Genomic DNA, 112,074 nt, shown 5'->3' on the forward strand with positions numbered 1-112,074 from the left:
CCCCCCCCCCCCCCCCCCCCCCCCCCCCCCCCCCCCCCCCCCCCCCCCCCCCCCCCCCCCCCCCCCCCCCCCCCCCCCCCCCCCAAAGACGGGCGCGGCGACCGACGGTCGCCCGCTCGTCTTCGGAATTCGCCCTGAAGACGTCTATCTCGAGACCGGCGCGCCGGTCGAGGCGCGGGTCCACGATGTCGAGAACCATGGCGTCGAAAAGATCCTGACGCTGCGGGTCGGCGACACCATGCTGCGCGCCACCGTGCCGGCCAGGACCGACGTGCAGATAGAGCAGCCGGTGCGCTTTGCCTGGAACCCGGACAAGGTGGTGCTGTTCGACAAGGGCAGCGGAATAAGCCTGCGTCACGCCGGCTAAGTACAAGCCTCTTTGCTGCAGCTAGAACGGATGCGTTCAAATCGAGCCGTGCATACCGCTCTAAACCATGTGTTTTAGCCGCATTTGTGCGACGTCGAGTGATTCCCTTGGCTGCTAAATGCTCGAGTCTTCCCGTCATCCCCCATACGGGGGATGCGGATGCTCCGATTTGTCAAATAGGCTGATCCTTTGGTCCCAAACGGGCTTTGCAAGCCCAATTTGGAGGCCCAAAACGGAGGGTTGGCTATGGGAACTCTATTTCGCGGTTTTGCGACGATCCTACTCGTCGCCGGTATGGGATTGTCGGCGGCGCATCTGGGCGAGGCGCAGGCAGCCAAGAAAGTTGTCGCCGGCGCGAAGGTCGACGCCAAGAAGATCAAGGATCTCAACGGCACGGTCAATCTGTCCACCAGCGACTGCAAGCTGTTGTTGAGCGGCACCGTCGTGGAAGTCTCGGATGGCAGGTGCGGGGCTTCCGGTAAATATTGCAAGAGCAGCGCCGGCTCGGCCTGCATCACCGAGCAATAACCCGGCCAACGTTTAGCCGGCCTGGCGGATATCAGCCTGTTCCTCGGCCCGGAAATGGCTAGGCGGCGATCCGATGACCCGTTTGAAGGCGCGGCTGAAGGAGGCGTCGGATTCGTAGCCGAGACGAGCCGCGACGACGGAAATCTTGAGCCGGTCGCGGACCAGCCATTGCCTCGCCTGGTGCATCCGCACCTGCGTGACGTACTTTGCCGGTGTTTCGCCGACAATGGTTGCGAAGCGCTCGGCGAAACCTGATCGCGAGGCACCCATCATCTTCGCCAGAGCTTCCACCGTCCAGTCGCGGTTCGGTTCCAGATGGATCGCGGCCAGCACCCGGCCGATCTCGCGGTCCCTGACCGCCGCAATCCAACCGGAAGAGTCGCCGCAGCCGCGCTCGACCCATGAGCGGATGACGGTCGCGGCGAGCACATCGGCCAGCCGCGCCAGGATGCCGCCGGAGCCGACGCGCTCCATCATCACCTCGCGGGCCATCGCTTCCAGCAAATGCGGGATACCTGGCTCATAGGCCTCCAACTCATGTGCGCGCATCACGTCCGGCATCATGCCGAGCAAGGGGTGCAAGCCATCGAGATTGAAATACATGCTGCCGAAAAACAGCAAGGTCCCCGGACGGCAGCCGGGCATGCCGTCATTCGACATGCAATAGACACCCTTGCAGATTTCCTCGACCTCATAGCCGTGGATCGGCGCCGCCTCGGTACCCGGCTCGCTCGCCAGCGTGTGGGCTGAGCCGCGCGGCAACAATACCGCGTCGCCAGCCTTCAGTTCCACCCATTCGCCGGACGGCTGCAGCAACCAGCAGCCTTTGCGGCCGATGAAATGAAACCGTGCCGCCGCCTGAGCCGGAAAATGGATGCCCCAGGGTTCCTTCATCTCGCAACGGCCGTAATCGACGCCTTCGAGGCGCAATCCGCGCAATATGTCTGTCAGCGGATCACCGGTGACGGGGATTTTGGACGAACGGTCAAGCATAATGGTGTTTCTAGCATGGAAACTCCAGACAGTCACTCCCTATGTTGCACTGCAGCCAGATGCTGCGCTGCAACCAGATCGGAGATCCCTCATGACCGAACCCGCGACAGGCGTCATGGACGCCGTTCTCGACCCATCGGAAACCGGCGAACGATCCGAGCCCGCATGGGGGGCAGTGGTCTCCCTGGCGCTCGGAGTCTTCGGCCTGGTGACCGCGGAATTTCTGCCTGCCAGCCTGCTGACGCCGCTTGCGCAGGATCTCGGCATCACCGAAGGCGCCGCCGGGCAGGCGGTAACGGCAACCGCCGTCATTGGCGCGATTGCGGCGCCGACCATGGCCATTGTCACCAAGCGGCTGGACCGCAGGTTGGTCATGTGGGCGCTGACGGTGCTGCTTGTGCTGTCAAACCTGGTGGCCGCGTTTGCGTCCTCGCTTCCCGTTCTTCTGATTGCCCGCATCATGCTCGGGATCAGTCTTGGCGGCTTCTGGTCGATGTCGGCAGCCATGGCGATGCGGCTCGTTCCGATGCGGCTGATGCCGCGCGCCATGTCGATCATTCTCACCGGCGTTTCGGTGGCGACGGTCTGCGCGGCTCCGGTCGGCGCCTATGTCGGCGACATCTGGGGCTGGCGGACGGCGTTCATGATCGCCGCCGTGGTCGGAGCGCTGGCGCTGCTGGTGCAGGTGGCTACCATTCCGAAGCTGCAGCCTGCAGGTACGGCAGGTTTTCGCACGCTGCTGGAGGTGATGAAGCGGCCGATGATCAGGGTGGCACTGCTGGTGGTACTACTGGTCGCCTCGGGACATTTTGCCGGCTTCACCTATGTCCGCCCGTTTCTCGAGAAGGTGCCCGCGCTGGACATCGAGACGATCTCGCTTGTGCTGCTCGCCTACGGCATTGGTGGCTTCTTCGGCAATTTTGCCGGCGGCTTCATTGCCGAACGCAGCCTCAAGGCAGCCGTCAGCCTGGCGCCCCTGCTGATCGCGTTTTCGGCGCTCCTGCTGCTGGTGGTCGGAGGTTCACCCGTCGTGGCTGCAATAGCAGTGGCCAGCTGGGGCTTTGCCTTCGGCGCCGTCCCAGTCGGGCTGCAGACCTGGCTGGTGCGGGCCGCCCCCGATCAGGCGGAAAGCGCCGGTGGGCTCATGGTTATGACGTTCCAGGTCGCCATTGCGTTGGGCGCCGTCTTCGGCGGCCTGCTTGTCGACAATACCGGCGTTGCCACCGCCTTCGCCTATTGCGCGGCGGCGACGTTGCTTGCGGCACTGGCGGCGTTCTTCCTTGGCCCCAAGCCGATCGACGACCCCAAGGCCTAAACGGAACGGCCGTCGAAGTCGAAGACCGGCACGGCGGCGACGTCCAACGCCTCGATGCAATTAATATTGATATAGGCACTTCGCCCGCTCCCTTCGCCGACATCCTCGGCGAAGGGGTGAATGCCGCAGCTGCGGCAGAAGCGGTGGGCGATGACATGGTTGCCGAAGCTGTAGCGGCCGAGATCATCGCCCCAGGCAAGCACCCGCATGCTCTCATGCGGAACTGCCCATAGCAGTGCACCCTTGCGCGAGCAGATCGAGCAATTGCACCGAACGGCTCCGGTCAGCTCGCCTTCGACCTCGAACGCGACCTTGCCGCAGTGGCAGCTGCCTTGGTAGAGCATCGCGCCTTCCTCCTTCGGTTCGACAGGTGCAAATCCGACCGTGCCGGGCTATGTCTCCTGCGGCCAGTTTCTGGCTGCTACCTTAAGACGTTGCAAGCGCGCGGAGTCCGACACCGAAAAATGCAATCAGCCCGCGATCACCTCGAAGCAATTCTTTCGTCTCTTGCCGCTCGCGTCGACGATGAGAGGGTTTTCGTAAAGCTCTACCCGGAAGCCGCCCGGGCGGCGGCGGACGCCACCGATGCGCGGCGAAAAGCCGGCGTCACGCTCGGGCCGCTCGATGGGGCGATCGTCTCGATCAAGGATCTGTTCGATGTCGCCGGCGAGCCGACCACGGCGGGCTCTCTGCTGCTCGCCAACGCAGCGCCGGCGCTGCGGGATGCCATTGTCGTGCAAAAGTTGCGCCAGGCCGGTGCAATCATCCTCGGCAAGACCAACATGACCGAGTTCGCCTTTACTGCGATCGGCGTCAATCCACATTATGGCACGCCCGGCAATGCTAGCGATGCCAGCCGTATTCCGGGCGGCTCCTCCTCAGGCGCCGGCGTTTCGGTGGGCGAAGGCACCAGCGAAATCTCCATCGGTTCCGATACCGGTGGTTCGGTGCGCATTCCGGCATCGCTGAATGGCGTCGTCGGTTTCAAGCCGACTGCGCGGCGCGTGCCGCTTGCGGGTGCGTTTCCGCTGTCAGCCACGCTGGACTCGATCGGTCCGCTGGCCCGCACCGTCGCCGAATGTGCGGCGGCCGATGCAGTGATGTCGGGCGAAAACCTGGCGGCACTGTTGCCGCTGCCGCTGGACGGCCTGCGCATCGGTATTGCGCGCGGCGTGCTGTTCGATGATACGCAGGAAGAGGTCGCGACGACGTTCGACCGGTGTCTGCGCAAGATAGAGCTTAGCGGCGCACGGCTTGTGGAGCTGTCGATCGACGACCTGCTTGCCGATCTGCGCGTGGCAACCCAACGCGCGTCGATCGCGGCGATGGAAGGGGCGGAGATCCATGCCGACTGGCTGGCGGCGGGAGCGACGAGGCCGGTCGATCCGCGGGTAAGCGGGCCATTGTCGCGCGCCGCCGCCATTCCGGCCACGGTTTATATCAGGGCAATGCGCCGCCGCACGGCGCTGGCCGCCGCGATGGATGACCGGCTGGCGTCGATCGACGTGCTGGCCCTGCCGACCACACCGGTGACGGCGCCGACGATCGTGTCGATGACCAGCGACGAGGCGCTGTGCAACAGGATGGAAGGCCTTCTGCTGCGCAACACGCAGGTCGCCAACCAGTTCGATCTATCAGCCATCTCGCTGCCGATGCCGGGAATGACGCGTCCGGCCGGGCTGATGCTGGTGGCGCGCAATGGCCATGACCACCACCTGCTGCGCGTCGCAGCCGGCGTGGAGGAGCTGCTTGCAAATTGATCGGATAGCGCGTGTCAGCGCGACGAGCAGTGGCCGCGTTCGCTGTCCTTGGCGGCGCGTTCGATGCTGGTGGCGACCAGCCAAGGCAGGGTGTACCGCTTGCCGTTGAAGGTCCGGGTGCGGTTCTCGATCGAGCCGACAACAACGACCTTGCCGGCATAGAGCTTGTCTGAAAGATCGAGCGCCTTGTCTTGCTGCGGCAGGCGATCGATGTCGATTGAAACGCCTTTGATGAGCTTCCCAGCAGCAAGGTCGAGTGCGCTGTTCGATGGACAGGGTGCCGCCAGGCAGCGTATGCCGTTGTCGCAGAACACGTAGCTGCCCTGTTCGTTGGCGAAGGCTTGCGCCGTCGCCACGCAGAAGCCGGCGGTCAGCAGGAATTTTGTGACGCTTGCCATGCCGGCACCATCGCCGGCGAATTCGGGAAAATTGGGGCGCTTTCAGAAATCGGCAGCGAACCGCCGCCGGTAGTGCTCGACCACTTCGGGGTTGCGCAGATTGACCGGCAATCTGTTGGCCAGCACCAGCAAGGCTTCGCCAGCCGCGCCGACGCCCATGCGCATCATCGACTGCTCGGTAATCCCAGCCATGTGCGGGGTGACGATGACGTTGTCGAAGCCAAAATAAGGATGGTTGGGGGGTAGCGGTTGTGTAGCAAAAACATCGAGCGCAGCGCCGCCGATGCGGCCCTTCTGCAAGGCCTCGATCAGCGCGTCGTCATCGATCACCGGTCCGCGCGAAACATTGATCAGCAGCGCATCCGGCTTCATCCGCGCAATGCGCTCGCGGCTGATCAGCCCCCGTGTTTCGGGCGTCAGCGGGCAGCACAGAACGATGATGTCGCTCTGCTCGATGAGTGCATCGATCGACAGGAAGCCGACCCTGTCCGGCGCCGGCCGCATGCTGCGCGTCGTCGCCACCACATTCAGATCGAACCCATGGGCGGCGATGTGGCCAACCGCCTGACCGATCGCGCCGAGGCCGACAATGCCGATCGTCTTGCCCGCTAGCTCGCTGGCTACCACCGTGTGTTCGCGGCCCGCCAGCCAGCCCTTCGCACGCAAGTCGCGGTCCAACACACGGAAGCGCCTAAGCAGCGCCAGCGCCGCGAACATCACATATTCGGCGACAGATCGCGCGTTCACCCCCGGCACATTCGCCACCAGCACGCCGGCCGCATTGGCCGCTTCCATCGGTACCATGTCCAGCCCGGCGCCGTGGCGGATCGCGGCCCTGAGCTTCTTCGCGCCTTCGAAAAGCGCCGCAGGCAAGGGAGCGCGAACGATGATGACATCGGCGTTCCTCGCCTCGGCGGCCAGCGTGGCCGCATCGAGGGCGGAAGCAACAACGAGTTCGCCGGCCCCGGTCAGCATGGAAGCGGCACGAGGGTGCAGTCTGTGTGTTGACAGGATCTTGGGCATTTCAGGCCTTTTCGAGCGCAGGGCTTTCCGGTTTCGCCCCACGCCCCTCGATCAGCCCCTTCCAGTAGCTTTCCGCGCCTTGCAGGTGGGCGCTCATCAGCGCCTGGGCGAGATTGCCGTCGCGGCGCAGCAGCGCCTCGTAGATCTGGATATGCTCGGCATGGGAGCGCACGCTGCGTTCGGGATCGTTGAAATAGATCGGCAGGCGCAGTTCACCCATCATGTAGTAGACGCTGCAGATATTGTGGAAGACGCTGTTCTTGGTCGCCCGCACGATCTCGAGGTGGAACTCGCGGTCTTCCCGGGCAAGCCCTTCACCGGCGGCGATGCGATCCTCGGAGGCCTTCAGGATCTCGCGCAGCCGCTCGAAATTCTCCTCGGTGGCGCGTGAACAGGCAAGTTCGGCGGCCTTGATCTCGTGGATCTTGCGCAACTCGACCGTCTCGTAGATCTGGACGGGATCGAGCGGCAGGCCGGCGCGGGCGAACAGCGCCATCGCCTCGACGCTCGCCTGCTTCGTATCGATGTAGATGCCGGATTTCGCCCGTCGCTCGACGATGCGCATGGCCTCGAGAATGGCCAGCGCCTCGCGGATCTGGCCGCGGCTGACGCTGAAATGCTCTGCCAGTTCGCGCTCCGACGGCGTGCGGCCCGTCTCCTTGTCCGAATGGGAGAACAGATAGGCGGCGAGTTCCGCGAGAAGGTTCTTTTCTTTCATGTCAGCCGTGTTGCGCGTGCGCCTCCAGGAACCGCTCCGAAATGGTGAATCCCAGCCCGGGTCTATCAGGGATCGCTACCATACCGTCCTTTGCTTCGACAGTCTCTTCGATCAGATCGTGGATCATCGGGTTGGCGCCGAGCGAATATTCGACGGTGAAGCTCGCCGGCGAAGCGGCGCAGACATGCAGCCCGGCAAAGAAGCAGGGCGCGCCGGCCCAAAGATGCGGCGCAAAGCGCAGATTGAAGGCGCTGGCGATGGTGCCGATCTTCATCGCCTCGCTGATGCCACCGCAAAAGGCCGGATCCGGCTGGAAGATATCGGCGGATTTGAGCACGGCGAGGTCGCGGAAGGCATAGCGTGTCGCCTCGCTTTCGCCGGTGGCGATCGGGATCGAACCGCAGGCGCGCACCTCGGCCATGCCGGGCTTGTCGTCGGCGATCACCGGCTCCTCGAACCAGGCGAGATCGAGGTCGCCGGCGAGATGGATAAAGCGCTTGGCTTCGGCCACCGTGTAGGTGCCGTGCGCGTCGACCATCAGGTCGATATCGGGACCGAGCGCCTGTCTGGCGGCACGGACGCGAGCGGCCGAGATGTGTGGGGCGCCGTCCATGGCGCCGACGCGCATCTTCAGCGCCTTGAAACCGCCCTTGGCGATGTAGGACTGCAGCTGGTCGCCGATGGCTTCCGCAGTGGCCCAGCCGCCGGAAGCATAGGCCGGCATGCGGTCCAGCTTGCGGCCGCCGAGCAGCCGCCAGACCGGAACGCCGAGCGATTTGCCAAGAATGTCCCACAATGCGATGTCGACGGCGCTGATAGCCGCGATGCTCATGCCGCGTCGCGCCAATTGCGGCATGGCGTGGCCGGCGCGAGCGGCGCTGTCGTGGCGCGTGCCATTATAGAGCATCTCCCAGATGACGCCGATGTCAGCCGGGTCGCGGCCGACCAGCTGCGGGCCGACCTCGTAGTTCAGCAAATGGACAAGGGCGCCGTAGCTGCCGGCGCTGCCGGCGGCATTCTTGCCCTCGCCCCAGCCGACCAGCCCGTCGTCGGTCTCGATGCGCAGGATGGCGGCGTCGAACGTCGCCACCTGACCGAAGTCGCTGCGGTGCTGCTTCGCGGCTTCGATCGGTATGCGGACCCACCAGGCTTGGACCGTCTTGATGCGCATGTTCATCCTCGGCCCGGCCGCGGTGAGGCGGAAGGGCTCTTTCCAAACGGCTCGGCTACTTGATCAGCGGCAGCAGCGTTTCCGCGTTGATGCGCATCTGGTCGGTGTAGAATTTCTCCGTGAGCACGCTGGAGCCGTGGTCCTGAATGAATTTCAGCTGCTCCGGCGAGATGTCGACGGGGTTGCGTTCGACCATGTCGGGATAGGGGGCAGCCGGCGTGCGGTCGACGGGGGCGACGAATTCATTGGTCAGCGCGCCGTCATAGCCGATCTCCTTCAGCGTGCCGACGATCTTCGGCCAGTCGATCTGCCCGAGGCCGGCGGCGAAGCGGTTGTTGTCGGCGACATGGAAGTCGTACAGGCGCTTGCCTATCTGCCGGATGGCGTCGTAGACGTTAAATTCTTCCATGTGGATGTGGTAGGCGTCGAGGCAGACGCCGCATTCGGGGCTGACCGCATCGGCCAGCGCCAGTGCCTGGGCGCCGCGGTTGAACAGATAGGTCTCGAAGCGGTTGAGTGGCTCGACCGCGATCTTGACGCCGACCTTCTTGGCGTGGGTGAAGCATTCCCGGGTGGCGTCGACCACCCATTTCCACTCCTCTTCCTCGGTGCCGTCCGGCACCACCTTACCGACGGTGGCCGGAACCAGCGTGATGATCTCGCCATCAAGTTCGCTGACCATGGTCAGCACGTCCTTGACATACTGCACCGAGCGCTCGCGTTGGCCCTGGTCCTTGGCGGCGAGATTTCGCTCGCCCAGCATCAGCGTCACCGCTCCCCAGCAGCGAATGCCGTACTCGTTCAACAGTGCGCGCGTCTCCTTGGGCTTGTACTGATCGGGTTCGCCGGAGATCTCGATCGACTCGTAGCCGAATTTCTTGATGCGCTTGAGCGTCGTTTCCAGCGGCTCCGCCCGCATCCAATTGTGCGTCGAAAGATGCATGGTCTATCCTTCCCAGAATCACCTGTACCAGTTCGCCTGCGGCGCACTCTGCCGAAGCGTGCCGCATGATTCTTCCCCAAGGCGTCCCAGCATTTTTTGCAAACTGGTTCGACCAATTGGGCCTGATGGGAGGTCTACAGTAATTTCATCTGGACGGCAAGAAGTGCTGCCATCAAGCGTTGGCTCCTGTCTATGCTATTGATTATACTTAAACATGTGGCCTAACTCGGCATGGTTGCAGGACCGCGGCAGCGCGTCAAATGGCTTGACCAGATTTCGGCATTTGGTAATACCAGAATAGCGGCGCTGAGCGCGCTGTGCAAAGAGACCAAAGACGCTGGCCCTGTTTTCAATCGGCGCTATGCTTGGTCGTGAAACATAGGGAGATGCCGATGCCGACGACGATGAAGGGGCCTGGTCTGTTCCTGGCGCAGTTTGCGGGCGACGCCGCGCCGTTCAATTCGCTGGCCTCGATCACCAAATGGGCGGCTGGTCTGGGCTACAAGGGCGTGCAGATCCCGACATGGGACGCCCGATTGTTCGATCTCGAGAAGGCAGCCTCCTCCAAGGCCTATTGCGACGAGGTGAAGGGCATCTGCGCCGATGCCGGCGTCGAGATCACCGAACTGTCGACGCATCTGCAGGGGCAACTGGTGGCGGTGCATCCCGCCTATGACGCGCAGTTCGACGGCTTCGCGCCGGCTGCGGTGCACAACAATCCAAAAGCCAGGCAGCAATGGGCGGTCGAACAGATGAAGTTCGCCGCCAAGGCGTCGAAGAATCTCGGGCTCAAGGCGTCGGTGTCGTTTTGCGGCGCGTTGGCCTTCCCATACCTCTACCCCTGGCCGCAGCGGCCGGCGGGATTGATCGAGGAAGCCTTTGCCGAACTCGGCAAGCGCTGGAAGCCGATCCTCGACGTTTATGACGAGAACGGCGTCGATGTCGGCTACGAAATCCATCCGGGCGAGGACGTGTTCGACGGCGCGACATTCGAGATGTTCCTCGATGCGGTCGGCGGCCATAAGCGCTGCAACATCAACTACGACCCGTCGCACTTCCTGCTGCAGCAGCTCGACTATCTCGAATTCATCGACATCTACCACGAGCGGATCAAGGCGTTCCACGTCAAGGATGCCGAATTCAATCCGACCGGGCGGCAAGGTGTCTATTCCGGTTACCAGAGCTGGACCAACCGTGCCGGGCGTTTCCGCTCGCTCGGTGACGGGCAGGTGGATTTCGGCGGCATCTTCTCCAAGCTCACTCAATACAATTACGATTCATGGGCGGTGCTGGAATGGGAATGCTGCCTCAAGCACCCGGAGGATGGTGCGGCCGAAGGCGCTCCCTTCATCCAGCACCACATCATCAGGGTGACGGAAAAAGCATTCGACGACTTCGCCGGCGGCACGACCGATAAAAAGGTGCTGCGCGGCATGATGGGGATCTAGCACAGATATCCCTCCCCCTCGAGGGGAGGGTCGATCCGCGCAGCGGATCGGGGTGGGGTCGCCGGGCGTAGAGCTCGGCATGAACCAACCCCACCCGGCCGTGCGGGCCACCTTCCCCTCAAGCGGAGGGGTATTTCAGTGACGAGGGAGAAAATCATGGTTGGCGCATCGAAGACGGAAACGGGAGGCGGTCCGATCCGCTACGGCATGGTTGGCGGCGGACAAGGCGCCTTTATCGGCGCGGTGCACCGCATCGCGGCGCGCATTGATAACGAGTTCGTGCTGGTTGCCGGGGCCCTCTCGTCGAATCCGGAGCGCGCCAAGGCCTCGGCGGCCGAGCTTGGGCTCGATCCGGCACGCAGCTACGGCTCCTATGCCGAGATGGCCAAGGCGGAGGCCAAGCGGCCGGATGGCATCGAGGCGGTGGCCATCGTCACGCCGAACAATGTGCACGTGCCGGCAGCCAAGGCTTTTCTCGAGGCCGGCATCCATGTCATCTGCGACAAGCCGCTGGCGACGTCGCTGGCCGAGGCGAAGAGGTTGGCCGCGCTGGTCGAGAAGACCGGCAAGGTGTTCGTGCTGACGCATAACTACACCGCCTATCCGATGGTGCGGCAGGCACGCGAGATGGTGGCCAAGGGACAGCTCGGCGATATCCGCATCGTGCAGTCGGAATATCCGCAGGACTGGCTGACCGAAGATCTGGCCGCCACCGGCCAGAAGCAGGCTGCGTGGCGCTCAGACCCCAAGCAGGCCGGTGCCGGCGGTGCGCTGGGCGATATCGGCACGCACGCCTACAACCTTGCCCGTTTCGTCTCCGGGCTGGAGCTCGATTCGTTGTCGGCCGATCTCGATGCCTTCGTGCCGGGGAGGCCGCTCGACGACAACATCAATGTGCTGCTGCGCTTCAAGCCGGTCGGCGGGTCGCACCCGGCCAAGGGAATGATCTGGGCAAGCCAGGTGGCGCCCGGCCACGAGAACGGGTTGAAATTGCGCATCTACGGCTCGAAGGGCGGCCTCGAATGGGTGCAGGCCGACCCGAACTATCTCTGGTACACGCCGTTCGGCCAGCCGAAGCAGTTGATTACCCGTAATGGCGCCGGCGCGCTCCCCGTCGCCGGGCGCGTCAGCCGCGTTCCGCCAGGGCATCCGGAAGGCTATCTCGAAGGTTTCGCCAACATCTATCAGGAAGCCGCGCGGGCTATTCGTGCAGCGCGCCGGAAGGGCGGGAAGCCGGCCAAGGATGTCGTCTTCCCGACCGTGCAGGACGGCGTCGAGGGCATGGCCTTCATCGAGGCCTGCGTGAAGTCGTCGAAGAAGAACGGAGCGTGGACGAAGCTTTAATCGCTGCGCCCGGTTAATGGGAAGTCCCCGTCACCCGGATTGCCAGCCGAATTGCAAGGCAATTCGGGGCAATCCGACCTTTCCTCGTGGGGAGAGGAGATCGTTGGCGCTGGCGTTCACTCTTTTCCCCGGCGGGGAGAAGGTGGCCACGAAGCGGCCGGATGAGGGGGCTTGTGGCGAAGTCGCCGGAGGAGCAAGCCCGGCCGTAAAAAGGGGAGGGGCGTCGATGAAAATCGGCATGTGCATGTTGTTGTGGACGACCAGTGTCTCGAAAAAACACGAGCCGTTGTTGAGGGACATCAAGGCGACCGGCTTCGACGGCGTCGAGATACCGGTCTTCTCCGGCACGCCGGACAACTACAGGAAACTCGGCGAGCTGCTCGACCGTATCGGGCTGCAACGCACCGCCGTCTCGGCGATGGGCGATCCGGCGATGAATTTGATCTCGCCGGATGCCTCGACGCGCAAGGCCGGTATCGACTACATGAAATCGGCGATCGACTGCGCTCAGGCGCTTGGCGCGAACACGTTGAGCGGCCCGCTCCATTCGACACTCGGGGTCTTCTCCGGCAGCGGGCCGACGGCGGCCGAGAAAAAACGTTCGGTCGCTTCGCAGCGCGTCATCGGTGACCATGCCGGCAACAAGGGTGTCACCATCGGGCTGGAGGCGCTCAACCGCTTCGAATGCTATCTGCTCAACACGATGGACGATTTGTCGGCGCATATCGACACGATCGACCGGCCGCACATCAAGGCGATGTACGACACCTTCCACGCCAACATCGAAGAGGCCGACCCGATCGGCGCCTATATGCGCAACCGCAAGAACATCGTCCATATCCATATTTCGGAGAACGATCGCGGCGTGCCGGGCCGCGGCCACGTCCCCTGGAAGGAGACTTTCTCCGCCATTCGCAAGAGCGGCTACGACGATTGGCTGACGATCGAGGCGTTCGGGCGTTCGCTGAAGGATCTGGCCGCGGCCACCAAGGTGTGGCGCGACTTTTCCGAAGGCCCGGAAGCTGTTTACCGCGACGGCTACAGGCATATCAGGAATGGATGGAGGAAGGCGCCCTAACCGCACGCCTGCGCAACTCCCCCCGTCAGCCCTGGCCGGCCTGGATCCGGTTGTAGTCGTGGATCGTCCTGCTCAAGCGGCGGCGCAGGAAATTGGAAATGTTGTCGAAGATGAAAACGACGAGCAGGACCAAGAGCACCATGTAGAAGACATTGGCCCAGTTGGAATTGGTGCGCATGGCCTCCCAGAGCTTCAGGCCGATGCCACCGGCACCGACGGCGCCGATGATCGTCGCGCCCCTGGTGTTGGATTCCCACTGATAGAGTGTCTGGCTGATGAAGACCGGGATCACTTCCGGCAGCACGCCATAGCGCTGCACCAGCAAGCCGTTGGCGCCGGTCGACTGGATGCCCTCGCGTGGCTTGTCGTCGATGTTCTCGAGGCCTTCCGAATAGACTTTGCCGAGCGTGCCGATCTCGGTGAAGAAAATCGCGGCGCTGCCGGCAAGCGGCCCCGGGCCGAAGGCGCGGGTGAAGAACAGCGCCCAGATCAGCATGTCGACCGAACGCATGAAATCGAAGAACCGCTTTAGCACCTGGCTAAGCAGGCCGCTCGGGGTGATGTTGCGGGCGGCGAAGAAGGCGAGCGGGAAGGCAACGATGCCGCCGAGCAAGGTGCCGAGAAACGCCATGACGATGGTCTGGAACAGCTTCGTCCAGACGTCGCCATGCTGCCATTGGGCGTTGTTCCAGATATTGTCGGCGGCCAGCGCAATGTTTGATGTGCCCGGCTTGAGCTGGGGTCCGGACATCAGCAACGAGACCACCTCGCCGGGCGACTTGCCGAAGAAGGGCGAGCGTGTGTCGAAGACGAAATTCGCCCAGCCGAGGAAGCGTTTGCGGACCTTGACGCGATCGACGGTTATGCGGACCTCGCCGGCAAAGCCCATCCTGGCGACGATCTCATCGTCATGCGCGGTGATCCACTCCGGCACCGGGCCGGATATTACCGGTTTGCCGCTGGTCAACGACATCGGCACCGCCTGGCCATTGGCGACAAGCGTCGCTTCGGCCTTGTCGAAGGTGACCGATTTGGCCCGGCCGTCGATCAGGACGGTGTAGGAGCCGTTGGCGTTGGTGATGACCCAATCGGGATGCGGGTCTTCGCCGAGCGCCGAAAAACGCGGATATCTGGGTGTGATCTGAGGCTGGTCGAGACGGAATTCCGGCTGCAGATCGTAGCTGATCCATTGCGTCAGGAAGAGCGGCAGGCGCTCCCAGTGCGATTCCCTCAGCACTTGCGGCAGGCTGAAGAACCACAAGGCGTAGAGGAGATAGAGCAGGATGCTGGTGAACAGGACCAGCGGGCCGAAGCGTTTGTACAAGGGCCGCCGGAACACTTGGGGGAAGCGCTCCTCGATCGACCGCATCTCATCGGCGGTCATTGCGGCCATGGGCAGTCTTCTTGTTGATTTGCCATGATCTTTTCCAAAAACGGGAATCCACTTTTTGGGATCATGGTCAGGCACCCATCATGAATGCCTGCTCGCCGACGAGCTTGCGGCGTAGCCAGGCGGAAAACTGGTCGACGAGGAAGATCGTCGTGAACAGCAGCAGCACCAATGCCAGCGTCTTGGCGCCGAAGCCGCGCGAGATGGAGAGCTTCAGTTCCTCGCCGATGCCGCCACCGCCGACCGCGCCGATAATGGTCGAGATACGCACATTGATCTCGATCCTGAGCAGCGTGTAGGACATGAAATTGGGCAGCACTTGCGGCAGGCCGGCAAAGCGCACGCGCTCGAACCAGTTGGCGCCGACCGCGCGCAGGCCTTCTTCGGCGCGCATGTCGATGTTTTCGTTGATCTCGTAGAAGAGCTTGCCGAGGGCGCCGATGGAATGCAGGCCGATGGCGATGATGGCTGCGACCGGGCCGGTCGAGAGGATGGCTGCGAACAGGCCGGCAATGACGATCTCGGGGAAGGCGCGAAGCAGTTCCATGAAGCGCTTGACGACGAGCCTGAGCACCGGACTCGGCGTCAAGTTGCGCGCGGCGATGAAGGAAAAGGGCACCGCAAAGACAAAGCCGATGAAAGTGGAAACCAGCGCCACGTTAAGCGTGGTGAGCATCAGCTCGAAATATTCGGGTAGATAAAAGCCGCCCCAGAGATAGACGCGGCCAAGCGGGAAGTTGAACTCTTGGCTGCCCTTGTCGTGCGGCGATGTGATGTCGAACAGCGCCCGCCAGACGTCGTTCCAGTCCTTGGGAACAAGCCAACTAAGGAAATCCAGTATGTGCGGCAGCCGATCGAAGAAATGTCCGGCATTGGCCTCGTCGGCGAACCACATGGCTGTGCACATGGCGACAAGCAGTGAGCCGATGCCGAGCGCCGTGTAGAACCGGCGCAAGGACGTCTGGCGTCGCCAGGCGTCTGCTGCCTGCCGGACCGCGTCTGAACGAATTGTAGCGGCGAAGGTCATACGGGGTCACGAGCGGACACGAAAAAAAGGCGGCGACCGCATCGGCCCGAAAGTCGACTTTCGGAAAGCACGATGCGGCATCTAAGTGTTAGAGCGTACTTTGTGCGTCCAAGTGGACGCACGTCGCTCTAATGGACGCCGCCCTTTCCGCAATTGTCGTCAGCCGCCGATCGCGGCTTTGCGGGCTTCGACGATGACGCTGTAGAAGTCCGGCTTCACCGGAACATAGCCGGTGAAATCGCCGCCTTCGATGGCCTCGAAGCAAGGCTTGTCCTTGGCCGGCAGGCTGGTGAAGAAGTTGGCGAGCTTGGCGCTCATATCGCCGCCGAGTGCGGTGCGCACGACCAGCGGGCCGTTCGGGATCAAGCCGGAGCGCCAGACTTCGACGAAATCGTTGGGGTCCACGGCGCCCTTGGCGACTTCCTTGTGGAAGGTGCCGGAGGTGTAGCCGTTCTTGAAGTCGCCGATGCCAGAGGAATCGTCAACCGCAACATCGACCTTGCCGTCGCGAACGGCGAGGAGGTTGTTCTCGTGGCCACCATTGAACTGTGTCGAGGCGAAGAAGGTTTCGTTCGAAGCGCCGGTGTCTTTCGGGATCTGGGTCAGCGGGATCAGGTAGCCGGAGGTCGAATCCGGGTCGGCATAGCCGAGCTTCTTGCCCTTGGCCGACTTGATGTCGGTGATGCCGGACGACTTCAGCGCAAGGCCGATCGAATAATAGCCGGTCGCGCCGTCGGTCTGCTGGGTGGTGAGGATCGGGGTCACGGCGTTCGGATCCTTGAGGTAGACGCTGGCATAGCCCGACGCGCCAAGCTCTGCGAAATCGAGCGTGCCGCCGAGCAGGCCCTGGATAACGCCGTCATAGTCGGCGGCCGGGAACAGCGAGACCTTCTCGAAGCCGAATTCGGACTTCATGTGATCGGCGAGGCACTGAAAGTTGCGCAGCCGGTCCGCTTCGTTTTCACCGCCAAGGATGCCGATGCGGAATTCCTTGATATCCTGGGCGTGAGCGGCGCTTGCCGCGATGGCGAGCAATGAAACGGCGCCAAAAACCATCTTCCTGAACATTATCTCTCTCCTGTTGGTCCCGGCCTCGCGCCGGTAGCGTTCGAATTTTTTGACAGGTGCCTTTGACGCGGGCGGGCGATCAGGTCGTTCTCAATATCCCGGGAATGCGGGCTCGAGCGGTCCGGCGGATGCAGCGATTTTCTGTTTGATGGCGACACTGGTGGAGGTGATGGCCTCGGAGATTTCGCCGCCATTGCTGTCGGCGCCGTAGACCATGCGCACGGCCTCGCGGTTGAGGGCTTCAGGCGGGCCGTCGAAGACGACCTTGCCGGCGGCCATGCCGATGATGCGGTTGCAGTAGGTGCGGGCCGTATCCAGCGTATGCAGATTTGTGATGACGGTGATGCCCTCGCGCAAATTGATGTCCTGCAGCGAATCCATCACCACCTTGGCGTTGAGCGGATCGAGCGAGGCAATCGGCTCATCCGCCAGCAACACCTTCGGCTGCTGCATCATGGCGCGCGCAATCGCAACGCGCTGCTGCTGGCCGCCGGAAAGCGTGCCGGCCGGCTGCAGGGCGGTGCGGGCGATGTCGAGGCGCTCGAGGGCTGCAACCGCCTCGGCGCATTCACCGCGGGAGAACATGCCAAATAGGTTGGACACGGTCGAACGGTGATTGAGCCGGCCGAGCAGCACATTGGTCAGCACATCGAGGCGCGGCACCAGGTTGAACTGCTGGAAGATCATGGCGCAGTCGCGCTGCCAGCGTCGGAGCGGCGAGCCGCGCAGCCGGGAAATTTCGGCGCCGTCAAAAAAAATCGATCCTTGGCTCGGATCGATGAGGCGGTTGATCATGCGCAGAAGCGTCGATTTGCCGGCGCCGGAGCGACCGATGATGCCGACCATCTGACCGTGCGGAATCGAGATGTCGACATTGCTGACAGCGGTGTTCTTGCCGAACCGGCGGGTGACGCCGCGAATTTCGAGCGTTGCTGACATTTCTGGCGTTGCTGACATGGGTAAGTTCCAGTCCAGTCGCGGTTGAAGGTCTGTTAACCCTCGCTAGCGCAACGGCATGAACCTGCGGTGTCGGATTGATGTCAGTTTTGTTACTGCCCACAGGCGCGTTTGGCGCGAAGGCGAGTTGACCCAAACCGCTGCCGTCCGGGCGGCTTGGATGGGATCAGCCGAGGATCAGCAACTCCTCGAAATGCTCCATGTCCCTGAAGCGGCAAAAGGCAGGTGGCCGCAGCTCGATCACCGGAGCCTGGCGGGCAAACAGCGAGAGGCAATCGTCGAACAGATCTTGCCACTCGGACGCCCCTTCGTCCGCCAGACGCCGGATCTGGTAGGCGAACGTGATGTGGAAGACGTAAGTGTCGTGGTCGGGATGCCGGTATCCGAAAGGCGCCGACAAGGCATCGCGCCATGCGCGCAGGATATGCACGTCCTCATCGGTTGCGCCGGCAACGGTCAAGCCCGTCGGCACGACATCGACGACCTTGATCTTGAAGGCGCCGTAGCCTTCGAAGCCGTTCAGGCGTTCCTGATAGAGGCGGGTCATGTCGTCGATGCTGGTGTCGAGCGGCACATCCTCCGGCCAATAGGGAAGCCGGCGGCGGTATTCGATGATGCCCTGGAACAGCGTCATGTGCAGGCTGGAGACGGGCGTGAAGGCCAGCCCGTCGGCATCAGGCATGGCGCGCATGCGCTCACGCACGTCGATGATCACCGCTTCCGAAGCCGAGCCGTTGACGAGATGGCAGACGACCGTGTTGCCGGGCTCGTTGAGAAAATTACCAGAGGTGTCGTAGCGCCTGCCGAGATGCACCGGAGGGGTCGGGTTCGAGCCGGCAAAGAATCCGGCGAGCGAAGGTCTGACTGAAACAGGCATTGCGATCTCCAAAGGAAGGCCGCGTCCTGCCCCGACGATGTGTCAGGGACATGAAAACCGTGCCAAGAAGTAGAATATCAAAGGCATGATTCGCCAAGTGATGCTGCCGGGGTTTCCACATCATCAAGATTGAAATAAAGATTCAAACTCGTATCAAAGAGAGGCTTCCTAATTGCTACGTTGGCGCCAGTGGTTGCGACTGTATGCTGCAGGGGTAGTCGCTGCGATGAGTTTCACAGTGGCCCTGGTTTTGACGTCCATATATCGGGTTGGTAGCTTGAACCATCCAATATCTGGATACTTGTACAATTATGGAAATGGGCGTGACGCGGCCATTATTCTAATGATTCTCATTTTTTTAATCGTTCTAGTTACGATAAATTTTGCAAATAAAGTTGAGGAAAAAACCAAATCGCTTATAGATATTGGTTATGACAAAAAATTTATAGAACTTATCAGGTTAAATCAGACTGGTGTTGCTATTCTTATTACGTTAGGATTTCTTTCTATTATTTTGGACATTTGCCTGAGCGGCTGACTTATTCAGGGCGTCAACCCCCATGCTTCTCCAAAAACTGATTGGCCTCCAGCTCGCGGAAATCGTCGAGCGCGGCGCGCAGCCTTGCATGGTCCCAGTCCCACCAGGCGAGCGCCTGGTAGCGCTCCGCGGTGCGGCGGTCGAAGCGTTCGCGGATCGGCTTGGCCGGTACGCCGGCGACGACGGTGTAGGGCGCGACGTCCTTCGACACCACCGCGCCGGCACCGACCGCCGCGCCATGGCCGACGGTGACGCCGGGCAGGATGGTCGAGCCGTGGCCGAGCCAGGTGTCGTGGCCGATGGTGACGCGTTTGGCGCGGCGCTTGGCGAAGAATTCGCTCTCGTGCTCGGCGTCGTCCCAATAATCCGAGGCGCGATAGGTGAAATGGTGCAGCGCCGGCCGCCAGGTCGGATGGTTGGTAGCGTTGATGCGCACGCTTGCGGCGATGTTGGCGAATTTGCCGATCGTTGCGCACCAGACGCCGCAGTCCTGCATCATGTAGGAATAGTCGCCGAGCGTGCTTTCGGAAACCCGGCAGCGCTCGGCGATCTCGGTCCAGCGGCCAAGCGTTGAGTTCTCGACTTCCGCCGTCTCGTGGATCAGCGGCGCCTCCGACAGTTTCCTCGTCATGCGGCAATTTTTCCGGCGGCGAAGGCGGTCACGTCGATGATACGGTCGGCCACCGCCTCACGCACGTCGTGGTCGTGGAAGATGCCGAGCAAAGCGACGCCCGCCGCCTTCTTGGCGGCGATCAGGGAAATCACCACGTCGCGGTTCCTGGCGTCGAGCGAAGCGGTCGGCTCGTCGAGCAGCAGGATCGGGTGCTCGGTGATGAAGCCGCGCGCGATGTTGACGCGCTGCTGTTCACCGCCGGAGAACGTCGCCGGCGGCAGCGCCCAGAGCTTTTCCGGCAGGTTGAGCTGCGCCAGCAAGGCACGTGCCTTGCCGTGCGCGACCTCGCGCTCCTCGCCGCGCTCGACCAGCGGTTCGGCCACGACATCGAGCGCAGAGACACGCGGCACGGTGCGCAGGAACTGGCTGACATAGCCGATGGTAAGCCGGCGCACGGCAAGCACGGTGCGCGGGCTGGCCGAGGCGAGATCGATGAGCCCGCCCTCGTGCTGGACGATGATCTGGCCTTCGTCGGCGGCATAATTGCCGTAGAGCATCTTCAGGATCGAGCTCTTGCCGGCGCCGGACGGGCCGCCGAGCACGGCGCATTCGCCGGCCCTGATCGCGAACGAGACACCAGCGACCACCGGCAGTTTGATGCCGTCGCGCAGATGCATGGTGAAGCTCTTCGCGACATCGGAGACAACGAGCGGGGTTGCCATCAGAGGGTTCTCCAATCGTCATTCGTCTGCGGGCCGGAGTACCCCCACCCGGACCTTCGGTCCGACCTCCCCACAAGGGGGAGGTAGGGCGCCGGCGTTTTACCCTCCCCCTTGTGGGGAGGGTCGCTGCGAAGCAGCGGGGTGGGGGTAGGTGCCAGGCAAATGCGTTCCATCGTCACACCTGCAGGATCGAGGAGACAAGCAACTGGGTATAGGGCGCGCGCGGATCGTCGAGGACGCGGTCCGTGAGGCCGCTTTCGACGACGCGGCCGTCCTTCATCACCATCATGCGCTGCGACAACAGCCGCGCCACGGCGAGATCGTGGGTGACGACGATGGCGGCCAGGCCGAGATCGGTGACCAGGCCGCGCAACAGATCGAGCAGGCGCGCCTGCACCGAGACGTCGAGGCCGCCGGTTGGCTCGTCCATGAACACCAGCCGCGGCCCGGTGACGAGGTTGCGGGCGATCTGCAGGCGCTGGCGCATGCCTCCGGAAAAGGCGCGCGGCTCGTCGTCGATGCGGTCTTCGTCGATCTCGACACGCGACAACCAGTCGACCGCGGTGGCGCGGATTTTTCCATAGTGGCGGTCGCCGACCGCCATCAGCCGCTCGCCGACATTGGCGCCGGCCGACACCGTCATGCGCAGCCCGTCGGCCGGGTTCTGATGGACAAAACCCCAATCGGTGCGCATCAGGAAGCGGCGCTCGGCCTCGCTCATGCGGTAGAGTTCGCGAAACTGGCCGTCGCGCATCCGGTAGCTGGCGGTGCCGGAGCTGGGCAGCAGTCGAGTTGACAGGCAGTTGAGCAAAGTCGTCTTGCCGGAACCGGATTCGCCGACCACCGCCAGCACTTCGCCCGGCCAGAGGTCAAAAGTGACGTTCTCGCAGCCGACGCGCGAGCCGTAGAATTTGGACAGCGCCGAAACGCGCAGCAGCGGTTCGTCTGTCATTGCGCCGGCTCCGTTTTTCCTGGGGCAAGATGGGTCTCGGGCGCGAGATGGCCGCAGTGGCCTTCCGCGCGCCGCCTCTCGCAATGATCGGTATCGGAGCAGACGAACATGTGGCCGCCATGGTCGTCGAGGATGACCTCGTCGAGATAGACGTTCTCGGCCGCGCACAGCGCGCAGGGCTGGTCGAAGGTCTGTGCCTCGAACGGATGGTCCTCGAAATCGAGGCTGACCACATCGGTGAAGGGCGGCAGCGCGTAGATGCGCTTTTCGCGGCCGGCGCCGAACAATTGCAAAGCCGGCGAACGGTGCATCTTCGGATTGTCGAATTTCGGCGTCGGCGAGGGATCCATCACATAGCGGCCCTCAACCTTGACCGGGTAGGCGTAGGTGGTGGCGATGCGGCCGTGCCTGGCGATGTCCTCGTAGAGCTTCACATGCATAAGGCCGTATTCCTCCAGCGCATGCATCTTGCGCGTCTCCGTTTCCCGCGGCTCGAGGAAGCGCAGCGGCTCGGGGATGGGCACCTGGTAGACCAGCACCTGACCGGCACTCAGCGGATATTCAGGGATGCGGTGGCGGGTCTGGATGATGGTCGCCTTGGCCGTCTCGGTGGTGACCGCGACATTGGCGACCTTCTTGAAGAAGGCGCGGATCGAGACGGCATTGGTGGTGTCGTCGGCGCCCTGGTCGATGACCTTGAGCACATCGTCCGGGCCAATGATCGAAGCGGTGACCTGGACGCCGCCGGTGCCCCAACCATAGGGCATCGGCATTTCGCGCGAGGCAAACGGCACCTGATAGCCGGGGATGGCGATGCCCTTGAGGATGGCGCGGCGGATCATCCGCTTGGTCTGTTCGTCAAGATAGGCGAAGTTGTAGGTGGCGATGTCCGCTGGTTGTGCACTCATTCCGCTGCCTCCCTCTTTTCTTCGGCCTTGCCGGCATTTTCGCGGGCATCATGCTCGGCGCGCATGCGGCGCACGAGGTCGAGCTCGGCCTGGAAGTCGACATAATGCGGCAGCTTCAGATGCTCGACGAAGCCGGTCGCCTGGACATTGTCGGAATGCGAGATGACGAACTCCTCGTCCTGCGCTGCGGCGATGACATCCTCACCCAACTCCGAGGCGCGCAGCGCGCGGTCGCATAGCGCCATGGCCATGGCCTTGCGCTCGCTCTGGCCGAAGACGAGGCCATAGCCGCGGGTGAATTGCGGCGGCGCCTTGGCCGAGCCTTTGAACTGGTTGACCATCTGGCATTCGGTGACGCGGATGCTGCCGAGCGGCACGGCAAAGGGCAGTTCCGGCACGTCCAGTTCCAGTTCGACCTCGCCGATGCGAACCTCGCCGACGAAGGGATGGTTGCGCGCGTAGCCGCGCTGGGTGGAATAGCCGAGCGCCAGCAGAAACCCCTCGTCGCTGCGCGACAGCGCCTGCAGGCGGATGTCGCGCGCCATCGGGAATTCGAGCGGCTCGCGGGTGATGTCGCCGAGGGTATGATCCCCAGGCATGTCGCCGTCGGGCTCGATCAGGCCTTCGCGGGCGAGGATGGCCGAGACGCGCGGCATGGCTTCCGCCTCGCCTGCGCGCTGCTCCGGTTCGGCGACATCGCCGCCGGCGGCGAGCTCGGGATCGAGCAGGCGGTGGGTGTAGTCGAAAGTCGGGCCGAGCAGCTGGCCGCCGGGCAGGTCCTTGTAGGTCGCCGACACCCGTCGCTCGACCAGCATCGTGCCGGTGTCGATCGCCCTTGTGTAGCCGAAACGCGGCAGCGTCGTGCGATAGGCGCGAACCAGGAAGATCGCCTCGATCATGTCGCCGCGCGCCTGGACGATGGCGAGTGCCGCCAATTCCCGGTCGTAGAGCGAACCTTCGCTCATCACCCGGTCGACGCCGAGCGCCAGCTGCTCGACGATCTGGTCGAGGCGAAGTGCGGGCACCGAGCGGTCGCCGCGCCGGCGGTCGGCGAGCAGTTTGTGGGCGTTGCGAATGGCCGCTTCGCCACCCTTTACCGCAACATACATGCTACGCCTCCATCATCTTGATGCGCGTCGTACGCGGCAGGCAGGCAACGCTGTCAGGGGTGGCGAGGACGATGTCGACACCGCGGGGAAAGCGCTGGTTGTTCTGCTTCCATTGCTCGACGAAATGGCGCGGCATTTGCGCCGGCGCGATCGTCGCCGTCGTCTCGATGCCCGGGCCTTCGAGCAGCAGCGCAGCGCCGGAGACAAGATCGCCGACCTCGAGGATCAGCGTCGTGGAGCGATCGGGATAATCCTGGGTGCCTTGCGAAAACCCGTCGAGCGCCATCATCTCGGCCGGCGTGGCGATCAGCGCGAAATGCGCGTCGGCCGGGGTGTTGGCCAGCGGCGCGCCGGTATGGAAGCCAAGCCAGGATTTCACCGCCGACACCTGCAAAGCCGGGTCGAGCCAGAGCGGCGTGTCGTTGTCGCACAGCGCCAGCGCAACGGCGCCGGCGGTGGCCGACAGCGGCGCCGGTGGGTGGGCAAGGGCCGGCAAGGGCTGGACGCTGCCCGGCCGCGCCATCGCGTCCATCACGGCACGGAATACGGTCTGCGCGTTGAATACCGGATCGGCAAAGCCGCCTTCGATCGCTTGGGTTACGATGTCCATCAGTCTTCTCCGCGTACCATGGTGAAGAAATCGACCTTGGTCGCCGCCGTCTCGGCGCGGCGCTGTTCACGCGCCTTGGCCAGTGCCGCCTGCAATGGCGCAACGATCCTGATCTCGACCTCATTGCGGTGGGCCGGGTCCTGCCACAGCGCATCGGCGATCGCCGCCAGCCTTGCCTTCTGCTTGTCGCGACCAAGTGCGTAGCAGTGGCCGACATGGCCGGACGCAAGCCGCACCGTGGCACGGGTGACCGTCGCCTCGCCGACATTGAAAGGGGCACCACCGCCGCCGATGCGGCCGCGTACCGTAACCAGGCCGGTTTCGGGGCCACGCAGAAGTTCCGCTTCGCAAGGCAGGCCGGTTTCGTCCCACAGGCGGACGATGTCTTCGCCGGCCGATTGCGCCAGCGTCGCCATCACGGCCTTGCGCTCGGCCTGCTCTCGCGCTTCCCGTCCTCGCATGGCCGTACTCCTCGTTTGCGTGAATTTATCTATTGATATAGACAACTATACAAATTATACTTGTTATTTAGCGCGTGTCCATGACGGGCACGTGACACGGCCAAAAGATCGGCGCAAAGAATTGGGGCGGGAGATGATCGGACAAGCCAACCGCATCGAGCGGCGCAGCGGTGTCGCGCTGTGGCGGCAGATCGCCGACCAGATACTGCATTCGATCGCCGTCGGCGATTTTCCCGAGAATGCCGCGCTGCCGCCGGAGATCGCGTTGGCCGGACGCTATGGCGTCAACCGCCATACGGTGCGTAGCGCTATCGCAGCGCTGGTGCAGGAGGGCGTGCTCAGGGCGGAGCAGGGGCGCGGCACCTTCGTGCTGTCGCGCAAGCTGCTGTCTTATCCGATCGGCGCTCGCACCCGCTTTTCCGAGGGATTGCAAGGACAGGCGTCCGAGCGGCATATCACCTTGCTCGCGTCATCGGTCGAGCCGGCCAACCGTCGTGTCGCAGAGGGCTTAGGCCTTGCGACGGGCGCCGATGTGATACGCCTGGAAACGCGCGGCGAAGCCGATGGAATGCCGGTGTCCCGCGCTGCCGGCTGGTTCGATGCCAAGCGCTTTGCCGGCATCGATGCCGCCATGGCGGAAACCGGTTCGATCACCGCATCGCTGGCACGTTTCGGCATCGACGACTATCTCAGGCAATCGACCGTGCTGTCGGCGCGCCATGCCGATGCCGTCGACCTTGCGGACCTCGAGCTGCAGCCCGGCGCCATCGTGCTGGTGACGGTTGCCGTCAACGTCACGCCCGACGGTCAGCCGATACAGTTTTCGGAGTCGCGCTTCCCGGCCGAGCGGATCGAGCTCAAATTGTCGGCGCTCTGAGATACGGCAGCCCTGGCATCATCCGACCTGAATGACAGCCTTGATCAGGCCAGACTTCTCATGCGCCCAGCGGGCGAGGTCGTGCGGCGTCTCGCCAAGCGTGGTGCGGTGCGTCACAAGCTTTGCCAGCGGCAGCGCGCCGTTGCGGATCGAGGCGGCGACATGGTCGAAATCGGCACGCAGGGCGTTGCGGCTGCCGATCAGCATCATCTCGCGCTTGTGGAATTCGGGATCGGAAAAGGCGATGTCGTCCTTGACGACGCTGACCAGGACCAGCGCTCCGCCATGCGCGACATGAGCGAAGGCCGACTGCACCGACCGGGTGTTGCCGGTGGCATCGAAAACCACGTCGAAGCCGTCGCCGCCGGTTGCTTCCCGCACCAGGTCGGCAGCGGTGCCTCGCGAGCCGTCGAGCGTCGCGAAGCCGAGTTCGCTTTCGGCAAAGCCAAGCCGTTCAGCGCTCATGTCGAGCAGCGTCACATCGAGCCCGGCGATGCGGGCGAACAGCGCCGTGCCGAGCCCGATCGGGCCTGCGCCGATGACCAGTGTGCGCGCACGTGGATCAGCCAGCGAGCGCCGCACGGCATGGGCGCCGATCGCCAGGAATTCGACGGCGGCGGCATCGGCCAGCGACAGGCCGTTTGCCGGATAAAGATTTTGCGCCGGCACCAGGATCTGCTCGCCACATGGCGCCGTCGCGGTGGACGCCGAGCACCTCGATCATGACACAGCAATTCGGCTTGCCTTGCCGGCAGGCGATGCATTTGCCGCAGGCGAGATAGGGATTGACGATCACCGCTTCGCCGACGGCGAGATCGACGTCCTCGCCAACCTCGATCACGGTGCCAGAAACCTCGTGGCCCATGATGCGGGGATAGGCGAGGAACGGGTGCTTGCCTTCGAAGATGTGATAGTCGGTGCCGCAGATGCCGACATGGCTGACGGCGACCAGCGCCCAGCCGGCGGGGGGCGCGCCAGGCGCCGGACGATCTTCGAGGACAAGTTCGCCGGGCGAGCGGCAGACGACGGCTTTCATGCTTCAATCCAGTCGGTTCATGGCACCGCCGGCCCTGCTGTCGCGAGGCCGGCGGTTGTTGGGAGGCAGTCTATTTGCCGCGGCGGCGCAGCCCGTCGAAATAGACGATGACGATGATCAGCACGCCGGTGATGATGCGCTGCCAGAAGGCGTTGACGTTGAGCAGATTGGCGCCGTTGTTGATGGTGGCAAGGATGAAGGCGCCGAGCAGCGGTCCGTGCACGGAGCCGACAGCGCCGAACAGCGAGGTGCCGCCGATCACCGAGGAGGCGATCGCCTGCAATTCCCAGCCCTCGGCCTGCGTCGGATTGCCGATGCCGATGCGCGAGGCAAGCAGCACGCCGACGAAGGCCGCACACAGCCCCGACAGCGTGTAGGCCATGTAGATGGTGCGCTGGACGTTGACGCCTGACAGGCGCGACGCCTCGGCGTTGGAGCCGACCGAGAACAGATAGCGGCCCCAGCGGCTGTGGTGCAGGAAGATGTAGGCTGGGATACCGACCAGGATCACCATCCAGAACAGATTGGGGACGCCGGCGAAGGAACTGCGCGAGAACGTCTGGAAGGCGTCGTTGTTGATCGAGATCGAGTTGCCGTTGGTCATCAACAGACCGATGCCGCGCAGCGAGGTCAGCGTCGCCAGGGTGATGATGAAGGGCGGCAGGCCCATCTTGACGATGCCGAACCCATGGAACATGCCGATGGCGACGCCGACCAGCAAGGTGATCAGGATGGCGAGGAAAACCGGTGTCCCGGCGTTGATCAGCATCGCGACGATGACAGTGGCGAAGCCGACCACGGCGCCGACGGAAAGGTCGATGCCGCCGGTGATGATGACGAAGGTCTGGCCGACCGCCAGGATGGCGATCATCGACCCTTGCCGCAATAGGTTCGAGATGTTGTTGGCCGAGGCGAAGCTCGGCGTCGCCACCGACAGGATGATCCATAAAAGAACCAGCAGCGCCAGCAGTGTCAGCCCGAACAGGGCGTTGTAGTTGCGTTTCGGCCTTTCGGCAGCGATCGCCTCGGTGCTCATATCCGTCCTCCCGGTTTTTCTTGTTTCTCGGCCAGCGCCTGGGTGAGGATCTCCTCGTGGTCAGCGGTACGAAAGCCGTGCGTGGCCACCAGCTTGCCGCGCCGGAACACGTGCAGCGTGTCGGCGAGTTCATAAACCTCGGGCAGGTAGGACGAGATCAGGATGATGCCGGCTCCCTTGGACAACAGCGCGCCGAACAGGCGGTAGATCTCGGCCTTGGTGCCGACGTCGACGCCGACAGTCGGCTCGTCGAAGATGAATAGCTTGGCGCCATGGGCGAGCCATTTGCCGATGACTATCTTCTGCTGGTTACCGCCGGACAGGCTGGAGGCCAGCGCGCCGCGCGTCGGCGTCTTGATGCGCAGGTCGGCGATCTGGCGATCGGCTTGCGCCTTTTCCTGCGCGCGGGAGATCAGCAGATTGCTGGAGATGCGCTTGTAGATCGGCAGATTGAGGTTGAGTCCGACCGGCAGGTTGAGGCAGAGGCCCTGGTCGCGGCGGCTTTCCGGGGCCAGCGCCATGCCGAGCCTGATCGCGTCGTGTTCGGAATTGACCTTGACCTCCTTGCCCTCCCAGAGGATATGGCCGGCCGATTTGCGGTGCCGGCCATAGAGCGTGGTGACGAACTCGCTGCGCCCGGCGCCGATCAGGCCGTAGAGGCCGACGATCTCGCCGGCGCGGACGGACATCGAGACATTTTCGAAACCCTTGCCGGACAGGTTCCTGGTTTCGACGATGGTCGCGCCGGGGGTGAAATGCTCCTTGTGGTAGACCTGCTCGATCGAGCGGTTGATCATCATCTTGACCAGCTCGGCGTCATTGGTCTCGGCAATGTTCCTGGTGCCGACCAGCGTGCCGTCGCGCAGCACCGAGACGCGGTCGGCGAGCTCGAACACTTCTTCCATGCGATGGCTGATGTAGATGATGGTGACGCCTTCGCCCTTCAGCCGGCGAATCAGCGTGAACAGCTGGTCGGCCTCCTTGCGGGTAAGATAGGCGGTCGGCTCGTCGAAGATCAGGAATTTGGTGCCGCGCACGGTGGCGCGGGCGGCGGCGATCAACTGCTGCTGGCCGATGGTCAGGTCACCCAGCATGACATGCGCCGGCAGGTCGAAGCCGAGATCGTCGATGATCTTCTGCGCCTGCCTGATCATCGCCCGCTGCTGCAGGATGCCGAAGCGGGAATCCTCCTCGCCGAGGAACATGTTGGCGGCGACGGTGAGATGGCGGCACAGGACGACTTCCTGATGCACGGCATTGATACCGAGCGCCATCGCCTCATGCGGCGTTGCCAATGCGGCAGGTTTGCCCTCCCAGATGACGTCGCCGGAGGTGCGCGGCATGACGCCGGTAAGAAGCTTGATCAGGGTGGATTTGCCGGCGCCGTTCTCGCCGACGATGGCGTGGATCTCGCCGGCCTTGAAGGCGAGATCGACCGGCTTCAGCGCATGGGTGCCGGGATAGCGCTTTTCCAGCCCGCGGAGTTCGAGGATGGTCCTGCCCGGTTCCAGCGTTGGGGCCGGATGGAGTTCCTGCGCCGTCGACATCATGACAATCCTCCCAGATTGGCCCCCAAAGATTGGCCTCGCGATTGGCACGAGTGGGATGTTTCCGGGGCGAAAAGGCCCCGGAAACAGTTCACCTGAGGCTATGCTCAGTCGAGCTTCGGGTTGAGCAGCGCGTCGATCTTCGGATCCTTCATGTTGGCCTTGGTGACCAAATTGGCGCCCGTGTCGACATTGGCCTCGACCTTCTCGCCCTTCGAGGCGGCGAGCGCCGTCTTGATGCCGTCATAGCCCATCCGGTACGGATCCTGGACGACGAGAGCCGAAATGACGCCGTCGTTGAGGAACTTGATCAGCTTCTCGTCGCTGTCGAAACCGACCAGCCCGACCTTGCCGGCAAGACTGTTCTCGGCGATCGCCTGGCCGACGCCCTGCGCCATGATCAGGTTGGAGGCGAAGATGCCCTTGAGGTTGGGGTTGGCGGTGATCAGGTCGGTGGCGATGTTGAGGCCGGTGGTGGCCTGGCCGTCGGCGTATTTGTCGGCGACCAGCTTGAGGCCCGGATATTTGGCAGCGAGCTGTTCCTTAAAACCCTGGGCGCGCTGTTCGAGCGAGCCGGCGCCCGGAAGAGCGGTGATCAGGGCGACGTCGCCCTCGACCTTGCCGCCATTGGCTTCGCCGATGGCTGCGGCAAGGCCGTCAGCGGCAACGCGGCCGCCCTGGATGTTGTCGGTGGTCAGGAACGAGGTGAAGGCCTTGGAGTCGGCGCCAGAGTCGATGCCGATGATCTTGACCTTGGTGGCGGCCTCGTCGATCGGCTTGCCGAGCGCCTTGGCTTCGGTCGGCGCAATGACGACGGCCGCCGGGTTGCCGGCGACGGCATTTTCAAGGATCGAGATCTGGCCGTTGACGTCGGTCTCGGCCTGGGCGCCGAGCTCCGGCACGTTGACGCCGAGGTCCTTGCCGGCCTTGCGGGCTCCCGCCAGAACGATCTGCCAGTAGAAGGACGTGGTGTCCTTGACGATGATCGGAATTGTCGCGTCGGCCGCGGATGCCGGCGCCGAATGCATCACGCCGGCAAGCATCGAGGCGGCTGCAAGTGCCACGAAGGCGCGGCGATTGAGAATGCTGGTCACGAATTTCATTAGGAGTCCTCCCTAAGTCGCCCGGTGAATGTTGCGGAAGCTCCATTCGGATGGCGCGGCCCGAACGGAACTTTATCAATAAAAAACATTTACCGCATTTTGATAGTGCATCACCTCGGTCGGCGCAAGCGATGTTTGATGGCCGCTCGAATGGCTGGGCGGGAAAGCTTGCTCCCTCGGAATTCCGCTGCCAATCTCCTCCAATATCCCGTATGGAATATTAATTCCATCACTCAGTCAATATGGAATGTTCATTCTTTTTCGGGAGCGTTGGAACTGTGACGCCTGGCGATCACGTCCGGTGTTCGCGACTATTGCGCATGTCCGGCTTAGAGCGTCGCTCCGAGATGCCAAGGCACGAACTCGTTGTCGCCGTAGCCGAACTCTTCGCTCTTGGTCTTGCGGCCCGAAGCCGTCTCGACGATCAGTTCGAAGATCTCGCGGCCCATGCCGGCGATGGTCTTTTCGCCCGAGGCGATGACGCCGCAATTCACGTCCATGTCCTCTTCCATCGTGTGATACATGGTCGAGTTGCTGGCGACCTTGATCGACGGCGTCGGCCGGCAGCCGAAGCAGGAGCCGCGGCCGGTGGTGAAGACGATGACGTTGGCGCCGCCCGCCACCTGGCCGGTGGCCGAAACCGGGTCGTAGCCGGGCGTGTCCATGAACACCAGCCCGTGCCCGGTGACCTTTTCGGCATAGCCGAAGACGCCGTTGAGCGGCGTCTGGCCGCCCTTGGCGACCGCGCCGAGCGACTTTTCCAGGATGGTGGTCAGGCCGCCGCGCTTATTACCCGGTGAGGGATTGTTGTCGATCGATGCGCCATGCTTGGCGACGTGGTCTTCCCACCATTTCACATAACCGTCGAGCTTGGCGGCGATCTCGGGGGTTGCGGCGCGATAGGCGAGCAGGTGCTCGGCGCCGTAGATCTCCGTTGTCTCGGAAAGGATGCCGATGCCGCCGACGCCGGCCAGGATGTCGACCGCGGCACCCAGCGCCGGATTGGCGGTAATGCCGGACATGCCGTCGGAGCCGCCGCATTGCAGGCCGACGACGATCTCGCTGACCGGGATCGGCTCACGCTGAAGCTTGCCGACCTCCTCGGCGATCTCGGCCAGCACGACCAACGCCTTCTCGACCGATTTGCGCGAGCCGCCGGCTTCCTGGATGTTGAAATGACGTTTTCCCGCGGCAACGCCCTTCTGGCCGTAGAGGGTGAGCTGGTTGACCTCGCAGCCGAGCCCGACCATCAGCACACCACCAAAATTCGGATGACGGGCGTAGCCGGCCAGCGTGCGGTGTAGCACCATCATGCCGTCGCCGGTGGCGCTCATGCCGCAGCCCTGGCCGTGGACGATCGGGACGAAGCCGTCAATGCCGGGATATTGCGGCAAAAGCGTGCGGTTCGCCGCGTCGGCGATGGCGTGGCAGACGGTGGCCGAGCAATTGACGCTGGCGAGAATGCCAATGAAGTTGCGCGTACCGGCGCGGCCGTCGGCGCGGCGGTAGCCCATGAAGGTGCGGGCGCGGTCGGCCTCGGTCGCATGCACTGCCTCGCTCGGCGGCACCACCGGCAAACGCCCGCTTTCGAAGACCAGATTGTGCGAATGGACATGCTCGCCGGGCGCGATGTCCTGCGTGGCGCGGCCGATCGCCTGGGCGTATTTGACCACGGCCTCGCCGGCCGCAATCGGCTTGATCGCCACTTTGTGGCCCGGCTCGATCACTGCGGCGGCGACGGCGCCGCCCGGCAGCACGGTGCCGATCTCGATGCGGCCATTGGCGACCGCGACATTGTCGGCGGGAGACAGAAGAATGCTGTTTGCGGCGTTCACGGGAGCTTCCTGGGTGTGTTCCTGGGTGCGCGAGCGGATTGACACGCGGCTCTTAACATATAATGTCTTTTATCGTGAAAAAACATTTTTGCGTCAATTGTTTTTTCGCCAGAGCGCGACGCGTCTTTTGGATGCGAGAAGTAGGCTCTACAACCAAAACTAGCGTTGCGCATGATGTTTTCCGAAAAGGTACCGGTTTCATGCGCGAGAAACGCTTCACACTGGCCGCAAACGCCGATGCGCCACGGGGCAGGGGATGTCGAAGAGCAACAACGTTTACAAGGACGCCTATAATCGCGGTCTGAGGCTGCTCGACGAAACCAGGAGCCTGCCTTCGGAGCCGGAGCTGGGTACGCTGCTCGGCGTCAGCCGCACGACGGTCCGCACTATCCTTGCGCGCATGGAAGAAACCGGGCTGATCGACTGGAACAAGCGCAGCAAAACGGTCCTGCGCGAACCACGACCGGACGATTTCTTCCCCGAGGAAGAAACCGACACGCTGGCCGAGATCATCGAGCGCTCCTTCATGCGGCGGCTGCTTGCCAGCGGTGCCGAAGCCGGCATGCAGATCAACGAGCTCGAACTGGCGCGTGAGATCGGCGTCGGCACCACCAGCGTGCGCGAATTCCTGATCCGCTTCTCGCGCTTCGGGCTGATCGAGAAGCGCCGCAACAGCCACTGGGTGCTGAAAGGCTTTACCCGCGCCTTCGCGCTGGAGTTGACCGAAATCCGCGAGATGTTCGAACTGCGCTCGGCCGCAGCCTTTGCCGCTCTGCCCGAGGACAGCCCGGTGTGGGCCGACCTCGACCGCCTGGAAGACGAGCATCACCGGCTGGAGCGCGAGATCGCCGTGCGCTTCAACGAATTCTCCGAGCTTGACGAGCGCTTTCACCGGCTGATCCATCGGGCGTCGCACAACCGCTTCATCGTCGATTTCTACGACGTCATCGCCATGATCTTCCACTACCACTACCAGTGGAACAAGGCGCAGGAGCGCGAGCGCAACGAAGTCGCGGTCCAGGAGCATCTCGCCTATATCGCCGCGCTCAAATCGCGCGATCTCGCCAAGGTCGACGCCGCCTGCCGCAAGCACCTGAAATCGGCCCGCCACACGCTGCTGACGTCCATTCCCGAGGGCAGGCAGCCGCAACGCGCGTGATTGTGTTGCGTTGCCGCAGCAACGTTTTGGCGATTTTCCGGCCGCCGGCTCCGTGCTAGAGAGCTGACGTTGCTGCGTGAAGAGGCTGGTTCTTGACCATACGCCGGAGACGATGGAGCATGCCGGTCGCGTTCGCCGCGGCGTGGCTTTTCATGCTCCAGTCGATGTTCGGCGCGTTTGCTTCCGGCGGCGCGCCGAACGCCTCGCAATTCGATGCTTTCGGCAACACGATCTGCACCCATGACGGTGCGACGCAACTCCCCGCCGGCGATCCGCATCAGCAGCACATGCCGGCTTGCTGCATGCTTGGCTGCAACCTCGTTTCGGCGGTCTACGCGCCACCCGATGCCGCCGGGAGCCTGGCTCGCAGCCTTTCCGTCGAAACCATCGCCTTTTTCCTGCCGGCCTTCCGGCATCGCGATTTCGCCCGCGCCCGCACTCCGTCCAATCCGCGCGCACCACCGGCGACGGCCTGATCCGTTCTGGTTCGCGCCGCGCAACGCTTTGCCGGCGCGTTTATCGACATCGTTCGCGACCGGCCATCGGCGCGATCCCCTAAAGTCCACGGAGCAATCATGTCTCACTCTTTTCGCGCTGCCGCATCCAGCCGCAGGCGCTTCTCACTGGGTCGTTTCGAGCAGCGTCTCGGCGTCGCCCTTTGCGTTCTTGCCCTCCTGTTCGCCAGCGCCCAGACGGTGTTGGCACACGAGTTCAAGCTTGGCGATCTCGAGATCGGGCACCCCTGGTCGCGCGCCACGCCAGCCGGCGCCAAGGTGGCCGGCGGCTACTTCACCATCACCAACACAGGCAGTGCGGCGGATCGCCTGCTGTCGATCACCTCCGACATTTCGGCCAAGGCCGAACTGCACGAGATGGGCGTCAGCAATGGCGTCATGACCATGCGGCCGGTCATCGGCGGCCTCGAAATCCCGGCTGGCGGCAAGGTCGCGCTGGCGCCTAACGGCTATCATTTGATGTTCATGGATTTGAAGCGGCAGCCCAAGGAGGGCGAAACGTTCTCCGCCACGCTGACCTTCGAGGAAGCCGGGCCCGTGCAGATTGAATTCGCCGTGCAAGGCATCGGCAGCGCGGCGCCCCAGGACGACGACTGACTTGGCCGCTTCGAGAGGTACCGTCATGACGAAATCTCTTTTGCCCGGCTGCGTGCTTCTTGTCCTCGGGACCAGCGCGGCCTTTGCCCACATCACGCTCGAAACGCCGGAGGCGGCGGTGGGCTCGACCTACAAGGCGGTTCTTCGGGTGCCGCATGGCTGCGAGGGCAAGGCGACGACCGCGCTGCGCGTGCAGATCCCGGAAGGGGTGCTCTCGGTCAAACCGATGCCGAAGCCGGGTTGGACACTGCAGGTCAAGAACGGCAAATACGAAAAGTCCTACCAGCTCTACGGCCAGGCAGTGACCAGCGGCGTCAAGGAGATCGACTGGAGCGCCGGCAGCCTGCCGGACGAGTTCTACGACGAATTCGTCTTTCGCGCGACGCTGGCGCCCGACCTGCCGGCAGGCCAGACGCTGCATTTCCCGGTGGTGCAGGAATGTGACGGGGTTGCCGATCGCTGGATCGAAATTCCGGCGGCCGGGCAGGCTGAGGACGCGCTGGAATTTCCGGCGCCCGGCCTCAAGCTGCTGCCGAAGAAATGATCCTTACGCGGCGCGCTCTATCCGAAAGAGCGCGCCGCTGTCTTTGTGGCGGTGACATGAGTGCGGCATCCATCCTGCGAACGGCCTGCACAACCGGCCGGCTTGCCATCGGCCTGCTGGCCGTGATTGTGCTGCTTGCCACCATTGCCGCGCCAAACGCAGCCTTCGCCCATGCGGCGCTGATCAAGGCCGAGCCGGCTGACGCCGCGGTGCTGGCGCAAAGCCCGTCGCAAATGTCGCTGACCTTCAGCGAACCGGTTTCGCCGCTGGTGCTGACGCTGGTGCGGCCCGACGGCACGGCGGTTCCGCTGACGTCCTTTCGGCTCAGCGGCCAGACCGTCGAGATCGACAATCCGCAGGCGCTCACGTCGGGCACACATGTGCTGAGCTGGCGGGTAATCTCCGCCGACGGGCATCCGGTCGGCGGCTCGGTGCTGTTCTCGGTCGGTGCATCGAGTGCTGCGCCGACCGTTGCCGAAGCCGTCGACCGGGGGCTTCGAACGGCGATTTGGATCGGCAAGGTTTTTCTATACATCGGCCTGTTTTTCGGGGTCGGCGGTGCCTTTGCGCAGGCCTGGTTGGCGCAAGGCGGGCGATCCGGCCGGAACATGATCGTCGCTGCGATCCTGTGCGGGTTGGCGGCGGCACCGCTGTCGCTCGGTTTCCAGGGGCTGGATGCACTCGGTGCGCCGCTCGCCCGGCTGGCGCAGCCGGTCATCTGGCAGACCGCGCTCGGTACCAGCTTTGGCTGGACGGTGTTGATCGCGCTGATGGCGCTCGGCCTTGGCCTGTTGTCGCTGGTCGTGCCGCCCGCCGACGCAAGGCCGCTCGCCTTGGCCGGACTGGTCGGCGTCGGCGCTGCACTTGCCGCCAGCGGGCATGCCAGTGCCGCCGAGCCGCAATGGCTGACAAGGCCGATGGTGTTTCTGCACGGCGTCGGCATTGCTGTCTGGGCCGGAGCGCTGACGCCGCTCGGTCTAGCCTTGAAACGGCAGCCGGCCGAAGCCGGGCCGTTGCTGCGCCGGTTTTCGCAAGCGATCCTGCCCGTCGTGGTCGGGCTTGCGGCAGCCGGCATCGTGCTCGCCGTCATCCAGGTGAAAACGCCGTCGGCGCTGGTCCACACTGCCTATGGCCGGCTGCTGCTGATCAAGCTGGTGCTGCTTGTCTTTCTGTTCACGCTCGCTGCCGTCAACCGCTTCAAGCTTACGGTCCCCGCCGAGGCGGGAAAGACGGAAGTCCAGAGGCGACTGGCCCGCTCGATCGGCATCGAGGTGCTGATCGTGGTCGCGATCTTCGGCATCGCCGCCGGTTGGCGCTTCACGCCGCCACCGCGCGCGCTGGCGATCGCCGCCGCACAGCCGGCATCGGTGCATATCCACACGCTGCAAGCGATGGCCGATCTCAGCATTGTGCCCGGCCATACCGGGCCTGTTGCCGCTTCGATCTTCATCATGACCGGCGATTTCGGCCTGCTCGACGCCAAGCAGGCAACGCTGGTGCTGTCAAAGCCCGATTCCGGTGTCGAGCCGATAAAACGCCCGGCGACGAGGCTTGGCGACGGCACCTGGCGCGTCGACGATCTCGTCATTCCGGTCTCCGGCCGGTGGACGGCGCGGCTCGATATCCTGGTCTCGGATTTCGAGATGGTGAAGATAGAGGCGCCGATCGATATCAGGCCGGAGTGACGTGCTGATAGTCAGGTGATGCCGGCCTGCAAATGGCGGTATCCTGCGCTTCCGGTGCTCACGTACTTAAGTACGCTCCGCTCCGGTTCTCGGAAACCACCTGTTTGGTCGCTTACGCGCCCGTCTTCGACCCCGGCTCGGCCTGACCTGAAGCTCAGCACGCCTCAGGCTGCAAGACAATTCGGCGAGGCGGTTGACGCGGCCGCGAACCCCCGTCAATCATCGCCATCAAGAATGGGCGTCCAACCCAATCGCGGGCTCAAACCAACAAGATCCGAAAGCAGGGAAGAAACGATGGAAAAAGCCGAAATAGGCCTGATCGGCCTTGGCACGATGGGCTCCAACCTGGCGCTCAATATCGCCGAGAAGGGGCACCGCATCGCCGTCTTCAATCGCACCGCGGCGCGCACCGATGCCTTTGTCGAAAATGCCGGCGCGCTTCGGGATAGGGTGGTGCCCTGCTACAGCCTCGAAGAACTGGCCGCCGCGATCCGGCCGCCGCGGCCGATCATCATCATGGTGCTGGCCGGCAAGCCAGTCGACGAGCAGATCGCGGCATTGCGCGGCGTGCTGTCGGCCAACGACATCGTCATCGACGCCGGCAATGCCAATTTCCGCGATACGATGCGGCGCTTCTCCGAGCTTACCGATTCGGGCCTGACCTTCATCGGCATGGGCGTGTCCGGCGGCGAGGAGGGCGCACGCCACGGTCCCTCGATCATGGTCGGCGGCACCGAAGAGTCCTGGAAGCGCGTCGAAAAGGTGCTGACCGCGATCTCGGCCAAGTTCAAGGGCGAGCCTTGCGCGGCGTGGCTTGGCACCGACGGCGCCGGCCATTTCGTCAAGACCATCCACAACGGCATCGAATATGCCGACATGCAGATGATCGCCGAGATCTACGGCATATTGCGCGACGGGCTCGGCATGGGGCCGAAAGAGATCGCCGAGGTGTTTTCCCAGTGGAACACGGGTCGGCTCAATTCGTACCTGATCGAGATCACCGCCAAGGTGCTGGCCGCCGACGATCCCAAGACCGGCAAACCGGTGGTCGACATCATCCTCGACCGCGCCGGCCAGAAAGGCACCGGCAAATGGTCGGTGATCGAGGCGCAGCAGCTAGGCATCCCGGCCACCGCGATCGAGGCGGCTGTGGCGGCACGCGTGCTGTCGTCGATCAAGGACGAGCGGCTTGCCGCCGAAAAGGTCTATGGCGGCGGCGTGAGCAAGATTTCCGGAGACAGGGACGCCCTGCTCGGCGATCTCGAGCTGGCTCTGTTTGCCGGCAAGATCGCCGCCTACGCGCAAGGATTCGCGGTGATGAGCGGCGCGTCGAAGGAATTCAACTGGAACCTGCCGATGCCGGTCATCGCCAAGATCTGGCGGGCCGGCTGCATCATCCGCTCGCAATTGCTGGATACGATGGCGGAGGCCTTCGGCGCCGGCGGTGCAGCCACCAACCTGTTGATGGCGCCGGCTTTCGTCTCATTGATGCAGGAGGCACATCCGTCGCTTCGCCGTGTCGTCGCAAGGGCGGCCGAAGCCGGCTCGCCGGTGCCGGCCCTGTCATCTGCACTTGCCTATTTCGACAGCTACCGGCAGGGCCGCGGCACTTCGAACCTGATCCAGGCGCAGCGCGATTTCTTCGGCGCGCATGGCTTCGAGCGTATCGACGGGCAGGGTGCATTCCATGGCCCGTGGGGGAGCGGAGCGGGCGGCTAGCGCCGCATAGTTGCCGTTCAGCACGCAGATTGCTGATCCCAGAACCTGCCCTTCATCAACCTCGCGGCCGCGCCCGACGCCGGCAAATGGGGCTTTGCCAATTGTCTGGTTTTGGCGCCACATAGCGGAAGCGGACGTCATTGCGCTGGCGCGCTCACGCCAAAAAAGAATGGAACGTTGAAACCTGACTTCGGCTGGGAGCGACCGGGCCCGCCAGCGCAACATATCGATGCCGTCTGCCATGGCAACCGGGCGTTCTTTTTTATCTATCAATCCGTCGCCACCGCTATGAGCCAGACCAGTCTCAGAGCCCTTCCCGCTCGGGTTCCGCGTTCACCGGGATGCACTAGGCCCGGCAAGCGCTACGAGACACGTACAATAATTCACATAAATGCGCTGCGATTGTCCCCATCTTCTGCTATCGAGGCCGACTTAGGCGAAAATCGCCGTAGCGTATCAAGCCGGATTTGTAAGTACACATTGCAAGGTCATATATTGGTGTCAAACTCCAACCAATCCCGAGCTAACCAAGGCTTCCGCCATTCCATCGACTTGGACCAACTCGCAGCGCGCGAGTCGGAACAGATTGAATGGAAAGAGAACGTGGCGGACATCGAAGACGTCGTACGAACGTTATCAGCATTCGCGAATGACCTAGCCAACCTTGGAGGAGGATACGTTGTCTGTGGTGCACGTGAGGCGAAAGATACCCACGGCTTCCCGGCCTTGATGAAGGTCGGTCTGACAGCCAATCGGCTGAAGGAAGTAGAAGGTCAGGTTCTCCAACGCTGCCGTGATCGCGTCGCTCCGCCCATCGCTCCTATAGTAGAAGAGCTGCCCAGCGATGATCCTTCTCGACGTTTGCTGATTTTCATCCAGCCATCCACAGGTGATGCGCATAGCGTCCGTTCCGGAGACGACGGCGCCAAGCACTTCGTCCGGATCGGTCGCGAAACGCGAGAGGCGCGGAACGGGACCCTGCGTGAGTTGCTAATCCGTAAGGGAGCGAAGCTGCCGTGGGATCGTCGGCTTTGCAACGGCGCCACAATCAACGATTTGGACTTGCTTGCGTTAAGAGATGCCTTGCAACGGATGAGGATGTTCTCTGCTGAACGAGGCGTTGAAGCTTATCTTTCCGACGAAACAGCGCTTAGTGCAATGGTTCCTCCGCTCTGTGGTCGAGAGCCGCTTACTGGATTATTGCGCCCTAGGAATTTCGCAGTAATCCTCTTCGGCCGTGAGCCGCAGCGTTTTGTTCCAGGTTTGGTCAGCCTTTTTTCTATCTATCCAGGCCGCGATCGTTCTGATGTCTATGCTGAGCGGCACGAACTTTATGGAACTTTGATTGAGCAGTCGAGACGACTCAACGAGTTGTTAGATGTTCAGTCATTCACCACCTTCGACAAGAGCGATAGGGTTGTCCCGAATGCAGTGAAGTATCCAAAGCGCGCTTTGTATGAAGCGATGGGGAATGCTCTTGCTCATCGTGACTACGAAGAGACCGAACCAACGCGCGTCACAGTATTCGAAGATCGTATTGAAATACTATCGCCGGGATCACTGCCTTATGGCGTGAACGCCGACAAGTTTCGGGCCGGGGAGGCTGCGCCACGTTGGCGAAACCAAACGTTAGCTTGGTTCTTCAATCGATTGCAGATAGCGCAAGCAGAAGGGCAGGGGATACCTACTATTCTTCGTGCAATGCGCGAGGAAGGTTGCCCACCGCCGGTATTCGATATTGATGAAGCACGGGTTTTGTGTGTTCTTCCCGCACATCCGCGATACGCAACGATAAGAGAACTGCGGGCCATTGAGCAGGACTTGGCCATAGGTGACATTGTTGAAGCTCAGCGAGCCGTAGCAGATTTACTTAAGCGGGATTCACGTAATGTTCGAGCCTTACAACTCTTCGCAGAAGTCCAAGCATCATTAAAAGATCCTAGGCCGGTGCAGGAGTGGCTTAACACGCGCAGCAATAGTTACCTAGGCCTACCACGCGATGTTCTCGTCCAGTTTGGAGAAGCTCTCCTTTCTGGAGACGAGACAACTGAGGAGCAGCGTGCACTAGCTAGCAAAATTTTAATCCAAGCTGCTGTCGGCCGGCTCGAAGAGCAAGAACTCCGTCGTATTGCTGTAGCCATGATCCGAAGTCGCGAGCAGAAGGCCGCGATTCAGCTGATGGATGATTTCGCTCGAGATCATCCTGAAGTTGAGCATAGCGCGTCGTACCATCAACTTCGTGGTGATGCGCTGATCGGAATGGCGAACAAGTGCTATAACAATGCGCGACGCAGCGGCGTACCGCAACCGGCACGTGAACGGTCTTACGCGCAGTTTGACCAATATGTTGCCAACGCGAATGAGCATCTGCAGAGAGCGATGCGACTAAACCCCGATGGTAGTTTGTCTGCCGTTATCAAGCGGAACATTACTTACCTCCGGGAACTACAAGAGCGAGTCCAGCGCAATCGCCGGCCGCGCCGACATTAAGGGTCCGGCACGCACGTACACGGAATCCCGTATTCGCAACGGCGAATTTCGAGAAGTGCACCAACGTTCGGGAATGACTTGCAAGAGATCGGAGAACGAACCCGCTGCGCGCGCCCATCCCCCGCAGCGGGTTCGTTCTCCGGCCCCAAGGCTGCCAGTCAGCAGCGCGCATTTTGCATTGCAGCCAAGTGGGGTCATTTCGCGTCGCAGAAATGCGGCCAAGACAAATAGATGCGCGGGATGGCCAGTTCAATCTGAACATATCCCGCTCACGCCGGGCGGCGATAGGCCTGGACTTCGCCCGGTTCGCTCAGGCTTTGCAAGGAGCCGGGGGCGGCGCCGCCGATCCAGCCCAGCACCGAGCGGGCGAGTTCGGCGCCGGCCAGTCGGAAGTTCTCGTTGACGACCAGCAATTCGCTGCGAAACAGGTGCAGAAGCTCCGACGATTGTTTGGACACCACATCGACATCGCGGCCAAGCTTGAGGCCGGCGTCTTCGATGCCGGCAACGATGGCGAGCGTCGCGGCGGCGGCGCTGCTGATGAAACCGTCCGGGCGGCTTTCGCGGCGCATCAGCTGCGCGGTCCGCATTCTGATCTGCTCGATCGAATGATCGATCGAAACGGTGTTGAATGGAATCTCGCTGGCGCCGACCTCGCTCAGCGCATCGGCAAAGCCTGCGAGCGTGTGGCCGTGATAGGTCAGCTCGACCGGCGGCGCCAACAGAGCCAGGCGGCGGCGGCCGAGGCCGGCCAGATGGCGCACTGCCTCGGCTGCGAAAGCGTAATTGTCGAAATCATGGTAGGGATGGATCAGCCCCATATCGGTGCGGCCATGCGTGGCAAAGGGGATGCCGCGCTCCAGCATATAACGGGCCCTCGGATCGTTCGGCTGCGTGCGCGAAATGATGACGCCATCGGCTGAACCGGTTTCCACGAGGTAGCGGATGGGGTCGAGCGGATCCTGCGAGCGCGAGTAGGGTGTCACGATCAAATGGTAGGGCGTGTCGGCAATGACTTCGGAAACGCCGTAGATGATATCCGAGACAAAGCTCATGATCTCGTGCTCGGTGTTGAGCACCAGGCTGATGACATTGGTCTTGCCGGTGCGCAGGCGGACGCCGGCACGGTTGGGCCGATAACCGATCTGCTTGGCGACAAGCTGGACGCGCCGCCTGGTCTCGGCGCCGATCTCGGGGGCGTCCTTCAGCGCGCGCGACACGGTGGTGACGCCCAGCCCGGTCATGAAGGCGAGCGTCTTCAGTGTCGGCCGGCCCTGGCCCGACGCTTCGTCGGCCTTCTCTTTTTGATGCCTGTTCATTCATCCCGCCCCGTCAGGCGCATAACAGTTGCCGGACAGGCCGGCAATCGGCCGGCCGCGGGTTCGCCGCGGGCCCTCACCGAATGAAACCGCTATATACTGAAACGTTACAGATTGTCACGACCGTCGCCATATCACTGGTGACAGATGCAGAACGAGCGGTGCTGCAGTCGGTGCAAAACCGTGATTGGAACGGGCTTTTCCGATTTTTTGGCGTCGCAGCATTCCATTTTGCAGTGCAACCCCTCTTGTTGCGATGCGGTAGGCCGACGAGCCGCGTGATTTTATTCGCGCTTCGAAAAAACTTGATGCCACCTTCGCCTGAGGGGTTGCGCGCCTTAAGCAATTGCCGTATCGAAAATCTGTAACGTTTCAGATTCTGGGAGGAACGAAATGCGATACCAACTCATGACTGCTGCGCTGGCTACGACGGTCGCGCTGCAATTTGCCGGCCCGGCGGCCGCGACGGATCTGGAAGTCACCCATTGGTGGACCTCCGGCGGCGAGGCGGCAGCGGTCGCCGAACTCGCCAAGGCTTTCGACGCAACCGGCAATCACTGGGTTGACGGCGCCATCGCCGGCTCCGGCGGCACGGCGCGGCCGATCATGATCAGCCGCATCACCGGCGGCGACCCGATGGGCGCGACCCAGTTCAATCACGGCCGGCAGGCGGAAGAATTGGTGCAGGCCGGGCTGATGCGCGACCTCACCGATCTCGCCACCAAGGAAAAGTGGACGGAAATCGTGCAGCCGAAGAGCCTGCTCGATGGCTGTACCCTCGACGGCAAGATCTATTGCGTGCCCGTCAATATCCACTCCTGGCAGTGGCTGTGGCTGTCGAATGCGGCCTTCAAAAAAGCCGGCGTGCCGGTGCCGAAGAACTGGAATGAATATGTCGCTGCGGCGCCCGCGCTTGAAAAGGCAGGCATCCAGCCGCTCGCGGTCGGCGGGCAGCCCTGGCAGGCCTCCGGCGCTTTCGACGTGCTGCTTGCGGCGGTCGGCGGCACCGACGCCTTCCTCAAGGTCTACAAGGACAAGGACGCGGAATTCGCCGCCGGGCCCGAGGTCGCCAAGGTCTTCAAGGCCGCGGACGATGCCCGCAAGATGGCCAAGAACACCAATGTGCAGGACTGGAACCAGGCCACCAATCTGGTCATCACCGGCAAGGCGGGCGGCCAGATCATGGGTGACTGGGCGCAGGGCGAGTTCCAGGTTGCCGGCCAGACCGCCGGCAAGGACTATACTTGCCTTCCGGGCCTCGGTCTCAACGAGATGATCGCCACCGGCGGCGACGCTTTCTACTTCCCGCTGCTGAAGGATCCCGAAAAATCGAAGGCACAGGAAGTGCTGGCCCACACGCTGCTCGATCCCAAGACGCAGGTCGCCTTCAATCTCAAGAAAGGTTCGCTGCCGGTACGCGGCGACGTCGACCTCAAGGCGGCGAACGACTGCATGAAGAAGGGGCTCGAAATTCTCGCCAAGGGCAATGTCATGCCCTGGACCGACCAGCTGCTTTCGCAGGATACCCAGAAGCAGAAGGAGGATCTTTTCTCCGAGTTCTTCGCCAAGCAGGACATGACCGTGGAAGATGCGCAGAAGCGCTTCGTCGCCATTGTCGGTTCGGCCGATTGAGCGATCGACCGACCGCCTCACTCCCGCCCCTGCAAACGCAGGGCGGGAGCTCGGGTCAAGGCCTCTTGACCCTCCGGCCCTTACCCGATCCAGCGCGGCTGTGCAGATGAGCAAGAGCGAACGCCCTAGCCAACTCTTTCGCAACCTCAATGCGAAGATCGCCTCGATCCCAATGATCCTCACAGCGCTGGTGATCTTTGTCGGCGGCAGCGCGTGGACGGTGCTTTATTCCTTCACCAGTTCGAAGCTCCTGCCACGGCTGAATTTCGTCGGGCTCGACCAGTACTACCGGCTGTGGTCGGTGCCGCGCTGGCTGGTCTCGATCGAGAACCTGCTGATCTACGGCGTGCTGTCGCTGCTGTTCTCGCTGGTGATCGGCTTCCTGCTTGCCGCCCTGCTCGACCAGAAGATCCGGTTCGAGGACACGTTCCGGACCATTTTCCTCTATCCCTTCGCCCTCTCCTTCATCGTCACCGGCCTCGTCTGGCAGTGGCTGCTCAACCCCGAGTTCGGGATCCAGGGAGTGGTGCGCAGCCTCGGCTGGGAGAGCTTCAGCTTCAATCCGCTCTATGATTCCAGCATCGTCATCTACGGCATATTGATCGCCGCTCTCTGGCAGGGCACCGGGCTCATCATGTGCCTGATGCTGGCCGGCCTGCGCGGGATCGACGAGGATATCTGGAAGGCAGCGCGGGTCGACGGGATACCGACCTGGAAGACCTATCTGTTCATCATCATACCGATGATGCGGCCGGTCTTCATCACCACGCTGGTCATCATCGCTGCCGGTATCGTCAAGATCTATGACCTGGTTGTCGCCCAGACCAGCGGCGGGCCCGGCATCGCCTCCGAAGTCCCGGCCAAATATGTCTATGACTACATGTTCTTCGCCCAGAACCTCGGTCAGGGGTTCGCCGCCTCGACCATGATGCTGCTGTCGGTGATCATCGTCATCGTGCCGTGGGCCTATCTCGAGTTTGGAGGCAAGAAGCGTGTCTGACCATACCGTTTCCTTGCCGGCCGGCCCCGGCACGCTCGAAGCGTACGGGCCGAGCGGGCCGAAGCCGCGGCATATGTTCTCGCGCCGCAACATCTTCCTCTACGGCACGCTCATCGTGGTGGCGCTCTACTATCTTTTGCCGCTCTATGTGATGGTGGTGACGTCGCTCAAAGGCATGCCCGAGATACGCCTCGGCAACATCTTCTCGCCGCCGATGGAGATCACCTTCGAGCCATGGGTCAAGGCCTGGTCGAGCGCCTGCACCGGGCTCAACTGCGACGGGCTGTCGCGTGGCTTCTGGAATTCCGTGCGCATCACGATCCCGTCGGTGATCCTGTCGATCGCGCTCGCCTCGGTGAACGGCTATGCGCTTGCCAACTGGCGCTTCAAAGGTGCCGACACCTTCTTCATCATCCTGATCGTCGGCGCCTTCATCCCCTATCAGGTGATGATCTATCCGATCGTCATCATCCTGCGCGAAGTCGGCCTCTACGGCAGCCTCAGCGGCCTGGTGATCGTCCATTCCATCTTCGGCATGCCGATCCTCACACTGTTGTTCCGCAACTACTTTACCTCCATGCCGGAGGAGCTGTTCCGGGCAGCGCGTGTCGACGGCGCCGGCTTCTGGGGCATCTATTTCCGCATCATGCTGCCGATGTCGCTGCCGATCTTTGTCGTCGCCATCATCCTGCAGGTGACCGGCATCTGGAACGACTTCCTGTTCGGCGTCGTCTACACCCGCCCCGACACCTATCCGATGACGGTGCAGCTCAACAACATCGTCAACTCGGTGCAAGGCGTGAAGGAATACAACGTCAACATGGCAGCCACCATCCTGACCGGCCTGGTGCCGCTGATCGTCTATTTCCTGTCCGGAAAATTGTTCGTGCGCGGCATCGCCGCCGGCGCGGTGAAAGGATGATGGCGATGAACGCAAACGGCAGCATTGCGGCAAACGGCACCAGCGTCTCGATCCAGAACCTGTCGCTGAATTTCGGTGCGATATCGGTGCTGCAGACGCTCAACCTCGATGTTGCCGAAGGCGAATTCATCGTGCTGCTCGGCCCGTCCGGCTGCGGCAAGTCGACCTTGCTCAACTGCATTGCCGGGCTGCTCGACGTTTCCGAAGGCCGCATCTTCATCAAGGGCAAGAACGTCACCTGGGAAGAGCCCAAGGATCGCGGCATCGGCATGGTGTTCCAGTCCTACGCGCTCTATCCGCAGATGACGGTGGAGAAGAACCTGTCGTTCGGGCTGCGCGTTGCCGGCCTCGCCAAGGACGAGATCGCCAAGCGCATCGCCCGGGCCGCCGAGATCCTGCAGATCGAACCGCTTTTGCATCGCAAGCCGGCGGCGCTGTCCGGCGGCCAGCGCCAGCGCGTGGCGATCGGGCGCGCACTTGTGCGTGACGTCGATGTATTTCTGTTCGACGAACCGCTCTCCAATCTCGACGCCAAGCTGCGCGCGGAATTGCGCGTCGAAATCAAGCTGCTGCATCGCAAGCTCGAGAACACCATGATCTACGTCACTCACGACCAGATCGAGGCGATGACGCTGGCCGACCGTATCGCGGTGATGAAGGGCGGCGTCATCCAGCAGCTCGATGCGCCGCAGACCATCTATAACCGGCCGGTCAACCGGTTTGTCGCCGGCTTCCTCGGCTCGCCGGCAATGAACTTCCTCGACGGCAGACTGGAGCAAGCGGCAGGCGACTGGCACTTCGTCGCCGAGGATGTGCGGATACCGCTTGCCACCTATGCTTTCGAGAAGGACCCGGTGCCAGGGCCGGCCGTGTTCGGCATCCGCCCCGAGCACGTGGCGTTCAACAGCGGCACGGGATGGCCGTTCGCAGCCACGGCAAATGTCGAGGTCGTCGAGCCCATGGGTTCCGACACGCTGGTCTGGCTGAAGCTCGCCGGCCAGAATTTCACGGTGCGGGTGACAGCCGAGCGCACGCCAAACAACGCCGAGGCGGTCGGCATCGGTTTTGACCCGATGCGCGCCTCGCTTTTCGACGCCGTCACAGGTAACCGCCTCTAGAGCATGATTTAGCCTCCCAAGACTCTTCCACTCCCCCAAGACTCATCCCCCCAAAACTAACCATCTACAAGAAAACGGACAGAGACGATGAACTGGTCATTCCAACTTTACAGCGCCCGCAATTTCCAGCCCTGGGAGGGCGTGCTCAAGATGCTGGGGGAGCTTGGTTACAGCCAAGTCGAAGGGTTCGGCGGCGTCTATGACGATCCCAAGGCGTTCCGTGCCGAGCTCGACAAGAACGGGCTCGCCATGCCGACCGGGCATTTCTCGATCGACGCGCTCGAGAAGGATTTCGACGGCGTGCGCAGGACGGCCGACGCGCTCGGCATCACGCTGCTCATCTGCCCGTTCCTGAATGCCGAGTTCAGGCCGGCCGACACAGCCGGCTGGCGCGGCTTCGGCGAACGCCTGGCCAAGGTCGGCGAGACGGCCAGGAAAGCCGGCTATGGCTTTGCCTGGCACAACCATGATTTCGAGTTCAAGGCGCTCGCCGACGGCTCGGTGCCGCAAGACCACATCCTGTCCTCCGCGCCCGACATCGGCTGGGAGATGGACGTCGCCTGGGTGGTGCGCGGCGGCGTCGATCCGCTGCCCTGGATCGAGAAGCACGGCAAGCGCATCGTCGCCGTCCATGTCAAGGACCTGGCCAAGCCGGGCGAGGGCCTCGACGAGGACGGCTGGTCCGACGTCGGCCACGGCACCATCGACTGGCCCGGCCTGATCAAGGCGCTACGCGCCAAAAGCGCCGCAAAATACTACGTCATGGAACAGGACAATCCCAACGATATCGAGCGCTTCGCCCGCCGCTCGATCGCAGCCGCCAAGACCTATTAGGAGCACATCAGCATGGCAACAAAACTTGGCATCGGCGTCATCGGCTGCGGCAACATCTCGAAGGCGTATTTCTCGCTGGCGCCGCTGTTTCGCGGCATCGAGATGCGCGCCTGCGCCGACATCAACATGGAAGCGGCGAAAGCGCGGGCAAAAGAGTTCAAGCTGCGCGCCGAGACCGTCGAGGGGCTGCTCAAGGCCGACGATATCGACATCATCGTCAACCTGACCATTCCGGCGGTGCATTACGAGGTGTCGAAGCAGATCCTCGACGCCGGCAAGCACGTCTATTCGGAGAAGCCCTTCGTGCTGTCGGTCAAGGAAGGGCTCGACCTGAAAAAACGGGCGGAAAGCAAGGGGCTGCGCATCGGTTCGGCGCCCGACACCTTCCTCGGCGGCGCGCACCAGCTTGTCCGCGACCTGATCGACACCGGCAGGCTCGGCAGGATCACCAGCGGCACCTGTCATGTGATGAGCCACGGCATGGAGCACTGGCACCCCAATCCGGACTTCTTCTTCCAGCCGGGCGCCGGGCCGGTGCTCGACATCGGACCGTATTACATCACCAACCTGATCCAGCTGATCGGGCCGGTGAAGCAGGTCGCCGCCTTCGCTTCGATCCCGATGACGGAACGCATCATCAGCTCGAAGCCGCGCGCCGGCGAAAAGATCCCGGTCTCCACGCCGACGACGATCCACGGCGTGCTGGAATTCGAGAACGGCGCCATGGTGACGCTCAACACCAGCTGGGATGTCTGGAGCCATGGCCACGCGCCGATGGAACTCTATGGCGAGGCGGGCACGGTGTTCGTGCCGGATCCGAACTTCTTCGGCGGCGAAGTGCGCTACACCGAAGCCGCCAAACCGGTGAAGAAGCTGCCGAAATGGCCGCATCCGTTCGGCGTGCCCAACGAGATGCATTCGCAAGGCATGATGGCCAACTATCGCACCGCCGGTCTGGCCGACATGGCGATCGCGATTACCGAAGGTCGGCCGCACCGCTGCTCGATGGAACTGGCGCTGCATGCCGTCGACGTCATGACCGGCCTGTTGCGTTCGGGCGAGACCGGAAAGTTCGTCGCTATGCAGACCAGCTGCGAGCGGCCCGCGGCACTCGGCGTCAAGGCGGCGAAGGAGCTGCTGGCGAAGCAGAAAACCAAGTAGGCGGCGCGCCGCCCAAGCACCGCAAAAAGCCTCTCCCCGTTTGCGCGGGGAGAGGCTAAGGGTGGCAAGCTCGACTGCCCCACTGTTGCGGCGCAGCTGTCGGCTCGTTTCGATTTGAGGATTTCCCATGCCGTATGTCCCCGCCGAAAACCGCTATGACAAGATGGTCTACAATCGCTGCGGGCGGTCCGGCCTGAAGCTGCCGGCGATCTCGCTTGGGCTGTGGCACAATTTCGGCGACGACACGTCGCATAGAACCAAGCAGGCGATCACGCGCAGGGCGTTCGATCTCGGCATCACGCATTTCGACCTCGCCAACAATTACGGCCCGCCGCCCGGCTCGGCGGAGCGGGCGTTCGGCGAGATCCTGCGGACGGACTTTGCCGGTTATCGCGACGAGCTGATCATTTCGACCAAGGCCGGCTACGAAATGTGGGCAGGGCCTTATGGCGAGTGGGGCGGCCGCAAATATGTGCTGGCCAGCCTCGACCAGAGCCTGAAGCGGATGGGGCTCGACTATGTCGACATCTTCTATTCGCACCGCTTCGACCCCGACACCCCGCTGGAGGAAACGATGGGCGCGCTCGATCACGCGGTGCGCTCGGGCAAGGCGCTCTATGCCGGCATTTCCTCGTATAATTCGCAGCGCACCCGCGAGGCCGCCGACATATTGAAGCAGCTCGGCACGCCTTGCGTGATCCATCAGCCGAGCTATTCGATGCTCAACCGCTGGGTCGAGGATGATGGCCTGCTCGATACGCTGGAGGGGCTCGGTGTCGGCTCGATCGTGTTCTCGCCGCTGGCGCAAGGCATGCTGACCGACAAATATCTCGGCGGCATCCCCGACGGCAGCCGCGCCAGCCAGGGCAAGTCGCTGCGCCCGGCATTCATCAACGACAAGTCGATCACCAATATCGAGGCGCTGAACGTCATCGCCCGTCGCCGCGGCCAGACGCTGGCGCAGATGGCGCTGGCCTGGGTGCTGCGCCGGGGCAGGGTGACGTCGGCGCTGATCGGCGCCAGCCGGCCGGAACAGGTCGAGGATTGCGTCGGCGCGCTGAAGGCGCTCGACTTCAGCGATGCCGAGCTCGCCGAGATAGACAGCTTTGCCCGCGAGTCGGACATCAATCTCTGGGCGGCATCGGCCGAGCGCAAGGGGCCGCCGAGGAAGTAGGCGACGACGGTCTGCGGTCCGGTTTCATCGAAAAGACGCGGCAGCGCGAACTGGTAGCTGTCTTCGACACGGTGGCCAGCGGCTAACTTTCGGCTGCCTTGAGGTTCCGCGCGGCTTCCTCCAGCGTCGCCCTGTCGTTGCCAAGCCTGTCGATCAGCTCTTGCGCCTGATCACCGGTTATCCCGGTGCGCATCGCCAGTGCCTCGACCGTCAGAACGTCGGAGCTGGCGATCGTTCCCGCCGGAACGTCCGCGTCGTCGAGGCCAAGCTGTTGCTTCGCCTGCTGCCAATGACGTTCATGCGCGCCATCCGGGCGGCCCTCGCGCACCCAGATTTCATAGGCTCGCTGCCGAATCTTTTCATGCCGATCGTCGTCCATGGCGGATCCTCCCTTGTGGCGTTTTCACCAACGCGGGGAGCGCCGGAACGATCCGATGTTGATGCCGAATTCGCAGACATGCCGGACAAAAGCCGGTTTCTCACCGAACAAACACCGGACATACGCGTTTTGCGGAGGAACCTGCACAGTGGGCCGGCCGTTGAGCCGAGCCTGAGCAAAGGAGATTACAATGGCCGACGAACCGAACGAATCCGCAGCACCGAAGATGACTCAACGTGAAGCTCAGGAAGCCCTGGAGAAGCAGGTCGCGCAGCTGAGGCGCGAGATCAACAAGATCAATCGGACCTTGGCCGAACGCGCGGAAGAGGCGATCGAAGACGCCGGCGGCTGGTATGACAACGCTGCCGAGCGCGCCTCTCGGACAGCACAAGCCCTGCGCAACAGGGCGCAGACGGTGTCGGGCGTGGTCCAGGAGAATCCCGGCACAATATCGTCGGCATTCATCCTCGGAGCGGCCGTAGGAGCGCTACTCGGCCTCACCCTGGCCGCCACAGATCAGCGCCGCGATCGCTGGTTCTAGTCCCGACCCCAGGTTTTTGGGACAGAACCGGGTTTTGGGAAAGAACCAGAGGGATTGCTCCCGCTGTTCATTGGTTCAGCAAATGACACCGGTCAGGGCGTGGCGGGCTTCTGCGCCGTGCCGAGGGCTTTGGGCGCTGCGGGCGCCGCCGTCTTCATCTTCTCCTCGATCCAGCCGGTGTAATTGGCCAGCCGCGTGTAGATGCCGTAGGCGTTCTTGTGGCCGCAGGCGGTGCCGCCGTCGGCCGGACCTTCGCCCCAGCTGACGACGCCGACCTGCACCGGACCATCGGCGCCGGTCACGAACAGCGGTCCGCCGCTGTCGCCATTGCAGGCGTCGCGCTCGCCGCTGGCCGTGCCGGCGCAGATCATGTTGCCGGTAAGCGGATCGGCCATATCGGCTGCAATCGCGTTGGCGGCCGCCTCGATGCCCCTTTCCGAATAACGCATGCGGCGGGCGAGTTCGCCGAGCGCTGCCTTCAAATCATGCGCATAAATCGCCTTGATGCCGCTGTTGCAGGTTGCGTTCGGCTGGAGGTCCAGGTCGGCGACCATCAGCGCGGTGGGAAACGTTCCGTCCTGCATCTTGCCCCAGCCGGTGACCGTCGTCTTGCCGGCGTCCGGTGTCGGCTCACGGGCAATTTTGATGGTCGGGGCATCGGCCGGCGCGGCCAGCCGGATCAAGCCGAGATCGTTGTCCAGCGTCTGCTCGCTGTAGCCCTCGTTGACGATGATCTCCACCGCCTTGTAGCGCTTGCCCTCGCTCAGATCGGTGGCGCCGGTGAGCACGGTGACCACATCAGGCGAAATCGGCTCGCCGTCGTCATTGAGGCAGTGCGCCGCCGTCAGCACCCATTGCGGCGCGATCAGGCTGCCGCCGCAGAACTGCGCATTCGCCTGCGAGGCCGGGCTTTTGTCCAGTTTGCCGGTGGTCAGCAATGCCACCTGGAACGGGTAAGCGCCCTTCTCGGCCTCTTTGCCGCCGTAGACGCGATCGGCGCCGTCGGGGTTCTCCGCCCTGGCCTTGGCCCTGGCCTCGGCCACGCGTTTCATCGGCGAGATCGCCGCCTCCGGCCGAGCGGCCGCGTCCGTGGCATGAACGGAATTGACGGCCGGCAAGGCCGCCGCGATGCCGAGCAGCGCGGCGGCGGCAATCGGTCTGAACCTATGGATGATCTTCACCTCGAACCCCCTGAGACGATGTTCCCGACAGGTCAGTCGCCGACGCATGGTCCACTCAAATGGAACCGGCCGGTGAGATCATGCTCCACGGCGAAGCACGATCCGTCACAAAGCCGAGCACCATTTCTGCTAGTCGTGCTGTCGAGCCAACCCGCCCAAAATCCTATAGCCCCCCACGGGCTATGTGGAAGCAATTTGTCGTTGCCAATGTTGGATTATTTTAGGCAGTATACCGTTGCAGGCATTTTTGGCGGGGACCTAAACTGGCTGCACTGAATAATGGCCCGGTAAAGGCACCGGTAACCAATTTCATTTTTTTGCGCCACCACGATCTCGACAATATTTCTGTATCTTGATCCAGTCCTTGCTGACTTTTGGGAGAGTCTCACCATGACAAAACTGACACATAGCATTATTGCCTCCGCGTTGCTTTCCACCGCAATGTGGGCGGTTCCTGCCTTGGCTGCCGATCCAGGTTCCGCCAATGCCGGCAACGGCGAAAGCATGCGGGATGTAACATCGGGCGATTACAAGCCCGGCCGGGCGAAACCAATCGCCCCGCCGAAACTGACCGACGACGAGGCCAACCGCGCCGCGCCGCTCACCGACGAAGCAACGGCCGTCAAATCCTATGGCATCGTCGGCCGCTCCGCCGATGGCAAGGACATCAAGATTGACCCGAACGAGACGCTGAAGGACCTTGTCATCAAGGACATGAACGCGCCCGCCGACGGGCAGAAGTCCGACAATTCCGGACTGAGCGGAGGCGAAGAGGCTGGCCGTCAGGTGTTCGGCACGGACGACCGCGAGCAGATCAAGAATACCAAAACCTACCCATTCACCGCGATCGGCTATCTCGAAGGCAAATCGAAGAGCGGCAGCTATGGCAGCTGCTCGGCGACGCTGATCGGCCCGCGCACGGTGCTCACCGCGGCGCACTGCCTCTACAGCCACGAGGACAAGGCCTGGCTCGACGATATCCTGTTCGTGCCGGCTCTCAACGGCAAGACTGCCGACGACGCGCCGTTCGGCGCCTTCACCTATGAAAGCGCTTATGTCATCCAGGGCTTCATCGACAATTACCAGGGCTTTTACGGCTCGGTCGTGCCGTGGGATCTCGGCATCGTCACCCTGAAGCAGGATGTCGGCACCAACCTCGGCTGGCTCGGCTATGCCAATTATGACGACCTCGGCGATTTCACCGCCAATATCATCGGCTATCCCGGCGACAAGCCGATGGGCACGATGTGGAAGGCGACCTGCGAAGTGCATGCCGAAAACATCGCCACCGAGTATTTCCAGTACGACTGCGACACCTATCCCGGGTCGAGCGGCAGCTCGGTCTATGCCTATGACAATGGCTCCAAGCAGCGCGTCATCACCGGCGTGAACGTGGCCGAGAGCCCGGATGCCAATACCGCCGTGCGTCTGAACGCCATCAACGTCCAGTGGATCAACAGCCTGTACAAATAGGCTTGCAGAATTTCGGCCGCGATCGTCGCGGAAAACCTGCCGGCGGCGGAGCATTTCCGTCGCCGGCTTCGCATTTTTCGGGAATTATCTGGACTGGGCCGAGGATGGCGCCTGGCGGACATAGTTCTCGATCGGCTGGGCGAAAGTCGGTGAACCGGCCTTGCGCTCCTTGTCGATATAGCCGGCAAAATAGCTCCAGAACGAAGCGGCATAGTCGCGGAAATAGGAGTCGGCGACGTCGCGCGAGCACAGCCTGCCTTCGACGCAGAAGGAAAGGCGGTTGAGGAAATAGACGATGCGGTCGAAATTGTCGCTGAACTCGGCAAGCGGCATGTCGCCGCCGGTTGCGCTCATCGCTTCGATGCCGATGCGCTGTCTGAACACCTGTTCCTCGGTCGGCGTCGGATTGGCACTGAGCAGATTGCCGTATTTGGCGTTGAGCGCCGCCAGGCGTTGCTTGAGGGCCCGTTGCGCCTGCTGGTAATCCTTGCTTTCCCAGAGCTCGACCAGCGACATCGTCTGCTCGACGCGCTTCTGCTCCTGGTTCGCCAGGAACTGGTAGACCGAAAAGATCAAGGTGAAGATGATCGCCAGGCGCACCAGCAATCCGGACCAGGCATAGACGAGCATGCGCCAGTCGCGATCGGTGAATGGGTTCGCCTCCTTCTTGACCTCGTGATTGCTCACCCACGGCAGGCCTTCGACGGTTTCCGGCAGCGACACCGGCTTCTTTTGCGGTACCGGCGCCGTCACTGCCTGCTGCGTTGCGTTGCCCCCCGCTTTCGTCATCCGCAGCTGTCCAGTTCTATGGTGGCGGACGGGTCGAGCACGATGCCCGGCGTCTCCAGCTTCTTCTTCAGGCAATCCAGCTGCGTGCGCGAAACGATGAACTGCACGTCAGGCTCCACCTGCGCCTTGCCCGGCGACGGCAACGGCTCGACCACGCCGCGCGAGGCGCAGCTGCTGAGATCGACGACAACGGCGGTGTTGCCGGTTTTGGCGATCCGGTCGTACTGGTCGAGAAAGCAGCTCGCCAGTTCGGAATTGATGACGACCTCCTTGGCGCAGAGGCCGCAAGCCTCGTCCGCCGAAGCATTGGCGGCCAGCAACAGCCCGGCGACAAGGCCGGCGGTTGTTGCGCGCCACGAAAATACGATCCTGTTCACGAACGCCCTCACCCGTTCCGTTCGGCCGCCGACAGCGGTGGTCGAAGAATGTTCATTATCAGCCGATTAGGCAAGAGGCCCGGCCGGGCACCTGACCGCGCCTCAGGCGCGCGGCACGGTCTCCATCGGAAAAATCATCACGGCGCCCTTCGACCCCTTGCCGTCGGTCAGCCGCATGGCCGACCGTGTCGCCGGCGCCATGCCGATATCGGCCAGCATGTCGGCGAAGCTTGGCTGTCCCAGTCCGCGCGTTACCGAGACAACGCCCTCTTGCGCCAGGAAGCTCAGATCCTGCTTCTCGCTCTGCGGCGGTGCTTCGGTCAAGACGGCGATCATCCGCTCCATGCCGAAGCTGGTGTCGGTGAATTTGAACAGGCCTTCCTCGAGCACGGCGCCTTCGGTCAGGCGCTCGGCAAGAAAATGCTGGATGGAATAGTCGGAGCCGACGTAGAGCACGTTGATGTCGACCAGGTTGGTCGAACCGTTCCTGGCCAGTACGTGGACCTGATCGTCGGGCGAAACACGCGGCACAGTCGACGCTTCGATCGGCTGCAGCGTGTCGCTGTCAAAACGCTTGATCCGGAACTCGACGCTGACCTCTTCCGGCCGATAATCGGAGGCGGCGGCCAGCCTCGACAGGCCAATGGCGCGGAAGATTTTCGTCAGATTCCCTGCGGCGGCCTCGATCAACTTTTCGCGGCCGTCCGGATGAATGACGATCAACGGCGGCTTGCTGCCGCCCTTGAGCGTCATGTCGCCCGAAGCCGGCAGGAACCACAGCGCCGGCGCGTCGGTGGCATCTTCTGCGGCGCCGGCAATGGCGTTCTCGCGCAGCACTGCGAGACGCAGATCTGCGCTCTTGCCCGGCTCGACCAGCGCGATGTGAAACCCTGAGCTCTTCCTGGCCGCCAGTTCGTCGAGAACCGAGTTCGCCAGCGCGGCCTCTTTCTCGAGGCCTTTGGCCGCAGCCGGCCGCGCGACCACGAGCTTGTAGTCGACGGCGAGCTCGGCCAGCCGTGCATAGGCATTGGCGGGGATATCGGCCAGCTTGAGCGCCGGCTTGCCGCCGAACTCGACCGGCTTGACCCGGCTTTCCAGGTTTTTCGCCGACTGAACCTGGAGATAGCCAAGCGCCTCGGACAGCGGCGACAGCGCCGACGGCAATATTGCGAGCCTGCTGCCGGGGGTGAGGCGATGCAGCAACCCGGCGCCGATCGTGGCTTTGTCGTTCTCGATGACGATCGGCCATTGCATGACCGCGTCTGTCTTGTCGGTGCCGAAGACGCGTGCGTCGAGTTCTCCCTCGAACAGCGGCGTTGGCCGGGTGCGGCCGTCCGCCGAATATTGCTGCAGCACGGCCTGGCCGAGCTGGCGATAGGTGATGTTGGGGTTCTCGGCCAGTTTCGACAGGATGGTGAAGGTGAACAGGCCGAAACGCGGTGCATCGGCCATGCCCTTGGGCAGCGGCATCTCGGGCGTCGTCTCCACCGTCTGCGCCGCGTAGAAGGCGACCAATTTGCCCTTGGTGGTCGGCTCGGCGCCGGTCGGCGTCAGCTTGAAGGCCGGCTTGCGCTGCCCGTCCTCGTCAAAGCCGCGCGGCGCGGCCGACGCAATCTCGTCATAGGCTCTCACCGCAGCCGCCCTGGCAGCGTCGTCGCCGCCGACCAGATCGGCGAACTCGACCTTGCGTTCCAGCTCGTCGTCGACCTCGGCGGCGCGCGTCGCAGTGCCGGAATGGCAGCAGTCGAACACGGCCCAGATAAAGGCGCCCTTGTCGCGGATAGCGTCGAGCGCGGTGCCGATCTCGTTGTCGACCAGCGCATTGGGCACGCCCTTTTCGCGGTTCACCCATTTGTCGATGTCGGACGGCAAGAAAATCTCGTCGAGGCCGTCCGTCTCGTCGCCCTTGTTCGCTGCCGGCTGCTGCGCGCCGTGACCGGACAAATGCAGGTAGACGAAATCGTCGCGCTGGACCTTGGCGGCAAGATCGGCCAACGCCGCCTTGATCGCCGCATGTGTCGGCGGTCCGTTGGCGCCTTCGACATCCTTGGCGAGCAGCGTGACGTTTTCGGCCAGGAATTTTACCGGCGCGGGCGTGTTCCCCAGGAGGTAATCGCGCACCAGGCCGGCATCGTTTTTCGGTCCGATCAGCCAGTTTTTCTTCGGCAGGTTCGGGTAATCGGTGCAGGCAACAAGCAGCGCATGGTAGGTGCGCGCCGCTGCGAATGCCCGAAACGGCACCAGGCCGGCAGCGGCCAGCGCGGACGTGCCGGCAAGCAGCGTCCGCCGCGTCACTTTGATCATGATTGCTTCCCCAAGCCCGATCGAATTTCCAAGCACGGCCAGCCTGGCCGAGGATTTTGTCAGTATTTTGAATATGGCGCCGCCGGCCAGCCGACCACCGGCTGCGAATAGAAACAGTAGCAAAAATGGCAGTTCGTCGCTATCTCAGTGGAAGAGGTCCGACTGCTTGCGAAATGGCAGCGATCGGCACGGAGCGGCTTGGAACAGGATCATGGCGGCAAGGGATGTACTGACGAAGAACCAGCTTTGCGTTCTCGAGAAGCTCGAGGCCGCCAGCGGCCCGCTCAGCGCCTATACGTTGCTCGACCAACTGCGCGAGCGCGGTTTTCGCGCGCCGCTGCAGGTCTACCGGGCGCTCGACACGCTGGTGAAATCCGGCTTCGTGCACAGGCTCGAAAGCCTCAATTCCTTCGTCGCCTGTGCCGAGCCGCACGACCACAGCCATTCGATGACGGCGTTTGCCATCTGCGACACCTGCGGCCAGGTGACCGAGTTCTCCGACCATGATGTCGGCCACCGGCTCGACGAATGGGTGCGCTCGACCGGCTTCGCCGCCAAGAAGGCGGTGATCGAGTTTCGTGGGACATGTGCGAAGTGTTTGGCCGAGGCGGCTTGAGGCCGGAGCAACGCGGCGAAGGCGGAGCAAGGTTTTCCGAGCCCTCGCCGGGTGTTCCCGGATCGGCTCAGTAGGGAAAGGGTCTCCTTGAGGTATGCCGGATGTGCAGGATCTCAATTGCGTCGGCACGGGCACGATAGAAGACCTTATAAGGGTAGCGGCCTATGAAGAGGACGCGAACGCCAGGGATGTCGGTCGCGTGACCGCTTTCGGGAAATTCGGCAAGTCGCGAAATCCCAGCGTGGATCCGAGAAATGACTGAAAGGGCGCCCTGAGGCGCCCGCTCTTCGAGGTAGTTGAAAATCGCCTCGCGTTCGGCAAAGGCTTGCCGCGTAAATCGGACCTTCATAGCCTGCGGCGGGTGTCGGCCGCGCGAACGGTATCCTCATCTACGAAAGTGCCGTGATCGGCCTCTGCTAGGCCCGCTGTGACCGCGCTGCGCTCTGATTCCGACATCGCATACACGCCAGTCCGCCGCGCCTCGATGACGCGGGCGTAATCAGCAAGCTCCTCCTGGTCTTCGCGAGGCCAAGCTTCCGCATGCCTTACCAGATTCTCAAGTGCCTTGGTGATCATACGGGCACTATAGCATACCGCTGCTGCTCGTGAACCTTGAACCGAACATGGCTCTGTGGCCCGCCTTAATGCGCCTCTTCCCAGTTGTTGGCTGCGCGGGCGTCGACGTGCAGCGGCACCGACATCGATACCGCCGGCATGGCGGCGTTCTCCATGACGTGGCAGACGACCGGGATCGTCGCCTCGACCTCGGCTTCGACCGTCTCGAAAACCAGCTCGTCATGCACCTGCAGCAGCATGCGGGCAGAAAGCCTGGCTTTTTCCAGCGCCTCGTCCATACGGATCATGGCGCGACGGATGATGTCGGCGGCGGTGCCCTGCAGGCGGGCGTTGATCGAGGCGCGCTCGTTGAAGGCACGGACCGAAGGGTTCGACGACCGTATCTCCGGATAGTGGATGCGGCGGCCGAAGATGGTCTCGACGAAGCCGTGCTCGCGGGCATAGGCCTTGGTCGCATCGATATAGTCGCGGATGCCGGGGAAGCGCTCGAAATATTTCTTGATGTAGTCGCCGGCTTCCTCACGCGCGATCGACAGCTGGTTGGCGAGGCCAAAGGCCGAAATGCCGTAGATGATGCCGAAATTGATCGCCTTGGCACGGCGGCGCACTTCCGAAGGCATGCCCTCGACCGGCACGTTGAACATTTCAGACGCGGTGATGGCGTGGATGTCGGCGCCATCGGCGAAGGCCTGCTTGAGCTGCGGGATTTCGGCGACGTGGGCGAGCACGCGCAATTCGATCTGGCTGTAGTCGGCGGAAACCAGCTTGTTGCCCTTGTCGGCGATGAAGGCCGTCCTGATCTTTCGACCCTCGACGGTGCGCACCGGAATGTTCTGCAGATTGGGATCCGAGGACGACAGCCGCCCGGTCGTCGTCGCGGCAAGCGCGTAGGAGGTGTGGACGCGCTTGGTGTCGGGATGGATGAAGCCGGGCAGCGCATCGGTATAGGTCGATTTCAGCTTGGTCAGCTGGCGCCAGTCGACGATCTTGCGCGGCAATTCGTGGCCTTCGGCGGCGAGGTCTTCGAGAAGCTGCGCCGAGGTCGACCACTGGCCGGTCTTGGTTTTTGAACCGCCGGGCAGACCCATCCTGCCGAACAGGATGTCGCCGAGCTGTTTTGGCGAGCCGATGTTGATGCGTTCGCCGACCAGCTGGTAGATCTCGTCCTCGAGCCGTGCGGCACCCTGTGCCAGTTCGCCGGAGAGCCGCGACAGGATCTGCCGGTCGACGGAGATACCGCGCTGCTCCATCCGTGCCAGGACCGGCACCAACGGCCGTTCAAGCCGTTCATAGACCGAGACCAGGCCCTTGGCGGCAAGCCGTGGCTTCAGCACCTGCCAGAGCCTGAGCGCGACGTCGGCGTGCTCGGCCCCGTAAGCCGTCGCCTTGCCGAGGTCGGCCTGATCGAGGCCGACGAAGCTTCTTCCCGAACCGGCCAGTTCCTTCAGCGGAATGGTCGCGTGGCCGAGCCATTTATCGGCCAGCGCCTCCAGGCCGTGGCCACCGTGGGTTCCGGCCTCGAGCACGTAGGAGATCAGCATGGTGTCGTCATAGGGGCCGATCTCGATGCCGTGACGGCTCATGACGACAAGGCGGTATTTCATGTCGTGCACGATCTTGAGGACGGATTTGTCCTCGAGCAGCGGCTTGAGCAACGTCAGCGCGTCGCGGATCGGGACCTGGTTTTCGACCGCGCCGCCGCCGAGCAGGTCGCCATTGCCGTTTTTGTGGGCAAGCGGCACATAGGCGGCGTGGCCGGGCGCGACGGCCATGGCAAGGCCGATCAGTTCGGCCCGCATCGGATCGGGCGAGGACGTCTTAACGTCGAAGGCGACGATGCCTCTCTCCATCGCCTCGGCGATCCAGGCCTTCAGCGTCGCGGCGTCGCGGATGCAGGTGTAGGCGCCGGTGTCGATCTTGCGGGCGGTGGCAGCCTCCAGGCGAAGCGCCGAAAGCAGGGATGGGGTGTCGCCTTGCTTGGCTGCGGCCGGAGCTTCGAGTGCCGCTTCGTCCGACGGCGGTGCGCTCTCGGCGGCCGCGGGCACGCCAAAACCCATATCGGGGCCATGCGCGGTATCGGCACGCTCTATGGTGACGGGGGTGGCTGGAACGTCGCCGGCGTCGGTTCCGGTCGCTTCGGCCACGCGGCGGGTCAGCGTCGAGAATTCCATGGTCTTGAGGAAGCCGATCAGCCTGGGGCCGTCCGGCGCATGCAATACGAATTCGTCAAGCCCTTCGGTCACCGGCACGTCGTTCTTCAGCCTCACCAGGTCACGCGAAATGCGTGCCTTGTCGGCATTGGCGATGATCGATTCGCGCCGCTTGTCCTGCTTGATCTCGCCGGCGCGGGCGAGCAGCGTGTCGAGGTCGCCGAACTGTTCGAGCAATTGCGCTGCCGTCTTCGGCCCGATGCCGGGCACGCCCGGCACATTGTCGACCGAATCGCCAGTCAGCGCCTGCAGGTCGATCATTTTCTGTGGCGGCACGCCCCATTTCTCGATCACCTCGGGAACACCGATCTGGCGGTCCTTCATCGGGTCGTACATGGCAACCGTTGGGCCGACCAGTTGCATCAGATCCTTGTCGGAAGAGATGATGGTGGTGTCGGCGCCGGCTTCGCAGGCAAGCCGGCAATAGGTGGCGATCAAATCGTCGGCCTCGTAGCCTTCCGTCTCAAGGCACGGCAGGTTGAAGGCCCTGGTCGCCTGGCGGATCAGGCCGAATTGCGGGATCAAATCTTCCGGCGGCGCCGAGCGGTTGGCCTTGTATTCGGGGTAGAGGTCGTTGCGGAAGGTCTTCGACGAATAGTCGAAAATCACGGCGAAATGCGTCGGCACGATGCCGACATCGGTGTTGCGGGCGTCCTGCGTCAGCTTCCAGACCATGTTGCAGAAGCCGAGCACGGCACTGGTCGGCAGCCCGTCGGACTTGCGGGACAGCGGCGGCAGCGCGTGATAGGCACGGAAGATGTAGCCGGAGCCGTCGACAAGGAAGAGATGATCGCCTTTTTTCATGGCACGAGGGAATAGCGCGGCGCAGCGCCGCGGTCCATGCCAAAGGCGGCTTCTGCCAAGGGTTCCGGCAACACCCTGACAAATGGCGTGCGAGCCTGGCCTGCCATGCGGCCTGGCCGGAGCTTTGTTCGCTCACGCCTATGTTACAAAAGTGTAATTTTTGTGCCCTTGAATCGCCACGTTCGCAGACACAGATAAACGCCATCGGCAGTTTTCGCCGAAGTCCGGAGCAAGGCCCGTCCCCCGCCTATCCCGGACACTTGCGGCAGCCTATCCCCCCTCTCCGGGCTGCCGCATCGTTTCGAGTAGAGGCCGCCGTGGTTCCCTCCACCACGGCGGCATTTTTTTGCCTTTGGACAGGAAGCTGTGGCCCAACGGTCGCGGGCTTTCCGTTTCGCAACATGGGCTCTAGATTCGCCGCCAGAATCGAAAGGCCCGCCAGATGTCCGCAGTTTCCCCTGTTCTCGACCGCCTCGACAAGAACTTCGACCAGAGCCTGGAACGCCTGTTCGGCCTGCTCGGCATCAAGTCGATCTCCACCGATCCGGACTACGCCGCCGACTGCCGCAAGGCCGCCGAATGGCTGGTCGCCGAGCTCAAGCTGATCGGCTTCGACGCCAGCGTGCGCGACACACCAGGCCATCCGATGGTGGTCGCGCATCACGATGGGCCGGCGGGCGCGCCGCATTTGCTGTTTTACGGCCATTACGACGTCCAGCCGGTCGATCCGATCGAGCTGTGGGAAAGCGACCCGTTCGCGCCGGCGGTCAAGGAGATCGAGCCCGGCCACAAGGTGATCACCGGCCGCGGCGCGGCCGACGACAAGGGCCAGCTGATGACCTTCGTCGAGGCCTGCCGCGCGTGGAAGCAGGTGCATGGCGGATTGCCGTGCCGAATCACAATCCTGTTCGAGGGCGAGGAGGAGTCCGGATCGCCGTCCCTGAAGCCGTTTCTCGAGGCGAATGCGGATGAGCTCAAGGCCGATTTCGCGCTGGTCTGCGACACCGGCATGTGGGACCGCGATACGCCGTCGATCTGCGTCTCGCTGCGCGGGCTGGTCGGCGAGGAGATCACGGTGACTGCCGCCGACCGCGACCTGCATTCCGGGCTCTATGGCGGTGCGGCCGCCAATCCGATCCGCATCCTGGCAAAGATCCTGGCCGACATCCACGATGCGGATGGTCACGTCACCATTCCGGGTTTTTATGACGGCGTCGAGGAAACGCCGTCGCAGATATTGCAGTCGTGGCTGTCGCTCGGTGAGACGGCCGAGACCTTCCTCGGCCCGATCGGCCTGTCGATCCCGTCCGGCGAAAAGGGCCGCTCGGTGCTCGAACTGACCTGGGCGCGGCCGACGGCCGAGTTCAACGGCATCATCGGCGGCTATACCGGCAAGGGCTTCAAGACGGTGATCGCCGCGCAAGCCTCGGCAAAAATCTCCTTCCGCCTGGTCCACAAACAGGATCCGGAAAAAATCCGCGCCGCCTTCCAGGCATTCGTCAGGCAGCGGGTTCCGGCCGACTGCTCGGTCGAATTCCACCCGCATGGCGGCTCGCCGGCGATCCAGCTTTCCTACGACTCGCCCTTCCTCGCCAAGGCCAAGCAGGCGCTGTCCGACGAATGGCCGAAGCCGGCGGTGGTGACCGGCAGCGGCGGCTCGATCCCGGTGGTCGGCGATTTCCAGACCTATCTCGGCATGGAATCGCTGCTGGTCGGTTTCGGCCTCGACGACGACCGCATCCACTCGCCGAACGAGAAGTACGAGATGAGCTCCTTCCACAAGGGCCAGCGCTCCTGGGCGCGCATTCTCGAGGCGCTGACACGCTGAAATTGCGCCAGACTCAAGTTTTTGTTGATTTTTCGCCGGATCGCGGCAAGGACGGGCACGGTCCGTCGCGCATCGCTGCACGGGGCCGCGACCGGAGAAGACGATGAGCGACATACGTTTCCACAAAAACGATCTGCCCGGCCTGCTGCATTACGATGTCGGGGCGGTCGCCATCGACACCGAGACGCTGGGGCTGAACCCGCATCGCGACCGGCTCTGCGTCGTGCAGATCTCGCCGGGCGACGGCTCGGCCGACGTCATCCAGATCGCGCCCGGCCAGAAGAAGGCGCCGAACCTCGTCAGCCTGCTCAAGAACCGCAGCATCACCAAGCTGTTCCATTACGGCCGCTTCGATCTCGCCGTGCTCTACAACGCCTTCGGCGTCATGCCGGAGCCGGTGTTCTGCACCAAGATCGCGTCGCGGCTGACGCGCACCTACACCGACCGGCACGGGCTGAAGGACATCTGCTTCGAGCTTCTCGGGATCGGCCTGTCGAAGGCGCAGCAATCATCGGACTGGGCCGCCGAGACGCTGTCGCCCGAGCAACTCGAATATGCCGCCTCCGACGTGCTCTATTTGCACCGGCTGCGCGACGTACTGAGCGCGCGTCTGGCGCGCGACAACCGGACCAGGGAGGCCGATGCGTGCTTCCGCTTCCTGCCGACGCGTGCGAAACTCGACCTGATGGGCTGGGATGAGGAGGATATCTTCGCCCACAGCTAATGGCCTTCATGATAATTCTACTCCGGCGGCCATCTGGCGCAGTTTTCTCCGCTTCCGGTGCTCACGGACCCAAATGTCCGCTGCGCTCCGGTTCTCGAAAACCACGCCATATGTCTCGCCGGAGCGAATTCTCCTAAAGGCCATCGGCCAGGAACCAGACGCTTGTCCCGGCGTTCCGTTCGCTTCACCGGGAGAAATGAAAATGGCTGCCCGAAAATCAATCGAAACGGCACCGAAGGACGGCTCCAAGGTCACCGTCTACTGGCAGGACAGCGACGGCGTGATAAACGAGAGCATCGCGCAATACCGTTCGCTCGACCGGCTGAAGGCGGCCGGCGGCGACTGGGACGAAAGCGACGCCGGCTGGTGGGCCTATACGGACGGCCATACGCAAAGGAAGATCGAGCCGATCAGCTGGCGGCCGGCTTCCGACGATGCGGATGCCGACGACTGAGGGTTGTCGCAACCGCCGAACTGAAGTGATTATTCTGGGGCAACGCGCATTTTGTTCTTGCTTTGTGCCGGCAGCTATGCTACTAATTTGGCTATGGTGCTCATTGGCTCCGACGACCCGCCCGCCGAGGCGGGTTTTTCATTTCCGGCTTTGGCGCTGTCGCGGGCCGCCGCCGTTCGGCAAGCGACTGAATACAGTTTATTTCGATTTTTCCCGACTTAACCCGCCTTTAAACCGCCGCATCTAGTCTTCAACCCCAACGCCATAGGCATGGGGAAGACAGCACAGCGCATGGCGAACCGGAAAGACAGCCGCATCGAGCCCAGCTTCGAGGCATCGCCGGGGGCGAGATCCTCGGCCGGTTTTTCGGTAAGCGAGGAGGACCGCGTCGTGCCGAGCAACCGAAAAGCCGCTGCAAAGCGCAAATCGTCCAGGGCCAAGCCGCCGCGCGGCGGGCGCGGCAAAAGCCGGCGCGGCGTGTTCGGCGTGCTTGCCCGGCTGTTCTACTGGTGCTTCGTGCTGGCCATCTGGGGCGGCATCGCCACTGCCGGCATCGTCGTCTATTACGGCGCGAAAATGCCGGCGGCCACCACCTGGGCCATTCCCGACCGCGCCCCCAACATCAAGATCGTCTCGGTCGACGGCCAGCTGCTTGGCAATCGCGGCATGAGCGGCGGCGAGGCCGTCGGCCTGCACGAAATGTCGCCCTATATTCCCGAGGCCGTCATCGCCATCGAAGACCGCCGCTTCTATTCGCATTTCGGCATCGACCCGATCGGCCTTTCCCGGGCCATGGTGACCAACGTGCTGGGCGGGCATTTTTCGCAGGGCGGCTCGACGCTGACCCAGCAGCTGGCCAAGAACCTGTTCCTGACGCCGGACCGCACGCTGGAACGCAAGGTGCAGGAAGTGCTCTTGGCGCTGTGGCTGGAGCACAAGCATACGAAGGACCAGATCCTCGAAATGTACCTCAACCGGGTTTATTTCGGCTCTGGCGCCTATGGTGTCGAAGCGGCCTCGCGCCGCTATTTCGGCAAGAGCGCGCGTGACGTCACGCTGTCGGAGGCCGCCCTTCTCGCCGGTCTGCTCAAGGCGCCGTCGCGGCTGTCGCCGGCGCGCGACCCGAAGGCGGCCGAGCAGCGCTCGCAGCTGGTGCTCGCCGCGATGCGCGACGAGGGCAAGATCAGCGCCAAGGAGCAGACCACGGCAATGAGCGCGCCGGCGACACGCGCGCCGTCCTACTGGACCGGCTCGGAAAACTACGTCGCCGATACGATCATGGAAGAACTGCCCGACCTGATCGGCGACGTGCGCCGCGATATCGTCGTCGACACGACCGTCGACCTGACGCTGCAGAAACTCGCCGAGCAATCGATCCGCCGGCTGATCGACCAGAGCGGCAAGAAGCTCAATGTCAGCCAGGGCGCGCTGGTGTCGATCGACAATTCCGGCGCGGTGCGTGCGATGGTCGGCGGTTACGACTATTCGACCAGCCAGTTCGACCGCGCCTCGGAGGCGCGCCGCCAGCCGGGCTCGGCGTTCAAGCCGTTCGTCTACATGGCGGCGCTGGAATCCGGCCGCACGCCCGACAGCGTGCGCAACGACGCGCCGATCAAGATCGGCAACTGGACGCCCGACAATTACGGCGGCAAATATTTCGGCAAGGTGACGCTGGCGACGGCGCTGGCAAAATCGCTGAACTCGGTGGCCGCGCAGCTGACCATGGAAGTCGGGCCGAATGCGGTGGTCGAGGCGGCGCACCGCATGGGCGTCCAGTCCGAGCTGACGGCCAACACCTCGATCGCGCTCGGCACCTCGGAAGTGACGCCGCTGGAACTGACCTCGGCCTATGTTCCCTTCGCCAATGGCGGTTACAAGCCGGACATCCATTTCATCCGCCGCGTCACGACGAGCGACGGCAAGGTGCTCTACGAAAACAATGGCGGCGGTGCGCCGCGGGTCGTCAATCCCGATGTTGTCGGCATGATGAACTCGATGATGACCGGCACGGTCGAGATCGGCACGGCCAGGAAGGCGGCGTTCGCCTGGCCGGCGGCCGGCAAGACAGGCACCAGCCAGAACTCGCGCGACGCGTGGTTCATCGGCTATACCGCCAACCTCACCACCGGCGTCTGGTTCGGCAATGATGACGGCAGCGCGATGAAGAAGGTCACCGGCGGCGCATTGCCGGCGCAGGCCTGGCACGAGTTCATGGTCGCCGCGCATGAGGGCGTGCCGGTGCGGCCGCTGCCTGGAACCTGGAAGTCGACGCCGCCCGACACCATCGTCCCGGACGACATACCGTCCGATACGGCGCCGCCGGCGCCGGTCGCTTCCGTCGGCCAATCGGCGCCGCCTGTGGCAGCTACCGAGTCGGCTTCGCGTCCCGCGCGTCCTGCCGAGACGGTCGATGCCGGCGGCCTTGCCATGCCGGGCGTCGATAGCGCCACCGGATCGATCAAGCACCCGGTGCCGCCCGGCAATGTCGGCGGCCCGGTCAAGAAGCGGCAGACGTCGATCCTGGACATCCTGACAGGCGGCTGAACAACAGGCCCCCTCGCCACCGCTGCCGCGTTCCGCTACATCTCCCGTTTGGAGACCGCGACATGGCTGAACCCGACACCAGAAAGACCATCGTGCTGACCGGCGCCAGCCGTGGCATCGGCCATGCCACGGTCAAGCGCTTTTCACGCGAAGGCTGGCGCGTCATCACCTGCTCGCGCCAGGCCTTTGCCGAGGACTGCCCGTGGCCGGCCGGCCCGGAAGACCACATCAAGGTCGATCTCGCCGACCAGGAGGATGTCGGCATCGCCATCTCCGAGATCCGCCACCGGCTCGAGGCGCATGGCGGGCAGCTGCATGCGCTGGTCAACAATGCCGGCATCTCGCCGAAGCTCAAGGACGGCAACAGCCGCATGAACTCGATCGACACGCCGATGCATGTCTGGCGCGACGTCTTCCAGGTGAATTTCTTCGCGCCGATCATGCTGGCGCGCGGACTGTTCAAGGAGCTGGCATCGGCCAAGGGCTCGATCGTCAACGTCACCTCGATCGCCGGCACCCGGGTGCACCCCTTCGCCGGTACCGCTTATGCGACGTCGAAGGCAGCACTCGGCTCGCTGACACGCGAGATGGCGCATGATTTCGGCCCGCACGGCATTCGCGTCAACGCCATTGCGCCGGGCGAGATCGACACCGCGATCCTGTCGCCGGGCACCGAAAAAATCGTCGAGACCATCCCGCTGAGGCGGCTGGGCACCACGGCGGAAGTCGCCGACATCATCTTCTTCCTGTGCTCGCAGCAGGCGTCCTACGTGACCGGCTCGGAAATACACATCAATGGCGGCCAGCACGTTTGAGCGGTTGGTTTTGATCAATCGTTGACGCTGCCCCTCATCCCCCTGCGGGACTTTCTCCCGTGAAGAACGGGGAGAAGGGGCTTGACCGCAACGCTGGCGGGGCAGCGCAGGCTTAGGTTGCCGGGGGCGCTTTCGGTGCTGCCAAAACCACCTCGACAATGCCGCGGGCGATCTCGCGTTCGCCCATGATGACGGTGTCGGCACCAAGGTTTTTGAGGTGCTCGACCTCGGCATCGGAATGGGCGCGGGCGATGATTTCGATTGTCGGATTGGCGGCGCGGGCGCGCAGAACGACCTGGCCGGCCTCGAAGGCGTTGGGAATGGCCAGGATCAGCCGCTTCGCCCCCTCGGGATTGGATGCGGCGAACACGTCGCCACTCGCCGCGTTGCCGGGTACGGTTTCGACCCCTTCGGCCTTGAGCTTCGCCAGCGTCTTGTCGGCATCCTCGATGACGAGGAAGGGCAGGGCGGCCTGCCTCAGCGCCGTGCCGACGAGGCTGCCGACGCGGCCGTAGCCGATCAGGATGGTGTGGCCGGTCAGCCTCGTCCTGGGCGGTGGGCCATCCTCGTTAGCAGCCGCCGCGACCGAAGCCACCTGGCCGGGCTCGGTCGCCGGGCCGATCGGCCTTGCTTCGCCGGACGGCGCCGTCCTGCCGGCGCGTGCTTCCAGCCAGGGTTTCATCCGGTCGACGGCAAGAAACATCAGCGGATTGAGGACGATCGACAGGATGGCGCCGGCGAGGATGAGGTCGCGGCCTTGTTCGGGCAGCAGTTTCAGCCCGACGCCGAGTTCAGCCAGGATGAACGAGAATTCGCCGATCTGGGCTAGGCTTGCCGAAATCATCAATGCGGTTGCCACCGGATAGCGGAAGACGACGACGATGACGAAGGCTGCCAGCGACTTGCCGACAACGATGATGGCCAGCGTCGCCAGGATCGGCCAGCCATTGCTGATCACGCTGAACGGGTCGAACAGCATGCCGACCGAAACGAAGAACAGCACGGAAAAGGCGTCGCGCAGCGGCAGCGATTCCTCGGCGGCCCGGTGGCTGAGCTCGGATTCGCTCATGATCATGCCGGCGAAGAAAGCGCCGAGAGCCAGCGACACGCCGAACAGCTTGGCCGCGCCGAAGGCGACGCCAAGCGCAATCGCAAGCACCGCCAGCCGGAACAGTTCGCGCGATCCGGTATGGGCGACGTAGTGCAGGATCCAGGGGATAAGCCGGCGGCCGACCACCAGCATGACCACACAAAGGCCGCGACCTTGGCCAGTGTGACGGCGACGACGCCCCAGACGCCGTAGCTCGCCGGCAGCGACAGCAGACTGCTGGAGTGCACCTCCACCTGCTCTTGGCCGCCGAGCACGCCGGCCAACGCCGGCAAAAGCACCAGCGCCAGCACCATCGCCAGATCCTCGACGATCAGCCACCCGACGGCGATGCGGCCGCGCTCGGTCTCGATCAGCCGCCGCTCCTGCAGGGCGCGCAACAGCACCACGGTCGAGGCCACGGAAAGCGCCAGGCCAAAGACCAGTCCCGCACCGATCGACCAGCCGAGCATCCAGGCAAGGCCGGCGCCGAGAGCTGTCGCGAAGCCGATCTGCACAATGGCGCCGGGCACGGCGATGGCGCGGACCGACAACAGGTCCTTCAGCGAGAAATGCAGGCCGACGCCGAACATCAGCAGGATGACGCCGATCTCGGCAAGTTCATTGGCGAGGCCGGCATCGGCGACGAAACCCGGCGTGTTCGGTCCAACCAGAACGCCGGCGACGAGGTAGCCTACCAGCGGCGGCACGCGAAAACGGTTGGCAAGTGCGCCGAAGACGAAAGCCAGCCCCAGACCGGCGACGATGGTGGCGATAAGGGGCGTGTCATGCGGCATTGTCTATGGAGCACCTTCAGGAATCGCGATGTCGGATATGCGCCGTCCAAAAGCCGCCGCCTTGGCAGTATGGAGGCTGGGACAGTCGCGAGACAACCCGCAATCCCCATGAAATCGATGGCAAGGCGGCAAAAAGGCGTTGAGCCGGCAAGCGTTGCCACCCGGCGCGGCCTGCTCCAGGCAGGCGATTGCTATGGAAACGAAAGTTGCGCGCCGCCGATGCCCGATCAGGTCGCCTGCAGCAGGCTCTCGATATCGGGTATGCTGTGGTTGGTCAGCGTCTTTGGAATTTCGGCCGTTATCTTGTCGGTGACCTCCTTGTGCAGCTTCCTGCGCATGTCGCCCAGCACCGGCGGCGGCGCGATCAGCACGATCTCCTTGAAGCTGCCGCGATGCGCGAGCTTGTAGAGCCTGTCGGCAATCTCTTCGGCAAAACGCTCCTTGCCGAGACGGTGCCAGTCGGTGTCCTCGACCGCACTGCGGTGGACGGAAGGGCCGTCGCTGTAGCGGCCGGGGCGGTCCGTGCCTTGTTCTCGGGTTGCCGGATTTTCCTGCTGCATCTCGTGCACGACCTGAAGGTCGGGATATTGGACGTCTCCACGGTTCTCGAGGAACAGCGCCTTTTCGCCATCTGCCACCACGATCCATAGTCCGCGTTTCAGTCTGACGTTGCTCATGGGGCGCTCCTTTTTTGATTTTTCGAGCCCATCGCCGGGCCTTTGCCGCAGGGGTGTGACCGGGCCTGGGTCCATAGAGCAAACGCGTGCCGAGGCGGGAATGTTCCGGCACTCGGACCCGGTGCTCCGACAGGGGTCGGCGAGAGTGCGGGGCTGCCGTCGATCGCTTGGTCAGCATCCGGCGGCTTAATCTACTAAATTGATAGAATTTAGAAAAATCTGTTTTGTGGTTAGCTCCTCCGGCCGCTAAAAAGGCAGCGGATCAAGGGCTGCAACAGCAGCTTCAATCTGCCCCGCATTTGAATGTGGAATATTTTTCTCTTGGCCTTCATGCTTGCAGAAAAGAGATTGCCTGCTACGAAGCGATGCGCGAGTGGGTGCCTTCTGGTTTTTCGCGCCTCCGCGTAGAACTGACAAACGGTTCCAGGATTCCGCTCGTCATGCCGCAAGCCACACCCAAGCTCAATGCCTTTCCCGTCTTCATGCGGGTCGAGGGCGAAGCCATAGCCATCGTCGGCGGCGCAGAGGAAGCGCTGGCCAAGGCGCGGCTGCTCGCGCAGTCGAGCGCTGTGCTGCGCATCGTCAGCGATGAAACAAGCCCGGAGCTGCTGGCCTTTATCGCCGAGACGGGGGCCGCCCACATCGCCGACGTCTATGATGCAGCACATCTCAATGGTGCGGTGATGGTGTTTGCCGCCAGCGGCGACGAGGCGCTCGATCGCCGCGTTGCCGGGGATGCGCGCCGGCTGGGCATTCCGGTCAATGCCGTCGACCGGCCGGAGCTATGCGATTTCTTCACGCCGGCACTGGTCAACCGCGCGCCGGTCGCCATTGCCATCGGCACGGAAGGTGCCGGCCCGGTGCTGGCGCAGATGCTGCGCAGCCGCATCGACCGCATGCTGGCGCCCTCGCTCGGGCCGCTCGCGGCGCTCGCCGCATCTTTTCGCGACACCGCCGAAAGACTGCTGCCGAAGGGCAATGCCCGCCGCCGCTTCTGGAGCGATTTCTTTGGCGGCGCGCCGGCCCGCGCTGTCGAGGCAGGCGAGCTTTCGCAGGCGCATGATGCGGCCGTCGGCCTGCTGCTTTCGACAGAACCGGCATCGGGCCATATCGCGCTTGTAGGCGCCGGTCCAGGCGCCGAGGACCTTTTGACGCTGCGCGCCCATCGCCTGCTGATGGAAGCCGACGTGATCGTCCATGACGCGCTGGTGCCGGAGGCGATCGTCGCAATGGGCCGTCGCGATGCCGAGCGCCTGCCGGTCGGCAAGCGCAAGGGCTGCCATTCCAAGAGCCAGGCCGAGATCAATGCGCTGCTGGTCGAGCTTGGCCACGCCGGCAAGCGTGTCGTGCGGCTGAAGTCCGGCGACCCGCTGGTGTTCGGCCGGGCCGGCGAGGAGATGGCGGCACTTCGCGATGCCGGCGTCGCCTACGAAGTGGTTCCGGGCGTCACCGCGGCCTTCGCCGCCGCCGCCGATTTCGAACTGCCGCTGACGCTGCGCGGCGTGTCGTCGTCGATGGTGTTCACCACCGGCCATGACCTCAAGGGAAATTCGCTGCCCGACTGGGCAAAGCTCGCCATTTCCGGCGCGACGGTCGCCGTCTATATGGGCCGCTCGGTCGCCGCCGAGGTCGCCGGCCGGCTGATCGAAGCCGGCCTGTCGCCGGATACGGCCGTCGCCGTGGTCGAGAATGCCAGCCTTGCCAACCGCCGCCGTTTCCACGGCACGCTCGCCGACCTGCCGTCGCTGGAGGCGCGCGCCGACCTCAGCGGCCCGGTGATGACCATCATCGGCGACGCGGTCGCCGGGGCCAATTTCGAACGGTCCGAGCCGCTGGCGGCACACAGGCAGGAAAGCGTGGCGAGTGCTGCCGCGCAAGGAGTGAGCCAATGAAAGTCCTGACCGCGAACCGCCTCGCCGACGGCATAGCCGTCTGGTACGCCAATGGCGGCTGGGCCGAGATCATCGACCATGCCGACATCGCCCATGACAAGGCGGCCGAGGACCGGCTGGAGGCAATCGGCGCCAAGGCCTCCGCCAACAACGAAGTGGTCGACGTCAACCTGATAGACGTGACCGTGGCCAACGGCACGGTCGAAGCGGTCCGGCTGCGTGAAAAGATCCGTGCCGCCGGCCCGACCACCCGCAACGACCTGGGCAAGCAGGCCCGTCCGCAAGCCGCACGCGCGGCATAGATGACACAAGCATGATCCCGATCATGCTCGAACGAAGAAAATAACGGGCGGACGCGCCCGGAAAGACCTGAATATGTACCGTTACGATGAGTTCGACCACGATTTCGTCAAGGCCCGCGTCGCCGAGTTCAGCGACCAGGTCGCGCGGCGCCTTGCCGGCGAGATCACCGAGGACCAGTTCCGGCCGCTGCGACTGATGAACGGCGTCTATCTGCAGCTGCATGCCTATATGCTGCGCATCGCCGTGCCCTACGGCACGCTGAACAGCAAGCAGCTGCGCATGCTCGGCCACATCGCCCGCAAATACGACAAAGGTTACGGCCATTTCACGACGCGCCAGAACATCCAGTTCAACTGGCCGGCGCTGTCGGACATCCCGGCGATCCTGGCTGATCTGGCAAGCGTCGAAATGCACGCCATCCAGACCAGCGGCAATTGCATCCGCAACGTCACCGCCGACCACTTCGCCGGCGCCGCCGCTGACGAGGTTGCCGATCCGCGCCCCTATGCCGAAATCCTGCGGCAATGGTCCTCGGTGCATCCGGAGTTCTCGTTCCTGCCGCGAAAATTCAAGATCGCGGTGACCGGCGCCGAGCGCGACCGCGCCGCCATCCAGACGCACGACATCGGCTTGCATCTGAAGAAGAACGCTGCCGGCGAGCTCGGTTTCGCCGTCTATGTCGGCGGCGGCCAGGGCCGCACGCCGATGGTCGCCAAGAAGATCCGCGATTTCCTGCCCGAAGCGGATCTGTTGTCCTACTGCACGGCGATCCTGCGCGTTTACAACCTCTACGGCCGGCGCGACAACAAGTTCAAGGCGCGCATCAAGATCCTGGTCCATGAGACCGGCGTCGAGGAGATCACCCGCCAGGTCGAGGCCGAATGGCAGGAGTTGAAGGACGCCGAGCTGAGGCTGCCGGAAGAAGACATCCGCGCCATCGATGCCTATTTCGCGCCGCCTCCGCTTGTCGACCGGCCGGAAGGCGACGAGGCGGTCAAGCTTGCCCGTCTCGACTCCAAGAGCTTTTCCGAATGGCTGGATCAGAATGTGGTCACCCATCGCCATCCCGACTACGCGGCGGTGACCATCTCGCTCAAGGGCATCGGCGAGACGCCGGGCGATGCCTCCGACAGCCAGATGGAAGTGGTCGCCGACATTGCCGAAAAATATTCATTCGACGAGCTGCGCGTCAGTCACGAGCAGAACCTGATCCTGCCGCATGTGGCGCGGGCCGACCTCAAGGCGGTCTATGACGCGCTTGTCGATATCGGGCTGGCGACGGCCAATTCCAACCTGATCAGCGACATCATCTCCTGCCCCGGCCTCGACTATTGCGCGCTGGCAACGGCGCGTTCCATTCCCGTGGCGCAGGAAATCTCGCGGCGCTTTGCTTCGCTGGAGCGCCAGCGCGACATCGGCGAATTGAAGCTGAAGATTTCCGGCTGCATCAATGCCTGTGGCCATCACCATGTCGGCCATATAGGCATCCTGGGCGTCGAGAAGAAAGGCGCCGAGCTTTACCAGGTGACGCTCGGCGGCTCGGCCGACGAGAACACCTCGGTCGGCGAGATCATCGGCCGCGGCTTCAGTTCGGAAGAGATCACCGATGCCATCGAGCAGATCGTCGAGACCTATCTCGGGCTTCGGCTGGACAGAAACGAAAGATTCATCGACGCCTACCGCCGAGTCGGTCCCGCGCCGTTCAAGGAGGCGCTCTATGCTGGCGAAGCCAAGGCCGCTTGACCGTATCGTCGACGTCGAGGCCGGCATCGCCGCCCAAGCGGCGGGTCTCGACGCGCTCTACGGCCATCTGAAGCCGCTGGAGATCATCGAGCGGTCGACCCGGGAGTTCTTTCACGGCGAAATCGCCGCCGTCTCGTCCTTCGGCGCGGATTCAGCGGTGCTGCTGCACATGATCGCCGAGATCGACCGCACGCTGCCGGTGATCTTTCTCGACACCGGCAAGCATTTCGAGGAGACGCTCGGCTACCGTGACGCGCTGGCCGCCGATTTCGGGCTGAGCGATATCCGGGTGATCAGGCCCGACGATGCGGCGCTGGCAAGGATCGACCCGACCGGCAATCTGAACGGGACCGACACCGACGCCTGCTGCGACGTGCGCAAGGTCGAGCCGCTGGCGCGCGGCGTCGAGCCGTTCCGCGCCTGGTTCACCGGCCGCAAGCGCTTCCAGGCGGCGACCCGGGCAGCGCTGCCGGTGTTCGAGGCGGTCGGCTCGCGCATTCGCATCAATCCGCTGGCGCACTGGACGACATCGGACCAGGCCGGCTACATGCGCGCGCATGCGCTGCGTGAAAACCCGCTGGTCGCCTATGGCTATCTGTCGATCGGCTGTTTCCCATGCACGCAGCCGGTGCAACCGGGCGACGATGCGCGCAGCGGCCGCTGGGCCGGGCACGCCAAGACCGAATGCGGCATCCACTTGTCGGGGCTGGAAAGGTCGCTGACCGACGCATCACTTTAGGGTATATTGATATTCAGCCGGCCTGCAAACGGCGGCTTCCTGCGCTTCCGGCGCTCACGTACCCAAAGTACGCTCAGCTCCGGTTGTCGGAGGCCACGCAGTTTGGTCGCTTCGCGCCCGCCTTCGGCTCGGCCTGACCTGAATCTCACGGTGCACTTTAGAATCTTTGGACTTGGGAATTTTCTTGATGAGCGATTTGATAGCCGAAAACGCCATGCGGCTGTGGACACCGGATGGGTTCCGCGAGGACGAGTGGGTTCATGCCGAAAGCGCCGAGGCGCTGGTCGGCAATGGCCGTTTCATCCTGCCGTTGCAGGCGTTTCTCGGCCTCGATCCGGAGGTGCGGCGGTCGGCGAAGGAGCGCATCGGTGTGCTGCTGCAGCCCGGCGATCAGCTCGAGAAGATCGCAGGCCTGCTCGATCAGCTGTCGCTGGTGGCGCTGGCGTTTCCGGCGTTCAATGACGGCCGCTCGTTCTCCAAGGGCGAATTGCTGCGCAGCCGTTATCATTTTGCAGGCGCTATGCGCGCCACCGGGCAGGTGCTGATCGATCAGTTGCCGCATATGCTGCGCGTCGGCTTCGATGAATTCGAGGTATCGCACCCGGTGCTGCTGAAGCGGCTCGAGCAAGGCCGCACCGGCGGACTTCCGCTGTTCTATCAGCCGGCGGTGAAGCCGGAGGCCAAAGGCCCGAAATATTCCTGGCGGCGGGTGCGCGCCGGCTGATCCGCTCCAGAGGGCCAGAAGCCCTATCTGGTCGGACCACATTCCCGATTCAGCCTTTTATTTTGCGCCTCTCCGCCTTAGGATGGGCCTATTATTTCGCGATCCGAATAAATGTGGCCACAAGGGAGGAACCGGGTATGGCTGGCAAGAAGATATTGATGCTCGTTGGCGAGTTCAGCGAGGAGTACGAGATTTTCGTCTTTGAACAGGCCATGCATGCGGTGGGCCACACCGTCCATGTCGTTTGCCCCGACAAGAAGGCCGGCGATATCCTGAAGACCTCGCTGCACGACTTCGAGGGCCACCAGACCTATACGGAAAAGCTCGGCCACGACTACATCCTCAACAAGACGTTTTCCGAGGTCAATCCGGCCGACTACGATGCCGTCTACGCGGCGGGCGGGCGCGGGCCGGAATATATCCGCATCGACAAGCGCGTGCAGGCGCTGGTGCGGCATTTCCATGAGACGGGAAAACCGATCTTCACCATCTGCCACGGCGTGCAGATCCTGATCGCGGTCGACGGCGTGGTGCGCGGCAGGGAAGTCGCGGCGCTGCAATATTGCGAGCCGGAAGTCACGCTGGCCGGCGGCATCTATATCGATGTTGCGCCGACCGGCGCCCATGTCGACGGCAATCTTGTGTCGGCCAAGGGCTGGCCGGGCCTTGCCGCCTTCATGCGCGAATGCCTGAAAGTGCTGGGCACCGAGATCCGCCAGGGCGAGATCCTGATGCGCGACCAGCGCCGGGCGGCTTAAGCTCGGAATGTGGAGCCCGCCGCACCCCTAACGCATGTCGCGCAAAAGTGTCAGCGGTTTTGCGATAACGGCATGCATAAACGACAACCTAAAGCGCGTCGCATGAGGCCGGTCGAGCGCAACGCGCTTTAGGTGCGGCGGTATGCTTTACACGGCCATCCGCGCTTCGCGGAACGATACCAGCTTGCTGCGACTCTCGTCCCACAGCGCCAGCTTGACGCAGCGCAGGCTGTCGAGGAGTGTGACGCGGCCGATCTCACGCAGCTCCGGATAGTCCCTCAACACTTCCGGAAGCCGGTAGCATGGCACCTTGGCCGAGAGGTGATGCACGTGGTGGACGCCGATATTGCCGGTGATCCAGTTCAGCACCGGCGGCAGGTCGTAATAGGACGAACCGTGCAGGGCAGCGTGCTGGAATTCCCACTCGGAGTCCTTTGTCCACTCCGTCTCCTCGAACTGATGCTGGACATAAAACAGCCAGATGCCGGCCGATCCGGCGAGGATGACGATCGGCAAATGCACGACCAGGAACGCGCCGGGGCCAACGAACCAGATGAGCAGCGCGGCGATGACCGCGATGGCGAGATTGGTCGACATCGACGACACCCAGGGGGTGAAACCGCCCCGCATCATGCCCAAGGGCAGTCTCTGCTCGAAAATGAAGATCCATATCGGGCCAAGGCCAAACATCACCAGCGGATGGCGATAGAGGCGATAGGCGAGCCGGCCCCGCCATGACAGTTGCCGATATTCAGCGACCGTCAGTGTCTTGATGTCGCCGGTGCCGCGCTCGTCGAGATTGCCGGCGCTGGCGTGATGGGTTGCGTGGGCGCGGCGCCAGCAATCGTAGGGCGTCAGCGTCAACACGCCAAGCACGCGGCCGATCCAGTCGTCGGCATAGCGGTTGGCAAAGAAGGAGCCGTGGCCGCAATCGTGCTGGATCATGAAGATACGCACCAGAAAGCCGGCTGCCGGAAGGATGAGGACCAGACCCCACCAATGGCCATAGGCATAAGCGGCCGAGGACAGTGCCCACAGCGTGGCGAAGGGGATGAGGGTGATGGCGAGTTCGACGGCGCTGCGACGCCTGTCGGGCTTTTTATAGCGCGACAGGATCTTCAACCAGGCGCGCTTGCTGTTTGCCACAGCTTCGGGGGAAATCATGTTCATCATGAAACATAGGCGGAGCGGCGCGCTGCCGCAAGGCGGAGATCACGCAAAGTTACTGCGGGTAAATGTCGCGCGATGGCGAGGAATTGCGGCCGCAATCGCAGGTCGCGTTGCTGGCGACGGTGTCTACCGACGGCGCCCGCCTGCGACCACCTTGGCTTCGACGCCGTCCAGGCGGTCGAGCAATTCCTTCAGACGGTCGGGAATATCGGACTCCGTGCGGAAGGCCGGTAAGGTGCGCAGAAAGCGCTTGGTCGCCTCGGTGCCGAGCTGGCGCCGGATATCGGCGGCGAGCCCGTCGCGTTTTTCGCCATTCCTGCGGGGCATCATCCAAAATCCTGTGTCGGCTTCGAAACTCTTCCAAGGGAGGAATGGTTCCCGCATTGTAGTGTCCCGGCAAGCAAAGCCGTCGGGTACGGTAAAGTTTGAATTAAAATCGAAAGGTCTGCGCCGTCCGCCATCAAGCAGCGACAGCGGCTGCAGTATCGCTTGCCCCTTGATTTTTGGCCGCTAAACCTCGATATCGGGCGCAAATCCACACCATTCGAAAATGACGGGAAACGGCGATGAGCGACCAGGCAAAAGACGAACGCGCGCCCGATGAAGCCGAGAAGACCGAGGCTGCCGCGGAGCCAAGGGAAGGTGGCGTCGACGGCGACTATGAGGCGCTTGTGCGGCTTCTGAAGGAAAACGAAGAGCTGAAGGATCGCGCGCTGCGCGTCGCGGCCGACATGGAGAATTTGCGTCGCCGTACCGCGCGGGACGTCCACGATGCGCGCGCCTATGCGGTTGCCAATTTTGCCCGCGACATGCTTTCGGTGTCAGACAATCTGCGCCGTGCGCTGGATGCCATCCCGGAGGAGGCCAAGGCGTCGGGCGATGCCGGCTTCAAGGCGCTGATCGACGGCGTCGAGATCACCGAGCGCGCCATGCTGTCGGCGCTGGAACGCCACGGCGTGAAGAAGCTTGAGCCCGAGGGCGAGAAATTCGATCCGAATTTCCACCAGGCGATGTTCGAGGTGCCCAATCCCGACGTACCGGCCAACACAGTCGTGCAGGTCGTGCAGCCCGGCTATTCGATCGGCGAGCGTGTTCTGCGGCCGGCCATGGTCGGCGTCGCCAAGGGCGGCCCCAAGCATGTCGCAAGCGAAGCGCCGGTGGAGCCGGGGCCGGTCAACGAGCAGGCTGAGAAAGATGCGTAAGTTAGGGGAGTAGGGGAATAGGGCAGTACGGGAGTAGGGCAGTACGGGAGTAGGGAATAGCGCTACGTCGGGTAAAGTAGAGCAATTGCCTACTCGGGCCCTTGCCTTCTCTCCGCCTACTCCCCTACTGCCCTATTCAGGCCGCAAACCGCTGCGCTTCTCCGCCATAATAATTGACGTAGCGGGCACCGATCTCCTTGACCGGCATCACCACGAACACGTCGACCGTCGAGAATTCACGGTCGATGACACAACCGTCGCCGATGCGCGCGCCGACGCGCAGATAGCCCTTGACCAGCGGCGGCATCGCCGCGATCGCCGCCTTGGTGTTGACGGCCTCGATCGGCATCAGATCCATGGAACAATAGCGCCCGGCGACGGCGCGCACGTCCCAGGATGAATTCGTCCGGCAGTGGTGGGCAAGATAGGTCAGCGCCTCGGCATGTGCCGCAGGCACGGTGCCGTGGAACGACGCGCAGCCGGTCATCACGCCGATGCCGTAATGGTTGATGTAGGCCCAGATGCCTTGCCACAGCGCCTCGATGGTGCGCTTCGAGCGGTATTCCGGCAGAACGCAGGAGCGGCCGAGCTCGAGGAAGCGCTGGCCGGGATGCCGCGCGATGAGCTTGGTCAGCTCGAATTCACCTTCGGAATAGAAGCCGCCGGCGGCCGCGGCAATCTCCTGCCGCAGCAGGCGGTAGGTGCCGACGATGCGGCGATGCTCGGGGCCGGAAAGCGAAGTATCGAAGACCAGCAGATGATCGCAGAGGGGATCGAAGCGATCGGCATCGCGGCGGTCCTGCATCTGGAACAGGTCCTTCCTGGCACCAAGCTCGTCGTAGAACACCCGGTAGCGCACTTCCTGCGCGGCAGCGATCTCGGCCTCGTTGCGGGCGAGCCGCACTTCGAGATTGCCGATGCGGCCGAGCGATGCGCCTTTTATGACGGCATCGGCGTTCCGGCCGACGAGCAAAGGCCCGCTGGCGTTCGGCCGAGCATCACATTCCGGCATGACTGTATGCACGAGTGATTCTCCTTCGAGCCATCCCTCTTGGCACGGGGATACGGTGTAGGTGCAACAGGATTGTGACAGTACCGTGATACGGCTCTGCGGGCAATACTTCGTCGGCTGGGCAATCTATCAACCGTCTATGTTGTGCCTCAGGCGGCCGCTTGCCCTTCGACCGCATGAACCAGGGCATCGGGGTCGAGCGGCTTGGTGACGAAGCCGCTGGCACCGTGAGCGAGCACGGCGTGGCGGGTCTTTTCCTGGCTGTCGGCCGACAGCACCATGATCGGCACTGGCGGCACCGCGGTCTCCTCCTCATGGCGGCGGATGGCGGCGATGGCGTCCAGGCCGTCCATGACAGGCATATGCAAGTCCATCAGCACCACGTCGTAACGGTGCTTGTGGCCGGTGCTGATGACCGCCTCGACGGCGGCCTTGCCGTTGCCGACCACTTTCACGCGATGCCCGGCCTTCAGCAGCGTGGCGCGGGCCAGCATGGCGTTGATGTCGTTGTCCTCGGCGATCAGCACCGACAGGCCCTGCTGGCGGGCGCCAATGGCGTGCCCCGCCTGCGCGCCGCGCCTTTGCAGTTGCGGCTCGGCGATGACCGGCGCGTGGCTGGTCAAAAGCACGCGCAGCAATGTCTCGCCGCGCACCGGCCTCGCAAGGAAGGTGGCGTAACCATTGGCACGGAACTCGCCAAGCATGCCACGGTCGGTCGGTGCAATCAGCGTCACTGCCTCGCAATCGGCAAATCCGCTCTGGCGCAGGCGCCTGAGCAGCCTGCCGTCGCTTTGCTCCATGGCAGCATCGATCAGCAGCACGTCGCAGCTCTCGGCGAAAGGGGTGGCCTGGGCTGCGGCGGTGGCCAGATCGACCGTGCCGCCATTGGCGCGAATGGTGCGGGCGAGGGCTTCGGCCTCGACCAGGTTCTTCGACACGATCACGGCATGCCGGCCCGACAGCGCGTCCTGGCGGATCTGCGGCGCCTCGACGGCGGAAATAGCGGGAATCTCGAAGACGAATTCGGACCCCTGGCCAAGCCGGCTCGACACAGAGATAGTGCCGCCCATGGCGGTCACCAGGCGCTTGGAAATGGCGAGACCGAGGCCGGCACCGCCATGCGCACGGGTCGAGGTGCCGTCAGCCTGTTCGAAGTCCGCGAATATGCGCTCCATGTCCTCCTCGCGCAGACCGGGGCCGGTGTCGGTGATGGTGAAGCGGATGCGGTCGGTGGTTTCGGTGCGGACGCGGGCGATGCTTGCCAGGACGCCGCCGCTGTCGGTGAACTTGACGGCGTTGCCGATGAGATTGAGCAGCACCTGCCTGACCCTGCCGGGGTCGGCGGTGATCAGCTGCGGCACGTCGGGTTCGACATGACAGCCGAGGCCGATATCCTTGGCAAAAGCCCGCGCCGCCAAAAGCTCGATGACATTGTCGGCGATCTCGCGCACCGACATCGGCTGCGGTTCGGGATCGAAGCGGCCGGCCTCGATCTTGGAGTAGTCGAGCAGGTCCTCGATCAGCGCCAGCAGCGCGCTGGCCGAGGTCGAGATGGCGCCGACATAGGTCCGCTGCTCGGGCGAAAGGCTGGTGTCGGCGAGAAGCCGGGCCATGCCCATGATGCCGTTCATCGGCGTGCGGATCTCGTGGCTGACGGTGGCGAGGAAGCGCGATTTGGCCTGGCTCGCATATTCGGCCCGCTCGCGGGCGGTGATCAGCGAGGATTCGGCGCGCTTGCGAGCGGTGATGTCGCGGGCGATGGCGCGATGCGAAACGGCGCCGCTGTCCTTGTCGCGCACCGACAGCTCGATCCAAGAGAACCAGCGTGGGCCGTCCGGCGTGCGAATGGCGACGTCGGTGGAACTCAGGCATTCATGGTCGGAAAACGCGGCGTCGGGGACGATGCCGACATCGATGCCTAGTTCGGCCAGGGTCTTGCCGGCAAGGTCGCGCTGGTCGGTTTCGACAAGGTCGGCGAAAACCTTGTTGGCGTAGACAATGTGGCCGTCGCGGTCACGATGGACGACGAGATCGCCGAGTGCATCGATCAGCCCGCGAAAGCGCTCCTCGCTCTCCTGCATCTCCCACATGCGGTCGGCCAGCGTCTCTATTTCGGCGCGGCTGCGGGCGGTCGTGGCATCGAGCAGGGCCACCGCGCGGCGCTCGGTGCGCCTGTTGCGCAGATGCATGGCGAGCCCGGCGATGGCTGTCGCCAAAAGGCCGATAGTGATGAAGATCGGCGCCCCGGTCAGATGCGAAAAGCCTGCCAGCACGACAATGGCGACGAGCGTCAGGAAGGGCAGGCCTTCGCGGTTGGAGGCCGGCAGTTCCGGCGCCAGCGGTGGCGCGGCGACAAGCTGCCGTCCTGGCGCCGCGGGGGCCGTCCCGTCGGCCCGTTCGGCTGGTTCCGCCTCTCTGATGCCGGGTTCCGCAATCATACGGAAATCCTGCCAGACAGAGCTTATCGAAGGTTGTGGTTGATCGCTCGAATTTTACCGGTCGCGCTCTTTTTTTTCCCTTGGGGGCTCACATATCCACCACCACGCGGCCGCGGATCTTACCCTCGACGATGTCATGCGCGGCGCCGATGATGCCGTCGAAGCCGATGCTCGTCGAAAGGCTGGCAAGCTTTGCGTGGTCGAGATCGGCGCCGATACGGCGCCAGGCCTCGAGGCGGACCGCCTTCGGCGCCATCACCGAATCGATGCCGAGCAGCGAGACGCCGCGCAGGATGAAGGGCGCGACGCTTGCCGGCAGGTCCATGCCGCCGGCGAGGCCGCAAGCGGCAACGGCGCCGCCATAGGAGGTCATCGATAGAACGTTGGCCAGCGTGTGGCTGCCGACCGCATCGACGCCGCCGGCCCAGCGTTCCTTGGCGAGCGGTTTTGCGGGCTGGGCAAGCTCGTCGCGTGAAATCACTTCCGCGGCGCCGAGGTCGATCAGATAGGGGCTTTCGGCAGCACGGCCGGTCGAGGCGATGACGTGATAGCCGAGGCTGGACAGGATCGAGACCGCGACCGAGCCGACGCCACCGGCAGCGCCGGTCACCGCCACCGGGCCGCGATCGGGCACGATGCCGTGGCGCTCCAGCGCGATGACGCAAAGCATGGCGGTGTAGCCGGCGGTGCCGACCGCCATCGCATCATGCGGGCTCATGCCGTCCGGCAACGGCACCAGCCAGTCGCCCTTGACGCGGGCGCGCCCTGCAAAGGCGCCGAAATGCGTCTCGCCGACGCCCCAGCCGTTCAATATGACCTTGTCACCCTTGCGCCAGTCAGGATTGGAAGACGAGATGACGGTGCCGGCGAAATCGATGCCCGGCACCAGCGGCCAGTGGCGGATCACCGGCGCCTTGCCGGTAATTGCAAGACCGTCCTTGTAGTTCACCGTCGTCGCCTCGACCGCGACGGTGACGTCGCCCTCCATCAGGTCTGCCTCGGTAAGCTCGGTCACCGCGACCGACTGGTTTTTCTCGGCGTCACGCGAAACGAGGATGGCTTTGAAGGTTTCGGGCATTTTTTCTCCTCGGGCTTGCAGATCAGAATGTGTGGCGCCAGGCGAGTGAGGTCAATCGCTCGACGCTCCGCGCCGCCAGCCAATGAGTTCGTCGAAGACGACCAGCACCGCACCAACCGAAATGAAGGCGTCGGCGAGGTTGAAGATCGCGAAGGACCAGACCGGCGTATGGAACAGGACATAGTCGATGACATGACCGTAGATTGCGCGATCAATCAGGTTGCCGAGCGCGCCGCCGACGATCAGTGCGAAGCCGATGCGGGCAAGCAGGTGGCCGGGCGGCGTGCGGGCCGCAAGATAGAGCACGAAAGCGACCACCAGAACCGCGACGACCACCAGGCCGGTGTCGCCGAAGGACGAAAACAGCGAGAACGCGATGCCGGTGTTGTAGGTGCGGTACAGCGCCAGGAACGGAAGCAGGTCGAGCCGTTCCTGAAAGGCAAGACCGGTTTCGACTAGGTATTTCACCCACTGGTCGAGCGCTATCGCGGCGACGACCAGAAGAGCATACGGCCTCCAGGACTTCATGGTTTGCAGTTTCACGGTTTGAGATGTCACGATCTGGCGTCCTCCGGGCCGAGCTTCAGCGCGCCGCGCCGGATCTCGAACAGCATGACGCCGGTGGCCACTGCAAGGTTGAGCGAATCGGCGCGGCCGGCCTGCGGTATCCGCAGCAGTTTGTCGCAGCTTGCGGCAAGCTCGTCAGGCAGGCCTTGCTGCTCGTTACCCATCATCAAAAGCACCGGGCCCTTTGAAAAATCGACCGAGCGGTAGTCGACCGCACCCTTCAGGTGGGTGCCGGCGACGAGGCCGGGGAAGCTCGTTCGCCAGGCGAGAAAAGCTTCGGGCGACGCCTTGGCGACCGGCACGGCGAAAATCGAGCCCATGGTGGCGCGCACCGTTTCGACCGAAAAGGGATCGGTGGTCTCGCCGACCAAGATGACGCCCCTGGCCCCGACAGCGTCGACCGTGCGGATGACGGTGCCGAGATTGCCGGGGTCGCGGACGCGGTCGAGCGCCACCCAGACGTCGCCGTCACGGGCGCGGATGTCCTTCAACGGCAGGTATTTCTGCGAGAACACGCCGACGACCATTTGCGGATTGTCGCGGCGGGTGATGGCGACCAGCACTTTTTCCGAAACTTCAAGGACGGTGCCGCCAGCGGCGACCGTGCGCGCCGCGACCTTTTCAACCGCCATATTGCCACGTCCGGCCTTGGCGAAGACCAGTGTCCTGATCGACCAGCCGAGATCGAGCGCGTCGATGACCAGCTTCAGGCCTTCGGCCATGAAGGAATTCTGCTGGTCACGGAATTTCTTCAGCGCGAGCGCCTTGATGTCCTTGACCAGCGGGTTGGCGAGGCTGGTGACTTCCTTCACCTGCCCTGGCGCGCCCGCGTGCCGTTCGTACGCACTCATTCAGGCCACCCAGCGCGAGAACAGCGAGGTCGAAAGCGCCCGACCGGCAGATTTCTCGCGGATGATCAATTCACCCGACTCGACCGTGCCGCCCATGCCGGCGAAGGTGTCGCGCATCAGGGCATGGATGGCGAAAAAAGAGGCGCGGATCGAATAGGCGGTCAGTACCACGGCGAGCGGCTTCGGCGTCAGGATCGTGCGGCAGATATCGGTCAGCGCCGGCAGGTCCTCGAACAGCTGCCAGACCTCGCCTTTCGGTCCGCGGCCATAGGCGGGCGGGTCGAACAGGATGATGTCGTAGCGGCTGCCGCGGCGCTCCTCGCGTTCGGCGAATTTCACGGCATCGTCGACGATCCAGCGGATCGGCTTTTGCGACAAGCCCGCCATTTCCTGGTTTTCGCGCGCCCAGCCGATCGCCTTCTTGGAAGCATCCACGTGGGTGACCTCGGCGCCGGCACGCGCCGCCACCAAGGAGGCAAGGCCGGTGTAACCGAACAGGTTCAACACCTTCACCGGCCGTTTTGCCGCCGCGATCAGTCCGGCCATGTGGTCCCAGTGCGAGGCCTGCTCGGGAAAGACGCCGACATGGCGAAACGAAGTGAAGCGGCCGAGATAATCTATGCCGTCATGCTTCATCGGCCAGGTCTCGCCGAGCGGCGTCTTGGGGAAGCGCCAGCGGCCGATGCCTTCCTCGTCGGTATCGCCGGTGAAAATGGCGTCGGCGCGCTCCCAGTCCCTGGCCGGCAAAGCCTTTTGCCAGATCGCCTGGCCCTCCGGCCGAACGATGCGGTAGGGGCCGTATTGCTCGAGTTTTTCTCCGGCGCCGCTGTCGAGCAACGCGTAGTCCTGATTGGGGCCGACCTCGAGGATCAGCGGCAGATGTTCGGCAGGCAGCGCGCCATCGCGACGGGATAGAGGGCGCGGCGCGGCTTTCGGCTCGGACCGGTCCTGCAGTTTAGGCTCCGAACCGGCGGTCAGGCCGGCGTCGCGCCGCCGCGGCTGCTCCGCCCCGCCCTTCGGGGGCGGGCGGCTGTCGCGGCGTTTGTCGCGAAAAGGTTTCAAGAAGGCGCATCTCCGGACGGCGGCTCGCCGCTTCTGCCACAGCACATTGACCGGCGCAACAAAAGGGCTGCCGACGTGTGCAACCGGATCAGCCGCGCCTGATCGACAGCAGGCCGACTGCGAGCGCTATGAAACCAACGGCCTTGAAGCCGGTGACGACCATATGGCCGGTTTCCCAACTGCTCCGGATACTTTCGAAATTGTCCGGGATCGGTCCAGGCACCCAGGTGGCCAGGACATCGTTTGCCGGTTTGACCAGGGTAAACCACGCCACGAGGGCCATCAGATAAAGCACGGTGGCGGCCAAAATCCACCAGAATGCCGGGCGGTCACTGCGCAGCATCCAGGCGAGAAGCCCCGGACAGGCGATCGCGGCCACGTCCAGCGGTGCGCCGACAATCGCGAAGAATTGGAACTGAGCGTTGAAGACAGTGGTTTCACGCCAGAGCGAAGGCGGCCAACTGGTCAGCCGCGGCACCGATTCCAGCACATGGGCGAAGGATGGTCCGAGGCTGAGCGCAGCGACGATGGCGGTCAAAACCGACCAGAACAACAGGAACCCGCGCATATCCATAGTGGCCAGACAACGGCGTCAGGACGCAGACGTTCCCGTCCGCCACCCATGTCGCTTGCCGCCGAAAGCGCTGGGGCTCTATCGTGATTGAAACCAGGTCATGATTCATGTCCCGTGCTGAACGCCTGCTCGACCTGATCCAGATCCTGCGCCGGCATCGCCGGCCAGTCAGCGGCCGCAGCCTTGCGGGCGAAATGGGTGTGTCGATCCGCACGCTCTATCGCGACATCGCCACGCTGCAGGGGCAGGGCGCGCCGATCGAGGGTGAGGCGGGGTTGGGTTACGTGCTCAGGCCCGGTTTCATGCTGCCGCCCTTGATGTTCACCGATGAGGAGATCGAGGCGATCGTGCTCGGTTCGCGCTGGGTGGCCAAGCAGCCGGACTGGCGGCTTGCGAACGCCGCCACCGACGCGCTGGCCAAGATCGCCGCGGTGCTGCCGGACGATTTGCGCGAAGAGCTCGATGCCTCGACGCTGCTGGTCGGGTCGCGCACCGAGGTCACCGAAGGCATCGATCTCGGTGTGGTGCGGCAGGCCATCCGCGAGGAGCGCAAGCTGAGCTTTGTCTATCGCGACGCCGGCGGCGCTGCCTCCGAGCGCACCGTCTGGCCGTTCGCACTCGGCTTCTTCGACAAGGTGCGCGTCGTCGCGGCCTGGTGCGAGATGCGCCAGGATTTCAGGCACTTTCGCGCCGACCGGATATCCGGCCTCAATGCCACCGAGATGCGCTATCCGCGCCGCCGTCAGGTGCTGCTCAAAGAATGGCGGGCGACGCTCGACACGCCAAGCTAAGGCTGCTGCTCAGTTGAGACTGCTGCCAGAATCTGGCAGTGGCGTACGGTATGCTCCTCCAGTCGAAACCATCGGGAGAGCAGTTCATGACACCGCCCAATTTCGTCATCCTCTATGTCGACAAGCCTGAGCAAAGCGGCGCCTTCTATAGCGCGCTGCTTGGGCGGCAGCCGGTCGAGACCTCGCCGACCTTCGTGCTGTTCGTGCTCGACAACGGCTTCAAGCTCGGCCTCTGGTCGCGTCACACCGTGGAACCGGCCGCCGCGGCAGCAGGCGGTGGCGCCGAGATCGTCTTTGCGCTGGACACGCCGGAGGCGGTCGATGCCACCTACACCGATTGGGCCGGACGGGGTCTGAAAATCCTGCAGAGCCCGACCGACATGGATTTCGGCCGGACCTTCGTCGCGCTCGATCCCGACAATCATCGGCTAAGGGTCTACTGGCAAAGGGAGTAAGGCAGTAGGGCAGTAGGGGAGTACGTGACAGGAAATATAGCTGGCGCGGCGCCGCACGATCAGTGCGGTTTCCTACTGCCCTACTGCCCTACGCTTGCGCGATACACGCCAATGCCGGCGGCGAGGTCCTCGAGGGCTGCGCCGACCGACTTGAACAGCGTGATCTCGTCGTCGTTCTGCCGGCCTTTTTTCTGGCCGCGCGTGAGTTCATAAAGGTCGGCGACGATGGCTTCCGGCTTCAACACGCCGGAGGCCAGCGGCTGGACGATGTCACCCGCCTCTTTGGCGGCGCCAGCGCGGGTGTCGACATAGACGCGGGCCCGCGCAACCGTGTCGTCGTCGCTTTCGCGCATCGCCGGAGTGAAGCCGCCGACGAGGTCGACATGCGTTCCGGGTCGCAACAAGGCGCCCTTGACCAGCGGCTCGGTGGTGATCGTCGCCGAGGAAATGATGTCGGCCTGGCCTAGTTCGGCGTCGAGATCGCCTGCGGCTTCGGCCGCAAAACCTTCCGCACGCAATCTTGCAGCGACCTTTTCGGCATTGGCCGGCGTGCGGTTCCAGATGCGGATGCTGGTGATCGGCCGCACAGCCGAATGCGCCTTCGCCAGGAACGGCGACAGCGCGCCGGCGCCTACCACGAGCAGCCGCGAGGCGTCCTCGCGGGCCAGGTAGGAGGCGGCCAGCGCCGAGGCGCAGGCCGTGCGCCACTGCGTCAGCCGCTGGCCGTCGATCATGGCCTGCGGCTCGCCAGTGGCGCCGTCGAGCAAGAGGTAAAGGCCCATCACCGCGGGTTTTCCGACAGCGTTGTTGTCGGGCGACACGGTGACGATCTTGATGCCGATGTGACCGCCGGCGGAGGTGCCAGCCGTGTTGAAGTCGGTCCAGGCCGGCATCAAAAGCAGCGTTGAAGCGGCGCCGTCGGGCCGCTCTATCGTATGATGGTGCCTCACCGGCTGTACGGCGCCATCGCGAAACGCGGCGCGCAGCGTCTCGATCAGTCCGGGAAAGGTCAGCGCGCTATCGACCTCGGCGGCCGAAATGGTCAGCATGAAAGGCTCCGCGAAAGATATGTCAGCGACGCTTCAGTTTGTCGGCTTCGGCAAAGCCGGGCCTCGAGGCGCGGCAGGCGCGCGGCTTACCGCCTGGCGCAGATTCTCGGCCTCGGCACCGCGCTGGCGCGCCAGCTTGCGATAGCGCCCCTGCTTGATCCAGGTCGCCAGGCTGCCGACGATCATGCCGATGGCAAGGGCAAGGAACAGGAATATGAACAGCGGCAAGGTCAGCGTCAGCGCCGGGTTGCCCGGATTGAACGGGTCGAGCGTGAAGGCGACCGGTTCGCGGTTGGCAACGGCCAGCGCGATCAGGATGACGGCCAGCGGCACGAAGACCACGATGAGGATTAAGCGATTGAACATGTTTTTCCGTAGGGACTGCTGCCGGAGCGGGACGGCGGGCGCGGCGCCTATTTGCCTCCGTTCAGCCTTTCACGCAATTCCTTGCCGGTCTTGAAGAACGGTACCCATTTCTCCTCGACCTCTACGGATTCGCCGGTGCGCGGGTTGCGGCCGGTGCGGGCAGGGCGATTTTTCACCGAAAACGCGCCGAAGCCGCGCAACTCGACCCGGTTGCCCTCGGCAAGCGCGTCGGTGATTTCATCGAAGATGGCGCTGACAATGTTTTCGACGTCGCGCAGGAAAAGATGCGGATTACGCGTGGCGATGATCTGCACAAGTTCGGATTTGATCATGAAAAGGCTCCCCGTAAAAGCAGTGCCGCCGAAATTATCAGAATGATTTTATTTGGTTTTTCACTCGTCCCAGGCGGTTCCTCAAGGGTGCCAGACGGAAACGAGACCGTCAAGAAACAAGCGGTCCGCTCCAATTTCGTGAAGGACGTCGCCGTCATGGCCGGCCAGGCCAAGCGCAGCACCGACGGTCTGCGCCATCGCTTTGGAGAACAGGAAACCGCCGCGTTTTTCCGTGTCCTTCCATTCCACCACCTTGAGCTTGGCATCGACGCCCTTGCCTGCAAGCCAGTCGATCGCTTCGGCCTCGCCGCCGACCGCGTCGATCAATCTGTTGGTGACCGCCTGCCGGCCGGTGAAGATCGACCCGTCTGCGAGCGCCAGCACCTCCGGCTTGGTCATGTTGCGGCGCTCGGCGACGATGCCGACGAACCAGTCGTAGCTGTCGAGGATGAGCTTGCGGACCATGGCGCGCTCATCGTCATTGGTCGGCTTGAAGGGAGAAGGCGAGGCCTTCAAGGGCGAGGATTTCACCTCCTCCAGCTTGACGCCGAGCTTGTCCATGAGGCCGCTGACGTCCGGGTACTGAATCAGCACGCCGATCGAGCCGACGATCGAGGATTTGCGTGCGACAATATGGTCGGCCGCGGTGGCGATCATATAGCCCGCCGAAGCCGCGAGCGTGCCGACCTCGGCCACCACCGGCTTGTCTGCGGCAAGCTTGCGCACTGCCTCATAGATCGATTCGCCACCGACGGTGGTGCCGCCGGGTGAATCGATCGACAGGATCACAGCCTTGACGCGCGGCGACTGACGGATTGCCTCCAGCCGCTTGATCAGTTCTTCGTCTTCGGTGATGGTACCTTCGATCTTGACCTTGGCGATGTGGTCGACAGCCGCGCCGGTGAAGTCGTCACCATAGATCCATGCCGAGAAGGCGATCAGTCCGGCTGCCGCGACGATAATCGCCGCAACACGCCAGAATGTCAGCTTGCGGCGCAAGCGGCGGCGGTCGATCAGGTCGTCGGCTCTCAATACCATGGTCAGCCTCGTAGTCGGTGGGAGCAGATGCTTTTAAAGCAACCATTCGCGCCCGGCTACCGTTTCCTGACGGCCTTGCGCCAAAGGCCGTTAGGCATTCGCGGCAAGCCTCAACCTGTCTCGTTCCACAGGCCCTAACACTGTGCGCCCATATCTGGTATGAGGTACAGGCTGCGCTGGGGCCATTTTCATTGTACAGGGGCGGCTGTCACATTTTTGCGGTTTTCCTCGGCTTGTGCTTGCTTGAGGGCGCCGGCACCCCACCTATAGGGCGGCCTGGCGGGCAGGGGTTTAGAAGAAGCAGTCATGTTAGCGGGACCAATCGAACCGACCAACACCGAGACGGAGTTGGCTCCCAAGGCCGCAGGCCGGGCGCGGGTCGACGCGTTTGACGTTGCGCAGCGTCATTCGCGCCGGGTCCGTATCCTCAAGCTGGCCGTGCCGCTGGTCGCTGCCGTGATTGCGGTCGCGTTTCCCGTCTATTCCTATCTCATGGCTCCCGCTGCAATCGAGGTGCAGGCCGACGGCGGCGCCTTTGCCGATGGCAAGCTGGTGATGGCCAACCCCAAGCTCAACGGCTTCACCAAACAGAACCTGCCCTATTCGATGACAGCCCTGCGCGCCATACAGGATGTCAGCAAACAAGGCATCATCGATCTGGAAGGCATCAAGGCCAAGCTGCCGATTGCGGCCGACAACACGGCCGCCATCGATGCCACGCACGGCACCTATGATCGCGACGGCAACACGCTCAGCCTGACCAGCGATGTGACCGTGTCGACCACGGATGGTGTGGTGGCAAAATTCAAATCAGTCTATCTCGACATGGGCGAAGGCACTATGAAGACAAGCGAGCCCGTCGATGTCAGCCGCGGCGGGTCGCGGATCAGGGCGGATTCGATGTCGGTCCAGGACAATGGCAAGGTCCTGGTTTTCGAGAACAAGGTGCGCGTCGACATCGATCCCGCCAGTTTGAAGGCGGCAGAGGCAAAGAGCGGAGAGACCAATGCGGTTCAGTAGTTCGGCACGGCGCCTCGCCGCGATTTCGGCGTTGACGCTCGGGTTGCCCTTGGGGCTGACCTTCGGGACGGCGCCGTCGCTGGCGCAATCCAGTGCCACCAGCCAAATGTCCGGCCTCAGGCTGTCGGGCGACAAGCCTATCCAGATCGAAAGCGACAAGCTCGAGGTGCGCCAGGCGGAAAGCGTCGCCGTCTTCACCGGCAACGTCAACGTCGTCCAGGGTCCAACCGTGCTCAAGGCCGGCAAAATGACGGTCTATTACGTCAGGGATGCAGGCGCCGCTAAAGGCGCCCAGCCCGCGGGTGCCGCGGCAATGACCGGATCCGCCAACATCGACCATCTCGAGGTCGACGATAAGGTCTACATCAAATCGGACAATCAGGTTGCCACCGGCGACCGCGGCACCTTCGACATGAAGACCGAAGTGCTGGTGCTTTCGGGCAGCAAGGTCGTGCTCTCGCAAGGCGATAACGTGCTTGTCGGCTGCAAGCTTACCGTGCAGATGAAGAGCGGCCTTGCCCAGGTCGACGCTTGCGGCGGCCGCGTCATGATGTCGATCACGCCGCCGGCGAAGTCTGGAGCAGCGAAACCCTGATGACCGGCATATCGTCGCTGCTGGCGCGTCTTCCAGGGCGCGCCGCCAGCAAACTTGCGGCACCGGCCAGGGTCACCGTCGAAGCGGCAAAGTTCAAGGGAACCTTGATCGCCAAGGGGCTGACCAAAAGCTACAAGGGCCGCAAAGTCGTCAGCGGCGTGACGCTGGGCGTGCGCGCCGGCGAGGCGGTTGGGCTGCTCGGCCCCAACGGCGCCGGCAAGACGACCTGTTTCTACATGGTAACCGGCCTGGTGCCGGTCGATGAAGGCACGATCGAAATCGACGGTTTCGACGTCACGTCGATGCCGATGTATCGCCGCGCCCGTCTCGGCATCGGCTATCTGCCGCAGGAAGCGTCGATTTTTCGCGGCCTGAATGTCGAGCAAAACATCCGGGCCGTGCTCGAGGTCGTCGAAAAGAGCCGCAAGGAGCGTGAGCGCCTGCTCGACGAATTGCTCGAGGAATTTCACATCAGCCATCTGCGCAAGGCTCCGTCGCTGTCGCTCTCCGGCGGTGAGCGGCGACGCCTCGAAATTGCCCGCGCCTTGGCAACCCGCCCCGCCTATATGCTGCTCGACGAACCTTTCGCCGGCATCGATCCGATCGCCGTCGCCGACATCCAGCAACTCGTGCGCCACTTGACGGCACGTGGCATCGGCGTTCTGATCACCGACCACAATGTCCGCGAGACACTTGGCCTGATCGACCGCGCCTACATCATCCATGCCGGCCAGGTGCTGACCCATGGTCGAGCCGACGAAGTGGTCGCAAATGCCGACGTGCGGCGGCTTTATCTCGGCGAGGGATTTACACTCTAAATGCGAAATTCCGGTTCGAACGGGATTTCCGGCGTAGTCCAACAGCTTTTTCTTCAATTTTCTGCCTGAAAACGCGTCGGCAGGCGAGTTTTACCGCTCCTCGCCTTGACAAGCAAAAGCCGGGCCAGTTTCTATGCTGGCCTGGAAAATTCCTTCCAGCAGTGCGGGTGCGTAGACGGGGCGTTTGAAACCGAACCATGGCGTTGGCGGCAAAACTACAGCTACGACAGTCGCAGTCGCTGGTGATGACGCCGCAGCTGATGCAGTCGATCCGCCTGCTGCAGTTCACCCATCTCGAGTTGGAACGCTTCATCGACGACGAGATCGAACGCAATCCCTTGCTGGAACGCGCCGAACCGCAGGAGGACGCCGCCAGCGACCAGGCGCAGAAGGGCGACGCCGCATCGGAACCGGCTGCCGACGGCGACTGGTTCGAGGCGGAAACGGCATGGAGCGCCGAGGCGATCTCGGAAAAGCTCGATACGTCGCTGGAAAACCTGTTTCCTGACGATCCTGGTACGAGCGAGCGGCTCGGGCCCGACCTGACGGCACAATGGAAATCGGCGTCCGGCAATGGTTCCACCTCTTCCTCCGACGGCTTCGACGTCGCGGATATGGCGGCGGCGGCCATCACGCTGCGCGACCATGTCGGCGAGCAGGTGGCGCTCGCCTTTGCCGATCCGGCGGCGCGCCTGATCGCCGGCGAGCTTGCCGACGGCCTCGACGAGGCCGGCTACATGCGTGCCGATATGGCCGAGATCGCCGCCCGCCTCGGCGCGGACGCCACGGCGATGGCAACGGTCCTGGCGGTCTGCCAGACATTCGAGCCCGCCGGCATATTCGCCCGCGACCTCGCCGAATGCCTGTTGCTGCAGCTGGCCGTGCGCGACCGGCTCGATCCGGCGATGAAGGCGCTGATCGCCAATCTCGAACTCCTGGCACGGCGCGATTTCCAGACGCTGAAGCGGATTTGCGGCGTCGACGAAGAGGATCTGCTCGACATGCTGGCCGAGATCCGGGCGCTCGACCCACGGCCGGGAATGGCGTTTTCGCGCGGTGCCAGCGATGCGATCGTGGCCGACATCGAGGTGCGTGCAGCCAATGACGGCAGCTGGACGGTCGAGCTCAATGCCGAGACGCTGCCGCGCGTGCTGGTCGATCACATCTATTTCGCCCAGGTCACGCCACATGCGAAAAACCAGGCGGAAAAGGATTTCCTTGCCGAATGCCTGCAGAACGCCAACTGGCTCACGCGCAGCCTCGACCAGCGGGCGAAGACCATTCTCAAGGTGGCCTCTGAGATCGTGCGCCAGCAGGACGCTTTTCTCGTCCACGGCGTGCGGCACCTGAAGCCGCTCAACCTGCGCACGGTGGCGGACGCCATCGGCATGCACGAATCAACGGTCAGCCGGGTCACGGCAAACAAATACATGCTGACGCCGCGCGGCGTGTTCGAGCTGCGCTATTTCTTCACCGCCTCGATCGCTTCGTCAGGTGGCGGTGATGCGCATTCGTCGGAAGCGGTGCGCGACCGCATAAAGCAGCTGATCGACGAGGAGAAAGCCATCGATGTGCTTTCCGACGATGCCATCGTGGACATGCTGCGGGAAAGCGGCGTCGACATCGCCAGGCGCACGGTGGCCAAATACCGGGAAGGCATGAACATACCCTCTTCGGTGCAGCGGCGGCGCGAAAAACGCGCTTTGGCCAGCGCCGGCCGTTGATCTCCGGCGGAATTTCCACAGCTTTCGCCCTTCATTGACAAGCGGCGACGAAGTGGCTAGAAGCCCGCCCGCATGGGACGGGCTGGCGAGTGGATTTGAGTTCGCCGATGCCCGCACGAGAGATGGTCCGTCACGATGTAGGCCACGGGACGGCCAAGAAGGCGGCTTGTGATCAACCGGAAAGTTCGGATCTAAAATCGGCGCAAGTGACGCCGCAAAAGCTTGTGCGCGCGGACCACGAGTATAAACTCGGGACAGTTTGAAGCCTGAGCAAGGAAGGTCAGTTTTCAGATGACACTGCGCATATCGGGAAAACACATGGATATCGGCGATGCGTTCCGTACGCGCATCAACGACCGTGTCGGGGAAGTGATCGGGAAATATTTCGATCGGGGCTTTTCAGGGCAAATCGTAGTCGTCAAATCGGGGTCGCGCTACACGGCCGATTGCATGATCCGGCTGGACTCCGGTGCTTCGCTGCAGGCGACCGGCGATGCCCAGGATCCAACGCTTGCCTTCGATACCGCGGCGGACCGTCTGGAAACACGCCTCAGGCGCTACAAGCGCCGGCTGAAGTCGCACAATTCAGGCAATAGCAACGGCGAGCTCACCGACGTCGCCTATACGGTGATGGCGCCGCTTGCCGACGACGAGGAGGACATACCGGAGAATTTCGCGCCGGCCATCGTCGCCGAATCGACCATGACGCTGCGGACCATGTCGGTGGCGTCAGCGGTGATCGAACTCGACACCAAGGACAGCCCGGTCCTGGTCTTCCGCAATGCCGGAAACGACCATCTCAACATCGTCTATCGCCGGCCGGACGGGAATATTGGCTGGATCGACCCGTCCACGGCCAAGGTCGCGCAGGGGTAAAAACCAGCCGCACGCGAGCGTGGGGACTGGCGACGGCAGGCGAACAAGGGATTTCAAGCATGGATCTGAGCGATCTCGTCAGCGTTCCGGCAATCATGCCGGCGTTGAAGGCGAACTCCAAAAAGCAGCTGCTGCAATTGCTGTCCGAAAGGGCGGCGGCGATTTCCGGCATTCCGGAGCGAGAGGTGTTCGACACCATCCTGCAGCGCGAGCGGCTCGGCTCCACCGGCGTCGGCAACGGCATCGCCATTCCGCACGGCAAGCTGGCCGGGGTGAAGCGGATCGCCGGCGTTTTTGCCCGGCTGGAGACACCGGTGGACTTCGAGGCCCTCGATGATCAGCCGGTCGACCTGGTGTTTCTGCTTTTGGCTCCCGAAGGCGCCGGCGCCGACCACCTCAAGGCGCTGTCGCGCATTGCGCGGGTGCTGCGCGACGCCGACACGGTTGCCAAGATCAGGGGCACGCGCGACGCCGTAGCCATCCACGCGCTGCTGTCGGACACACAGGCCTCGCACGCCGCCTGAGGTTTTGATTAAATCCGTTGAAGGGCCGCCGTGAGCGGCCCTGTCCGTTTCCAACCAGATCGCTGCGCCGTATTTGTCAGTGGATAACGACGTTAGTGGATAGCGACCGGGGTCAGATCGTTTTCCAGCGCGCCAGCCAGTGCCCGGTCGCGAGCGTCCGAAAGCAGGATCGGCTGGCCATTGGCGGCAAACAGGGCCCACAGTTCCAGCCCGGGCGCGATTTCGCCGAGGCCCGGGAAACGGCCGCGCAGATCGTCGCTCGACACTTTCCTGAGATAGGCGACAGAACCTTCGCCGAGATGGGCGAATTCGCCGCTGGTCATGATGATATTTTCGTTAGTTCTGGTCATTTCAAGCCTCCTTGCCGCGAGATGCCGCTCAAGGCCATCCCGCATGAGAGCTATCGGCAAAAATCAGTCTTTCACCGATATGTTTATTTTTCGTACCAGCCGTTCGGATTCCGGCCGATCGAGATCGATCGACAGAAGGCCGTTCTTCAATTCCGCCGCAATCACCCGCATGCCGTCGGCCAGCACGAAACAGCGCTGAAACTGGCGCGCGGCGATGCCGCGGTGGAGGAATTCGCGCTCGGTGTCGTCGTTCTGACGGCCGCGCACGACCAACTGGTTCTCCTCCGTTGTGACATCGAGATCGCTTTCCGCGAAACCGGCGACGGCGAGCGTGATACGCAGCCTTTCGGTTTTGCCGTCGGCACCGCTGAGGCGCTCGATGTTGTAGGGAGGATAGCTGTCACCGGACTTTGCCAACCGCTCCAGCGTCTTTTCCATGGAATCGAAACCGAGGAGAAGCGGGCTGGAAAAAGGCGTCATTCGGCTCATGTTACAGTGTCCTCTCAAGAGCGACATAAAGTGGAAAAACCCGGATGGCATTTTTCCCGATGGTCTTGATATGGTCCGCCGCCCGGCAGACTTCAAGCCGTCACACGTCCCGCCCAAAAAGACTTGCCAAAACAAGGAATTGAAATGCCCCAATCCCGCAGGATCATCATCGACACTGACCCCGGCCAGGACGATGCCGTCGCCATATTGCTGGCGCTGGGCAGCGCCGAGCTGGAGATCGTCGGCATCACCGCGGTGGCCGGCAACGTGCCGCTGAAACTTACCGAAAAAAACGCCCGCAAGATCTGCGAGCTGGCCGGCCGGCCGGACGTCAAGGTCTATGCAGGCGCCATCCGGCCGCTGGCGCGCGAACTCGTCACCGCCGAGGAAGTGCATGGCAAGACCGGCCTCAACGGGCCGCAACTGCCCGAACCAAAGATGAAACTGCAGGACGAGTATGCGGTTGATTTCATCGTTGAGACGCTGATGAACGAGGAGAGCGGCACGATCACGCTGTGCGCGCTCGGGCCGCTCACCAACGTTGCGCTGGCGCTGATCCGCGAGCCGAAAATCGCGCCGCGCATCAAGGAAATCGTGCTGATGGGCGGCGGCTTCTTCGAGGGCGGCAACGTCACGCCGACCGCCGAGTTCAACATCTATGTCGATCCGCATGCTGCCGATGTCGTGTTCAAATCCGGCATTCCGATCGTGATGATGCCGCTCGACGTCACCCACAAGGCGCTGACCACCGCCAAGCGTACGAAGGCCTTCCGCAAGCTCGGCACCAGGGTCGGCACGGCCACCGCGGACATGCTGGAATTCTTCGAACGTTTCGACGAGGAGAAATACGGTACCGACGGCGGCCCGCTGCACGATCCTTGCGTGATCGCGTATCTGCTGAAGCCGAAGCTGTTCAAGGGGCGCAACTGCAATGTCAGCGTGGAAACCGCCTCGGAGCTCACCATGGGCATGACGGTGATCGACTGGTGGGGGGTGACCAAGCGGCCGAAGAACGCCATGGTGATGCGCGACATCGACCATGATGCGTTTTTCGCGCTGTTGCTGGAACGGCTGGGGCGGCTTTAGGGCTGCTCAGTAGTTGAGCAGGCGGTAGGTGGTGGTACCGTCCTGGCGTTGTTGTTCTTCGATCGAGACTTCCGATCCAATCATGTGGGGTGTTCCACCTCACCATCGACAAATATCCGAGCGTTGCCCTCATAGAGGCGGACTTCATATCTATAATAAAGTCCATGTCCGACGGAACCCCTCGGATTTAGAGGCATCGTCGCAACATCTTCGACGGTGCCTCCTACGAGTTGTGTGCCAGTGATCGGACTGTTCTGCCTGGTTACAATCGGCACAGCGATCGCGAGAGCGAGCGCACACAAGATTGCGGTGCCAACAACTCTGTCGCGAAACTCTTCCCGAAGCAAAAGAATGCGGGTTCTAAGAGAAAGATTTGCCGGCCCCATACCTTAGAGTTGAGTAGCATAGGGGCTTTGTTCAAGAGCGATTCCCCGAAAAAGCCATGTCACTCGCGTCACCTTTGAAAACAGCTTATCGATCGATCGTCGTTCAATTTGCAAACCGGTAAAAGACGAAGCCATTGTCGCGCGTGACGCGCTCGATGCCTACGCGCGAGCCGATCAGATGCGGGAGGTCGTCGTAAACGAGGACCGTCGAACCGTTCTCAAGGACCAGCAGATATTGGATATTGCGCCCTTTACCCTGTCCACTTTTGATCGTCGCATCGACCGGGTCGACCGATCGGATCGGACTTGCGTCATTCGCCCATTTGTTCAGAGCCGACGGAACCATCGCCGCGAACAAAGCGATGAACAGGATCACGCCAAACGCGTTCCTTTTCAAATCCGCGTAACTCCACGGCATAGACATGAATCCCCAACTGTTGATCCATGTGGTGGCCTGAAGGCCGACTTTCAATCGGCTTTCCTATTCCAGGATGTTGCTGTTGGCGTCGCCGGGCTCGCGGCCGTTACTTCGCCTTGGAAAAGGCCAGCCACAGGCCGCCGCCGACCAGGAAGCTGCCGCTGATCCTCGACAAGAGCTTGACGCGGCCGGCCGACAGCAGGCGTCCGGCGCGGCCGGCGGCCAGCGCGTAGGTCGAATCCGAGACTGCGGCGAAGATCATCGCGGTGAGACCCATGACGCCGATCTGTAGTGCGTAATTGCCTTCGGGAGCGATGAACTGCGGAAAGAAGGCGCCGAAGAACACTAGCGTCTTTGGATTGCTGATCGCCACCAGCAGGCCCTGCAGGAAGAAGCCGCCACGTGGCCTTTTTGCCGTTCCGTCGGCGTTCAGCTTGCCTTTCGAGCGGAACATCTGCACGCCCATCCAGATCAGGTAGGCGGCGCCGATCAGCCGGACCCACTCGAACCAGTGGCCCATGCCCGCGATCAGCGAAGTCAATCCGATGCCGACGATGGCGATCATGATGGCTAGCCCGGCCTGGGTGCCGGCGACATTGGCGAGCCCTGCGCGCGAGCCGTGGCGGATGCTGTTGGCAATGATCAGCGTCACCGTCGGCCCCGGCACCAGGATGATGACGATGCAGGCGACGACATAGGTGGCGTAGAGTTCCAACGACATTTTTCCCTCCACAGATGCCGCTCGTGCGGCGCGCTGTCGCGATCAATGCATGGCGATGAGTTGCGTGCAAGCCGGCGAGGCGCCGACAATGCGGAGTTGATTTCAGCAGGCGCCGGCCTGCCATGGCAGCGTTGTCTCATAGGCGGCAGCCGCCCTCAGCACGGAGAGGTCACCGCGCGGCCGCCCGATCAATTGCATGCCCATTGGCCTGCCCCTGGCGTCGAAGCCCGCCGGCACATTGATCGCCGGGCAGCCGCCCAGCGTGGCGAACGCTGAAACCTGCATCCAGCGATGATAGCTGTCCATGGCACGCCCGGCCACTTGCCTTGGCCAGTGGGTGACGACATCGAAGGGAAAGACCTGTGCGGCTGGCAGCGCAATCAGGTCGAAACGTTCGAAGAGCGACAGCAGCATTCGATGCCAGGACGAGCGCCTCACAGTGGCGGCGTGGATCTGCGGCGCGGTGAGGCGCAGTGCATGTTCCACCTCCCACACGGCCTCCGGCTTCAGCAGGCTGCGTTTCGAGGGATCGTCGTAATGCGCCTTGAGCGCACAACCGCTGCTCGCCTGGCGAAGCGTTACAAAGGCTTGCCACAGCGCTTCGAAGTCGAATTCCGGTATCAGCGGCTCGGCCTCGAAGGATACATCCGCGAACCGGCCGAGTGCTGCCTCGCAAAGCTGTAGTATGCCTGCTTCAACCGGCAGATGGCCTTCGAGATCGCCGAGCCAGGCGATGCGCCCGCCGGCCGCCGGTGCTTCCAGCCCTTCGAGGAACGAGCCTGGCTTATCATGCGACAGCGGCGCGCGAGGATGATAGCCGGCCTGAACGTCGAGCAGCAACGCCATGTCACGCACGCTACGCCCCATCGGCCCTTCGACGCCCATTTGCGCAAGAAACACATCAAGGTCAGGGCCGGCCGGCACCAATCCCTGCGATGGACGGAAGCCATAGACATTGTTGTAGGCAGCGGGATTGCGCAGGGAACCGCCAAAATCGCTGCCATCGGCAACGGGAACCATGTCGAGCGCCAGCGCGACCGCCGCACCGCCGCTCGAGCCGCCGGCGGTCAGCGCCGGGTCAAATGCGTTGAGCGTCTGTCCGAACACGGTGTTGTAGGTGTTGGAGCCGAGCCCGAATTCGGGAACGTTGGTCTTGCCGATGATGATCGCGCCGGCCTTGCGGACGCGCTCGACGAAGAAGTCGTCTTCCTCAGGCACAAAATCGGCGAAGATCGGCGAGCCGAAGGCGGTTCTCAGGCCTTTTGTCAGCGCAAGATCCTTGATCGCGATCGGCAGGCCGAACAGCGATCCGGTATCTCCTCCTCGCGCCAGATGAGCGTCAGCGCTGTTGGCCTCGCGCAGGATGTCGGCACGCTCACGCAATGAAACGATAGCGTTGACCAGCGGGTTCACCGCCTCGATCCTGTCGAGGAATGCCGCGACGACTTCGCGCACCGAAAGCTGCCGGCGCCTGATCTTCCCGGCAAGCGCCACGGCAGACAGGCGGCAGATGTCGCCGGCGGGCGGCACCGCGTGCTTCGTCGTCGGGCGCATGGCTGTCATCCCGCTTTAGCCTGCAGATTTCTGCAGGGCGGCATCGACGTCCCTGGCCAGCGGGATGGCCGGCTGTGCACCGGCTTTCAGGCAGGCCAGCGAACCGGCTGCGGCAGCGCGGGCTAGCGCCTGGTCGAGCGGCAGGCCGGCTGCCAGCCCGGCTGCAAAATAGCCGCAGAACGTGTCGCCGGCACCGACCGTGTCGAGCGGGGTGATCTTCAGCGCCGGAACCATCAGGAGATCGTCCGGCGTTGCCGCCAGAACGCCGTCCGAGCCAAGCGTGACGACGATGGTGCGGCCGGTTCTCGCGGCATAGTCGCGCATCCGTGCCGGGCGGTCGCGGCCATTCAACGACAGCGCCTCGCCATAGAGGTCGAACTCGGTTTCGTTGGCGACGAGATAGTCGGCCTTGCCGAGGAAGCCGGCCGCGTCGCCATGGAAAGGTGCGGTGTTGAGCACGGTGATCGCGGCGGCCGTGCTTGCCGCGTCGAGTGCTGCCTCGACGGTCTGCAGCGGGATCTCCAGTTGCAGCAGCACGACGTCGCCGTTTTTTACGAAAGCCTTGGAAAGGTCACCCGGCACGACCGAATCATTGGCGCCCGGCACAACGGCGATCACGTTCTCGCCGTCGGCGCCGACCATGATCAACGCGGTACCGGTCGAGGCAAAGGTCTCGCCGACGCCGGACAGGTCGATCTTGCCGTCGCGCAGCAGCGCCAGAGCGTCGCTGGCGAAGCTGTCCTTGCCGACCGCGCCGACCATGCGCACCTTGGCGCCGGCGCGGGCGGCGGCCACCGCCCGGTTGGCGCCCTTGCCGCCGGGGGCAGTAGCGAAACCGGAGCCGCGCACGGTCTCGCCGGGGCCGGGCAAGCGGTCGACACTGGCGATGAGATCGAGATTGATGGAGCCGATGACGACGATCAAGTAGTGCCTCCCGCTAGCGCATACCACTCTAATTGCGCGGGAAGCTACTCCGTAAGATCGCTGCTTGTCACCCTAGCGGTCCTTGCATCGCTCCAATCGTTCCATTCGTTGGCTATTCAAGAAGAGACCTGTCCCGCCTCCCAGCCGAGGATGGCGCGTTTGCGGGTCAGACCCCAATGGTAGCCGGTGAGTGCGCCGGACTTGCCGAGAGCCCGGTGGCACGGCACGACGAAGGACATCGGATTGGCACCGACCGCGGCACCGACAGCCCGGCTGGCACTCGGTGCGCCGATGCGCGCGGCGATCGAGGAATAGGTGCAGGCCTGGCCCATCGGAATGCGCAGCAAGGCCTCCCAGACACGGACCTGGAAGTCTGTGCCGATCATGACAACGCGCAGCGGCTGGTCGGCGCGCCACAGCGACGGATCGAAGATGCGCGCGGCATAGGGTGCCGTCGCCGCCATGTCCTCGACATAGGTCGCATTCGGCCAGCGGCTGGACATGTCGGCAAAGGCCGCACGCTCGCCGCCGGGGTCGTTGAAGGCGAGGCCGGCAAGGCCGCGGTCCGTCACCATGATCAGCGCGATGCCGAAAGGCGAGATATGATAGCCGTAGCGGATGGTGAGCCCTGCGCCGCGGGTCTTGTAATCGCCCGGCGACATCGCTTCGTGGGTGACGAACAGATCGTGCAGCCGGCCTGGGCCGGACATGCCGAGTTCGAACGAGGTTTCAAGCAGCGGCATGCCGGCATCGAGCAGCTTGCGCGCATGATCGAGGGTGACGGCCTGCAGAAAAGCCTTGGGCGACAGGCCGGCCCAGCGGGTGAACAGCTTCTGCAGCCCGGTCGGCGTCTCGCCGACCTCCTCGGCCAGCACTTCCAACGAAGGCTGGTCGCGATAGTCGAGGCTGATCTTTTCGATGGCACGACGGACGATTTCGTAGTCTCCACCTTCAGGCGTGATGTCTTTCTGAAGGATTGCTGTCGTTTTGAGAGGCATTTGGGCGTTCATGGCAGTATCTCCTTGAGTGCGAATATCGTCCTTCGCGGCGCCGATCACCACCCGAAACTTGCTTTCCCGCGGCATGTACCCAGATAGAGCTGGGCTTTGAATGGGGAGGACGGTCGTGGCTGGTGAAAAAGTAAACCTGACCGGGGCAAAGGAGACTTTGCTTTTGACACTTTACGGCAAGGCGCTGGAGAGCCGGCTGCCCAATTCGCTGCTCAGGGACTACTTTGCCGACGAGGCGGTGCGCAACATCGACTATGATTTCTCACGGCTCAAGGTCGACAACAATCTCGGCGTCGGTCTAGCAATCAGGGCAAAGACGCTGGACGTCTGCGTTCAGGACTTTCTCGCCCGAAATCCTGACGCCATCGTACTGCATCTCGGGTGTGGGCTCGATACGCGCGTATTCCGTATCGATCCGCCAGCCGGCGTGGACTGGTTCGACGTCGACTATCCCGAAGTCATCGACCTCAGGCGCAAGCTCTATCCCGTGCGGGATCACTACCACCTGATCGCTTCGTCGGTCACCGAACCGGGATGGCTGAACGAAGTACCTCGGGATCGCCCGGCCATAGTCGTGGCGGAAGGCCTGACTCCCTACCTGGGCGCCGAAGAGGGGCAGCAACTGTTTTCTCGTTTGGTGGGACATCTTTCGAGCGGCGAACTGGTTTTCGATGCCTATAGTCGCCTGGGCCTGAAGATCATTCGCCTCAATTCCTCCTTCCGCGCCACCGGTGCCGAGGTCCATTGGAGCATCGAGAACCCGCATGAGTTGGAGCGAGCCGTTCCGAAGCTGCGGTTCGTCGAGGACATCCCTGCCTATAAGCCGGAACATGCCGCTCGCATGCGCTGGTTCGCGAAACTGTTTGTTCGCCTTTGGAAATACATTCCAGCATTGCGCAAGATCGGCAGGCTGTTGCGCTATCGGTTCTGAAACGCTGGCTCAGCGCGCCTTGGCGGCTGCCAGAGCGCGCGAAAATGCGGTGGCAAAACTCTCGCGGTCGGCGGGGTTGAGAAAGCCGCCGATCGAGACGGTTTTTCCTTGCGCCTCGACCGCCATTCTGGTGATGCCGATCTCGGCGTGGCGGGCGATCGAAAAGCGCGCCCAGAACGGATTGAAGCGGTGTGCTTCCGATTTGCCTGACGGGGCAGTCTTGCGGATGTCGAGGCTGGTGCGCGACACCGATACCTCCTCGCGAGCCCGGGCGGCACGATAATTGGCGCGGAAGGCGATGTAGACGGCGATCACGTCGAGGCCGAAGAAGCCGAACACCGGCCAGGCGCCGCGCGACAGAAAAAAAGCTCCGGTCACCAGCCAGCCGAACAGCAGGGCGCCCATCAGTATGGCAAAGCCGGTCTTGCCCAGCGACCGGTGCGGTGTCAGCAGCGCCTGGAAAAATGGCTCGTCGGCCTGAAATGAGGCGTTTGTGTCGCTCATTGGGGAATATTATAGGAAGGCAATGACAAGCCCCAAGCCCAAAAACTCTTCTGCGCTAAAAAAAGACCTGTTGCCCGGCCGCCGCGAGGGCTCGAACGTCAAGCCGCGTCCGCGGCCGGCGAGATCGCGGGCGCTTTACAGCGCGGCCGAGGTGCATGAGATTTTCCGGCGCTTTTCCGTTCAGCGGCCGGAACCGAGGGGCGAGCTCGAACATATCAACGCCTTCACGCTGTTGGTGGCGGTGGTGCTTTCGGCTCAGGCGACGGACGCCGGCGTCAACAAGGCGACGCGGGGGCTGTTCAAAATTGCCGACACGCCGCAAAAAATGCTGGCGCTGGGCGAGGCCAAGCTCGGCGACCATATCCGCACCATCGGGCTGTGGCGCAACAAGGCCAAGAACGTCATCGCGCTGTCGGAGGCGCTGATCCGCGACCATGGCGGCGAGGTGCCTGAGGATCGCGATCAACTGGTCGAGCTGCCGGGTGTCGGCCGCAAGACCGCCAACGTCGTGCTCAACGTGGCATTCGGCCAGCATACGATGGCGGTCGACACGCACATCTTCCGCATCGGTAACAGGCTCGGCCTGGCGCCGGGCAAGACGCCGGAACAGGTCGAGCAAGGTTTCCTGAAGATCATTCCGGATGAATATATGCGGCACGCGCATCATTGGCTGATCCTGCACGGCCGCTATGTCTGCAAGGCGCGCAAGCCGGATTGCCCGGCCTGCGTCATCGCCGATATCTGCAAGGCCAAGGAAAAGACGACCAGCGTGCCTGCACCGCTGGTCGAGATCGCGCCGCTCGGGCCAGTAGAAGCGGCTACTGAGTCAGTGCCCGCCAAGTGACTGTGAAGTTCCTCCTATGTGGCGCCGTCCACATTCAGGAACTCTCCTCGACGAACACCTCCTCGCGCCTCTTCCTGACCGCGGGGAGAAACACGATGACGAGCACGGCAAGCGCGATGAGGAGCAGGCTGGCGCTGATCGGCCGCGTCACGAAGGTGCTCGGATCGCCGCGCGAGAGGATCATGGCGCGGCGTAGGTTTTCCTCGAGCAGCGGGCCGAGCACGAAGCCGAGCAGCAGCGGCGCAGGTTCGCAGCGCAGCTTGGTCAGGAGGTAGCCAAGCAAGCCAAAGAAGGCGACGGCATAGAGGTCGTAGACGTTGGTGTTGACGCTGTAAACGCCGATCGAGCAGAACGCCATGATGATCGGGAAGAGCACGTAATACGGGATCGTAAGCAGTTTCACCCAAAGCCCGATCAGCGGCAGGTTCAAGATGATCAGCATCAGATTGCCGATCCACATCGAGGTGATGATACCCCAAAACAGTGCAGGCTGTTCGATGGCGACATTGGGGCCGGGCACGATGCCCTGGATGATCATCGCGCCGATCATCAGCGCCATTACCGGGTTGGCCGGAATGCCGAGCGTCAGCATCGGGATGAAGGAGGTTTGGGCGCCGGCATTGTTGGCCGATTCCGGTCCGGCGACGCCTTCGATGGCGCCCTTGCCGAATTCCCCGGGATTTTTCGAGACACGTTTTTCGACGGTGTAGGAGGCAAAGGCGGCAAGGATCGCGCCGCCTCCCGGCAGGATGCCGAGCGCCGAACCGATGATCGTTCCGCGCACGATGGGAGCCGCCATGCGCCGAAAATCTTCGCGGGTCGGCATAAGGCCGGAGATCTTTCGGATCAGCACGGAACGCTCATGCTCGTTTTCGAGGTTGCGCAGTATCTCGGCGACGCCGAAGACACCGACCGCCACTGCGACGAAATTCAGCCCGTCGGCATATTCGCGGATGCCGAGCGTGAAACGGGGTGTACCGGTGTAGATATCGGTGCCGACAAGGCCGAGCAGCAGGCCGAGCACGACCATGGCCAGCGCCTTGACGATCGAGCCGTGGGCGAGCGCGACGGACGAGACCAGACCGACAATCATCAGCGAAAAATACTCGGCAGCACCGAATTTCAACGCTATCGCCGTCAGCGGCGGGGCAAAGATGGCGACGAGGAAGGTCGACACCGTGCCGGCAAAGAACGAGCCTATCGCCGCGGTCGCCAGTGCCGCCCCGGCGCGGCCGTTCCTGGCCATCTGGTAGCCGTCGATGGCGGTGACGGCCGACGAGGATTCGCCAGGCATGTTGATGAGAATAGCGGTAGTCGAGCCGCCATACTGCGCGCCGTAATAGATGCCGGCGAGCATGATCAGGGAGGAAACCGGATCGCCGATCTGGAAGGTGATCGGCAACAGCATGGCAATGGTTGCGGTGGCGCCGATACCGGGCAGGACACCAATCAGCGTGCCGAGAAGGACACCGATCAGGCAGAAACCGAGGTTTGCCAAAGATGTGGCCGTCGAAAAGCCGAGTGCGAGATTGTTGAGGAGTTCCATTTCATCTCCTCACAACGACAGTGGCAACCACGGGCCGAAACGCCGGAACGGCAGGCCGAGTGCGTAGCTGAAGATGGCGAACGCGAACAGCGTCAGGCCGGCCGACAGCACGAGCGCGGTCAGCGGCTTCATGCGGCCGCTGGCAAACGATGCGATCAGCGCCGCCAGGAAGATCGATGGGATGAAGCCGAGGCCGCGCACCGTCAGGCCGAAGAAGATCGGAGCAGGCAGGATGAACAGCATGCCGCGCCACGCAATGTAACCGATCGGCTCGCTCTCGAAGCGCACTGCCTCGACTAGGATGACGGCGCCGAGCAGAATGAGCACGATCGCCAGAACCAGGGGGAAATAGCCCGGCCCCATGCGAAAGGCGGTGCCGATTTCGAGGCCCAGCGACTGCAGCGCGAAAAAGACGCCAATAAAGATCAACAGCGCGGCGCATATGCCGTTGGCTCTGTCGATTGCGAAAGGTTTCATGACGTCCTCCCGGCCCGCCTCACGGGCGTGCCGATGCCGGTGTAAAAACGGGGCGCCGGCGGCGCCCCGTTAAAAACCTTTAGTCGGCGTACTGGCCGGCCGCTTCGATGATCGGCTTCCAGCGCGCAATCTCACTTTCCAGCTTGGCCTTGAGCGCGGCCGGCGTGGCATCGGCCTCGGGCGACGGCTTGGTGCCGAGTTCGGCAAATCGGGCGACGACGTTCTGGTCCTTCAGCGCCACCTGCAGAGATTTCGACAGGCGTTCGGTGATCTCGGCCGGCGTGCCCTTGGGTGCATAGATGCCGTGCCAGATGCCGACCTGCACCTGGGGAAGACCGGCCTCTATCGTCGTCGGCACGTCCGGCAGCACGTCTAGCCGTTGCGGCGAGGTTACGGCATAAGCCTTGATCGTGCCGCCCTGGATCTGCTTGGTGGTATTGGTCGTCTGGTCGCACATGATGTCGACCTGGCCACCGAGAAGATCGGTCATGGCCGGGCCGGTGCCCTTATATGGTACGGTGACCAGCGGCGTGCCGATGGCGCTCATAAACAGCATGCCGCACAGATGCGAGGCGGCACCGATCCCGGCATTGGCAACGGTGATGCTGTCCTTGTTAGCCTTGGCGTAGTCGACCAGCCCCTTCAGATCGGTCGGCTCGAGGTCCTTGCGGCCGACGATGGTCATCGGCACCTCGGTGACGAGGCCGACATATTCGAATGCGTTCAGCGTGTCGTAGGCGAGCTTTCTGTAGAGCGTAGCACTTGTCGCCATGCCGATGTGATGGAGGAGCAGCGTGTAGCCGTCAGGCTCGGCATTTGCGACGCGGCCCGCGCCCAGTGTGCCGCCGGCGCCGCCGACATTCTCGACGATGACCTGCTGGCCGAGGTCCTTCGACATGGCTTCCGCGACAAGACGCGTGACGGTGTCAGTCGGGCCGCCGGCCGAAAACGGCACGACAATGCTGATCGTGCGTTCGGGGTAGGTCTGCGCGCCAGCGGCCGGTGGGTAAAGCATGGCGGCCGCAACGGCAGCCAGCGCGGCGACGAATTTTCTCATCGTGATTCCTCCCAGGATACGAATTACCAACCGCTGCGCGGAGTTCCTCTCAAAACCGAATGTAGATGGAGCAATAACTAGCGCAACCCGACAAATGACAATCAGCCTCGAACGGCAAACTGCACGTTTGTCCGCGCAAATGAGTGGAAAGGTTGGGCCGCGCGATGCCCTTCCTCCGACCTATCTTAATAACCGTAGCCGCGCGCCATCGCCGCCGCGAACACCGGGATCAAGAGGAAGATGAAGGCCTCGGTGCGGACATAGCTGCGAACGGACGCTAGCTCCGCCGCAGGCACCTGGAAGCCGGGACTGGCGCTCGCCTGCCTGTTCCAGGACAGGAATCGGACGGTCGGGATAATCGACAACAGGCCGACAATTGCGAAGGCGGCCATCTTTGCCCAGAACATCCAGTTGTAGACGTAGAATTCCCAGCCCTTGAGACCATAGATGACGCGGCCGATGCCTGCGACGATGATCAGCATGGCGATGATGCCGTAGTGGCGATCGATGCCGACAAGCCGCTTCAGCGTCGCGGCGGACAAGTCGCTGCGGATCAGGACGAACTCGGCGCCGATGATGCCTGCCAGCGAAAACACCAGCAGATGATGGAAGATGGCAAGCACAAGGTCGGTCGTGTCCATGCTGTTTTCCCTCTGTCGGACGGCAGCGCCGAAACCCAACGCGCCTGAACCAGTACTGGAGAAAAACTAACACCGCCTGGCAGGATTCACATCAGCCTGGAAGATGATCTACACAGCCTTGGCTCTTGTTTTTCGCAACGGATTTGGATTTCCCGTCTCGGGCGTGTCGCTGTCCCCACTTTTGGAAGACCTGCACGGGCAACAACCGAGACATGACCATGGCCAGTCCGCATACAATTGTCGCCCCAGTAATTGAGACCTCGCGCACGGTCCTGCGGCCGCACCGGCTTGACGATTTCGACGCCTATGTCGCGATGTGGGCCGATCCCGCCGTCACCCGCTTTATCGGCGGCAAGCCGCGCACGCGGGAGGAAAGCTGGATGCGCTTCCTGCGCCACGCCGGCCTGTGGTCGCTTCTGGGCTACGGCTTCTGGGCGATCGAGGAAAAAGCGACTGGCCGCTTCATCGGCGAGGCCGGCTTTCATGATCTGAAACGCGACATGACGCCGTCGATCGAGGGCATTCCGGAGGCCGGCTGGGCTCTGGTTTTGGGCGCGCATGGCCACGGGTTGGCCAGCGAAGTCGTCGCACGGGTGCTTGCCTGGGGCGACGAGACGTTCGGCGCCGCGAAGACCGTCTGCATCATCGATCCGGAAAACACCGGATCGCTGAACGTCGCGGCAAAATGTGGTTATGGCGAAGTGCTGCGAACCGTCTACCAAGGCAAGCCGACCATCCTGCTGGAGCGGCAACCCTGACGGATGTTGTTTGGCACTGCCTGCCACGTCGTCTTCGGGCGTCCGGTTCGCCAGCCTGAAAATCGCGCAGGCCGATTGTGCCGCATGCGGCGTGTTCTGTCTTTGACAGGAAGACGCAAACTCTGCATGAATTTTATCGAGCGGGTCTGAAGGCAGGCCACGTTTCTGGCAGGCACCGGAGGAGGTGTCGCGATTTGGAGGAATCCCATGCTGAACAGACGCCGATTCTTGATGAGCACCGCGGCAGCGGGTGCTGCCGGACTCGCGGCATCGCATTTTATCCCCGCCTTCGCGCAGGACGCGCCGCAGCTGCAGATTTTCGTGCCAGCGGCGCCGGGCGGCGGCTGGGACCAGACGGCGCGCGCCATGGACCAGGTGCTGCGCAGCGAAAAACTGATCTCCGGCTCGCAGATCACCAATGTCGGCGGCGCCGGCGGTACTGTCGGCCTGCCGCAATTCGTCAACCAGTGGAAGGGCAAGGGCAACGCGCTGATGGTGGCTGGCATGGTCATGGTCGGCGCGATCATCGCCAACAAGGCGGCTAACAACCTTACCGAGGTCACGCCAATCGCCCGCCTTACTGGCGAGTTCGAGGCGCTTGTGGTGCCGGCCGCCTCGCCATTCAAGACTGCGGCCGACTTTGTTGCCGCCCTCAAAGCCGACCCGACGCAGGTTCCGGTCGCCGGCGGTTCGGCTGGCGGCTCGGACCACATCTTGTTCGGCCTCATCGCCAAGACCGTCGGTGTTCCGGCCACCAATCTCTCCTATGTGCCGTTTGCCGGCGGCGGCGAGGCGCTGTCGGCGCTGCTCGGCAACCAGGTCGCGGCCGGCATCTCCGGCTATGGCGAGTTCGCCGAACAGGTCAAGGCGGGTGCGCTGCGGCTGCTGGCCATCTCCGCGGATAAACGCCAGGAGGGAATTGATGCGCCGACGATGAAGGAAGCCGGCATCGATGTCGAGCTGTTCAACTGGCGCGGCGTCTTCGCACCGCCCGGCGTCTCGGACGCCGACAAGGCAGCAATGATCAAGCTGATCGAGACCATGGCCAAGAGCGACGCCTGGGCCACCGAATGCAAGAACCGTAACTGGACGCAGATCCTGCTCACCGGTGACGATTATGCGAAATTCGTCGCCGAAGACACGGCCCGCATCGGGACGATCCTCAAGGACCTCGGCCTGGCGTGATGCTCTCGGCAAGGGGCGGCCTGCGCCAACCCTTGCCGACTTTCGCCAGCCGCATGGACATACGCGGCGCCGGAGGTGAAACTAGGCCGAGATCGGCCGAGTGAGACCAGTCCAGGGAGAACCGGCCCTCGGGGCTGGCATTGGGAGGACGATGATGAGCACCAGCGACCAGCAGGCGCCGCCGCGCCTTGCAGTGCCCGAACTGCTGATCGGCGTTGGGCTCCTCGCCTGTGCGGGTGCGGTTGCCTGGCAGACGCTGGCAATCCCGGTCTCGCCGCTCTATTCCAAGGTCGGTCCGACCGTCTTTCCCTACATCACCATGACCGGGATGATGATCCTGTCGCTGCTGCTCATCATTGCCGCCTTGCGGGGCGGATGGCAGCCGGAGGACGAAAAGGAGACGCCGACCGACTGGAAGGCGATGGGCATCGTCGCCCTCGGACTGATCGCCAATCTGGTGCTGATCCAGCCGCTCGGCTTTACCGCTGCATCTGTCATCATGTTCGTTCTCATCTGCCACGGTTTCGGCAGCCGGCGTCCGCTGCGTGACGTGCTGCTCGGGCTGATCCTGGCGCTGGCCGCCTATTTCGGCTTTGCCAGGGCGCTTGGCGTCAATATCGGTGCCGGCTTCATCGAAAACCAGCTGAATGCGATCGTCGATTCGGTCGTCGCCATGCTGAGGGGCTGACGCCATGGAAACGCTCGGCCATCTCGCGCACGGATTTTCGGTCGCCTTCTCGCCGATCAATCTCATGTGGTGCCTGGTCGGCACCACGCTGGGGACTGCGATCGGCGTGCTGCCCGGCCTCGGGCCGGCTCTGACCATCGCGCTGCTGTTGCCGATCACCTACCAGGTGGCGCCGGAGGCGTCGTTCATCCTGTTTGCCGGCATCTACTACGGCGCCATGTATGGCGGCTCGACGACATCGATCCTGCTCAACACGCCTGGCGAAAGCGCCACCATCGTCACCGCGCTGGAAGGCAACCGGATGGCCCGCTCCGGCCGCGGCGGTGCGGCCCTGGCAACCTCGGCGATCGGCTCCTTCGTCGCCGGCACGCTGGGCACCATCGGCGTTGCCTTCCTGGCGCCGATCGTCGTCAAATTCGCGCTGGCCTTCGGCCCGGCCGAATATTTCTCGCTGATGGTGCTGGCCTTCATCACGGTTTCGGCAGTGCTCGGCTCGTCGTCGGTGCGCGGCCTGACCAGCCTGTTCGTCGGCTTCGTTGTCGGCATGATAGGCGTCGACCTGCAGACGGGGCAGCCGCGCTTCACCTTCGGCATGAGCGAATTGTTGGACGGCGTCGACGTCATCGTCGTCGCCGTTGGCCTGTTCGCCGTTGGCGAGACGCTTTACATGGCCTCACGCCGCTATGCCGGCAAGGACGACATCGTGCCGTTGAAAGGGTCGCTCTACATGACCGCGGCTGAATGGTCGCGCTCGTGGAGGCCATGGCTGCGCGGCTCCCTGATCGGCTTCCCGATCGGCGCCATGCCGGCCGGCGGCGCCGAAATCCCGACCTTCCTCTCCTATGCTATCGAGAAGAAACTCTCCAGACACAAGGAGGAGTTCGGCACGGTCGGCGCCATTGAGGGCGTTGCCGGGCCGGAAGCGGCCAACAATGCATCCGCGGCCGGCGTGCTGGTGCCGATGCTGACGCTCGGCCTGCCGACCTCGGCGACGGCCGCGATCATGC

108 protein-coding genes and 3 pseudogenes (1 of these 111 only partly in view) are annotated in these 112,074 nt (G+C 63.3%); 52 read left to right on the plus strand and 59 right to left on the minus strand.

Annotation, left to right across the window (positions count from 1 at the left end):
- Window positions 1-91 precede the first annotated feature (91 nt).
- Window positions 92-367, plus strand: a pseudogene (locus NKH59_RS13510) (TOBE domain-containing protein); the annotation flags it as partial.
- A 246-nt stretch (window positions 368-613) separates the two neighbouring features.
- On the plus strand, window positions 614-895 hold the full coding sequence (locus NKH59_RS13515) for a hypothetical protein (RefSeq protein WP_352474067.1): 282 nt from the start codon (window positions 614-616) through the stop codon (window positions 893-895).
- Between the two features lie 12 nt (window positions 896-907).
- Here the strand turns inward: NKH59_RS13515 and NKH59_RS13520 are convergent, their stop codons facing one another.
- Window positions 908-1,888 (minus strand): AraC family transcriptional regulator, encoded by a 981-nt coding sequence (locus tag NKH59_RS13520; RefSeq protein ID WP_352539463.1) that lies wholly within the window; start codon window positions 1,886-1,888, stop codon window positions 908-910.
- 91 nt (window positions 1,889-1,979) lie between these two features.
- Here NKH59_RS13520 and NKH59_RS13525 point away from each other — a divergent pair, with 91 nt between their 5' ends.
- Complete coding sequence (locus NKH59_RS13525; protein ID WP_353022169.1) at window positions 1,980-3,203, plus strand: MFS transporter; 1,224 nt, start codon at window positions 1,980-1,982, stop codon at window positions 3,201-3,203.
- Here the strand turns inward: NKH59_RS13525 and NKH59_RS13530 are convergent.
- Window positions 3,200-3,547 (minus strand): GFA family protein, encoded by a 348-nt coding sequence (locus NKH59_RS13530; RefSeq protein ID WP_023675184.1) that lies wholly within the window; start codon window positions 3,545-3,547, stop codon window positions 3,200-3,202. The genes NKH59_RS13525 and NKH59_RS13530 overlap by 4 nt on opposite strands.
- 120 nt (window positions 3,548-3,667) lie before the next feature.
- On the opposite strand from NKH59_RS13530, the gene NKH59_RS13535 reads away from it, so the two are divergent.
- Window positions 3,668-4,963, plus strand: a complete 1,296-nt coding sequence (locus tag NKH59_RS13535) for an amidase (RefSeq protein ID WP_352539462.1) — start codon at window positions 3,668-3,670, stop codon at window positions 4,961-4,963.
- A 14-nt stretch (window positions 4,964-4,977) separates the two neighbouring features.
- On the opposite strand, the gene NKH59_RS13540 is transcribed toward NKH59_RS13535, so the two are convergent.
- Genes NKH59_RS13540 through NKH59_RS13560 form a run of 5 tightly spaced genes read right to left on the minus strand, consistent with a single transcriptional unit; the run spans window position 4,978 to window position 9,216 of the window.
- Entirely contained in the window at window positions 4,978-5,361 is a 384-nt protein-coding gene (locus tag NKH59_RS13540) for a hypothetical protein (protein ID WP_352474072.1), read from the minus strand.
- Window positions 5,362-5,403: 42 nt separating this feature from the next.
- Window positions 5,404-6,384 (minus strand): hydroxyacid dehydrogenase, encoded by a 981-nt coding sequence (locus tag NKH59_RS13545; protein ID WP_352539461.1) that lies wholly within the window; start codon window positions 6,382-6,384, stop codon window positions 5,404-5,406.
- 1 nt (window position 6,385) lies between these two features.
- Entirely contained in the window at window positions 6,386-7,102 is a 717-nt protein-coding gene (locus NKH59_RS13550) for a FadR/GntR family transcriptional regulator (protein ID WP_352539460.1), read from the minus strand.
- A 1-nt stretch (window position 7,103) separates the two neighbouring features.
- Entirely contained in the window at window positions 7,104-8,273 is a 1,170-nt protein-coding gene (locus NKH59_RS13555) for a mandelate racemase/muconate lactonizing enzyme family protein (RefSeq protein ID WP_292661184.1), read from the minus strand.
- Window positions 8,274-8,328: 55 nt separating this feature from the next.
- Window positions 8,329-9,216: a sugar phosphate isomerase/epimerase family protein gene (locus tag NKH59_RS13560; protein WP_352539459.1), complete on the minus strand. Its 888-nt coding sequence runs from the start codon at window positions 9,214-9,216 to the stop codon at window positions 8,329-8,331.
- A 392-nt stretch (window positions 9,217-9,608) separates the two neighbouring features.
- On the opposite strand from NKH59_RS13560, the gene NKH59_RS13565 reads away from it, so the two are divergent.
- From NKH59_RS13565 to NKH59_RS13575, 3 genes are all read left to right on the plus strand, one after another.
- The gene (locus NKH59_RS13565; RefSeq protein WP_292661180.1) at window positions 9,609-10,664 is read left to right on the plus strand and encodes a sugar phosphate isomerase/epimerase family protein; all 1,056 of its coding nucleotides are present in this window, start codon (window positions 9,609-9,611) and stop codon (window positions 10,662-10,664) included.
- A 156-nt stretch (window positions 10,665-10,820) separates the two neighbouring features.
- Complete coding sequence (locus NKH59_RS13570) at window positions 10,821-12,008, plus strand: Gfo/Idh/MocA family protein (protein ID WP_352539458.1); 1,188 nt, start codon at window positions 10,821-10,823, stop codon at window positions 12,006-12,008.
- Between the two features lie 226 nt (window positions 12,009-12,234).
- Window positions 12,235-13,086 (plus strand): sugar phosphate isomerase/epimerase family protein, encoded by an 852-nt coding sequence (locus tag NKH59_RS13575; RefSeq protein WP_352539457.1) that lies wholly within the window; start codon window positions 12,235-12,237, stop codon window positions 13,084-13,086.
- Window positions 13,087-13,111: 25 nt separating this feature from the next.
- On the opposite strand, the gene phnE (NKH59_RS13580) is transcribed toward NKH59_RS13575, so the two are convergent.
- The 12 genes from phnE (NKH59_RS13580) to phnG all read right to left on the minus strand — a co-directional run bounded on the left by phnE (NKH59_RS13580) (window position 13,112) and on the right by phnG (window position 24,318).
- The gene (gene phnE / locus NKH59_RS13580) at window positions 13,112-14,479 is read right to left on the minus strand and encodes a phosphonate ABC transporter, permease protein PhnE (protein WP_352539456.1); all 1,368 of its coding nucleotides are present in this window, start codon (window positions 14,477-14,479) and stop codon (window positions 13,112-13,114) included.
- Window positions 14,480-14,546: 67 nt separating this feature from the next.
- Entirely contained in the window at window positions 14,547-15,503 is a 957-nt protein-coding gene (phnE, locus tag NKH59_RS13585) for a phosphonate ABC transporter, permease protein PhnE (RefSeq protein ID WP_352539455.1), read from the minus strand.
- 159 nt (window positions 15,504-15,662) lie between these two features.
- Entirely contained in the window at window positions 15,663-16,571 is a 909-nt protein-coding gene (gene phnD, locus NKH59_RS13590; RefSeq protein WP_352539454.1) for a phosphonate ABC transporter substrate-binding protein, read from the minus strand.
- A 90-nt stretch (window positions 16,572-16,661) separates the two neighbouring features.
- Complete coding sequence (gene phnC / locus NKH59_RS13595; RefSeq protein WP_352539453.1) at window positions 16,662-17,528, minus strand: phosphonate ABC transporter ATP-binding protein; 867 nt, start codon at window positions 17,526-17,528, stop codon at window positions 16,662-16,664.
- 166 nt (window positions 17,529-17,694) lie between these two features.
- Window positions 17,695-18,405, minus strand: coding sequence for a DUF1868 domain-containing protein (locus NKH59_RS13600; protein WP_352539452.1), 711 nt, complete (start codon window positions 18,403-18,405; stop codon window positions 17,695-17,697).
- A 551-nt stretch (window positions 18,406-18,956) separates the two neighbouring features.
- Entirely contained in the window at window positions 18,957-19,574 is a 618-nt protein-coding gene (locus NKH59_RS13605) for a DapH/DapD/GlmU-related protein (RefSeq protein WP_352539451.1), read from the minus strand.
- The gene (gene phnL / locus NKH59_RS13610; protein WP_352539450.1) at window positions 19,571-20,278 is read right to left on the minus strand and encodes a phosphonate C-P lyase system protein PhnL; all 708 of its coding nucleotides are present in this window, start codon (window positions 20,276-20,278) and stop codon (window positions 19,571-19,573) included. Before phnL ends, NKH59_RS13605 begins: the two co-directional genes overlap by 4 nt.
- 175 nt (window positions 20,279-20,453) lie before the next feature.
- Window positions 20,454-21,230, minus strand: coding sequence for a phosphonate C-P lyase system protein PhnK (gene phnK / locus NKH59_RS13615; RefSeq protein WP_065009749.1), 777 nt, complete (start codon window positions 21,228-21,230; stop codon window positions 20,454-20,456).
- Window positions 21,227-22,138 (minus strand): alpha-D-ribose 1-methylphosphonate 5-phosphate C-P-lyase PhnJ, encoded by a 912-nt coding sequence (locus tag NKH59_RS13620; protein ID WP_352539449.1) that lies wholly within the window; start codon window positions 22,136-22,138, stop codon window positions 21,227-21,229. Before NKH59_RS13620 ends, phnK begins: the two co-directional genes overlap by 4 nt.
- Window positions 22,135-23,247: a carbon-phosphorus lyase complex subunit gene (locus tag NKH59_RS13625; protein ID WP_352539448.1), complete on the minus strand. Its 1,113-nt coding sequence runs from the start codon at window positions 23,245-23,247 to the stop codon at window positions 22,135-22,137. Before NKH59_RS13625 ends, NKH59_RS13620 begins: the two co-directional genes overlap by 4 nt.
- A gap of 1 nt (window position 23,248) precedes the next feature.
- On the minus strand, window positions 23,249-23,857 hold the full coding sequence (gene phnH, locus NKH59_RS13630) for a phosphonate C-P lyase system protein PhnH (protein ID WP_352539447.1): 609 nt from the start codon (window positions 23,855-23,857) through the stop codon (window positions 23,249-23,251).
- Window positions 23,857-24,318 (minus strand): phosphonate C-P lyase system protein PhnG, encoded by a 462-nt coding sequence (gene phnG / locus NKH59_RS13635; RefSeq protein ID WP_352539446.1) that lies wholly within the window; start codon window positions 24,316-24,318, stop codon window positions 23,857-23,859. The genes phnH and phnG overlap by 1 nt, the downstream gene beginning before the upstream one ends.
- Window positions 24,319-24,451: 133 nt before the next feature.
- Here phnG and phnF point away from each other — a divergent pair, with 133 nt between their 5' ends.
- Window positions 24,452-25,195: a phosphonate metabolism transcriptional regulator PhnF gene (phnF, locus tag NKH59_RS13640; RefSeq protein WP_352539445.1), complete on the plus strand. Its 744-nt coding sequence runs from the start codon at window positions 24,452-24,454 to the stop codon at window positions 25,193-25,195.
- Window positions 25,196-25,213: 18 nt separating this feature from the next.
- Here the strand turns inward: phnF and NKH59_RS13645 are convergent.
- The 5 genes and pseudogenes from NKH59_RS13645 to NKH59_RS13665 form a co-directional block, all read right to left on the minus strand.
- Window positions 25,214-26,231, minus strand: a pseudogene (locus tag NKH59_RS13645) (zinc-binding alcohol dehydrogenase family protein).
- A gap of 70 nt (window positions 26,232-26,301) precedes the next feature.
- Window positions 26,302-27,267, minus strand: a complete 966-nt coding sequence (locus NKH59_RS13650) for an ABC transporter permease (RefSeq protein WP_352448376.1) — start codon at window positions 27,265-27,267, stop codon at window positions 26,302-26,304.
- Window positions 27,264-28,817: a sugar ABC transporter ATP-binding protein gene (locus tag NKH59_RS13655; protein ID WP_353022175.1), complete on the minus strand. Its 1,554-nt coding sequence runs from the start codon at window positions 28,815-28,817 to the stop codon at window positions 27,264-27,266. The genes NKH59_RS13650 and NKH59_RS13655 overlap by 4 nt, the downstream gene beginning before the upstream one ends.
- Window positions 28,818-28,921: 104 nt before the next feature.
- Window positions 28,922-29,917 (minus strand): ABC transporter substrate-binding protein, encoded by a 996-nt coding sequence (locus NKH59_RS13660; RefSeq protein ID WP_023675208.1) that lies wholly within the window; start codon window positions 29,915-29,917, stop codon window positions 28,922-28,924.
- A gap of 329 nt (window positions 29,918-30,246) precedes the next feature.
- On the minus strand, window positions 30,247-31,752 hold the full coding sequence (locus NKH59_RS13665) for a UxaA family hydrolase (RefSeq protein WP_352474097.1): 1,506 nt from the start codon (window positions 31,750-31,752) through the stop codon (window positions 30,247-30,249).
- Window positions 31,753-32,008: 256 nt separating this feature from the next.
- Between NKH59_RS13665 and NKH59_RS13670 the strand changes: the two genes are divergently transcribed.
- From NKH59_RS13670 to NKH59_RS13700, 7 genes are all read left to right on the plus strand, one after another.
- Window positions 32,009-32,911 carry a GntR family transcriptional regulator gene (locus tag NKH59_RS13670; protein WP_352448373.1) on the plus strand — a complete coding sequence of 301 codons (903 nt, stop codon included), beginning with the start codon at window positions 32,009-32,011 and terminating at the stop codon, window positions 32,909-32,911.
- 119 nt (window positions 32,912-33,030) lie between these two features.
- Window positions 33,031-33,387, plus strand: coding sequence for a DUF2946 family protein (locus NKH59_RS13675; RefSeq protein WP_352539442.1), 357 nt, complete (start codon window positions 33,031-33,033; stop codon window positions 33,385-33,387).
- Between the two features lie 99 nt (window positions 33,388-33,486).
- Window positions 33,487-34,023 carry a copper chaperone PCu(A)C gene (locus NKH59_RS13680; RefSeq protein WP_352539441.1) on the plus strand — a complete coding sequence of 179 codons (537 nt, stop codon included), beginning with the start codon at window positions 33,487-33,489 and terminating at the stop codon, window positions 34,021-34,023.
- A gap of 25 nt (window positions 34,024-34,048) precedes the next feature.
- Complete coding sequence (locus NKH59_RS13685; protein ID WP_352539440.1) at window positions 34,049-34,567, plus strand: YcnI family copper-binding membrane protein; 519 nt, start codon at window positions 34,049-34,051, stop codon at window positions 34,565-34,567.
- Window positions 34,568-34,623: 56 nt separating this feature from the next.
- A complete protein-coding gene (locus tag NKH59_RS13690) occupies window positions 34,624-36,252 on the plus strand; it encodes a copper resistance CopC/CopD family protein (protein WP_353022177.1) in 1,629 nt (542 codons plus the stop codon).
- Window positions 36,253-36,546: 294 nt separating this feature from the next.
- Complete coding sequence (gene gnd, locus NKH59_RS13695) at window positions 36,547-37,971, plus strand: NADP-dependent phosphogluconate dehydrogenase (RefSeq protein WP_352539438.1); 1,425 nt, start codon at window positions 36,547-36,549, stop codon at window positions 37,969-37,971.
- A 288-nt stretch (window positions 37,972-38,259) separates the two neighbouring features.
- Window positions 38,260-40,461 (plus strand): RNA/DNA-binding domain-containing protein, encoded by a 2,202-nt coding sequence (locus NKH59_RS13700; RefSeq protein ID WP_353022193.1) that lies wholly within the window; start codon window positions 38,260-38,262, stop codon window positions 40,459-40,461.
- A gap of 269 nt (window positions 40,462-40,730) precedes the next feature.
- Here NKH59_RS13700 and NKH59_RS13705 read toward each other — a convergent pair whose 3' ends face one another.
- Window positions 40,731-41,780, minus strand: a complete 1,050-nt coding sequence (locus NKH59_RS13705) for a LacI family transcriptional regulator (RefSeq protein WP_352539436.1) — start codon at window positions 41,778-41,780, stop codon at window positions 40,731-40,733.
- A 393-nt stretch (window positions 41,781-42,173) separates the two neighbouring features.
- On the opposite strand from NKH59_RS13705, the gene NKH59_RS13710 reads away from it, so the two are divergent.
- The 7 genes from NKH59_RS13710 (at window position 42,174) to mgrA (ending at window position 49,621) form a co-directional block, all read left to right on the plus strand.
- Window positions 42,174-43,412 carry an ABC transporter substrate-binding protein gene (locus tag NKH59_RS13710; RefSeq protein WP_352539435.1) on the plus strand — a complete coding sequence of 413 codons (1,239 nt, stop codon included), beginning with the start codon at window positions 42,174-42,176 and terminating at the stop codon, window positions 43,410-43,412.
- A 106-nt stretch (window positions 43,413-43,518) separates the two neighbouring features.
- Window positions 43,519-44,412 (plus strand): carbohydrate ABC transporter permease, encoded by an 894-nt coding sequence (locus NKH59_RS13715; protein ID WP_352456791.1) that lies wholly within the window; start codon window positions 43,519-43,521, stop codon window positions 44,410-44,412.
- Window positions 44,405-45,334 (plus strand): carbohydrate ABC transporter permease, encoded by a 930-nt coding sequence (locus NKH59_RS13720; protein WP_023675222.1) that lies wholly within the window; start codon window positions 44,405-44,407, stop codon window positions 45,332-45,334. The genes NKH59_RS13715 and NKH59_RS13720 overlap by 8 nt, the downstream gene beginning before the upstream one ends.
- Before the next feature lie 5 nt (window positions 45,335-45,339).
- Window positions 45,340-46,452: an ABC transporter ATP-binding protein gene (locus tag NKH59_RS13725; RefSeq protein WP_352539434.1), complete on the plus strand. Its 1,113-nt coding sequence runs from the start codon at window positions 45,340-45,342 to the stop codon at window positions 46,450-46,452.
- Window positions 46,453-46,539: 87 nt separating this feature from the next.
- Window positions 46,540-47,286 (plus strand): sugar phosphate isomerase/epimerase family protein, encoded by a 747-nt coding sequence (locus tag NKH59_RS13730; protein ID WP_023675224.1) that lies wholly within the window; start codon window positions 46,540-46,542, stop codon window positions 47,284-47,286.
- Between the two features lie 12 nt (window positions 47,287-47,298).
- Complete coding sequence (locus tag NKH59_RS13735; protein WP_352539433.1) at window positions 47,299-48,447, plus strand: Gfo/Idh/MocA family protein; 1,149 nt, start codon at window positions 47,299-47,301, stop codon at window positions 48,445-48,447.
- Window positions 48,448-48,574: 127 nt separating this feature from the next.
- A complete protein-coding gene (gene mgrA / locus NKH59_RS13740) occupies window positions 48,575-49,621 on the plus strand; it encodes an L-glyceraldehyde 3-phosphate reductase (RefSeq protein ID WP_352539432.1) in 1,047 nt (348 codons plus the stop codon).
- 82 nt (window positions 49,622-49,703) lie between these two features.
- On the opposite strand, the gene NKH59_RS13745 is transcribed toward mgrA, so the two are convergent.
- A complete protein-coding gene (locus tag NKH59_RS13745) occupies window positions 49,704-50,000 on the minus strand; it encodes a DUF2934 domain-containing protein (protein WP_352539431.1) in 297 nt (98 codons plus the stop codon).
- 190 nt (window positions 50,001-50,190) lie between these two features.
- Between NKH59_RS13745 and NKH59_RS13750 the strand changes: the two genes are divergently transcribed.
- Window positions 50,191-50,541, plus strand: coding sequence for a hypothetical protein (locus NKH59_RS13750; RefSeq protein ID WP_352474874.1), 351 nt, complete (start codon window positions 50,191-50,193; stop codon window positions 50,539-50,541).
- Window positions 50,542-50,633: 92 nt separating this feature from the next.
- On the opposite strand, the gene NKH59_RS13755 is transcribed toward NKH59_RS13750, so the two are convergent.
- Window positions 50,634-51,722 (minus strand): S1 family serine peptidase, encoded by a 1,089-nt coding sequence (locus tag NKH59_RS13755; RefSeq protein ID WP_352539430.1) that lies wholly within the window; start codon window positions 51,720-51,722, stop codon window positions 50,634-50,636.
- A 390-nt stretch (window positions 51,723-52,112) separates the two neighbouring features.
- Between NKH59_RS13755 and NKH59_RS13760 the strand changes: the two genes are divergently transcribed.
- Window positions 52,113-53,195, plus strand: a complete 1,083-nt coding sequence (locus NKH59_RS13760; protein ID WP_352474872.1) for a trypsin-like serine peptidase — start codon at window positions 52,113-52,115, stop codon at window positions 53,193-53,195.
- An 84-nt stretch (window positions 53,196-53,279) separates the two neighbouring features.
- Here the strand turns inward: NKH59_RS13760 and NKH59_RS13765 are convergent, their stop codons facing one another.
- The 3 genes from NKH59_RS13765 to NKH59_RS13775 form a co-directional block, all read right to left on the minus strand.
- Window positions 53,280-53,984 (minus strand): DUF4760 domain-containing protein, encoded by a 705-nt coding sequence (locus tag NKH59_RS13765; RefSeq protein WP_352539429.1) that lies wholly within the window; start codon window positions 53,982-53,984, stop codon window positions 53,280-53,282.
- A complete protein-coding gene (locus NKH59_RS13770; protein ID WP_352474870.1) occupies window positions 53,981-54,361 on the minus strand; it encodes a hypothetical protein in 381 nt (126 codons plus the stop codon). Before NKH59_RS13770 ends, NKH59_RS13765 begins: the two co-directional genes overlap by 4 nt.
- Window positions 54,362-54,463: 102 nt before the next feature.
- Window positions 54,464-56,665, minus strand: coding sequence for a caspase family protein (locus NKH59_RS13775; protein WP_352539428.1), 2,202 nt, complete (start codon window positions 56,663-56,665; stop codon window positions 54,464-54,466).
- 211 nt (window positions 56,666-56,876) lie between these two features.
- Here NKH59_RS13775 and NKH59_RS13780 point away from each other — a divergent pair, with 211 nt between their 5' ends.
- Complete coding sequence (locus NKH59_RS13780) at window positions 56,877-57,281, plus strand: Fur family transcriptional regulator (protein WP_023675234.1); 405 nt, start codon at window positions 56,877-56,879, stop codon at window positions 57,279-57,281.
- A gap of 67 nt (window positions 57,282-57,348) precedes the next feature.
- On the opposite strand, the gene NKH59_RS13785 is transcribed toward NKH59_RS13780, so the two are convergent.
- On the minus strand, window positions 57,349-57,630 hold the full coding sequence (locus NKH59_RS13785; RefSeq protein WP_352448351.1) for a type II toxin-antitoxin system RelE/ParE family toxin: 282 nt from the start codon (window positions 57,628-57,630) through the stop codon (window positions 57,349-57,351).
- 292 nt (window positions 57,631-57,922) lie between these two features.
- Window positions 57,923-60,871: a DNA polymerase I gene (polA, locus tag NKH59_RS13790; protein WP_352539427.1), complete on the minus strand. Its 2,949-nt coding sequence runs from the start codon at window positions 60,869-60,871 to the stop codon at window positions 57,923-57,925.
- 442 nt (window positions 60,872-61,313) lie between these two features.
- On the opposite strand from polA, the gene NKH59_RS13795 reads away from it, so the two are divergent.
- The 5 genes from NKH59_RS13795 to NKH59_RS13815 all read left to right on the plus strand — a co-directional run bounded on the left by NKH59_RS13795 (window position 61,314) and on the right by NKH59_RS13815 (window position 67,236).
- The gene (locus NKH59_RS13795) at window positions 61,314-62,699 is read left to right on the plus strand and encodes a M20/M25/M40 family metallo-hydrolase (protein WP_352539426.1); all 1,386 of its coding nucleotides are present in this window, start codon (window positions 61,314-61,316) and stop codon (window positions 62,697-62,699) included.
- 103 nt (window positions 62,700-62,802) lie between these two features.
- A complete protein-coding gene (locus tag NKH59_RS13800; RefSeq protein WP_254816792.1) occupies window positions 62,803-63,423 on the plus strand; it encodes a ribonuclease D in 621 nt (206 codons plus the stop codon).
- Window positions 63,424-63,625: 202 nt separating this feature from the next.
- Entirely contained in the window at window positions 63,626-63,877 is a 252-nt protein-coding gene (locus NKH59_RS13805) for a hypothetical protein (RefSeq protein WP_352539425.1), read from the plus strand.
- A 291-nt stretch (window positions 63,878-64,168) separates the two neighbouring features.
- Window positions 64,169-66,421 carry a transglycosylase domain-containing protein gene (locus NKH59_RS13810; protein ID WP_352539424.1) on the plus strand — a complete coding sequence of 751 codons (2,253 nt, stop codon included), beginning with the start codon at window positions 64,169-64,171 and terminating at the stop codon, window positions 66,419-66,421.
- Window positions 66,422-66,483: 62 nt separating this feature from the next.
- Window positions 66,484-67,236, plus strand: coding sequence for an SDR family NAD(P)-dependent oxidoreductase (locus tag NKH59_RS13815; RefSeq protein WP_023718933.1), 753 nt, complete (start codon window positions 66,484-66,486; stop codon window positions 67,234-67,236).
- A 112-nt stretch (window positions 67,237-67,348) separates the two neighbouring features.
- Here the strand turns inward: NKH59_RS13815 and NKH59_RS13820 are convergent.
- Window positions 67,349-69,120: pseudogene (locus tag NKH59_RS13820) on the minus strand (cation:proton antiporter domain-containing protein).
- 227 nt (window positions 69,121-69,347) lie between these two features.
- Window positions 69,348-69,797, minus strand: a complete 450-nt coding sequence (locus NKH59_RS13825) for a baeRF12 domain-containing protein (protein ID WP_352539423.1) — start codon at window positions 69,795-69,797, stop codon at window positions 69,348-69,350.
- A gap of 440 nt (window positions 69,798-70,237) precedes the next feature.
- On the opposite strand from NKH59_RS13825, the gene cysG reads away from it, so the two are divergent.
- The 6 genes from cysG (at window position 70,238) to NKH59_RS13855 (ending at window position 75,956) form a co-directional block, all read left to right on the plus strand.
- Complete coding sequence (gene cysG / locus NKH59_RS13830; RefSeq protein ID WP_352539422.1) at window positions 70,238-71,689, plus strand: siroheme synthase CysG; 1,452 nt, start codon at window positions 70,238-70,240, stop codon at window positions 71,687-71,689.
- Complete coding sequence (locus tag NKH59_RS13835; protein ID WP_352469417.1) at window positions 71,686-71,991, plus strand: DUF2849 domain-containing protein; 306 nt, start codon at window positions 71,686-71,688, stop codon at window positions 71,989-71,991. Before cysG ends, NKH59_RS13835 begins: the two co-directional genes overlap by 4 nt.
- 73 nt (window positions 71,992-72,064) lie before the next feature.
- Window positions 72,065-73,735: a nitrite/sulfite reductase gene (locus NKH59_RS13840; RefSeq protein WP_352539421.1), complete on the plus strand. Its 1,671-nt coding sequence runs from the start codon at window positions 72,065-72,067 to the stop codon at window positions 73,733-73,735.
- Window positions 73,710-74,474: a phosphoadenylyl-sulfate reductase gene (locus tag NKH59_RS13845; RefSeq protein ID WP_353022182.1), complete on the plus strand. Its 765-nt coding sequence runs from the start codon at window positions 73,710-73,712 to the stop codon at window positions 74,472-74,474. Before NKH59_RS13840 ends, NKH59_RS13845 begins: the two co-directional genes overlap by 26 nt.
- Window positions 74,475-74,661: 187 nt before the next feature.
- Entirely contained in the window at window positions 74,662-75,198 is a 537-nt protein-coding gene (locus NKH59_RS13850) for a DUF934 domain-containing protein (protein ID WP_352539420.1), read from the plus strand.
- A gap of 137 nt (window positions 75,199-75,335) precedes the next feature.
- On the plus strand, window positions 75,336-75,956 hold the full coding sequence (locus NKH59_RS13855) for a DJ-1/PfpI family protein (protein WP_352539419.1): 621 nt from the start codon (window positions 75,336-75,338) through the stop codon (window positions 75,954-75,956).
- A gap of 147 nt (window positions 75,957-76,103) precedes the next feature.
- Here NKH59_RS13855 and NKH59_RS13860 read toward each other — a convergent pair whose 3' ends face one another.
- Both NKH59_RS13860 and NKH59_RS13865 read right to left on the minus strand, forming a co-directional pair.
- The gene (locus NKH59_RS13860) at window positions 76,104-77,126 is read right to left on the minus strand and encodes a fatty acid desaturase (protein WP_352469420.1); all 1,023 of its coding nucleotides are present in this window, start codon (window positions 77,124-77,126) and stop codon (window positions 76,104-76,106) included.
- 126 nt (window positions 77,127-77,252) lie between these two features.
- Window positions 77,253-77,456, minus strand: coding sequence for a hypothetical protein (locus NKH59_RS13865; RefSeq protein ID WP_023675249.1), 204 nt, complete (start codon window positions 77,454-77,456; stop codon window positions 77,253-77,255).
- Between the two features lie 236 nt (window positions 77,457-77,692).
- Between NKH59_RS13865 and grpE the strand changes: the two genes are divergently transcribed.
- A complete protein-coding gene (gene grpE / locus NKH59_RS13870; RefSeq protein WP_023675250.1) occupies window positions 77,693-78,328 on the plus strand; it encodes a nucleotide exchange factor GrpE in 636 nt (211 codons plus the stop codon).
- Between the two features lie 136 nt (window positions 78,329-78,464).
- Here grpE and olsB read toward each other — a convergent pair whose 3' ends face one another.
- From olsB to NKH59_RS13905, 7 genes are all read right to left on the minus strand, one after another.
- Window positions 78,465-79,340: a l-ornithine N(alpha)-acyltransferase gene (olsB, locus tag NKH59_RS13875; RefSeq protein ID WP_023675251.1), complete on the minus strand. Its 876-nt coding sequence runs from the start codon at window positions 79,338-79,340 to the stop codon at window positions 78,465-78,467.
- 149 nt (window positions 79,341-79,489) lie between these two features.
- A complete protein-coding gene (locus NKH59_RS13880; protein WP_352539418.1) occupies window positions 79,490-81,778 on the minus strand; it encodes a PAS domain-containing hybrid sensor histidine kinase/response regulator in 2,289 nt (762 codons plus the stop codon).
- 88 nt (window positions 81,779-81,866) lie between these two features.
- Window positions 81,867-82,856 (minus strand): acrylyl-CoA reductase (NADPH), encoded by a 990-nt coding sequence (acuI, locus tag NKH59_RS13885; RefSeq protein ID WP_352539417.1) that lies wholly within the window; start codon window positions 82,854-82,856, stop codon window positions 81,867-81,869.
- 51 nt (window positions 82,857-82,907) lie between these two features.
- The gene (lspA, locus tag NKH59_RS13890) at window positions 82,908-83,384 is read right to left on the minus strand and encodes a signal peptidase II (RefSeq protein ID WP_352454178.1); all 477 of its coding nucleotides are present in this window, start codon (window positions 83,382-83,384) and stop codon (window positions 82,908-82,910) included.
- 26 nt (window positions 83,385-83,410) lie between these two features.
- Window positions 83,411-84,274 (minus strand): TrmH family RNA methyltransferase, encoded by an 864-nt coding sequence (locus NKH59_RS13895; RefSeq protein WP_352539416.1) that lies wholly within the window; start codon window positions 84,272-84,274, stop codon window positions 83,411-83,413.
- Window positions 84,275-85,336, minus strand: a complete 1,062-nt coding sequence (locus tag NKH59_RS13900) for an RsmD family RNA methyltransferase (RefSeq protein ID WP_352539415.1) — start codon at window positions 85,334-85,336, stop codon at window positions 84,275-84,277.
- Between the two features lie 88 nt (window positions 85,337-85,424).
- On the minus strand, window positions 85,425-85,910 hold the full coding sequence (locus tag NKH59_RS13905; RefSeq protein WP_352539414.1) for a DUF1772 domain-containing protein: 486 nt from the start codon (window positions 85,908-85,910) through the stop codon (window positions 85,425-85,427).
- Between the two features lie 107 nt (window positions 85,911-86,017).
- Here NKH59_RS13905 and NKH59_RS13910 point away from each other — a divergent pair, with 107 nt between their 5' ends.
- Both NKH59_RS13910 and NKH59_RS13915 read left to right on the plus strand, forming a co-directional pair.
- A complete protein-coding gene (locus NKH59_RS13910; protein ID WP_352468341.1) occupies window positions 86,018-86,701 on the plus strand; it encodes a helix-turn-helix transcriptional regulator in 684 nt (227 codons plus the stop codon).
- 86 nt (window positions 86,702-86,787) lie between these two features.
- Entirely contained in the window at window positions 86,788-87,156 is a 369-nt protein-coding gene (locus NKH59_RS13915) for a VOC family protein (protein ID WP_352469426.1), read from the plus strand.
- Window positions 87,157-87,236: 80 nt separating this feature from the next.
- Here NKH59_RS13915 and lhpI read toward each other — a convergent pair whose 3' ends face one another.
- The 4 genes from lhpI to sppA form a co-directional block, all read right to left on the minus strand.
- On the minus strand, window positions 87,237-88,205 hold the full coding sequence (lhpI, locus tag NKH59_RS13920) for a bifunctional Delta(1)-pyrroline-2-carboxylate/Delta(1)-piperideine-2-carboxylate reductase (protein ID WP_352539413.1): 969 nt from the start codon (window positions 88,203-88,205) through the stop codon (window positions 87,237-87,239).
- 33 nt (window positions 88,206-88,238) lie between these two features.
- Window positions 88,239-88,571: a LapA family protein gene (locus tag NKH59_RS13925; protein WP_352539412.1), complete on the minus strand. Its 333-nt coding sequence runs from the start codon at window positions 88,569-88,571 to the stop codon at window positions 88,239-88,241.
- A gap of 47 nt (window positions 88,572-88,618) precedes the next feature.
- A complete protein-coding gene (locus NKH59_RS13930; RefSeq protein ID WP_023675261.1) occupies window positions 88,619-88,903 on the minus strand; it encodes an integration host factor subunit beta in 285 nt (94 codons plus the stop codon).
- An 81-nt stretch (window positions 88,904-88,984) separates the two neighbouring features.
- Window positions 88,985-89,941, minus strand: coding sequence for a signal peptide peptidase SppA (gene sppA, locus NKH59_RS13935; protein ID WP_352469429.1), 957 nt, complete (start codon window positions 89,939-89,941; stop codon window positions 88,985-88,987).
- A gap of 306 nt (window positions 89,942-90,247) precedes the next feature.
- Between sppA and lptC the strand changes: the two genes are divergently transcribed.
- From lptC to ptsN, 6 genes are all read left to right on the plus strand, one after another.
- Entirely contained in the window at window positions 90,248-90,961 is a 714-nt protein-coding gene (lptC, locus tag NKH59_RS13940) for an LPS export ABC transporter periplasmic protein LptC (protein ID WP_023675263.1), read from the plus strand.
- Window positions 90,948-91,556 (plus strand): LptA/OstA family protein, encoded by a 609-nt coding sequence (locus NKH59_RS13945; protein WP_292664963.1) that lies wholly within the window; start codon window positions 90,948-90,950, stop codon window positions 91,554-91,556. The genes lptC and NKH59_RS13945 overlap by 14 nt, the downstream gene beginning before the upstream one ends.
- Complete coding sequence (gene lptB / locus NKH59_RS13950; RefSeq protein WP_292664962.1) at window positions 91,556-92,374, plus strand: LPS export ABC transporter ATP-binding protein; 819 nt, start codon at window positions 91,556-91,558, stop codon at window positions 92,372-92,374. The genes NKH59_RS13945 and lptB overlap by 1 nt, the downstream gene beginning before the upstream one ends.
- Window positions 92,375-92,571: 197 nt before the next feature.
- Window positions 92,572-94,098 carry an RNA polymerase factor sigma-54 gene (gene rpoN, locus NKH59_RS13955; RefSeq protein WP_352469431.1) on the plus strand — a complete coding sequence of 509 codons (1,527 nt, stop codon included), beginning with the start codon at window positions 92,572-92,574 and terminating at the stop codon, window positions 94,096-94,098.
- Window positions 94,099-94,389: 291 nt separating this feature from the next.
- Entirely contained in the window at window positions 94,390-94,974 is a 585-nt protein-coding gene (gene hpf / locus NKH59_RS13960; RefSeq protein WP_023675267.1) for a ribosome hibernation-promoting factor, HPF/YfiA family, read from the plus strand.
- A gap of 59 nt (window positions 94,975-95,033) precedes the next feature.
- Window positions 95,034-95,498 carry a PTS IIA-like nitrogen regulatory protein PtsN gene (gene ptsN / locus NKH59_RS13965; RefSeq protein ID WP_023675268.1) on the plus strand — a complete coding sequence of 155 codons (465 nt, stop codon included), beginning with the start codon at window positions 95,034-95,036 and terminating at the stop codon, window positions 95,496-95,498.
- Between the two features lie 92 nt (window positions 95,499-95,590).
- Here ptsN and NKH59_RS13970 read toward each other — a convergent pair whose 3' ends face one another.
- A complete protein-coding gene (locus NKH59_RS13970) occupies window positions 95,591-95,848 on the minus strand; it encodes a BQ00720 family protein (protein ID WP_023675269.1) in 258 nt (85 codons plus the stop codon).
- 63 nt (window positions 95,849-95,911) lie between these two features.
- A complete protein-coding gene (locus NKH59_RS13975; protein WP_023675270.1) occupies window positions 95,912-96,337 on the minus strand; it encodes an Hsp20 family protein in 426 nt (141 codons plus the stop codon).
- Between the two features lie 144 nt (window positions 96,338-96,481).
- Here NKH59_RS13975 and NKH59_RS13980 point away from each other — a divergent pair, with 144 nt between their 5' ends.
- The gene (locus NKH59_RS13980; protein WP_352469434.1) at window positions 96,482-97,423 is read left to right on the plus strand and encodes a nucleoside hydrolase; all 942 of its coding nucleotides are present in this window, start codon (window positions 96,482-96,484) and stop codon (window positions 97,421-97,423) included.
- A 489-nt stretch (window positions 97,424-97,912) separates the two neighbouring features.
- On the opposite strand, the gene NKH59_RS13985 is transcribed toward NKH59_RS13980, so the two are convergent.
- From NKH59_RS13985 to NKH59_RS14005, 5 genes are all read right to left on the minus strand, one after another.
- Window positions 97,913-98,281, minus strand: coding sequence for a hypothetical protein (locus NKH59_RS13985; protein WP_352469435.1), 369 nt, complete (start codon window positions 98,279-98,281; stop codon window positions 97,913-97,915).
- A 52-nt stretch (window positions 98,282-98,333) separates the two neighbouring features.
- Window positions 98,334-98,948, minus strand: a complete 615-nt coding sequence (locus tag NKH59_RS13990; RefSeq protein ID WP_292663261.1) for a LysE family translocator — start codon at window positions 98,946-98,948, stop codon at window positions 98,334-98,336.
- Window positions 98,949-99,050: 102 nt separating this feature from the next.
- A complete protein-coding gene (locus tag NKH59_RS13995; protein WP_352539411.1) occupies window positions 99,051-100,511 on the minus strand; it encodes an amidase in 1,461 nt (486 codons plus the stop codon).
- Between the two features lie 6 nt (window positions 100,512-100,517).
- A complete protein-coding gene (locus tag NKH59_RS14000) occupies window positions 100,518-101,426 on the minus strand; it encodes a ribokinase (protein WP_353022184.1) in 909 nt (302 codons plus the stop codon).
- Window positions 101,427-101,542: 116 nt separating this feature from the next.
- A complete protein-coding gene (locus tag NKH59_RS14005) occupies window positions 101,543-102,436 on the minus strand; it encodes a methylated-DNA--[protein]-cysteine S-methyltransferase (RefSeq protein WP_352453988.1) in 894 nt (297 codons plus the stop codon).
- 115 nt (window positions 102,437-102,551) lie between these two features.
- Here NKH59_RS14005 and NKH59_RS14010 point away from each other — a divergent pair, with 115 nt between their 5' ends.
- On the plus strand, window positions 102,552-103,367 hold the full coding sequence (locus NKH59_RS14010; protein ID WP_352469440.1) for a class I SAM-dependent methyltransferase: 816 nt from the start codon (window positions 102,552-102,554) through the stop codon (window positions 103,365-103,367).
- A gap of 9 nt (window positions 103,368-103,376) precedes the next feature.
- Here the strand turns inward: NKH59_RS14010 and NKH59_RS14015 are convergent, their stop codons facing one another.
- Complete coding sequence (locus NKH59_RS14015) at window positions 103,377-103,871, minus strand: DUF2244 domain-containing protein (protein WP_023675281.1); 495 nt, start codon at window positions 103,869-103,871, stop codon at window positions 103,377-103,379.
- Between the two features lie 22 nt (window positions 103,872-103,893).
- On the opposite strand from NKH59_RS14015, the gene nth reads away from it, so the two are divergent.
- Window positions 103,894-104,715, plus strand: coding sequence for an endonuclease III (gene nth / locus NKH59_RS14020; protein ID WP_352539409.1), 822 nt, complete (start codon window positions 103,894-103,896; stop codon window positions 104,713-104,715).
- Window positions 104,716-104,749: 34 nt separating this feature from the next.
- On the opposite strand, the gene NKH59_RS14025 is transcribed toward nth, so the two are convergent.
- The 4 genes from NKH59_RS14025 to NKH59_RS14040 form a co-directional block, all read right to left on the minus strand.
- A complete protein-coding gene (locus NKH59_RS14025) occupies window positions 104,750-106,261 on the minus strand; it encodes a tripartite tricarboxylate transporter permease (RefSeq protein ID WP_352539408.1) in 1,512 nt (503 codons plus the stop codon).
- 9 nt (window positions 106,262-106,270) lie between these two features.
- Window positions 106,271-106,738, minus strand: a complete 468-nt coding sequence (locus NKH59_RS14030) for a tripartite tricarboxylate transporter TctB family protein (protein WP_352469443.1) — start codon at window positions 106,736-106,738, stop codon at window positions 106,271-106,273.
- 79 nt (window positions 106,739-106,817) lie between these two features.
- Window positions 106,818-107,795 carry a tripartite tricarboxylate transporter substrate-binding protein gene (locus tag NKH59_RS14035; RefSeq protein WP_352469444.1) on the minus strand — a complete coding sequence of 326 codons (978 nt, stop codon included), beginning with the start codon at window positions 107,793-107,795 and terminating at the stop codon, window positions 106,818-106,820.
- Between the two features lie 185 nt (window positions 107,796-107,980).
- Window positions 107,981-108,436 carry a DUF2214 family protein gene (locus NKH59_RS14040; RefSeq protein ID WP_352469445.1) on the minus strand — a complete coding sequence of 152 codons (456 nt, stop codon included), beginning with the start codon at window positions 108,434-108,436 and terminating at the stop codon, window positions 107,981-107,983.
- 218 nt (window positions 108,437-108,654) lie between these two features.
- Here NKH59_RS14040 and NKH59_RS14045 point away from each other — a divergent pair, with 218 nt between their 5' ends.
- The 4 genes from NKH59_RS14045 to NKH59_RS14060 form a co-directional block, all read left to right on the plus strand.
- Window positions 108,655-109,194, plus strand: a complete 540-nt coding sequence (locus NKH59_RS14045) for a GNAT family N-acetyltransferase (protein WP_352469446.1) — start codon at window positions 108,655-108,657, stop codon at window positions 109,192-109,194.
- A gap of 207 nt (window positions 109,195-109,401) precedes the next feature.
- Window positions 109,402-110,379: a Bug family tripartite tricarboxylate transporter substrate binding protein gene (locus NKH59_RS14050; protein WP_352453995.1), complete on the plus strand. Its 978-nt coding sequence runs from the start codon at window positions 109,402-109,404 to the stop codon at window positions 110,377-110,379.
- A gap of 154 nt (window positions 110,380-110,533) precedes the next feature.
- Window positions 110,534-111,067, plus strand: a complete 534-nt coding sequence (locus NKH59_RS14055) for a tripartite tricarboxylate transporter TctB family protein (RefSeq protein WP_352502673.1) — start codon at window positions 110,534-110,536, stop codon at window positions 111,065-111,067.
- A 4-nt stretch (window positions 111,068-111,071) separates the two neighbouring features.
- Window positions 111,072-112,074, plus strand: the 5' portion of a protein-coding gene (locus NKH59_RS14060) for a tripartite tricarboxylate transporter permease (RefSeq protein WP_352539407.1). Its footprint extends 521 nt past the window's final position; only the first 1,003 of its 1,524 coding nucleotides appear in the window; the start codon lies at window positions 111,072-111,074; the stop codon falls past the right edge of the window.

The organism is Mesorhizobium sp. M0998, from assembly GCF_040318885.1.
Classification (GTDB): Bacteria; Pseudomonadota; Alphaproteobacteria; order Rhizobiales; family Rhizobiaceae; genus Mesorhizobium.

Bases quoted from the DNA above. Each gene is read 5' to 3' on its own strand.
- NKH59_RS13515 (WP_352474067.1), top strand. From the start codon at position 614: ATGGGAACTCTATTTCGCGGTTTTGCGACGATCCTACTCGTCGCCGGT.
- NKH59_RS13520 (WP_352539463.1), bottom strand. From the start codon at position 1,888: ATGCTTGACCGTTCGTCCAAAATCCCCGTCACCGGTGATCCGCTGACA.
- NKH59_RS13525 (WP_353022169.1), top strand. From the start codon at position 1,980: ATGACCGAACCCGCGACAGGCGTCATGGACGCCGTTCTCGACCCATCG.
- NKH59_RS13530 (WP_023675184.1), bottom strand. From the start codon at position 3,547: ATGCTCTACCAAGGCAGCTGCCACTGCGGCAAGGTCGCGTTCGAGGTC.
- NKH59_RS13535 (WP_352539462.1), top strand. From the start codon at position 3,668: ATGCAATCAGCCCGCGATCACCTCGAAGCAATTCTTTCGTCTCTTGCC.
- NKH59_RS13540 (WP_352474072.1), bottom strand. From the start codon at position 5,361: ATGGCAAGCGTCACAAAATTCCTGCTGACCGCCGGCTTCTGCGTGGCG.
- NKH59_RS13545 (WP_352539461.1), bottom strand. From the start codon at position 6,384: ATGCCCAAGATCCTGTCAACACACAGACTGCACCCTCGTGCCGCTTCC.
- NKH59_RS13550 (WP_352539460.1), bottom strand. From the start codon at position 7,102: ATGAAAGAAAAGAACCTTCTCGCGGAACTCGCCGCCTATCTGTTCTCC.
- NKH59_RS13555 (WP_292661184.1), bottom strand. From the start codon at position 8,273: ATGCGCATCAAGACGGTCCAAGCCTGGTGGGTCCGCATACCGATCGAA.
- NKH59_RS13560 (WP_352539459.1), bottom strand. From the start codon at position 9,216: ATGCATCTTTCGACGCACAATTGGATGCGGGCGGAGCCGCTGGAAACG.
- NKH59_RS13565 (WP_292661180.1), top strand. From the start codon at position 9,609: ATGCCGACGACGATGAAGGGGCCTGGTCTGTTCCTGGCGCAGTTTGCG.
- NKH59_RS13570 (WP_352539458.1), top strand. From the start codon at position 10,821: ATGGTTGGCGCATCGAAGACGGAAACGGGAGGCGGTCCGATCCGCTAC.
- NKH59_RS13575 (WP_352539457.1), top strand. From the start codon at position 12,235: ATGAAAATCGGCATGTGCATGTTGTTGTGGACGACCAGTGTCTCGAAA.
- phnE (WP_352539456.1), bottom strand. From the start codon at position 14,479: ATGGCCGCAATGACCGCCGATGAGATGCGGTCGATCGAGGAGCGCTTC.
- phnE (WP_352539455.1), bottom strand. From the start codon at position 15,503: ATGACCTTCGCCGCTACAATTCGTTCAGACGCGGTCCGGCAGGCAGCA.
- phnD (WP_352539454.1), bottom strand. From the start codon at position 16,571: ATGTTCAGGAAGATGGTTTTTGGCGCCGTTTCATTGCTCGCCATCGCG.
- phnC (WP_352539453.1), bottom strand. From the start codon at position 17,528: ATGTCAGCAACGCCAGAAATGTCAGCAACGCTCGAAATTCGCGGCGTC.
- NKH59_RS13600 (WP_352539452.1), bottom strand. From the start codon at position 18,405: ATGCCTGTTTCAGTCAGACCTTCGCTCGCCGGATTCTTTGCCGGCTCG.
- NKH59_RS13605 (WP_352539451.1), bottom strand. From the start codon at position 19,574: ATGACGAGGAAACTGTCGGAGGCGCCGCTGATCCACGAGACGGCGGAA.
- phnL (WP_352539450.1), bottom strand. From the start codon at position 20,278: ATGGCAACCCCGCTCGTTGTCTCCGATGTCGCGAAGAGCTTCACCATG.
- phnK (WP_065009749.1), bottom strand. From the start codon at position 21,230: ATGACAGACGAACCGCTGCTGCGCGTTTCGGCGCTGTCCAAATTCTAC.
- NKH59_RS13620 (WP_352539449.1), bottom strand. From the start codon at position 22,138: ATGAGTGCACAACCAGCGGACATCGCCACCTACAACTTCGCCTATCTT.
- NKH59_RS13625 (WP_352539448.1), bottom strand. From the start codon at position 23,247: ATGTATGTTGCGGTAAAGGGTGGCGAAGCGGCCATTCGCAACGCCCAC.
- phnH (WP_352539447.1), bottom strand. From the start codon at position 23,857: ATGGACATCGTAACCCAAGCGATCGAAGGCGGCTTTGCCGATCCGGTA.
- phnG (WP_352539446.1), bottom strand. From the start codon at position 24,318: ATGCGAGGACGGGAAGCGCGAGAGCAGGCCGAGCGCAAGGCCGTGATG.
- phnF (WP_352539445.1), top strand. From the start codon at position 24,452: ATGATCGGACAAGCCAACCGCATCGAGCGGCGCAGCGGTGTCGCGCTG.
- NKH59_RS13650 (WP_352448376.1), bottom strand. From the start codon at position 27,267: ATGAGCACCGAGGCGATCGCTGCCGAAAGGCCGAAACGCAACTACAAC.
- NKH59_RS13655 (WP_353022175.1), bottom strand. From the start codon at position 28,817: ATGATGTCGACGGCGCAGGAACTCCATCCGGCCCCAACGCTGGAACCG.
- NKH59_RS13660 (WP_023675208.1), bottom strand. From the start codon at position 29,917: ATGAAATTCGTGACCAGCATTCTCAATCGCCGCGCCTTCGTGGCACTT.
- NKH59_RS13670 (WP_352448373.1), top strand. From the start codon at position 32,009: ATGTCGAAGAGCAACAACGTTTACAAGGACGCCTATAATCGCGGTCTG.
- NKH59_RS13675 (WP_352539442.1), top strand. From the start codon at position 33,031: ATGCCGGTCGCGTTCGCCGCGGCGTGGCTTTTCATGCTCCAGTCGATG.
- NKH59_RS13680 (WP_352539441.1), top strand. From the start codon at position 33,487: ATGTCTCACTCTTTTCGCGCTGCCGCATCCAGCCGCAGGCGCTTCTCA.
- NKH59_RS13685 (WP_352539440.1), top strand. From the start codon at position 34,049: ATGACGAAATCTCTTTTGCCCGGCTGCGTGCTTCTTGTCCTCGGGACC.
- NKH59_RS13690 (WP_353022177.1), top strand. From the start codon at position 34,624: ATGAGTGCGGCATCCATCCTGCGAACGGCCTGCACAACCGGCCGGCTT.
- gnd (WP_352539438.1), top strand. From the start codon at position 36,547: ATGGAAAAAGCCGAAATAGGCCTGATCGGCCTTGGCACGATGGGCTCC.
- NKH59_RS13700 (WP_353022193.1), top strand. From the start codon at position 38,260: ATGAGCCAGACCAGTCTCAGAGCCCTTCCCGCTCGGGTTCCGCGTTCA.
- NKH59_RS13705 (WP_352539436.1), bottom strand. From the start codon at position 41,780: ATGAACAGGCATCAAAAAGAGAAGGCCGACGAAGCGTCGGGCCAGGGC.
- NKH59_RS13710 (WP_352539435.1), top strand. From the start codon at position 42,174: ATGCGATACCAACTCATGACTGCTGCGCTGGCTACGACGGTCGCGCTG.
- NKH59_RS13715 (WP_352456791.1), top strand. From the start codon at position 43,519: ATGAGCAAGAGCGAACGCCCTAGCCAACTCTTTCGCAACCTCAATGCG.
- NKH59_RS13725 (WP_352539434.1), top strand. From the start codon at position 45,340: ATGAACGCAAACGGCAGCATTGCGGCAAACGGCACCAGCGTCTCGATC.
- NKH59_RS13730 (WP_023675224.1), top strand. From the start codon at position 46,540: ATGAACTGGTCATTCCAACTTTACAGCGCCCGCAATTTCCAGCCCTGG.
- NKH59_RS13735 (WP_352539433.1), top strand. From the start codon at position 47,299: ATGGCAACAAAACTTGGCATCGGCGTCATCGGCTGCGGCAACATCTCG.
- mgrA (WP_352539432.1), top strand. From the start codon at position 48,575: ATGCCGTATGTCCCCGCCGAAAACCGCTATGACAAGATGGTCTACAAT.
- NKH59_RS13745 (WP_352539431.1), bottom strand. From the start codon at position 50,000: ATGGACGACGATCGGCATGAAAAGATTCGGCAGCGAGCCTATGAAATC.
- NKH59_RS13750 (WP_352474874.1), top strand. From the start codon at position 50,191: ATGGCCGACGAACCGAACGAATCCGCAGCACCGAAGATGACTCAACGT.
- NKH59_RS13760 (WP_352474872.1), top strand. From the start codon at position 52,113: ATGACAAAACTGACACATAGCATTATTGCCTCCGCGTTGCTTTCCACC.
- NKH59_RS13765 (WP_352539429.1), bottom strand. From the start codon at position 53,984: ATGACGAAAGCGGGGGGCAACGCAACGCAGCAGGCAGTGACGGCGCCG.
- NKH59_RS13775 (WP_352539428.1), bottom strand. From the start codon at position 56,665: ATGATCAAAGTGACGCGGCGGACGCTGCTTGCCGGCACGTCCGCGCTG.
- NKH59_RS13780 (WP_023675234.1), top strand. From the start codon at position 56,877: ATGGCGGCAAGGGATGTACTGACGAAGAACCAGCTTTGCGTTCTCGAG.
- NKH59_RS13785 (WP_352448351.1), bottom strand. From the start codon at position 57,630: ATGAAGGTCCGATTTACGCGGCAAGCCTTTGCCGAACGCGAGGCGATT.
- polA (WP_352539427.1), bottom strand. From the start codon at position 60,871: ATGAAAAAAGGCGATCATCTCTTCCTTGTCGACGGCTCCGGCTACATC.
- NKH59_RS13795 (WP_352539426.1), top strand. From the start codon at position 61,314: ATGTCCGCAGTTTCCCCTGTTCTCGACCGCCTCGACAAGAACTTCGAC.
- NKH59_RS13800 (WP_254816792.1), top strand. From the start codon at position 62,803: ATGAGCGACATACGTTTCCACAAAAACGATCTGCCCGGCCTGCTGCAT.
- NKH59_RS13805 (WP_352539425.1), top strand. From the start codon at position 63,626: ATGGCTGCCCGAAAATCAATCGAAACGGCACCGAAGGACGGCTCCAAG.
- NKH59_RS13810 (WP_352539424.1), top strand. From the start codon at position 64,169: ATGGCGAACCGGAAAGACAGCCGCATCGAGCCCAGCTTCGAGGCATCG.
- NKH59_RS13815 (WP_023718933.1), top strand. From the start codon at position 66,484: ATGGCTGAACCCGACACCAGAAAGACCATCGTGCTGACCGGCGCCAGC.
- NKH59_RS13825 (WP_352539423.1), bottom strand. From the start codon at position 69,797: ATGAGCAACGTCAGACTGAAACGCGGACTATGGATCGTGGTGGCAGAT.
- cysG (WP_352539422.1), top strand. From the start codon at position 70,238: ATGCCGCAAGCCACACCCAAGCTCAATGCCTTTCCCGTCTTCATGCGG.
- NKH59_RS13835 (WP_352469417.1), top strand. From the start codon at position 71,686: ATGAAAGTCCTGACCGCGAACCGCCTCGCCGACGGCATAGCCGTCTGG.
- NKH59_RS13840 (WP_352539421.1), top strand. From the start codon at position 72,065: ATGTACCGTTACGATGAGTTCGACCACGATTTCGTCAAGGCCCGCGTC.
- NKH59_RS13845 (WP_353022182.1), top strand. From the start codon at position 73,710: ATGCTGGCGAAGCCAAGGCCGCTTGACCGTATCGTCGACGTCGAGGCC.
- NKH59_RS13850 (WP_352539420.1), top strand. From the start codon at position 74,662: ATGAGCGATTTGATAGCCGAAAACGCCATGCGGCTGTGGACACCGGAT.
- NKH59_RS13855 (WP_352539419.1), top strand. From the start codon at position 75,336: ATGGCTGGCAAGAAGATATTGATGCTCGTTGGCGAGTTCAGCGAGGAG.
- NKH59_RS13860 (WP_352469420.1), bottom strand. From the start codon at position 77,126: ATGAACATGATTTCCCCCGAAGCTGTGGCAAACAGCAAGCGCGCCTGG.
- NKH59_RS13865 (WP_023675249.1), bottom strand. From the start codon at position 77,456: ATGATGCCCCGCAGGAATGGCGAAAAACGCGACGGGCTCGCCGCCGAT.
- grpE (WP_023675250.1), top strand. From the start codon at position 77,693: ATGAGCGACCAGGCAAAAGACGAACGCGCGCCCGATGAAGCCGAGAAG.
- olsB (WP_023675251.1), bottom strand. From the start codon at position 79,340: ATGCCGGAATGTGATGCTCGGCCGAACGCCAGCGGGCCTTTGCTCGTC.
- NKH59_RS13880 (WP_352539418.1), bottom strand. From the start codon at position 81,778: ATGATTGCGGAACCCGGCATCAGAGAGGCGGAACCAGCCGAACGGGCC.
- acuI (WP_352539417.1), bottom strand. From the start codon at position 82,856: ATGCCCGAAACCTTCAAAGCCATCCTCGTTTCGCGTGACGCCGAGAAA.
- lspA (WP_352454178.1), bottom strand. From the start codon at position 83,384: ATGAAGTCCTGGAGGCCGTATGCTCTTCTGGTCGTCGCCGCGATAGCG.
- NKH59_RS13895 (WP_352539416.1), bottom strand. From the start codon at position 84,274: ATGAGTGCGTACGAACGGCACGCGGGCGCGCCAGGGCAGGTGAAGGAA.
- NKH59_RS13905 (WP_352539414.1), bottom strand. From the start codon at position 85,910: ATGGATATGCGCGGGTTCCTGTTGTTCTGGTCGGTTTTGACCGCCATC.
- NKH59_RS13910 (WP_352468341.1), top strand. From the start codon at position 86,018: ATGTCCCGTGCTGAACGCCTGCTCGACCTGATCCAGATCCTGCGCCGG.
- NKH59_RS13915 (WP_352469426.1), top strand. From the start codon at position 86,788: ATGACACCGCCCAATTTCGTCATCCTCTATGTCGACAAGCCTGAGCAA.
- lhpI (WP_352539413.1), bottom strand. From the start codon at position 88,205: ATGCTGACCATTTCGGCCGCCGAGGTCGATAGCGCGCTGACCTTTCCC.
- NKH59_RS13925 (WP_352539412.1), bottom strand. From the start codon at position 88,571: ATGTTCAATCGCTTAATCCTCATCGTGGTCTTCGTGCCGCTGGCCGTC.
- NKH59_RS13930 (WP_023675261.1), bottom strand. From the start codon at position 88,903: ATGATCAAATCCGAACTTGTGCAGATCATCGCCACGCGTAATCCGCAT.
- sppA (WP_352469429.1), bottom strand. From the start codon at position 89,941: ATGGTATTGAGAGCCGACGACCTGATCGACCGCCGCCGCTTGCGCCGC.
- lptC (WP_023675263.1), top strand. From the start codon at position 90,248: ATGTTAGCGGGACCAATCGAACCGACCAACACCGAGACGGAGTTGGCT.
- NKH59_RS13945 (WP_292664963.1), top strand. From the start codon at position 90,948: ATGCGGTTCAGTAGTTCGGCACGGCGCCTCGCCGCGATTTCGGCGTTG.
- lptB (WP_292664962.1), top strand. From the start codon at position 91,556: ATGACCGGCATATCGTCGCTGCTGGCGCGTCTTCCAGGGCGCGCCGCC.
- rpoN (WP_352469431.1), top strand. From the start codon at position 92,572: ATGGCGTTGGCGGCAAAACTACAGCTACGACAGTCGCAGTCGCTGGTG.
- hpf (WP_023675267.1), top strand. From the start codon at position 94,390: ATGACACTGCGCATATCGGGAAAACACATGGATATCGGCGATGCGTTC.
- ptsN (WP_023675268.1), top strand. From the start codon at position 95,034: ATGGATCTGAGCGATCTCGTCAGCGTTCCGGCAATCATGCCGGCGTTG.
- NKH59_RS13970 (WP_023675269.1), bottom strand. From the start codon at position 95,848: ATGACCAGAACTAACGAAAATATCATCATGACCAGCGGCGAATTCGCC.
- NKH59_RS13975 (WP_023675270.1), bottom strand. From the start codon at position 96,337: ATGAGCCGAATGACGCCTTTTTCCAGCCCGCTTCTCCTCGGTTTCGAT.
- NKH59_RS13980 (WP_352469434.1), top strand. From the start codon at position 96,482: ATGCCCCAATCCCGCAGGATCATCATCGACACTGACCCCGGCCAGGAC.
- NKH59_RS13990 (WP_292663261.1), bottom strand. From the start codon at position 98,948: ATGTCGTTGGAACTCTACGCCACCTATGTCGTCGCCTGCATCGTCATC.
- NKH59_RS13995 (WP_352539411.1), bottom strand. From the start codon at position 100,511: ATGACAGCCATGCGCCCGACGACGAAGCACGCGGTGCCGCCCGCCGGC.
- NKH59_RS14005 (WP_352453988.1), bottom strand. From the start codon at position 102,436: ATGAACGCCCAAATGCCTCTCAAAACGACAGCAATCCTTCAGAAAGAC.
- NKH59_RS14015 (WP_023675281.1), bottom strand. From the start codon at position 103,871: ATGAGCGACACAAACGCCTCATTTCAGGCCGACGAGCCATTTTTCCAG.
- nth (WP_352539409.1), top strand. From the start codon at position 103,894: ATGACAAGCCCCAAGCCCAAAAACTCTTCTGCGCTAAAAAAAGACCTG.
- NKH59_RS14025 (WP_352539408.1), bottom strand. From the start codon at position 106,261: ATGGAACTCCTCAACAATCTCGCACTCGGCTTTTCGACGGCCACATCT.
- NKH59_RS14030 (WP_352469443.1), bottom strand. From the start codon at position 106,738: ATGAAACCTTTCGCAATCGACAGAGCCAACGGCATATGCGCCGCGCTG.
- NKH59_RS14035 (WP_352469444.1), bottom strand. From the start codon at position 107,795: ATGAGAAAATTCGTCGCCGCGCTGGCTGCCGTTGCGGCCGCCATGCTT.
- NKH59_RS14040 (WP_352469445.1), bottom strand. From the start codon at position 108,436: ATGGACACGACCGACCTTGTGCTTGCCATCTTCCATCATCTGCTGGTG.
- NKH59_RS14045 (WP_352469446.1), top strand. From the start codon at position 108,655: ATGGCCAGTCCGCATACAATTGTCGCCCCAGTAATTGAGACCTCGCGC.
- NKH59_RS14050 (WP_352453995.1), top strand. From the start codon at position 109,402: ATGCTGAACAGACGCCGATTCTTGATGAGCACCGCGGCAGCGGGTGCT.
- NKH59_RS14055 (WP_352502673.1), top strand. From the start codon at position 110,534: ATGAGCACCAGCGACCAGCAGGCGCCGCCGCGCCTTGCAGTGCCCGAA.